Genomic DNA, 115,343 nt, shown 5'->3' with positions numbered 1-115,343 from the left:
GGCTCCCGCCTCCAATTCGGACCTGCATGCCAACTTCCGGCAGGCCGTGGAGTTTGACGACAATGGCGACAACAACATCTTCCTGGAGCGGGCCAATGGCGCGTGGGTGAGGCCCTACTTCGAGGAACCGGGCGTTCCCAGGGAGCTTGTCTGGCCGAAAATCTGGGCGCACAACCGCACGGGGGTCGCCCTGCCTGTCGGGACGCCTTGGTCCTATGAGAGCTTTCTGACGGCCCTGCGCAACCGCTGGGTATTCCGGACGTCCCACCCGCGCAGCTCGGGCTTCTTCCTGGGTGGGGGGCTCCCCATGGGCACCGAGATGGAGTTGCAGTCCACGTCTTCCATTCCATTCACCGTCTGGGCCACCACCCTGGACAGCCAGCCCGGGGATGAAACGCAGTGGAAGCGACTGGAGGTGTGGTCCCCCCACAGCCCCGAGCAGCCGCTCTATGTCGAGGAGTTCAACGACCCGGCGCTCCTGGACCTGAAGCGGACCTTCTCCCTGATGCCTTACGAGTCCGTGTATGTCATCCGGTTGGAGCAGGTCATGGGCACGGACGTGGTGCTGGCTCCCGTGTGGATCACCAATCCGCTCCCGAAGCCGACCATCGCCTTCGACAATGGAGGCTCCCAGGTCCAGCGGGGACTTCGGATCCCCATCGTGGGCATCAACGGGGTCTCTGGCTCCTACTTCGTCCAGCGAGCCAACCGTCCGGACGGCCCGCAGGACTGGCGGACGGTGAAGACGACGACCCAGCCGTTCCACCCCTTCGACACCACGCACCTCCCCAAATACTCCTGGTGGCGGGTGACGGACACCGTCCAACCTTACGCCGCCACCAACACCGTGATGCTGACGGTCACCGACGCGCTCGACGTGACGCTCCCGCTTCCAACGGTTCCTCCCACCGAGGTCGGAACCGTCACGCTCCGCTGGAGACACGACGTCCCCATCCGTGCCGCCTATTACGTCTCCAGGGACAACGGCTGGAACTGGACGAAGATGGGAGAGGAGCCCGTGGCACTGACAACCAACGCCTGGCGTTTCAAGGCGTGGCAATGGGGCGACGACAACGTCATGCTCAAGGTCGTGAACGCGGCGAACCCGAGCCTCTTCGGAGCCACGACGCCGTTCCCGGCGACCACCGAAGCGCCCGCATGGTTCCCCGCGCATGTCGCGAGCATGGTCTTGTAGCAGCGCGGCTGACGCGGTGAGACATCCCGACCTGTGACGGCGGGTATGCGCAGGCATTGGCTTCGTGTCGGGGGCCTGGGCCAAGATGCGCGCCATGACTTCACCCACCGTTCATCCCGCGCAGCGCATCGTCGACCTGGGCTTTGGCTTCATCCTCTCTGGCGCGCTGTCCTCGGTGGCGGAGCTGGGCGTGGCGGACAAGCTGGTCCAGGGGCCCAAGAGCGCCGCCTCGCTCGCGGAGGAGCTGGGCGTGCATGCCCAGTCCCTGTACCGGGTCCTCCGCCTGCTCGCGAGCGTGGAGGTGTTCTCCGAGGATGAGGCGGGACTCTTCTCGCTGACGCCCGCCGCCGAGTACCTGCGCTCGGATGCGCCCGGCTCCTTGCTCAGCGCCGTGCGGATGCTCACGCAGCGCATCTTCTGGGCACCCACCGGCGAGTTGGTCGACACGGTGCGCACCGGCCAGACGCCCTTCGACCGCATCTTCGGCAAGCCCTTCTTCGACTACCTCAACCACGACGCCGTGCAGGGCGCCGTCTTCCACCAGGGCATGTCCAGCCTCTCCGACATGGAGAACGGCTCCATCGCCGGCAGCTACGACTTCACGGGGCTGGGCAGCGTGGTGGACGTAGGCGGCGGACACGGGGGCTTCCTCATCGGGGTGCTCAAGCTGGCGCCCCAGGTGCGCGGCGTCCTCTTCGACCATGCCCAGGTGCTCGTCGGCTCGCGCATCGCCCAGGCGGGTTTCGCGGAGCGGTGCGCGCTGGTGGAGGGCGACTTCTTCCAGTCCGTGCCCAAGGGCGCGGATGCCTATGTCCTCAAGCGCATCCTCCATGACTGGAGCGACGAGACGTGCGTCGGCATCCTCCGCCACTGCCGCGAGGCCATGGCCGAAGGCGGGCGTGTCCTCGTCATCGACACCGTGATTCCTCCCGGCAACGCGCCGCACGGAGGCAAGGTGCTGGACGTGATGATGATGGCCTCGCTGCCAGGTCGCGAGCGCACGGAGGAGGACTTCCGCAAGCTCTTCGCGCAGGCGGGCTTGAAGCTCTCGCGCATCGTCACCACGCCGGCGGCGCTCAGCATCACCGAGGCCATGGCCGCGTAGTCCCATCGTTTCCGAAGAGAAATCACCCGTGGGGGAGCTGAACATGAAGAAGACCGTGCTGACATTGTGTCTTGCTGGAAGTGTCCTGGGCTGTGGCGCGCCGGAGGGAGGGCTCGACGAAGGCATCGCGCCGGAGGGCACCCAATCCCAGGCCATCCTCGGCACTGTCGTGAGCTTCAATGGCGGCGCGGACTCCGATTTGCTGTGGAGGAACCAGGGCACAGGCAACATGCTCACCTGGGTCATGGCCGGCCCCTCACTGGCCACCACGGCGGTGATGCCCGCCGTGTCGCCGTCGCTCGTCGTTCAGGCCGCCTCCAATTTCGGCGGACCGACGTCGGACCCGGACCTCGTCTTCCACACGTTCGGGTCGACGGGCGAGGGCATCCGCTTCCTCAGCAGCACCTTCAGCGTGCTCGGCATGGCGCCCATCTCAGGCGTCCTCCCTTCGCCGGACTGGTACGTCGCCGCATCCGGCGACTTCAACCTGGACGGGCAGACGGACCTGGTGATGCACAACCGCGTCTCGGGGCAGTTCTTCTACCAATACATGTCCGGAGCCACGCCCATCGGCTTCTCCACGCCGCTTCCTCGCTCGCTGCCCTGGTACATCGTGGGCGCGGCGGACTTCGATGGAGATGGGAGGACGGACCTGCTCTGGCGCAACCGCACCTCGGGACAGAACGACATCTGGCGCATGAACAACACCGCCATCATCGGCGCCTTCTCCCTGCCTGGAATGTCCCTGGCCTTCTATGTGGGCGCCACCGCGGACTACACGCGCGATGGCAACCCGGACATCGTCTGGCACAACCCGGGCTCGGGACAGGTCATCATCTGGAGGATGGCGGGGATGAGCCTGGGTACGTCCATGACCGTGGGCAGCATGGGCTCGGGCTGCCCGGCGTGGTTCTCGCAGGTCATCCCGCCTCCCGCGTTGGGAGCCTGCATGTACCTCGTGGGCCCGCGCTAGCCCGCGCGGTCGACGTCGGCGTGAGCCTCTTCGTGGAGGCTCACGCGCCGGCCCCCTACACTCCAGCGGCGGGAGTGGCCTGCGGCTCGCGGGGCATGACGACCTGGAGCGCCAGGCTGAGCGCGACGACGAGCGCGCAGCCGATGACGTTGAACCAGAGGTAGCCGATGTCGCTGAGCATGAAGAGCCCAATCACCGTGACCTGGGAGATGACGGCGGCGGTGAAGACGGCGTGTCCCCGCACATGCTTGAGGAAGAAGGCGACCAGGAAGATGCCCAGCACCGTGCCGTAGAAGATGGAGCCCAGGATGTTCACCGCCTGGATGAGGTTGTCGAGCAGCGACGCGAAGCTCGCGAAGCCCACGGCCACCAGGCCCCAGAACACGGTGAACAGCTTGGAGGCGATGAGGACGTGCCGGTCCGACGCCTCCGGACGGAACACGCGCCGGTAGAAGTCCACCGTGGTGGTGGCGCCCAGCGCGTTCAGCTCGCTGGCGATGGAGCTCATGGCCGCCGACAGGATGACGGCGATGAGCAGCCCGAAGAGCCCGCTGGGCAGCCAGCGCTTCACGAAGCTGATGAAGATGTAGTCGGAGTCCTTGGTCTCCGCGCCGGGCAGCGCGCGTGACACCAGGGCCTTGGCCTCCTTGCGGACCGCGCTGGCCTCGCCCGAGGAGGCGCGCAGGGTCTCCCGGACTCCCGCCTGCGTGGCGGCGTCACCCGCGTCACCCGCCGCCAGATAGCGCTCCACCTCCGCGCGCTTGCTGGACTGCACCTGCTCCCACTTCGCCTCCAGCGCCGCGTACTCGCCCGCCTGCGTCGACGCGCGCATGCGCTCACCCAGCGTGTCATTGAAGAGCAGGGGCGGCGTGCTGAACTGGTAGAAGACGAAGACGAGGATGCCGACGAAGAGGATGAGGAACTGCATCGGCAGCTTGAGGACGCCGTTGAACAGCAGTCCCAGCCGGCTCTCGGTGATGGAGCGCCCCGTCAGGTAGCGGCCCACCTGCGACTGGTCCGTGCCGAAGTAGGACAGCGCCAGGAAGAAGCCGCCGGTGATGCCGGACCAGAAGTTGTAACGGTCCTGCACGTTGAAGTCGAAGCTCACCACGTTCATCCGGCCGAACGCGCCCGCGACGTCCACGGCGTCGCCGAACGACACGTGCTTGGGCAGGCGCCAGAGGATGACCAGCGCGGCCACCACCATGCCGCCCATCATCACCACCATCTGCTGCTTCTGCGTCTGGCTGACGGCGCTGGAGCCGCCCGTCACCGTGTAGATGATGACCAGGGCACCCATGGCGACGACGGTGGGCTCCAGCGGCCAGCCGAGGATGGTGGAGAGGATGATGGCCGGGGCGTAGATGGTGATGCCCGCCGCCAGGCCCCGCTGCACCAGGAACAGGAAGGCGCCCAACAGGCGCGTCTTCAAGTCGAAGCGGGACTCCAGGTACTGGTACGCGGTGATGACGTTCAGCCGGTAGTAGATGGGGACGAAGACCGCGCTGATGAGAATCATCGCGAACGGCAGTCCGAAGTAGAACTGCACGAAGCGCATGCCGTCTTCGTACGCCTGCCCGGGAACGGAGAGGAAGGTGATGGCGCTGGCCTGCGTGGCCATCACCGCCAGGCCAATGGTGGGCCACTTCAGCTCGCGCGCACCGCGCAGGTAGTCCTCGGTGTTCTTCGCGCCTCGGGACTTCCACATGCCCCAGATGACGATGAACGCAATCGTTCCGACGAGCACCACCCAGTCGAGCAAGGTCACGAGTACACCCAGGTGAGCAGCGACGACAGCGCGAGGAACAGGACGAAGGCTCCGAACACCAACAGGTAGACGTTGCGCCACGAGCCCAGGAGCGGCGGCGCGTCATCCAGCTCGGGCCGCTTCTCGGGCGACGTCTGGGAGGGAGACGGATTCACGGGAGGACTCATTGCGCGAGGACGTTCGCCAGGAGGCGGTAGGCGCCGGGGACTCCGGCGGGGAGCTGACGGAAGAAGGCCAGGCCCGTGTAGACAAACACGCCCTTGCCGTGACGGGTGACGAGCAGCGAGCCGCGCAGGGGCGCCTCACCCGCGTCGTTCAGCTCGAACACCGGGCGGTAGTGGTCATCCCACTTCGATGCGAAGTAGAGGCCGCGCTCCTGGACCCAGCCGTCGAAGTCCGCGGCCGTGAGCCGGTTGGGCGTGCGCAACAGCGGCTCATCTTTGGACACGGGCGTCATCACCGCCGTCTCGTCCGTCACGCGCTCGCGGCCAATCTCCAGCGGGTACGGCCCGACGAAGGCGGCCAGCGGGCCCACGCGGCTGTTGGTGTTGTACTGCACCACCAGGCGCCCTCCCTGCTTCACGTAGTCGAGCAGCCGCTCGCGGTGCACAGCGAGGCGGGGGTTCGCGTTGAAGGCGCGCACGCCGACGAGGATGGCGTCGAAGCGCTCCAGCTTCTCGGAGGCCAGCCGCTCCTCGGGGAGCACCGTCACCTCGTAGCCCACCGCCGCCAGGCTCTCCGCCACGCGGTCTCCGGGGCCCGGGATGTAGCCCAGGCGCTTCACCTTCGTCGCGAGCGCGAAGGGAATCAGCGTCGCCTCGGAGGGCTGGCGCACCGCGAGGGGCGGCAGGTGCTCGTGGGCGACAGCGCGCACGCGCCACGACTCCGAGCGGCCTCCGCTGTCCACGACGACACGCAGGCGGCCCTTCTCCGTGGCGCCCTTGGGCGGCGTCACCCGGAACTGGACGGTGCGCTCATCACCGCGCGCGGCGAGCTGGAAGGCGTGCTCCGTCGGCTCCGAGCGCCAGCCCTGCGGCAGCTCCAGTCGCACCTTGCCCGTGGCCTCCGCGCGTCCGGCGCCCAGCACCACGGAGAGGGCCTGCGGCGCCCCGTTGGGGAACATCACCCGGTCGCGCTCCAGCGTCGCGGTGACGGCGGGCACCACCTCGAACGCGCGGTACAGCTCTCCGCGCACCGGGTCCGTCCACACATGCACCACCGGCCGCGCCACGCTGATGCGCCGGCCGCCCACCTCGTAGACGAAGGTCACCGACAGCGCGGGGCCTCCCTCGGGCAACCCCGTCAGCGCGCGGTCCGAGTCCTCCAACGCGAAGAGTCCGCCAGCGAAGGGCTTGCGCAGCCAGTACGGCGTGGTGATGACCGCGTCCTCCGGCAGCGTCACCTTCTTCTCCAGCTTGAAGGGCGTGTGCTCGGCGAGCGCCGCGTTCACCGGCACGCTCTCTCCACCCGGGAGCGTCACGCTCACCAGCCGAAGCGCCGCGGGCGAGCGGTTCAGCGCGGACAGACTCAGCGCCACCGGAGCGCCGGGCACACCCGTGGCCTCCGGAGCTCTCGCCTCCAGGAACAACCCCGCGCACGCGGCGATGAGCGACTCCGTCTCGCGCAGCTTGAGCGCCTTCCACGGGTGGTCCGCGGGCAGCGCGGACAGCGCCTCATGGACGCGCAGGAGCGCGGGCACGGTGCGGAACGGCGCGCGCGCATCGAAGCCCTTCACCGCGTCGTCCACCGCGCGGGCCACGGCCTCCGTGCCCTTCCAGCGGCGCCAGGACAAATCCAGGCCCTCGAACACGTCCGCCTTCGGAGCCGTGCCGTCGAGCGGCGTGAAGTACTCCAGCAGCGGACCGCGCTCGGCCGGGACACCGAAGCCCTGGCTCTTGTGCTGGCTGCGGCTCTCCGCGGAGATTTCTCCCCAGGAGCGGCCGAGCAGCGCGTCGTATCCGCCGACATCCACCTTGAGATAGCCCGACATGTCCGCGTCGGGCTTGAGGCTCCACGTCGAGACGTTGTTCAGCAGCCGGTCCGCCTTCCACGGCTTCACCAGGTCCAACTGCTCGGGGAAGCGCTTGGGGTCCGCGGCGGCGGTGAAGGCCTCGGCGGCGAGCAGCGCGGACGCGGTGTGGTGTCCGTGGTTGGGCGGCTTCGTATTGAAGCGCGTGACGATGAGGTCCGGCTGGAAGCGACGGATGGCGAGCACCACGTCGGCCAGCACCGCGTCGTGTCCCCAGATGCGCAGCGCCTCGTCGGCGGACTTCGTGTAGCCGAAGTCGCGTGCGCGGGTGAAGTACTGCTCGGCGCCGTCCACGCGGCGCGCGGCCAGCAGCTCATAGGTGCGGATGAGCCCCAGCAGCTCGTCCTGCTCGGTGCCGATGAGGTTCTGTCCGCCGTCACCGCGCGTGAGCGACAGGTAGCCGGCGCGCAGGCCGCGTTCACCGACCAGCCAGGCGAGAAAGCGCGTGTTCTCGTCGTCCGGATGGGCCGCGACGTAGAGCACGCTGCCCGTCACGCCGAGCCGTCGGAGTCCGGCCGCGATTTCCCCCGCGTGGGGTTGCCGAGGTGCCTGGGCGAAAGCCGAAGTCCCAAATCCAAGACTCATGGCCAGCGTCATGCCAAAGGTGAGCAGGGTTCGCATCCGCAGCGGACCCTACAACAAGGTCTCCACCCACGCGCGCCTGGCTTTCATCCCATGACGCGTCCAGCCACGGCCTCACGTTGCGTGACAGTCACCGTCCTTCTCCGTGCCGACAAGAAGATGACCTGTTATCACCGCGCCCCGTGACGCCTTCCTTTCCCACCGCGTGGCTCAAGGGAGACCCACGCGCGCTCGCCTTCCTGCCCGACCGCTTCCGTCACCGCGCCGCTCGCGCGGAGGCCGCGGCCGCCGCCGCCTCACGCCCCATGTCGTCGGCCCTGCTCGACGTCGTGTCGGCCCAGAACGCACGCCTCGCGCCGAGCCCCGCGCGCGAGCGTCATCTGAAGGAGCTTGCCCGCCCTGGCACCATCGCCGTGGTGACGGGCCAGCAGATGGGGTTGTTCCTCGGGCCGCTCTTCACGCTCTACAAGGCCGCCGCCGCCATCAGCGCCGCGCGCGCGCTTCGGGAAGAAACCGGGCGGCCCTGTGTTCCCGTCTTCTGGCTTCAAACCGAGGACCACGACCTGCCGGAGGTGGACCATTGCTTCGTCGCGAGCCCGCGAGGCTCCGCGAAGCGCGTGGCGTTGGACGTTCCGGAGGCCGCTGCCTCGCGTGCGCCCGTCGCCCACCGCAAGCTGGGGGCGGGAGTCACCCAGGCCCTGGAGGCCCTGCGCGGTGAGCTGGGCGGAGAGCCCCAGGCCTCCGAACATCTGGAGCTGCTCGCGCGCGCCTACCAGCCCGACGCGACGCTCGCGGAGGCGTTCACCCAGGTGCTCGCCACCCTCTTCGCCGATGAGGGCCTGGTCTTCATCGACCCGAGGGACGCGCGCCTCGCGCCCTTCGCCGCGCCCATCCACCGGCTCGCGATTCAGGACGCCTCCGCCATCTCCACGGCGCTCTCGCGTCGCGTGGAGGCGCTGACGCAGGCGGGCTTCTCCGAGCAGGTCCACATCCGTCCCGGCTCGCCGCTCGGCTTCTTCTCTCCCGACGGCATCGAGGGCGCGCGCTACCGGATGGACCCCGCGGGCCCCGACACGTGGACCCTGGTGGGCCACCCGCGCGGCGCCACGGTGACGACGAAGGAGCTCTTGGACTGGCTTGAGCGCGAGCCGCTGCGCTTCACCACCTCCGCGCTCTTGCGTCCGCTCCTCCAGGACACGTGGTTGCCGACGGCGGCCTATGTCGGCGGCCCGGGCGAGGTCTCCTACTTCGCGCAGCTGTCTCCCCTCTATGAGCACGCGGGCCTGCCCATGCCGCTGGTGGTGCCGCGCGCCCGCTTCCGCGTGCTGGATGACCGTGCCCGCAGACTTCTCCACAAGTTGGGCCTCACGCCGGACGAGGTGGGCGAGCCCCGCGACGCGCTGCTGACGAGGCTCTCCACACGCGACGCGGCGGAGCCCTACGAGCCCGCGGGCACGCTGGAGGCGCGGCTCTTCGGCGCCTTCGCCTCGGAGCTGGACCGCATGGGCGAGGCGATGCTCAAGCTCGACCCGCAGCTGCTCGACGCGCTCAAGCGCACCCGGGGCACCGTGCGCGCCGCGGTGGCGCGACTGTCGGCCCGCTATGGCCGCGCGCTCGCGCTGCGCGACGAAGTCACGACCGAGCGCGTGGACCGGCTGCGCGCCATGCTCGTCCCGGACGGGGCTCCGCAGGAGCGCATCCACGGCATGGCCTACTACGCGTGCCGCTTCGGCTCCCGGGCCTTCACGCGCCAGGTGCTCGACGCGTGTGTCCCCTTCTCCGGCGACCTCCGGGATTTGACGCCATGAGCACGGGCGGCGCGACGTACGGGCTGGAGGCCCTCGCCTTCGGCCCGCATCCGGACGACGTGGAGCTGTTCTGCGGCGGGCTCATGGCGAAGCTCTCGGGCCTGGGCCACCGCACCGGCATCATCGACCTGTCGCGCGGCGAGAAGAGCTCGCGAGGGACTCCGGAGACACGCGCGGCGGAGACGGAGGCCGCCTCGCGCGTGCTGGGCCTGTCCGTGAGGGAGAACCTGGGCCTGCCCGACGGCTGGCTCAACCCGTGGGCCGGCTTCGAGGCCAGCGAGCCCGAGCGCATCCGCGAGTCCGCGGTGGCCCGCATCGTCGAGGTGCTGCGCCGCCTGCGGCCGGAGCTGGTCATCGTCCCGTGGGAGGAGGAGCGCCACCCGGACCACGAGGCCGCCAGCGCGCTGGTGACTCGCGCGCTGTTCTTCGCCGGGGTGCGCAAGTTCGAGACCGAGCCGCCCGGCGCCCCGTTCACCCCTCGGCAGGTGCTCTACTACCCCTTGCGCCACCTGGCCGAGCCGAGCTTCGTCGTGGACGTGTCGGCCGTGTACGCGAGCAAGTCAGCGGCCGTGCGCTGCTACGCGAGTCAGGTCGAACCCCGACCGGACGCACCCGCCACGCTGGTGGGCTCGCCGCTGTCGCTCTCCTCGCTGGAGGCGCGGGACAGGTTCTATGGCGCCCAGGTGGGCGTCGCCCACGGCGAGCCGTATGTCGTCCGGGAGACGTTGGGCCTCTTCGACCCGGTGGAGCACTTCCGCCGGAATAGCTTCGAGAAGCCCTTGTTCTTTCCTCACCGCCGATGAGCCCGCCCCTCTCCATCGCCATCACCTGCTTTTCGACCTTCGGGGGCAGCGGCATGGTCGCCACCGGCATCGGCCTGGGAATGGCCGAGCGAGGTCACCGCGTCCACTTCATCGCCCGAGAGCCGCCCGCGCGGTTGGAAAGCCTGCCCCGGGGCGTGACGTTCCACGAGGTGACGGAGAGCGACTACCCCGCGCTCCAGCGCTCCGGCACGTACCCCATCGCCCTGGCCTCCAAGATGATTGAGGTGGCCAACAGCGAGCGGCTGGACGTGCTGCACGTGCACTACGCGGTGCCGCACGCCACGGCGGCGTGGATGGCGCGCGAGGTGCTGGGTGAGCATGGGCCGCGCATCGTCACCACGCTGCACGGCACCGACACCACGCTGGTGGGCGTGCACCCCAGCTACCTGCCGATGACGCGCTACTCCATCCTGCGCAGCGACGCGGTGACGACGCCGTCCTCGTTCCTCCGCGACGCGACGTGGAGCGGCTTCAGCCTGCCGCAGAGCTTCCCCATCGAGGTCATCGCCAACTTCGTGGACACGGAGCGCTACGCCCCCGCGAGGGAGCGCGCGCACCTGCGCGCCCTCTTCCCGGACCTGGGCGAGCACGAGCCCGTCCTCATCCACGTCTCCAACTTCCGCCCCGTCAAGCGCATCACCGACGTGGTGGGCGTCTTCGCGGAGGTCCACCGACAGCTTCCCTGTCGGCTGGTGATGGTGGGAGACGGCCCCGAGCGCGCCCCAGCGGAGCGGATGCTGCGCGAGCTGGGCCTCTCGCACCGCGTGGCCTTTCCCGGCAAGCAGGAGCGCTTCATGGAGGTGCTCGCCGCGTCCGACGTGTTCCTGCTCCCCAGCGAGCAGGAGAGCTTCGGCCTCGCGGCGCTGGAGGCGCTCAGCTGCGGCGTCCCCGTGGTCGCGAGCGACGTCGGAGGCATTCCGGAGGTCGTTCGCCACGGCGACACGGGCCTCTTGGCCCCGCTGGGCGACGTGCGCGCCATGGCGGGCCACGTGCTCGGCCTGCTGCGTGACGCGACTCGTTGGAAGAACTTCTCCGTCCGAGCGCGGGCCGACGTCGTCGAGCGCTTCAGGATGGAGCCGGCCCTGGACCGGTATGAGGCGCTCTACCGCCGGCTCGTGAGCGGAGCCCCCCGGCGCTGAAGGGGCCCCACTCGCGCCGGGACGACTACTTGTTCTTCCAGTCCGCGAGGGCCTTGGAGACCTGGTTCTTGTAGAAGAAGTTCGGGTCCTTCTCGCCCAGGTCCCACGCAATCTGGGCGGCCTTGCGGGCCTCGGCGAACTTGCCGTCACGCGCGAGGATGTCCGCGCGAATCCACTGGTTGTACCAGTTGGAGTTGATGGCGACGGACGCGTCCGCGAGCTTCAGCGCCGCGACGTAGTCCTTGGTGGAGTCCGCCACATAGCGGGCTGCCTGGGCGTGCTCGCTGGCGCTCTGCTGCGCCGTCTTCTCGATGTTGGCCTTGGCGAACGTCGCCGTGTCCGTCTTGATGGGGACGGAGACGCGCAGCTTCTCCCACTCGAGGTCCAGCGAGGTGCTGTCGTCGGTGGTGTTGCTGAAGACGTACGTCAGCCGCTCACGGCTGGGGATGGCGGCCGTCGTCGCGGCGACAGTGGCCACGTCGTTGGCGGCCGAGTACTGCGCCGGCGTGGAGAACAGCCCCAGCTCCTTGTTCAGCATCACCTTCCAGCCCTTCTGCGAGGGCAGGGTGACGATGGAGTAGGTGCCGGCGGGGACGGCCTTGCCGCCGAAGGTGACGTCGTGGCTGAAGGTAATCTTCGTGGCCGCGTTCGCACCCGTGCGCCAGGGCTTGTCCCAGGGGACGAGGTCACCCCAGACCTTGCGGCCCTTCACACCCGGGCTGGAATAGTCGATGGAAATCGAGGTGACACCCACGTCCTGCGCCACCTTGGCGGAGGGGCTGGGGCTGGGCAGCGCGAGCTGGGCGGACGCGGGCGCGGCCACCAGGACCACGAGCGCGGAGAGCAGACATCCGAGGGCAACGTTCTTCATCGGCCTCACATCATCCTTTCGGAACAGAAGCATGGGGGGGTGCGAAGGCGGGCGGAGTGTATAGACGAGACTCCCGCGCACCAAACGATTCGGGCGAGCCACCAGACACTCCAGTGACCGAGGTATTCCCGCCGTACCCCGGGAAGACGAAGCTGCCGGGCGAGGATTCCGAATGAAGCTGACCCGGCTCACCGTCCACCACTTCCGGAGCGTCGCTCCCGGCACCGAGCTGACTCCCGGGCCGTCACTCAACCTGGTGCTCGGAGAGAACGGCACCGGGCGGACGACGCTGCTGGAGCTCATCTCCATCGTCCTGGCCTCGGACTTCGCCAGCCTCATCCACGAGCGCTTCGCGTTGGAATATGAGCTGGCTTTTCCCGGCATGAAGCTGCACGTGTACGCGCGCAACGACACGCGCGTGCCCGAGCGCACGGAGCCGACCGCGAGGCAGGGCGCGGGATTGTTGCCACTGCGCACGCCCACGCTCGACACAGGACTCCAGCCACTCATCGAGGTGGAGCTGCTCCTGTCCTCGCCCTCGGCGCGGCTCGTCATGCGCGCGGACGCGGAGGGCATCGACTGCAAGGTGGACGGCGCACCCGCGTGGACGCGCACCATGCACTGGTCGCTCCTGGACCGCTCGGTGTGGACGCTGCTGTTCATGACGGCGCAGTACATCGACGCGGGCATGAAGGAGCGACTCAAGGAGCTCTTGAGGCGGACGTTCCTCCTGGCGCCGCAGCGCTTCGATGAAGCGCTCGGGATGTTCGAGCGCCTGGGCACCATCCGCTACGCCATGGAGGTGCGCGACGGAGAGGTGTTCCCGCTGGGGTTGATGGCCCTGCCCGGCTGGATGCCCGGATGGCTGAGGGAGCGCGTGGAGCAGGAGCCCCTCGTCGACGCGCTGGAGCTGCGCCACGACGCGCTGGCGCGCTCATTCCTCTCGCGCTTCGTGAGCCTGGCGGGGATGGAGTCGGGGAAGCTGCGCGTGGAGGTGCTGGAGAAGCGCTCGTTCGACAACGGCGGGCGCGTGGGGTTTGGCGGTTTCTCCTTCCACTTCGTCCGCCGCGACGGCCGCGAGCTGACGCAGGCGGAGCTGGGCTTCGGGCAGAAGCGACTGCTGTCGCTCTTGTACTACCTGGACGTCAACGAGGACTTCGCCATCCTGGACGAGCCCGCGAACGGCCTGCACCCGCGCTGGGTGGAGGCGAGCCTGCGCGAGCTGGCCGGGCGGCAGGTGTTCCTCGCCACGCAGAACCCGCTGCCCCTGGAGCATCCCGTGTTCGCCTCCGAGGAGGAGCTGCGCTCGGCGCTCATCCGCTGCGCACCGGTGATGCATGAGGGACACGAGCGCATGGGCTGGGCCCACCCGACGCGGCAGCTCGCCGCGCGGCTCTTCGACTCGCACCGCAGCGGCGCCCGGCCGCTGGGGGCCCTGCTGCGAGAACACGACGTGTGGTGAACGGAGGGGTGCGGCGAATTGTCGCGGACCACCCTCCGGGTTCCAGATGATTGTCGGACGGAGGTGATGGACCTGCCCCGCCGTGCTGCGGCAAATGGCCGCATCGGTGCGCTTGACGCGGTCTGCTACGCCGAGGTGCTGGCGCAGTCATTCCCTCCTGGAGGCCCCGCTTGAAGCCCACTCTCAAGACGTTGCTCGCATTCTCGAGCCTGCTGGTCGGCACCGCCGCCCACGCCCATATCGCCGTCTCCGGCCAGGGCCCCGCCATCGCCGGCACGTCCTACGAGGCGCAGTTCACCGTGGGCCACGGGTGCAGCGGCGCGGACACCTACCGCATCAAGATTGCGATTCCCGCGGGCGTCACCTCCGTGCGGCCCCTGGACTCCACCTTCGGCAAGGCCGTGGTGGAGAAGGACGCGAACAACAACGTGACGTCCGTCACGTGGACGCGGAGCAGCGCCGCCGAGGTGCTCCCCGCCGACACACATGCGCACCGATTGGTGCTGCGCGCCCGCATGCCGGATGCGGCCTTCACCACGGTGTACTTCCCCACCACGCAGACGTGCCGGAATGCCGAGGGCGCCGAGACGACGGTGGAGTGGGTGGGCACATCGGGTGGACATGACCACGGTGGAACGGACGCGGGCACCCCGCCTCAGGCAGAGCCCGCGCCCTCGCTCTTCGTCTATCCCAAGCGCACGCCGGGCTGGAACAAGTACACCGTGGAGGAGCACGTGCACGACTTCGCCGTGTTCAGCGACGCTCAGATTGTCTGGGCCGGCAACCGCGCGTTCAGCCCCAACCCGGTGACGAAGGACCTCATCGAGTCCGACAAGGACACGGACGTGCTGACGGAGATTCATCCGGGCACCGAAATCTGGGTCAAATACTGAGGCGGGAGGGACCACCATGACTCGCCACTTGATTGCATTGGCCGCCGCGTGCGCGCTCTGCGCGTGCTCGGACAGCGGCTCGAAGACGCCCTCGGCCGTGTCGGGCCCCCTGCCCTCCCAGGGACTGACCCAGCCCGCGGGCCTGGAGCGGCCTCCCACCCCGGGCGGCGGACTGCCCGCGGACCTCAAGCCCCCAGGCCGCTGAGCACGCAATACCCTCGCCGGGCTCGTGAAGTGACTCCGAGCCCGGCGAGTTGACGTCTCTCCCCGCTCAGCGGGTCTCCCTCAATCCGCCGCGTGCACCAGCGCCCCCAGGTCGCGCTGAAGCGACTCCAGTCCGTCGGAGTCATCCAGCACGCGGTAGTACCCGCGAATGCGCCCGTCCGCGTCCACGAGGACGAAGTGCTCGCCGTGGAAGATGCTGAGGAAGTCGTCGTCTCCCGCGTCCGCGTCCCGCCCCATCATCACGCGGAAGCCCTCCAGCACCGTGGCCTCCACGTCCTCCAACTCCCCCGTCAGCAGGGACCAGTTGCTCGTGTCCAGATTCCGTGTGTTCGCGTACGCGGCGAGCCGCTCCGGTGTGTCGTAGCGCGGGTCCACGCTGAACGAGACGAAGCGCACCGAAGACAGTCCCGCCTCGCGAGCCTGTCGCTGGAGGCGGGCCATCTTCGCCGTGAGCAGCGGACACACGGTGGGGCACCGCGTGAAGATGAAGTCCGCGACGACGACGGCGCCTCGCAGGTCCGCCTCGGAGAACGGGCGTCCCGTCTGGTCCGTCAGGCGAAAGGTCGGCAGGGCACCGAACTCAGGCAGCCCCCGCGCCCGCAGTCGAGCGCGCGACTCGCGCAGCAACGGGAATGCGAGCGCGGCGACGAGCGCCAGGACTCCCACGATGAGCAATCCCGTCCAGCGACGACTCCGGGGGTGTTCCACGACAGGGGAAGCCATGTCAGTACCTCCCCCGCTCGCCCGCGCAGCCCACGCCGAGCACATGAGGATGGTCCATGGGCAGCCCCGCGAGGGCGGGCACCGGGCCGCTCTCGGAGACTTGTCGCGCGTCCGCCACCAGCGCCTCCACGGCACGTGGGGATTCGCTCAGGTCGTAGACACCTCGAAGCCCGCCTGCCTGGTCCACAGCAACGTGGACCGCCGCTCCGACGAGTCGCCCTCCACGAGCCCGCCCGCTCTGAGCATCGACAGCACCTCCGCCTCCCAGGAAGTGTCCGCCGCCAGCACGTGCCACGACGCCCGGCCGCGCCCGCCCGCTTCGCCTTCGACGCGCGTCAGTCCTTCGTCCCGAGTGAATGGAGGGTGTGCCACCACGACGAACCGGAAGGGAATGCGCTCGGCCACAAGTCCGCGCTCCACCGAGGACAGCCGCGTCACGAGGTGCTGGTTGCCGGATGGACCTTCGTCCGGAAGGAATTGGAGGACATACGCCCGTCCCCGGAGCTGGCGTGTTCCAACCAACGCCCCGTCCACGTCCCGGAGCTCGAACCGGGGAAGCTGTCCGTGGAGGGGCAAGGGATTGGGAACCCACACGGTGTCAGGAGGGAGCCAGGACACCTCCGACAGCAGCAACCTCGCCACCGACAACATGGCGACACAGAGCGCGAGCACCACGGCGAGACTCGAGACGCCCAGGCACCACCAGGCCCAGGAGCGCAGCCGGGTGACACCTCGCGACGGACGCGAAGAGGAAGAACTCATGTCCACACCCTCGCGCAAATGGACCGCGAGCACGCTGTGGCAACTTGCCGCGCGCCACGGCGAGTCGCACGTCGCTACAAGCTCCCGCGCATCAGGTCCGCCCTGGAGGATGAATGAAGAGCGCGATGTTGCTGTGCCTGCTGTGGAGCGCCGCACCGACTCCGAAGTCGACGGCCCCAGCCACGGAGAAGGCCGCCACCCTTGTGACACCCGTGACGTCCGTGACGAGCACCTCGGGGCGCCTGCGAATCGAAGTGCTCGCCGACGCGGTCCCCTTGCGCCGAGGCCCTCAACGCCTGCGCATCCGGGTCACCGACGTGGCCACGGGCAAGCCCATCCCGAGCCTGGCGCTGGCCCTCCAGCCGTGGATGCCCACCATGGGACACGGGCTCGACAGCCCCGCGCGCATCACGCTTCAGGGCACGAGTGACTTCGAGGTATCGGAGCTGGACCTCTTCATGCCGGGCGCCTGGGAGCTGCGCCTCACCCTGTCGGGCTCCGTCGAGGACAAGGCCGTGGTCAGCCTCAAGCTCGCGCGCTGAAGCCCACGGCGAGGACGCCTTCGGGCTCAGGGATGCGGCGCACCCGCCATCCGCTGAATCACCTCGAAGTGTTCGAGCGTGTGAGCGAGCGCGTGCTCCGACACGAAGTCGAGCCCCTCCATCGCGCCCGCCGCCGCCTCCGCGGCCCGCACGAACATGCGCGCTTCATACGCCGCCACCGCGCGACTCCAGTCGGAGTCCTCGGCGAGCCCCAGCGCCAGCTCCGCCGCGTCCAGCATGGCCATGTTCACGCCCTCGCCAGAGAACGGCGGCATGACATGCGCCGCGTCCCCCAGCAGCGTCACGCCCGGCCGGTGCGTCCACCGATGCCCCACCGGCAACGCGAGGATGGGACGCGGGACGATGGTGTCGTTGCTCACGTCGATGAACCGGAGCAGCGAAGGCGCCCACCCGGCGAACCGCGCCTTGAGCGCCGCGCGAGCGCGCTCGGGAGAGGACAGGTCCACCTCGCCCTGTCGGTGCCAGTCCTCGGCCACGCGGAACATGAGGTAGACGCGGACATGCGCGTTGCTGCTGCGCTGCGCGATGAGGCTCAGGCAGTCACCCACCACGGAGACCTTGCCGCGCGGGATGAGCGCCGCGACGTCGGGATGCCGCGCGTCCACGTCGTCGATGCTCAGCTCGACGAACATCACCCCCGTGTAGCGAGGCTCCTCACTCGACACGAGCGGGCGCACCTTGGACCACGCACCATCCGCGCCCACCACGAGGTCGAACTCTCCGAGCGAGCCGCGCTCATTCGCGACGCGATAGCGCCCATCCGACAGGGGCTCCACCGCGCGCACCTTGCTCCCCCACTGAATCGTCCCGGGCGGAAGGCTGTCGAGCAGGAGCGTGCGCAGTTGCTCGCGGTCAATCTCGGGCCGCCCGCCGCTCGGGTCTCCCCCCAGCTCGAAGCGCAGCGTCCCCTGGTGGTCATAGAGCGCGTCGCCCTGGTCGTCGTAGCGCGCGAGCGCCTTGAACCCCGCTTCGAGCCCGGCATGTCGCAGCGCGAGCAGGCCCGAGCCCTCGTGCAGGTCCAGCGAGCCACCCTGCGGACGTGACTGCCGGTGCTCGTCCAGCTCGAACACGGTGGAGCCGATGCCCTGCGTCGAGAGGATTCGCGCGAGCGTCAGCCCGCCCGGCCCTCCGCCCACGATTCCAATTCGCTTTCCAGTTTGCATAGGCCCCTAACTAATATTACAAAGGGCCCTATGCAACATGAACGCAAGGCACGTCCCTGGAACCCCGAGTCCACGTCGGCGTATTGGATCAACCGGGCGTCACGGCTGCTCATGCGGCTGCATGAGGCACGGCTGCGTCCGCTGGGCTTCGGCATGAGCCAGCTCCCCGTGTTGATTGCGCTGGAGGATGGGGGAACGTTGCCGCAGAAGACGCTCGCGGAGCTGGCGCGCGTGGAGCAGCCGACGATGGCAGAGATGCTCGCGCGCATGGAGCGCGACGGCGTCATCCGGCGGGAGCCCAACCCGGAGGACAAGCGAGGGAGCCTCACGTCGCTCACCTCCCAGTCCCGCGCCCGGCTTCCCGAGGCGAAAGCGGCGTTGATGCTCGGGGAGGACGAGGCGACCGCGGGCTTCACGCAGAAGGAGAAGGCGCTCCTTCGGGAGCTCTTGCAGCGCGTCGTCCAGAACCTTGAAACAGAGGGTTAGCGCCGCCCCGACTGGGAACTCCACCGGGGCAGGGCCGTGCCCCGGCGTGGCGCCGACCTTCTTTCCGCCGTCAGGAACTAGAAGTTGCCGGCGCGGGCCTCGTCGAAGGGCACGCGGTGCTTCATGTACATCGTGTCCAGCATGTGGTTGCCGATGAGGTTCAGGTTGCCGTCGGTGAAGCGGTGCACGACGGCGCCCTTGCCGGCGTCCTTGGCGAAGGCGACGGGGTCGAAGCTGCCGCCCAGGCCGGTGAGCGTGGGCACCGCGTCCGCGTTGTTGATGTAGTGCACGTACTTCGGGCCGTCCGGGTACTTGGTGGACGCGGCGCCGAAGGTCTCCACGCTCAGCTTGCTCATCGCCTTCTCGACCTGCGCGGGGGACAGGCCGTCCTCGATGCGCAGCCGGCGCTCGACGTCGAACAGCGCGCGCGCGGTGATGAGGCCGCCCTGGCTGTAGCCCATCAGGTGGACCTCGCGGCCCGCCTTCAGCTCGCCGTAGACGGTGTCCGCCAGCGTGTCCACGGCGGGGTTGGTGCCCTTGTCCAGCTTGTCGCCCACGCACTGGGCCAGGTCCGCCACGATTCCCTGCGTCGCGTTGTGGATGCCGATGACGCGCGCATCCGCCTTCTCGGCGATGGACTTCATCTCGCTGAGCTGGTTGGCCGCCGGCGTCATGATGCCGTTGACGTAGAGGATGGTCTTCGACGGGTTCGGATTGTTCTGCGGCGTGACGCCGGGGATGTCCTTGAGCGGCGTGCCCGGCGCGAAGGTCTGCCCCTTGGCGCCCATCAGCTTGCCGTCCTGCGTCCGGTCCGGCTTCGAGTCCCCGCCGAACAGCTTCTTGATTTCGCTCAGGTGCGTGGACTCGAAGACGTCCTTGCCCTGCTCCAGGAAGCGAGGGACTTCCTTCAGGCCGTTCTTCGCGGCCTCCACCAGTCCGCCCAGCGGGTTCTTCAGGGCCGTGCGCGAGGTCTGCGTCGAGGCGAGCGGCGTGGAAGCGGGACGGTTGCGGTCGATGGGGCTCATGAAGGGCTCCCGCCCATGGGGGTGCTGGGCGTTTCAGTCATTTTCTCACAGAGGCCCGTGGAAGTTGCGTCACGGGCGGGAACCCGGCCGGTTTCGGGAATGTCTGGGGCGCCAGCGCGACGCCTTCCCTGGAGAGACCATGGCGATGAGACCCGTCCTTGGAGTCCTGCTCCTGCTCTGGGGCTGTGCTTCCAGCAGCCCTTCGACGCAGCGCGGCATAACAAAAGGAGGACCCGTATTCATCGAGAATGATTGGGAAAGGGCGCTCCTGGAGGCGCGGGAGACACAGCGGCCCGTGTTCGTGGAGGCGTGGGCGCCCTGGTGCCAGTCGTGTCGTTCGATGCGGTCGACGGTGCTGACTTCGCCCGCGTTGGGGGAGCAGGCGGGCCGCTTCGTCTGGCTCGCCGTCGACACGGATGCCTTGGAGAACGTGGCTTTTCTTCAGAGATATCCGGTGGACACGTGGCCCACGGTGCTCGTCCTGGAGCCGGCGCAGGGGACGGTCCTGGTGCGCTCGCTGGGCGCGGTGTCCGTGCCCCAGGTGCTGGGGTTGCTCGACCAGGGTGAGCGGGCCTTCCGGCGGGGGCTCACAGGCGGTGAGGAGCTGGCACGGGCGGATGCGCTCGTGCTCGCGGGCAACCCCGCGGAGGCCGCGGGGGCGTATCAGCGGGCCGTGGAGCATTGGACGCCGGAGGACCCGCGTCGGGCCGGGGTCGTCGTGTCCTGGCTCAAGTCGCTCGCCGCGCTGGGGGATGCGGTCGGCTGCATGCGAGCGGCGACCCAGGAACTGCCGCGCCTGGCGCGCGTGGATGACCGCACGCGGGTGCTGTACGTGGGCATGGGCTGCGCGCTGGATGCGGACACGGAGGAGGCGCGCACGCTGAGGGCCCGGCTCGCGCGGGAGGCGGCACGAGCGCGGGAGGAGCCCGATGACACGCTCACGCCAGCACAGCGCTCGTCGCTGTACGAGGTGGAGTGCGAGGCCCACGAAGTCACTGGGGATGAAGCACGCATGCGCGAGCTGGCGGAGGCGTGGTGGCGCTTCCTGGAGCAGCAGGCCGCGAGCGCGGGCAGTGCAGAGGAACGGGCCGCGCTCGACTCGCATCGGGTGATGGCGGTGGCGTTGCTGAACCGACCGGATGCCGCCATCTCGCAATTGGAGCGCAGTGAGCGGGAGCTGCCGGAGGACTACAACCCACCCGCGCGGCTGGCCACGCTTCATCTGATGGCGGGGCGGAAGGACCAGGCACTGGCGGCCAGTGAGCGCGCGCTGGCGCTCGCGAAGGACGCTTCGCGAGGCATGGTCCTCGCGGGACATGCGCGCATCCTCAGTGCACGAGGTGAACGTGAGCGGGCGATACGCGTGCTGACGGAGGCCCTGGGTGAGATGGAGCGGGCGTCCATTCCCGAGAAACACCTCCAGCGACAGGTGCTCGAGAGGGTCCTCAAGCAGCTTCGCGCCGCGTCACCGTGAGCGATGGCGCGGTGCGAGACAGGAGAAGCCACGCCACACCGCGCTCGGTGACGCTCAGCAACGGGACGGAGCTCCGAGGCATGTCGGCGTGATGCCGCGAAACTCCACCGCGCAGTCGGTTCCCCTCTGCCTTGTCAGCCAGGAATGCCAGCATTCAGTCTGCTCGCCTTCCTTGGTGCGAGGCATGGGGATGAAGAATGCGTGCTGGCCTCTGGATGCTGTGCGCCGCTCTCTTCGTCACGGGATGCGCTGGAGTTGAACCCTCGACGCGGAGGGGCACGCTCCAGCAGCGTTCCGGGCTCCTCGGGGAGAGGGCTCCGGAGGGTCGGCATCCCCGAGGACAGCGGAGTGATGCGTTCGATGAGTTGCTTCGCGGCGCGGGGTTGGAGGACCGCGACTCGCGCCCCGTCGCAGGTGACTCTCTTACGGCGACGCAGGCGGCACGGCTGCTGGAGGTGTTGCTCGGCAAGGACGTGACGCTGGGGCAGTTCCCGGCCCGTGTCGCCGTGGGCTTCATGTTGCGCGAGGTGCTGGACGCGGGCGAGGTGTCGCGTGCCGAGCTGGTGCGACGGGTGGGGCGATTCACGCAACTGGCGGTCCTCCGTCCTGATGGATGCCTCGCGTGGGTGCGCAGCGGACAGACACAGCAGCGCGTGGGCGCCGTGGAGTGGAAGGAGGGAGCCTTTCGGGCCGGCCAGTTCGAGCTGGGCGTCTTCTACTCGGGCAAGGGCGGTGTCTTCCAGCAGTTGAACGCACGATTGGAGGAGACGGGAGGAGGCGCTTTCGCGGACGTCCACGACGATGCGGACTACCTGAGCCGCACACTGGACGGAGCCGAGGAGGCTTTTGTCGGACTGGCGATGGCGGTGGGGCAGTTCTTCTCGACCTCGCCCGCTGACAACCTCGCGGCACTCCGACAGATGCCCGCCGCAGTGGCGGCGCTGCTGGCCTCCTCGCCCCAGTATCTGGAGCACTTCCAGTACATGACACGGGGCGAGCAGGTGCAGGCCGTCTCCAAGCTGGTGACGAACCTCATCGCCACCTGGGGCACGGCGTCGGCGGCCACTCGCACGCTGCAAGGTGCGACGCTCGCCACCGCGGAGGTACCGGTGCTGTCTCTGTCCGCCCAGGGCGCGCTCGTCATGAGACGAATCGCGGTGCCAGCAGGCCGCGCGGCGGCGGTGCTGAGCGGAGGTCCCGGCGCGGGCATCATCCTCCAACGAGCAAGCATGGCCACGAAGCAAGGGGGGCCACCCAAGGGGCCCGGGAGGTGGCGGCCCGCCAATGAGCACATGGAGGAGCCCGCACGAAGATATCAGGCCCAGATTGCCTCTGCGCCCGAGGGACAGGTCTACGACATCGACGATGTGAAGTTCGATGGGTTCAATGGTGTCTCGTTGCTAGAGGCCAAAGGTCCAGGCTATGAGAAATTTCTTGGACAGGCCGTGGAGCAAGGAGCGTGGTTTGAGGGGTTCATGGGCATGATCAAGCAGGCCAGGAGTCAACAGCGTGTCTCCCGTGGATTCCCCATTGAGTGGCACTTCGCGGAGAGCAAGGTCGCGGACTACGTGCGAGTTCTCTTCAAGCGAAATGGCTTGGGGAGAATCTCAGTCATCCACACACCGCCGAACTGAGGGCCCCACTGGATGACCGAAACCTATTATTCAGGCGTGTATTGGCCTGGGCGACCCGAGCCGCTAGAAGTGTACTCTCGGAGGGCAGCGCTTCTATTTCAGAGCCTGTCCTCTGTGGACCCAATCCTTTCAAGATGGTTTGAACAGGCTGCATCGCGGGACGTCGCCCTCAAAGGCGAGTTCGTGCCGCGCGCTGAAACCCTTCTCGGCTTGTTTGCAAAGAAGAAGTATCAGTTGGCGGATGGTGAGATCTTCTTCGCTGCGTGGAATGGGGAGTCGAACGCGAGCAGTGTGGTCAATTTCTCTTGTGGCTCTCCATCGCCTGAGACAGTGGACCTCTGTGTCTGGACCCCTCCGGCCAAAGGGGATGTCGCGGGGCGAGTCCTTTCGGCATCTGTGCTCACTCAAGTGATGAGCGCGATGGTGCGGGCATGGGCCCCTGAATGGGGGGTCTTCACGTCCGACAACCATCGGGACGCCGTATCGGAATGCGCGGATCCCGGCACGTTCGTGGGATGGGGGACATACCTTTCACGGAATCGGGGCACGTTGCCACCACTCCCCGCCCCCGTGCGCATCGAGCCCGTGGCGGACAAGGGAACCCTCATCATCCTTACGCCCGAGCGATTCACCGCCAGCAACTCGGAGCATCTCGCGCTGGCCGAGACGGTGCGCGAACAACTGGACCGGGCAGGGCTGTTGAAGCCGCTCCAAGCGCAGCGGTAGGAGCAAGCGGAGCCGAGTCCACCTCGCTGCCTCAGCGAGCGCGCCGCGCAACCCCCAGCAGACACAGCGTCAGCAACGTCCCAAGGCCGATGAGCAGCCCCACGCGAAGCCCTGGCGTCCGGTAGAGCATCTCCACCCGGTGTTGACCCGCTGGCACCGCCACCGCGCGGACCGCGACATTCGCGGCAAGGATGGGCACCTCGCTGCCGTCGACCGTCGCCGTCCATCCCGGCTGAAACGCGTCATTCACGACGAGCACCGCCGCCTCGGACGCCTCCACGTCCACGACGAGCCGCTCGGGTGAGGGCCGCTCCACCTTCACCGTGCCCGTCAGGGCTTCCGACGCCTCGGGCAGCGCCACCGTGCACTCCACGACGGCGGTGTCACGAGGAGGAAGCGAGGGCGTCAGCAAGAGCTTCAGCGCCTCTTCCATCCCCTCCACGCAGCGAGGCCGCGCCAGCAACACCCGAGGCACCGCCTCCGGATGCACCACCAGCTTCGTGCCGAACAACGGGTCCTCCGCCACCACCTGCGACGACGGAGGCAACACCTGCCCGCCTCCGGCCTGAACGCTGTGCACGGAGAACGGCGTGGCGAGTCGGGGCGCGACCTGGCCGAACCAGTGCGCCAGGTCCTCGCGCAGTCGCCGCACCCGCACGCTCTCCCCTGGCATGTAGCCGTTCGCGCTCTCGATGCCCCACAGCGTCGTCGTGTCCGGAAGCAGCCCCGTCAGGAACGCGAGCCCCATCCTCCCGTGATAGTCGAGCCCCGGCACGCTCCGCTCATGGTTGACGCTGCGCACCGCTGTGACCACGCGCACCGGCTCCCCCGGCGGCACCGACCGCAGCACCGCCTCCGCGAAAGGCGGTGGCGTGTCGAGCAGCTCCGCGGGCGCGAGCACGTACAGCGGCTCGTGCGCCCACAGCAACGCGCCGAACTCGAGCGCCACCAACAGCCCTCCACTCAGCCTCCGCATCCCCTGGAAATGGACCAGCGCCACGCACGCCAGCGCGAGCACCGCCGTCATCGCCCCCGTCCACACGACATTGCCAGACAGGCCCCCCACCACCGGAGAAGGCACCTCGGGCCAACGGGGCAACAACCAGCTCTTCGTCCACCACCCCGACGCCGCCTCCCCCAGCGCCACCCCTCCCCCGAGGAGCGCCACGAAGACACCCGCGCCAATCACGGCCCGGCGGTTGCCACCTTCTCCCAGACACCGCTTCCACCCCAGCCCCGCCGCCACCGCCAACCCCAGCGTCACGAGCGGCACCAGCTTCTCCGGGTAGCGAAACGGCCGCCACGGCGGGAACACCTGATACACCCATCCATAGACAGGCAGCGCATCCCCCAGGCTCAGCGCGAGCAACAACAACCACGCCCCCGCCAATACCCACGCACGAGGACGCCGCGCGGAGGCGATGAGCCCTCCCAATGCCAGCACACAGGCCGGGGTCCCGACATAGATGGAGTCCACCCAGACGCGACCAAACCCTCCCGACGGAACCAGGTGGCGCACGACCAACTCCGGGATTCCGCGCAGCCCCTCCTTGTCCGCCAGGTACGGCCCCGCCAGGAGTTCCCACAGGCGCAACGGATGGAGCGAGAACCGCTGCGCCTCCACCGCCGAGCGAGCCCCGGGCTCACCCGAGAGCACCAGCCCCACCGCCGGAGACAACTGCGGCGCGGCCAGAAGCCCCCCCGTCACCACCAACACCGCGCAGCCCCCCAGCCGCCGTCGCCACGCGCCCACCTCCGGGTCCACGGCGGCCACGAGCACGACGAGCGCGTTCGCCATCGCGAAACCCTGCGCATCCCCCGCGAAGGCCACCAGCGCCAGCAGCCCCGCGCCCACCCCCAGTCGCCCCACCGAGGGAGCTCGCAGGAAGCGGACCGCCCCCCAGAGCGCGGCGGGCACCACGCTCGCCGCGAGCAGGTAGGTCGGATTGTTGGTGATGCAGACCAGGTAGCCGCTGAACGTGAAGCAGAGGGCCGCGAAGAAGGCCCCGGCGCGAGGCACGTCGTACTGTCGCAGCAGCGCCCAGGTCCCGAGCAACGCCACGGGGTAGCAGGAGAGGATGGTGGCCTTCACCGCCACGCCGAGCGGCAGCACCAGGTGCAGCAGCGTCGTGGGGTGGAACGCGCCCGAGATGAAGATTCCCAGGAAGGACTGTCCGAAGCCGTCGAAGGCGAACCACTCCGGCCCATCGAACACGGCCACCCGCGCGGCCCAGAAGGCCCTCATCGGATAGAAGGCGCGCAGCGTGTCGCCGGCGATGAAGACGTCGCTCCAGAAGACCGCCCGGAAGAAGAACCCCACCGGCGGCAGCACCATCAGCGCGAGCAGCCCCCAGGCGCGTCGCGTCCTCGGGCCGTCCACCACCTGCTTCGATTCGTCCGCCATCGCTTCCCTTCGGAGGGAGGCGTTCTTCGCATGCCGAGCAGGGGGACGGGTAGCCCGGTCCGGGCACGCCCCACGAAATCAGTGCGGCGCCGGCGGCGCGGAGTCCTCGTCAGCGGCGGAGACCTGCTGCTCCACCTGCTTCCTCACCAGCCGCTTCGTCGCGATCTCCTCCTCCTCCGTCCGCTGCCGTCGCTTCACCAGGCCCTGGCTCTCATCCACGAACCAGAAGATGACCCGATAGAAGGCGGCGATGACGGTGATGAGCAGCGAGGACAACACCCAGCTCAGCACCCACCCCGGCCAGCCGCCCACCACCACGTCGATGGCGTACGTCCCCGTGAGCGGCACCAGCACGAAGGCCACGTAGTGCGACAGGCAGTAGGGGCACGACACCAGGTAGCCCCACCACGTGTCCTTCCCACCCAGCCGCGCGCGCAGCGACGCGAAGATGCGCTCGCGGGCGATGGTCTGCGACACCCCCATCACCACCGCCGACACCGCGAAGAGCTGGAACAGGTTCTCCATCCCCCCAAGGTGGCGACGACGCGGCCGGCCGCAGACACGCGTCGCACAACCGCCGCCTTGCTCGCCCGCATGCCTCCAGGTGCCCCACCCTCTCCCACCGTTGGCCGGAAAACAGTCGGAAGAGTCTTCGGATCAGCCCCCTGTAAAAACGAAAGGGCACCGCCCTTAAGCACCCTGACCCGGTGATGCAAACCCTCGCATTCACTGGGAAACGGTCCGCAAGTGCCGTGGCACATGCATTGCGAAGGACCCGTCCCGTGCCGCCGATGCGCGGCTCCCACCGGCCCCCTTCCCCGAGAGACGCCATGCAGGAAACCTCCAACTTCGCCTCCCCGGACTCCCTCTCCACGTACCTCTCGGAGATCAACAAGTACCCCCTGCTCACCCAGCCTCAGGAGCAGGAGCTGTCGCGCCGCTTCCGCAAGGGAGACCTGATGGCGGGCCACCAGCTCGTCACGGCCAACCTGCGCTTCGTGGTGAAGGTGTCCTACGAGTACCGCTCGTACGGCCTGAAGATGTCGGACCTCATCCAGGAGGCGAACATCGGCCTGATGAAGGCCGTGCAGAAGTTCGACCCGGACAAGGGCATCCGCCTCATCTCCTACGCGGTGTGGTGGATTCGCGCGTACATCCAGAACTGCATCCTGCGCAACTGGAGCCTGGTGAAGCTGGGCACGACGCAGGCGCAGCGCCGGCTGTTCTTCAGCCTGGCGCGCACCCGCCGCGAGCTGGAGCGCATGGGCGCCGGTGACGCGAGCATCGTCAACGCGGAGGAGATTGCCCGCAAGCTGAACGTGAAGGCCTCCGAGGTGCGCGAGATGGAGCAGCGCATGGGCGGCCGGGACTTGTCGCTCGACGCGCCCGTCGGCGAGGACGGCGACGCCACCCACCTGGACTTCGTGGAGTCCTCCGCCGCGTCCCACGAGGACGAGGTGGCCGACCGCCAGCAGGCGGGCCTCACCCGGGACCTCGTGCAGCGCGCCCTGCGCCGCCTGGACCCGCGCGAGCGCTTCATCATCGAGAACCGGGTGATGGGCGACTCCGAGATGACGCTCAGCGAGTTGGGCGAGCACTTCGGCTTCTCCCGCGAGCGCGCCCGTCAGCTCGAGATTCGCGCCAAGGACAAGCTCAAGGCGGAGCTGGCCCTGCTGATGGCCGACGCGGGCCTGGACGCCGCCGCGCTCTCCTGAGCGCCCCACCCACCGACTCCCTCACCGGGAGTCGCTGACCCACACCGAGTCCGCCTTTCGAAAGAAGGGCGGACTCATTCGTTTCCAGGTCCTACGTCCCCGGCCGGCTCCCCCCGGGTCCACCCGACCTCCCCGAGCGAAATCGCGCCCGAGGCCGAAAATCCGGCCCGCGCGGCGTCGCGGCGGTTCCTCCCGTCGACTCAGGGCCTCACCACCCCAGGCCCGCTGTCCGGGACGTCCCCCACCGCGAACCCTCCAGGTGAGCCGCGCGACTCTCGCGTCCACGCACCCGGTCTCCTCGGGGGGCAGGACGTCCGACGTGCGAAAACCCGCCGCAGGACTCACCGCCTGAATCCACCCTCCCGGGGGCCGGCAAATACAGACGCGCGAGGTTTCAACAGACATCCTCCCCGCCAAGTCAGACAGACCCACCCCCATTGACACACTTGTTTTCCCTGTTACTGTCTGGCCATCCCACGAATCAACATTTCGTGTGAATCATTGAGCGGCTGTGGCGAACGGTGGGCGTCTCCATCTTCGCTCGCGAAAAACCCCGGCGGCCCTCCGGGTCTCACCATCCACATCAATCACAGACACGCCCGGCGGGCGTGCTCGGCGGAGGCCTGTCTTGGGCAAGCTGGGAGGCACATTGGAGCTGATCCGCAGGCGTCTGGATGAGTTCATCCGGAACGCGGAGGCGGCGCCCCGGCAGGAGCCCTGGGTGGTGCTCTCCAACCTGACGGACAACCAGGGCAACCCCGCGGCCCCCGCGCGCGACGCGGTGGTGATGTTCCTGGCGAACATCCGGCACGAGACCATCGTCAGCACGTACAACCGCAGCGTGCCCGTGTCCGCGGACACATACGGCATCGTCGCGCCGCCGCTCTACATCGACCTCTTCGTCCTGCTGTACGCCAACTTCGAGGACCAGGCGTACCCCGTGGGGCTGGAGGCCATCTCCCACGTCATCAGCTTCTTCCAGCAGACACCGTGGTTCACCCAGCAGAGCCTGCCCGGGTTGGACCCGGACATCGACAAGCTCACGTTCGAGTTCGTCGACCTGGACCTGCTGGGCCTCAACCACCTGATGGGGCTCGCGGGTGTGAAGTACCTGCCGTCCGTCTTCTACAAGGTCCGGATGATTCCCTACCGGGGCGAGGCCCAGCAGGCCCAGGTGCCCGCGGCCAAGGGCGTCGAGGCGCCCGGCCAGCCCGAGGCGCTCCCATGAACCGCTTCCGACGCGCCAACGAGCGGGCCCTGCGCGGGCCCCTGCGGCCCGGGTACGGCGCGCGGACTCATGAACCCAAGGGCCTGGCCACGCCGGAGCCGCTCGAGGACGTCACGCTGCCGCGTCGCTACACCTTCGAGCGGCTGTTGAGCGTGGACCTGCGGCACACCTACTTCAATCGCTCCGAGGGCCGCTGCCCGGCCCTGGTCTGCCGACCCACGGCGGCCACGGCGGCGATGCTCCGGGACCTGGGCCTCATCTTCCGCGACGAGGGGACGTCCTTCACCGTCCTCTACGACTACAACCGCCGCGCGCAGCTGCTCAAGGCGATGGAGCGCCGGGAGAAGGTGGGCCAGTGGACGTGGCTGTCCTTCGTGCTCGTCCCGGACACGCCCTACTTCGTCAACTTCACGGACCTGCCCAGCGACTTCCAGCCCACGGAGGTCAACCTCTACTTCAACAACCTCCAGGCCCACTTCGCCGGCGAGCCGCCCTCCCCCGCGGACCAGGAGCTCCACTGCGCGGGCACCGCGACTGCGCCCGTCCTGCTCAACCCGGGAGAGCAAGTCACCGAGGCCAGCCGGCAGCGCGTGGTGCAGGTGCAGGTGCAGGTGCCGCTCGTGCCAGGGGCGGACGAGGTCGTCCTGCTGGACCTCTCCGGCGCGGAGGTCCTCTGCAGGCCCTGCAGCATCCCGGTGGTCCTGCTCCAGAAGCAGTCCCCCTCGCGCATCACCTGCGAGGAGGTGCGCGCGACGCGCGGACTCCTGGGCCGCGAAGAGCACGTGGGCGCCTTCCTCTACCTGGACCTCTCCGAGCTGCCCGAGGGCCTCTACACCATCCGTCAACTCGACGCCGCCGGAGCGACGCTCGTCGAGAGCACGGTCCTCTACACCCAGGCGTACCCGACGCCGCTCGGCTTCCTCGACCTGGTGTTGGCCAAACCCAGCGCCGACGACACGGGCCTGTATCCCTTGTGTGACTTGCACCTGGGCGCGGAGCAGACGCGCATCGTCCCACTGCGGGCGGAGCTGCGCTTCGAGCGACGGAGCACCCGCTGGTGCTACTACGTCGTGCCGCCCCGAGGCGTCCGCTACGACGTGCTGCGGCTGCTCGACGTGGGCTCGCCCCAGCCCGTCACCTTCTCCGGTCCGGTGCCCGTCACCGTCGCCGGAGCGGGTGACGCCTATCTCTTCGTCGCGGACCGGGAGCTGCCGCTCCAGGAGGTCCCCGACCAGCTCTTCGAGCTCACGGGGAGCCGGGTCCAGGGCGGCTTCGAGAGCACGCTGATGTCCAACGTGCCGGTGGCCTCGCCCGCGATGGTGCTGCCCCGCGTGGGCCCCATCCCCGGTGTCCTCCGAGGCACCCGCCCCTCAGGCATCCCCCGAGCGCCCCTGCCCTCCCCGCTCGAGCAGCGGGACTACTCGGACCTCTACCTGAACCTCTGAACCCCGAAGCCCACCCACGCAGCGAAGAGAGGACCCGATGTCCATCAGGCAAACCCGTAAAACTCCCGGCGTCTACGTCACCGAGCTGGACGCCTTCCCGCCTTCCGTCGTCGGCATCCAGACGGCGGTGCCCGCCTTCATCGGCTACACCCAGACGGCGACGCTCAGCGGCAAGCCCATCCCCAACAAGCCCGTCCGCATCAACTCGCTGGCCGACTATCAGCAGATTTTCGGCGGGGCGCCGGACCCGACGTTCGACCTCACCGAGGTCACCGACACCGCGAAGCAGAAGTCGGGCGACTACGACTTCCGGGTGTATGACGGCACCGCCGCCACGCCGGGCTGGAAGTACTACGACCTGGTCCCCGCGGTGAGCACCAAGTACGTCCTCTTCAACAGCCTGCGCCTGTTCTACGCCAACGGCGGCGGCAGCGCGTACATCGTCTCCGTCGGTGACTACAAGAGCGCGCTGGACAAGGCGACGCTCATCAACGGGCTGGCGGTCATCGCCGAGCAGGTGGGCCCCACCATGCTCGTGGTGCCCGACGCGGTGAACCTGGCCACGTTGGCGGACTACGGGGATGTCGCCACCGCCATGCTCTCCCAATGCGGCACGCTGCAGGACCGCGTCGCCGTCCTGGATGTGTATGGCTCCGCCACCGTCACCCAGGCCACCCTGTCCACCGTCATCTCCGACTACCGGGGCGTGCTGGGCAGCAAGTACCTCAACTACGGCATGACGTACTTCCCCTTCCTGCACACCACGGTGCAGGAGGTGAGCGACTTCGACTACACCAACATCCAGACGGACACGACACTCAAGGCCATCCTCACGCTGGAGAACGCCAATCTCTACGCCAACTCGCCCTCGCGCAAGGCGGCGGTGGAGCTGGACATCGGCAAGATTGGCACGCTCACCGACGCCGCGGATATCCAGGCGCTGAACCAGAACCTCACCGCCGCGCTGCCGCTCCTGACGGACATGCTGCGCATCATCACCCGCAAGGACGACGTGCTGCCGTCCAGCGGCGCCATGGCGGGCATCTACACCTGGAACGACGCCAACCGGGGCGTGTGGAACGCGCCGGCCAACGTCAGCCTCACCGGCGTCACCAGCACGACGTTCAAGCTCAACAACGACCAGCAGGCGGACCTCAACGTCCCGGTGGACGGCAAGGCCGTCAACGCCGTGCGCGAGTTCGTGGGCCGGGGCACCGTCGTCTGGGGCGCGCGCACGCTGGACGGCAACAGCAATGACTGGCGCTACATCCAGGTGCGCCGCACCCTCACCTACGCGGAGCAGTCCATCAAGGCCTCGTTGGACCGCTTCGTCTTCGCCGCCAACGACGGCAACACCTGGGCCTCCGTCACCTCCATGGTGTCCAGCTTCCTCCAGGGCCTGTGGTCCCAGGGCGGCCTGCTGGGCGCCACCGCGTCGGATGCGTTCAGCGTGGAGTGCGGGCTGGGCAGCACCATGACGGCGCAGGACGTTCTGGAGGGCTACATGGTCGTCCAGGTCACCCTGCAGATGATCCGCCCGGCGGAGTTCATCGAGCTGACCTTCAAGCAGAAGATGGAAGGCGCCAGCGCGTAGCGCCCGCCCGAACTTCGACGACTGATTCCACCCTTCACGAGTTCAACGAGGAGCCGCCATGGCAGGAGAAGTCCAAAACGATATCTGGCCGTTGCCGAAATTCTATTTCTCCGTCCAGCTGGGGGACGACACGTCCGTCAGCTTTCAGGAAGTGGATGGCCTGGAGACGGAGACTCAAGTCATCGAGTACCGGCACGGCAACAACCCCAGCTTCTTTCCCATCAAGATGCCGGGCCTGGGCAAGGTCGGCAACGTGAAGCTGCGCAAGGGCATCTTCATCAACGATGCTCGCTTCTGGGATTGGTACAACGAAATCAAGATGAACACGATTGCCCGGCGGACGGTCATCATCGCCCTGCTGGATGAGAAGGGCGCGCCGAAGATGACGTGGACCCTGAACAACGCGTGGCCCACGAAGCTCTCCGGCACGGACCTCAAGTCGGAAGGCAACGAGGTCGCCGTGGAGTCGCTCGAGGTCGCCTTCGAGACGCTCGTCGTCGCCGCCCCGTAATCCCAGTCATCGCCATGTCCGAACCCTACTATCCGCCCGGCGCGTTCTACTTCAGCGTCTCCGTCCTCGGCTCCGCGACCCTGCTCGCGGCGGCGAGCGATTTGGACGCCTCGTTCCAGGAGATCTCCGGCATCGAGGCCCACTGGGAGACGGAGGACGTCACGGAAGGGGGCGAGAACCGCTTCACGCACAAGCTGCCCAAGGCCGCCAAGTACGCAAACCTGGTGCTCAAGCGGGGCGTGGTGACGCGGGACTCGTTCCTGGCGGAGTGGTTCGGACAGAGCGTGGGCTCGGGGCTGTCATTGCCACTCCTGCCGCAGAACATCCTCGTGCTGCTGCTCAACGAGGATGGGCTGCCGCTGGTGGCGTGGGGCTTCATCAACGCCTGGCCATTGCGCTGGGAGGTGTCTTCGATGAGCTCCACGGAGAACCGCATCCTCACGGAGTCGCTGGAGCTGTCCTACAACTACTTCGAGCGTGTGAACCTGGGCAGCCCGGCCTCCGTCGCCGTCAAGCTGGCCCAGCTCACGTCCCGGCTGATGTGAGGCGCGCGCCATGCCCCTGGAAGTCAACGAGGTCGGCATCCAGATGAGCGTGCGGGGCGGCTCCGGCGAGGCGATTCCGGAGACGCCCAGCACGCCCGTGGGCGACTGCGGCTGCGACGACGAGAAGCAGGCGCACCAGAAGCTCGTGGACGACTGCGTGCGCCGCGTCCTCCAAATCTTGAAGACGCGACAGGAGCGGTAGCGATGGGGTTCTCCGGCAGCCTCGAGAAGATGAACGTCATCGCCTACCAGAAGTCCGACTTCACGTCGGAGGTCGGCCGCTACACCGTGTACATCAACCCGGCGTCGTACTCACAGACGTACTGCGTCAAGTACAACGACAATCAGACACAGGGCAGCCCCGGTGGCTCGCCGGACTTCAACCGGATTCCCGCGGACACGGTGGAGCTGGAGCTGGTGTTCGACGGCACCGGCGTGGTGCCCAGTCCGCTGCCGGGGCTGATGCCCTTCACCGACGACGGCATCGCCGAGCAGGTGTCCAAGTTCAAGAACCTGGTCTTCACCTACAACGGGAACATCCACAGCCCCAACTACCTGAAGCTGTCGTGGGGCACCTTCCTCTTCAAGTGCCGGCTGTCCAAGCTGAGCATGACGTACACGCTGTTCAAGCCGGACGGCACACCGCTGCGCGCGAGGGCCAAGGGAACGTTCCTTGGCTACAACGACGAGGTGGAGCTGGCGCTCAAGGCGAGGATGAGCTCGCCGGACCTGACGCACGTGCGCACGGTGCAGGCGGGAGACACGCTGCCGCTGATGTGCTTCCGCATCTACGGCACCAGCACGCTGTATCTCGAGGTGGCGCGGGTCAACGGGCTGTCTGACTTCCGGCGGCTCACCGTGGGCTCGAAGCTGCTGTTTCCTCCGCTGAAGGAGTCCCTGGCATGACCACGCCCTTTCCGGAGAAGAACGAAGGGGCGCTGGCGACGTTCGCGATTGAATCGAACGGCACCGTCATCCCCAAGACCTATCAAGTCATCAGCGTGGACACGTGGCTGGGCGTCAACAAGCTGCCGCGCGCGAAGCTGGTGCTGTTCGACGGCAGCGCGTCCACGGGCCTGTTCCCCATCAGCAGCCAGGACACCTTCCTCCCCGGGGCCAAGGTGGTCATCTCCGCCGGCTACGACGGGGACAACACGCGCATCTTCCAGGGAGTCGTCTGCCGGCAGGGGCTGGAAATCGACCAGTCCTCCGGCTCCAAGCTGGTGGTGGAGCTGACCGACGCGGCGATGAAGATGACGCTGGAGCGCAAGAGCGGCTTCTTCGAGAAGGTGAAGGACAGCGCGCTCATCAAGACGCTGCTGACGCGCAACGGGCTGTCCGGCGACGTCACCGCCACGACGGGCGTGCACGACGAAATCGTCCAGTACTACGCCACCGACTGGGACTTGATGGTGACGCGGGCGCAGCTCAACGGCCTGGTCGTCATGGCGGACGGCGGCGAGGTGACGGTGGCGGAGCCCAAGACTTCGCAGACGCCCGTCTTGAACCTCACCTTTGGCCGCTCCATCCTGGACCTCCAGGTGGAGATGGATGCCACCACCCAGTTGGACGCGTCCGCCATCAAGGGCTACACCTGGGACGCGGGCGCGCAGAAGCTCATCGAGTCCGGCCCGCGCAGCGTCTCCGTGAAGGAGCAGGGCAACGTCACCTCCGCCCAGCTGGCGCAGGTGTTCGGCGCGAAGAAGTTCGCGCTCCAGACGGGCGCGGAGTTGCAGCCCGCGGACCTCCAGGACTGGGCCTCCGCGGAGCTGCTCCTGTCGAAGCTGGCGAAGATTCGCGGCTCGGTGCGCTTCCACGGCAGCGCGCTGGCGCAGGTGGGGAAGATGCTGGAGTTGGGGGGCGTGGGGCCGCGCTTCAACGGCGCCGCCTTCATCAGCGCCGTGCACCACCACATCGAGGACGGGCGCTGGATGACGACGGCGGACTTCGGCCTGTCGCCGCGCTGGTTCACCGCGGAGAACCCGGACATCGCGGCGCCGGACGCGGCCGGACAGCTTCCGCCGATAAAGGGGCTGCAGACGGGCGTGGTGAAGCAGGTGGCCAAGGACCCCGGCGGCGAATTGCGCGTGCTGGTGGGGCTGCCGCTGCTCCAGGACCCGAGCAAGGGCGTGTGGGCGCGGCTGGGGACGTTCTACGCGTCCAGCGGCGTGGGCGCGCTGTTCTACCCGGAGGTCGGCGACGAGGTGGTGGTGGGCTTCATGAACGAGGACCCGCGCCACGCGGTCATCCTCGGCTCCGTGTACAGCAAGCAGCGCGCGCCGGCGTATCCCCCCGACGAGAAGAACACGCGCAAGGCCGTCGTCACCCGTTCCAAGCTGGAGCTGTCGTTTGATGACGAGAAGAAGGTCATCGTCATCAAGACGCCCGGCAATCACATCGTGAAGCTGGACGACTCGTCCGGCGCCATCTCCATTCAAGACAGCAACGGCAACACCGTGTCGCTGTCCAAGGGCGGCATCGCCCTGGACAGTGCCAAGGACGTGAAAATCACCGCCAAGGGAAACGTGGCGGTGACGGCCGGCGCCAACCTGACGCTGGAAGCCACGGGCAATGTCTCCGTGAGCGGCAAGCAGGTGGCGAACAAGGCGTCCGTGAGCTTCTCCGCCAGCGGCAATACCCAGACCGAGGTGAAGTCCGGTGGAATCCTCACCGTCCGCGGCTCGCTGGTGAAAATCAATTGAGCGCTGTCCCCGAAAGGTGCGCCCCATGCCTCCCGCCGCCCGCGTCACGGACTTCCATCAGTGCCCGATGACAACCCCCGTCGGCCCCGTGCAGGTGCCTCACGTCGGAGGCCCCATCGCCGGCCCCGGCGCTCCCACGGTGCTCATTGGCGGGCTGCCCGCCGCGAAGGTGGGTGATGTGGCCATCTGCGTGGGGCCACCGGACGCCGTGATGAAGGGCTCCACGACGGTGAAGGTGATGGGACTTCCCGCAGCGCGGCTCGGGGACAAGACGGCCCACGGCGGCACCATCCTCGTGGGGTTTCCCACGGTGATGATTGGAGGGTGAGCCACCATGGAGAAACAGCCCTCCTCCTTCCTCGGTACCGGGTGGAGCTTTCCACCCACCTTCTCCCGGTGCACCGGCGGCGTGCTCATGGTCAGCAATGACCAGGACATCCGCGAGAGCCTCTGGGTGCTCTTGTCCACCTCGCTGGGGGAGCGGGTGATGCTTCCCAGCTACGGCTGCGAGCTGCGGCAGATGGTCTTCCGCAGCATCAACACCACGCTGACGCGGCAGATCCAGGACTACGTCCAGCAGGCCATCCTCTACTGGGAGCCGCGCATCGCCGTGGACGCGGTGACGGTGCAGCGGGATGCGTCGGTGGACGGGATGCTGTCCATCACCGTCTCGTACATCGTCACGCAGACGAACACGCGCAGCAACCTCGTCTACCCCTTCTATCTCCAGGAGGGCAGCATCCCGGTGCAGGGGCCCTAGCCCATGGCCCCGCGCGAGACGAAGGTCGCCATCAACGACGCGCCCAGCCAGTTGGGACGCTGGCTGCGCGCCCTGGAAGCGGGCCATGCGCCGGTGGACGGGCGCACGCGCTCGGAGCTGCTCGACTTCGCGCCCCGCTTCGGCGCGCTCATCTACTTCTACGACTTGAAGAACACGCCGGATGGAGACTGGGCGGAGTTCTTCCTCGCGGACCCGGTGATGGTGCTCGCCTCCATCGACGCGCTGGACGCGAGCGCGGTGGAGGACCGCTTCCTCGTCACCGTGCGCGAGGTGGACGCGGCCCGCACCTTCGAGCGCTCCTACGCCACGTTGTCGGACGCCTTCCAGCTCGTCCTCGGCCTGGCCCGTCGCTTCGACCTCTGGTTGAGGGGCGCGGGCCTGGGCGCGCAGGGCGAGCTGTCCCGGTTGCTCGGCCAGGGCCTGGTCAGCGCCGTGGAGGGGCCGCTGTCCGGGGCGCTGCGCGCGCTGGTGAGCGCGGCGAAGGGCGCGGGGCTGCCCCAGGCGCTCGGGCGCGCGGTGCGGCTGGACACGGAAGGCATGCTGCCCCTCTGGGGGCTGGAGGACCTGCCCGCGGACGGCGCCAGCTACAAGGGCGCCTCCAAGGAAGCGCGGGCGCGCGCGGCGGCGGCGAAGCTGGAGCCACTGCTCGACCCGTTCCTCGATGCGCTGTCCCGACTCCAGGGCCTCACGGCGACGCTGCTGCCCACGGCGCTGGCGACAGGAAACCATCCGCCGCACCTGGCGCTCTACCAGTCCTTCGTGCAGCTCTTCCGCACCGCGCAGGACACCGTCAACACGGTGTCGGGCCGGTACGCCGGCTTCTATCACCGCGACGTGCTGCGCCTGCACCCCCGCGCCGCGCTCCCCGACAGCACGTACCTCACCTTCACCCTCGCCGAGGACGAGGAGGTGCGCGAGGCGACCGTCCCCCAGGCCACCCTGTTCCCCGCAGGCAAGCGGCCGGATGGGCAGGACATCCTCTTCGCCTCGGACACCTCGGTGGGCGTCACGCCGGCCACGGTGGCCCGGCGTCTGGCGCTGCGCGTGCTGCGCGGCCCCCTGCTGCCGCTGGCCTCGCCGCTCGCGGACGAGGAGGCCACGCTCACCGTCGTCCAGCAGGTGCTCTCCTCGGAGATGCCGCTGGAGCCGGAGCAGACCGACGCGGAGTCGTCCTCCGACGAGCGGCTTCCCGGCTGGGCGACGTTCGGCGCGGTGCGAGAGGGTGTGACGCCCACCACCGTCACGGTGCCAGCGACGCTCGGCTTCGCGCTCGCGTCCCGCTACCTGCTGCTGACGGGGGGCACTCGCGTGGTGACGCTGGACGTTCCGCTCGTTCCCGCCTCCGCGAAGCGGCTGAACACCCTGTTGACGGCGCTCGCCTCGGCGACGGGGTTGGATGCGCGGAGCGTGCTTCGCCAGGTGCTGCACGAGTCCTTCACGCTCCAGGTCTCCACCGCCGAGGGCTGGCTGACGGTGGAGCACTACGAGCCCCTCCTCTCGCCTCCGCCCCAGGCGGAAATCGTCGAGCCGGGGCTGCGGGGCTTCGGCCTCTGGTTCGAGCTGACGCCCTCCGCGCCCGCCGTGGTGCCCAATGGCACCGGCCCCACGCCGGACCTGCCCATGCTCCGGGCCTTCCTGAAGCCCGAGCCCGTCACGCTGCAGGGCGGCGTCGAGGTGCACCCCGTGTCGCTGCTGGACGCGGTGGACTTCTCCACGCTGGAGCTGCACGTGCGGGTGTCCGACCTGACGGGCGTGAGCGTGGAGAACACGCAGGGGGAAGTGGACCCGAGCGTCCCCTGGGCCCTGTTCGGCTCGGAGCCCGTCGTCGGCTCCTACGTGCGAATCCGCCACACGGAGCTGTTCGTCAAGCGGCCCGACACCCTGCGCCTCTCGCTGGACTGGTTCAACCTGCCCTCCAACAAGGACGGGTTTCACGGTTACTACCGTGACTATGTGGTGGGACCGGACGGCAAGCCCATGGCCGACCTCTTCGACAACCAGAGCTTCCTGGCGGACCTGCGCGTGCTCCAGCCGGGCTCCTGGATGTTGCAGCCGCTCATGTCACCGCTCTCCCCGGTGACGTCGCTGGAGGACGCGGAGGACTGGGACACCGTGCGCGGCTACCTCTTCCGCACGAAGGACGACTGCGCCAATCCCACGCCCTCCGTGAGGGGCGAGCTATGCAAGGACACGGTGTTGGAGCAGTTCGACATCAGCCCCAGCACGCCCCCCAACTACTACGACCCCGCCACCAGCGCGCTGGAGCTGCGGCTGGCCGCGCCGTCGTATGCCTTCGGGGATTCGCTCTACACCCTCAACGTCCTGAACGCGGTGCTGGCCGAGCTGCCGGACCCGCTCGACCAGAGTCCGCTGAGCCCGCTGGAGCCCAAGGACCTGAAGTATCCCAATCCTCCATGGCTGCCCCAGCTCCAGAAGCTGGGCATCCACTACTCGGCGCACTGCACGCTGGAGGACGCCCGCTTCTTCCACCTGCTGCCCTTCGAGGGCTTCAAGCAGGTGACGCCCGAGGCGCGGCGCCCCTTGTCGCTGCTGCCGCGATTCAAGGCGCCGGCCAACCTGTATCTCGCCTTCACGGGGCTGGACACGGCGCAGACGCTCACGCTGCTGTTCCAGTTGAGCGGCACCTTCATGGGCGAGGGGGCGCCGCCCGTCGTGAGATGGGATTTGCTCACGGCGGCGGGGTGGAGCGCGCTCGCGCCATCGCAGGTCCTCTTCGATTCGACGGGAGGCTTCCAGGGCACGGGCATCCTCGCGCTGAGCCTTCCGGCCTTCAGCTCCGAAGAGAGCACGCTGATGCCCTCCGGCGGCGAGGAGTCGGAGTTCCAGTGGGTGCGCGCCTCGGTGTCGGACGACGCGGAGGCGTTTCCCCGGACGCTCGACATCATCCCGCACGCGTTGCTGGCCACGCGGCAGGAGCCCGGCGTGGACGTGGAGACGCCGGTGCCGGCCGGGAGCATCACCCTGTCCGTGCAGGAGCTGCCCGACATCGGCGGAATCTCCCAGCCGATGCCGTCGTTCGGCGGACGTCCGCCGGAGACACCTCGCACCTTCGAGGCCCGCGCCTCTGAGCGGCTGCGTCACAAGGAGCGCGCCGTGCTCGCGTGGGACTACGAGCGCCTGGTGCTGGAGCGCTTCCCGTCCATCTGGAAGGTGAAGGCCCTGCCGGGCCACGCGCCACTCCAGTCCGGCGTGCCTGGCGCGGTGCTCGTCGTCGTCGTACCCGGAAGGGATGGGACGACGTCGGCGGACTCCACGGTGCCGCAAGTCACGTCGGACACGCTGGAGCGCATCCAGGGCTATCTCCAGGAGCGCGCCAGTCCCTTCGCCCGGATACGCGTCGTCAATCCCATCTACGTGCGTGTCACGGTGAAGGCCCTGGTGGACTTCCGCGTGGGTGAGGATGTCGGCGCGAGCATCGACCGGCTGGACCGCGAGCTCGTGGAGCACCTGTCGCCCTGGTACCAAGACGCCTCGCGCGCCACGCGGCAGGGACAGTACGCGTCCGAGGCCGACATCTCCGACTTCATCCAGACGCGGCCCTATGTCCAGGCGCTGCTGTCGCTGGAGCTGGGGCACACGCCTCCGCCCGAGGCGCTGGAGTCCGACTGGTACTTCCTCACCTCCGCCACGCGGCATGAGCTGCAAGCCGCCGGTGCGCCAGCCGCCGAGCCGCTGGCGGATGGCTACTGAGCCCCTTCGTCTTCGTGGAGCCCTCCATGGCAGAGCCCGTCACCGTCACCGCCGAGCCGCCCGAGAACTTGGGCCTGAACTACGTGGCCCTCAAGGAGGAAGGCACCGCGCTCATCCAGCAGCTCGCAGGCGACATCTGGACGGACTACAACGAGACCGACCCGGGCGTCACCACGCTGGAGCAGCTCTGCTACGCGCTCACGGAGCTGTCCTACCGGGCCTCGTTTCCGCTCGCGGACCTGCTGTTGGATCCGGTGACGGGCCTCATCGACCCGGCACGACAGGGCCTCTTCCCCGCGCGCGACATCCTCCCGTGCAACCCGGTGACGGAGCGCGACTATCGCAAGCTCCTCATCGACCGGGTGCCCACCGTCGGAAACGTCTGGCTCACGCCCGTCACGTCCGGCGAGGTGCAGGGGCTCTATGACCTGGGCATCTACGCCCCGGGCGGGCACGACTGCGCCACCGACGAGCGCGCCCCCGACGCCATCATCGATGCCGTCCGCCGCGTCTATCACCGGCACCGCGGGCTGTGTGAGGACCTGCGGGACATCACCGTGTTGGAGAACGTGGAGGCCGTCGTCTCCGCCGACGCGAGCATCGACGAGAGCCGCACGCCCGAGCTCATCCTCGCCGGGCTGTTCTTCGACATCGGGAACTTCCTCGCGCCGGAGCCTCGCCGCGAGTCGCTGAAGTCCCTGCTCGATGCGGGCCGCACGACGGACGAAATCTTCGAGGGGCCGCTGATGAACAACGGCTTCATCGCCGACGCGGAGCTTCAGCCCAAGGCGACCTCCATCGCCCTCCAGGACCTCACGCGGGTGATGGTCCAGACGCCGGGCGTCACCAGCGTCCGCAACGTGAGCCTGCGCGCGGACGGTGCGGTGGCGGTGGGACCGGACGGCGCGCTCCCCGTCGCGTTGAATCAGGTGCTCGTCCTGGACACGGCGACGGACTCGAAGCGGGGCGGGTTCTCCATCCGCCTGTTTCGCAATGGCGTCGAGGTGAAGCCCCAGCCCGCGCGCGTGCGACGGGAGCTGGAGCGCCTGTGGGCCGAGCAGCGCCGCACCTATCCCCTGGCGTCGCAGTACGAGGAGTACCTCGCCATGCCCCAAGGGCAGCGCCAGGACTTCCGAAGCTACACCTCCATCCAGACGCAGTATCCGATGGTCTACGGCATCGGCTCTGCGGGGCTGCCCGAAGGAGCGACCCTCGCGCGACAGGGACAGGCGCGGCAGCTCAAGGGCTACCTGCTCGTCTTCGAGCAGCTCCTCGCGGACTTCTTCGCGCAGCTCTCGCACGTCCGGGACTTGTTCTCCGGCGATTCGGAGCTGCGTCAGACGTACTTCTCGCAGTCGCTCGCCGACTCCGTCCCCGACGTGGAGGCGCTGCTCAAGCGGGAGGCTCCTGGTGAGGACTCGTCGGGCTATGCGCGCGGCTTGAAGGAGCTGGTCGCGAGCCAGGACCCCGTCACCGAGCGCCGCAACCGGTTCCTCGATGTCCTGCTCGCGCTCTGCGCGGAGGGGCTCGAGGATGACGCGGTGGTGGACGTCGCCTGGGAGGGAAGCCCGAAGGCGGTGCAGTCCGAGCGGTTGATGGAGGCGAAGCTCGCGCTGCTCCATCACCTGGTCAAGAGCACGCATGGACGCGGGCGCGGCATCGACTACCTGGAGCGACCGGGCCCCGGGAATGTCGCGGGCATGGCCATCAAGAGCCGCATCCAGCTCGGGATGCACGAGGCGGATGCGCGGCCGCTCATCGACACGCTGGATGAGCACGGACTCGACCTCTCGGACTCGGGTGAGCCCGCGCCGGAGGGACGCGCGCTGGCTCGGCATGTGGACACCATCGAGGAGCGCTTCTCGAGTGTCGGTTCCCTGCCTGCTCCGGAGAGCCCGTCCTCCGCGCCGTTGAGAGCACAGGCGGTGAGCGGTGCCTTCCTGGGGGCCGCGGGCTCGCTGGAGAACTTCCGCGTGGGGACCTTGCCGGGCGATTCCTCCGTGGCGCTGGTGTGCAAGGCGCCCTCCGAGAAGGGGTGGCATCTGGCGGGGAAGTTCCCGGACACCGGCAGCGCCGTGGCCCGCGCGCATGCGCTGGTCGACCAGGTGGGCACGCTCAACCGGCAGCGCTCGCAGCTCTACATCGTGGAGCACGTGCTGCTGCGGTCCGCGCGTCGCGACGGCGAGGACGCGTTCCCCTACAGCTTCACGGTGACGGCCGTCATCTCCACCGCGACGCGGCAGTGGAGTGACTCGGAGTTCCAGACCTTCGCTCGCGAGGTCATCCGGAGCAACGCGCCCGCGCTCGTGGTGGCGGACTGCTTGTTCCTCGGCCCTTCGCGCATGGCCCGCTTCGAGCGGCTCTACTGGGCGTGGAGGAACGCGCTCCGCGAGGAGGACTCGTCGGGACTGGCCACGGCCTCGGCTCGACTGCGGGACTTCCTGGAGGTGGCGACGCGCGAGGCCGAGGTGGCTCCCGCATGACGGGCTCGCGGCACCACATCCGGAAGCAGACGCTCCACGTGGAGTTGGAGTCGGAGGCCCAGGCGATGGAGCTTCAACCTCGGCTGAGCGACTTCAACCGGCGACGACTGCTGGCCATCATCGAGCAGGTGTTCGACGCGGTGGATGTGCCGGGCCTGCACCTGCGCATCGACCGGTTGGATGTGGACCTGGGGACGGTGCCGCTCGACAACTTCGAGCAGGTAGTGGAGGAGCGGCTCACCGCCCGGCTGCGCGAGGTCGTGGAGCAGGCGGTGCTGGCCCGGCGTATGGCGCCGCCTTCGGGAGAGCAGCCCCGGACCGAGGCGGAGGTGCGGCTGGAGCTGTTCGAGCACTACCTGTTGCACGGCACGCTGCCGTACTGGGCCCCCGGTGGCGCGGGGTTCTCGTTCGGAGCCCTCTTCGCACAGGTGGCGATGAGCGACCCCCAGGCCCTGGTTCGACTGGTGGGCAGGCATGCCTCGATGGGAGACGTGCTGGACCGGCTGGTGCTCCAGTTGGACCAGCGCTCCTTGGAGCGGCTCATCACGCTGCTGGAGCCGAAGCACGCGGCGCTCCTCATCGACTACATCGTCAGCCTCCAGGCGCTCCATCGGGTCAAGCCCGTCGTGCCACTGAGCGACCGCGGCCTGTCGCGCCTGCTCTGGTCGCTGACGCTGACCTATCTGGTGAAGGAGGCGGGTTCACAGTTCAACCGCAAGAGCGCGCTGAAGCAGCTCCTGGAAGGCGTCGCCGAGAGTCAGGGCCTGGAGTACCCGGAGCTGCTCACCACGCTGGGCATCGGCTTGGAGCAGGTGCGCAAACGACACCCGGTGCTGGCCTCGCTGTCCTTCGTCATCGGGGAGCTGGTGCGGGAGCTTCCTCCGCCTGTTCCGGAAGCCGTGGAAGTGGAGGAGTACGACGCGGAGGAGCTGACGGTGCCGGAGACGGCGTCGGCTCGGTATGAGCTGACGGAGGCGCTTCGCTACTACCTTCAGCACGGGGTGTTGCCGTGGGGCACGCTCGTGCGCATGCCGGAGCTGACGGCGGAGCGCCTGGTGGCGACGTTGCCGGAGCTGCCCCGCTCGCTTCAGCGACGGGCGCTTGCGTGGGAACAGCCGGGAGGGTCACTGACTCGACTGGTGCGCGCGGTGCGGAGGATTCCGGAGGAGACGCTGGCGAAGCTGCTCGTGCGGCTGATGCCTCCTTCTGGCGATGAAGGGAGTCCGCTGCGCTCGGCGCTGCCGGTGTTCGTGGCTCGGGCGGAGGACAAGCCGCAGTTCTTCGCTCGGTTGATTTCGGCGCTCCTGGATGGGAGGCCGGTGGACCTGGAGGAGCTGGCGGCGCCTCGTGCGGGGGCGTTCGCGGAGGCTCGGAGTACGCCTGAAGCGGAGCTGTCCCGGTGGGAGGCCCATGCGCTCAAGTCGGCGCTGGTGAGTCGGCTCCGATTCGGAGGGCAGACGGGGCCCACCGTGGCGGAGTTGCTGGCTGCGCTGCTGGTTTCATTTCCGGAGGACACTCGACACTTCCTGCTCGCGCTGCGCGACGTCGAGGTGCTGAGGACCGCGCTGGTCGAACAGAGCGAGCCGGAGCTGATTGAGCGAGCGATGGACCTGCTGCGCCCCCGTGAATCGGGCACGCTGAATGCGCTGCTGGGGGCGCTGAATACGTTGCCGGAGCGAGTCCTTCCACGCGGCAGGGAGGGGGCTCGACAGGAGGTGTTTCACGAGCTGTTGCTGCTGGGGGAGACGGCTCCGCTGGCGCAGAGCGCGTTCAGCCGGTTGTTGAAGCGACTGTTCGGCTCGGTGATTCCGGGAGAGGTCCGTGAGTTCCTCCTTCGGACCGTCATGGCTTGGGAGGCGGCGGGGCAGTTGCCGGCGAAACAGGTTCAGGCGTTCCGTGGTGCACTGGCAGATGCAGGCCCTGCCCATCCTTCAACCGTGGTCCATCGGGCGCAGTGGGGGAATGAAGGAGCAGAGGTGTTCGCGCCCTCGGCCGCCTCCGTGGATGCGGCCCTGACTGAGGCGGCATCCGTCGGACTCCGGTCACCAGCGACACACGAGCAGGAGCACATCCGTTCTCGGCACGTGGACGCGGTGGACCCGCGGACCGCCGCGCTCCGCCAGATGCAACACGCGCACGAGATTGAGGGGGAGCAATTGCCTGCTCGGAGCGTGGACATGAAGGTCCCGCAATCGCTCGCGAGCCTCCAGACCTCTCGGACCCACGAAATGGAGGCGGAACAGCCAGCTCCTCGGTTCGTGGACACGATGGACTCGCCATCCAACGGGAGCATCCAGACTTCGCTCACGCACGAAGTCGATGCGGAACTCGTGGAGGCGAAGCTGGACCCTGCACGCTCGAGGGAAGAGGAGACGGAGCGCGTGCATCCTCGGCAAGTGGGTACCGAGGCCGACTCACCGTCCGAGAGTCTTGGGCCTCCGAGCATTCACGCAGCGGATGGGGTGCAAGTTCCTGCACGACAGGTTGTGCCCTCAATCGAGGACCTCACGCCGTCACTTGTGCACGACGCAACGACTTCGTCGGCGACGCCGTCAGGAGGGCCTGTCGATTCATCTCCTGCGATTCGCGAGCCTGCTCGCGCGCACGAGGAAAGAGAGGGAGTCGCTCCGCCGGAGTGGACGAATACAGCGCTTGTTGAGCCGATACAGGAACGTTCCAGACAAGAGCGTGCTCCTGAAACAGACTCGGCACTGGTTTCCCAGGCGACGGAGGCGGCGAATCGAAACGAGTTCCCTCCCACAAGCCTCGGACTCTTCCCTGCGTCCGGCGCGGATGCGGAACCCACCTCTCTGGCGGAGCACGCATCTCCTACCGATTCACTCACCGAGAGCCTCGGACGTCCACGTTCGCCAGCGGTGGACGGAGGTTCCAGTCATCCGAAGCAGTCCGGCTCAGACCGGGTCGACAAGCCACTCTCAACGAACCTCGGGAGTTCACGTTCGCCGGAAGTGAATGCCTCTTCTGTTCATCTGGAGGGGCAAGACACTGCTCCGGCCGAACAGTTGCCCTCTACGAACCTCGGGCGTTCACGTTCGCTGGAGGGGGATGCTTCTTCCCCTCATCGGGAATGGCCCGACGCTGCTCCAGTTCAGTCGCCATCTACGGATCTCGGGAGTTCACGTTCGCTGGAGTTGAATGCATCTTCCGCTCAGCCTGAGCAGCCCGACGCTACCCTTACCAAGCAGCCATCCACTGCGGGCCTGGAGCGTTCACAACAACCCGAGGTGGACGAAGTCGCTCATCCGAGAAATGCCGACGTTGTCCTGGGCGAGCAGTCTCCCTCCGCGAATCTTGAACGTTCGCGTTCGTCAGAAGTGGCCGAAGCGTCCGCTCATCCGATTCAGCCTGACGCTACTCAGGCCGAGCAGTCGCCTTCCAAAATCCGCGGGCGTTCACGTTCGCCAGACGTGGCAACAGCGTCCGCTCATCCGATTCAGCCTGACACCACCCCGGTCGACCAGTCGTCAGCGATCCTCGGGCATCCACGTTCGCCCGACGTGGCCGAAGCATCCGTGCATCCGCTTCAGTCTGACGCTGCCCAGCCCGACCAGTCTCCCTCCGCAAGCCTCGGGCGTTCACGTTCGCTAGAAGCGTCCGCTCATCCGGCACACCCTGACGCTGCCCAGGTCGCGCAGTCGCCCTCTGCGAGCCTCGTGCATTCACGTTCGCCGGAAGTGGCCGAAGCCTCCGTTCCTCAGGAGCAGTCCAACACTGTTCCTGCCGAACAGTCGCCATCCACGAATCGCGAGCATTCGCGCGGCGCCACCTCGCACGCGGCAAACACTTCGACGGAAGCAGCGCGTCCAGAACTCCAAGGCGACAGGCCCACGCGCATCTCCTCCCGCGAGGACTCACGCCTTCAGCCACCGCAGACTGCCTCCGCGCCACACCATCCAGGCTCTGGCTCCACTGCGGAGGCCACGCGTCCTCCAATTGCCTCGCACGAACACAGCGGCCCCACGGCATTCACGCGCGAGCCGCCTCCAACAACCACCGCGCCTGTCCACGCCACCCCATTTCCTCGCGACACCTCAACGACCCAACCAGGCAACAGTCCATCGCCAGAGCCAAGCTCCGACGAAGCGCCCGACTCCGCCGCCCAGTCCACGAATCTCCAGGGACATGAAGCCCGCGAAGCCCTCTTCTCGTTCCTGCTCGCGGAGAGCGCGGACCGCTACGCCGGCCTGTCGGACGACGCACTGCTGCGCCTGCTCCAGTCCCTCCTGGATGAGTCACCAGAAGTACTCCGCGGCTTCGTCCGTCGACATGCCCACCGCAAGCGGCTCCAGGAACACTGGGCCCGAAGCCTTCCGGACTCCGTGCTCGCGCGCTTCAGCGCCGTGCTCGCTCCCCACGTCCACGCCGCGCTCCTCTCCGCCACCGAAGTGCTCGCCGCCGCGTGGCAGGAGGTCGCCCCTCCCGGTACACCCGCGCTGACGGAGCGGTCCGCCTTCTGGCGCTTCATCCTGGAGCTTCTCGGCGAGCGTCCTGGTGGAAGCCTCACGATGGAACAGCTCGTGTCCGCCTTCTTCGAGCACTTCTCCGCGCGCCTCCACACCGCCCAGCCCAGCCATCGGGACTCGCGCAGCACCGCCGAGCGCCTCCTTGAGCGCGCCATCGAGCTCGCCCGACACGAAGCCGTCCCGCGCCTCGGCGCCCTGCTCCATCAACGACGAGCCGCCCTCGTCACCGCGTGGACCACCACCACCCGCCCCGACTCGCGACGCTCCAGCACCTCGCGCTCCCGTCCCTCGAAGGACTCGCGTCGGACCGCCTTCAAGCTCGGAGAGGAGAAGCACGGCGGCACGCCCATCTACGTCGACAACGCGGGCCTCATCCTCGTCAGTCCCTTCCTCCCTCACCTCTTCCGGGAGCTCGGCCTGTCACGCGTCGACGACACGGGAAAAACCCACCTGGACCCCGAGCCCGCCACGCGCGCGGTACACCTGCTCCAGTACCTCGTCGACGGCCGCACCTCCGCGCCCGAGCCGCTGCTCGTCCTCAACAAAATCCTCTGCGGCCTCTCCGTTCCCACTCCCGTCCCCAGCGGCATCGACCTGACCGAGCGCGAGCAGTCCCTCTGCGACCGGCTCCTCAAGGCCCTCATCGCCAACTGGACCATCATCGCCAACACCTCCGTCGCCGGCCTGCGAGAGACCTTCCTCCAACGCGAAGGCCGGCTGGAGCATCTCGACGACCGCTGGAAGCTCCAGGTGCAGCGCAAGACGCTCGACGTGCTCGTCGACCAGGTCCCCTGGAGCATCTCCATCCTCACCCATCCGTGGATGCCTCAGCCCCTCTATGTCTCCTGGTAGCGCCATGGCCCCCGCCTCCACTCCCGCCTCGAATGCCAGGTTCATCCGCGCCGAGGTCGCCTGGTTCAGCCAGTTCCTGGACCTCCGCCTCAAGCAGCACGCCGGAGAGCCGCCCCACGACGACCTCCTGGAAGCACTCCCTCCTCCCCGCCTCCCCAAGAAGGCCACGCCCTACTCCGACGTCCTCCGCGAGCTGAAGCTCCAGCCTCCCGAGCGACTGCTGCTCGTCCTCGCGTACCTGCCCCATGTCCAGCCCGCGGCCCTGGACCCGCTCTTCATCCGCAACCAGGCCCTGGACCGCCGCTTCACCGAGTTCGGCGGACTCGCGGGCAGCTCCCACGGCGGCTTCCTCCCCACCGGCGAGACGGCGCTGTTCCTCCTCGCCGGAGAGGACCTCTCCAAGCGGCTGTCCCATCACCGCCTCTTCCATCCCGAGCACCCGCTGCTCGCGCGCCGCGTGCTGCGCCTGGAGCGCCGTCACCCGGACGAGCCACCCCTGTCCGCCGCCCTCCAGCTCACGCCGGAGTACCTGGAGCGCCTCACCACCGGAGGCACCTACCAGCCTCCCTTCGGCCCGGAGTTCCCCGCCCAGCGCATCACCACGCTCCAGGACTGGGACGACCTGGTGCTCGACGGCCCGCTGCGCGAAGACTTGGAGGACATCATCACCTGGGCACGCCACCAGGAGACGCTGATGGACACGTGGGGCCTGCGCAAGCAGCTCAAGCCCGGCTACCGCAGCCTCTTCCACGGCCCTCCCGGCACCGGCAAGACGCTCACCGCGTCGCTCCTGGGCAAGGCCACCGGCATGCCCGTCTTCCGCGTGGACCTCTCCAAGGTGGTGTCCAAGTACATCGGCGAGACGGAGAAGAACCTCGCCAGCCTCTTCGACCACGCGCAGCTCCAGCGCTGGATTCTCTTCTTCGACGAGGCCGACTCCCTCTTCGGCAAGCGCACCGAGTCGCGCAACGCCAATGACCACGCCGCCAACCAGCAGATCTCCTACCTGCTCCAGCGCATCGAGGACTTCCCGGGCATCGCCCTGCTCGCCAGCAACCAGCGCACCCACTTCGATGAGGCCTTCGCGCGCCGCTTCCAGTCGATGATCCACTTCCCCATGCCCGGCCCCGCGCAGCGCCTGCGCCTCTGGGAGGCGTGCTTCCGCGACAAGCCCTTCACCCTCGCGTCCGATGTGAACCTGCCCCGCCTGGCCCGCGAGCACGAGCTGTCCGGCGGCGCCATCATCAACGTCCTCCGCCACGCGTGCCTCAGGGCCATCGTCCGCGAGCCCCAGGAGATTCGCGCCCAGGACCTCCTCCACGGCATCAGCCGCGAGCTCCACAAGGAAGGCCGCTACTCCCTCCCCGGGCGTTGAACCCTGTTTAACAGGTCCTCCCAGACAACATTGATTGACGAATCAATCCATCGGTACGGTGGGCGCCCCCTCTACCCAGCAGTCCCGAGGTGCTCCATGGCGCAGCGTCTTGCCCCCCGGTTGCTCCGACTGCCGTCCCTCCTCCTGGCGTTGTTGCTTCCCTTCGCCGGAGCCGCCGCCGCTCCACATCCCACCCCTGTCGTGCGCGCCGTGCTCGCGGCGGTGCCGACCACCGCGTTCCAGTTCGTCGACATCCCCGTCGGCGACGGCGTGGTGCTGAAGGCCAACTTCATCGCGCCGACGACGCCCGGCCCCCACCCCGCCGTCGTCTTCATCGCGAGCTGGGGACTCAATGACTTGGAGTACCTGGCCCAGGCCAAGGCGCTGGCGCAGAAGGGCTATGTGGCCCTGTCGTACACGCCGCGCGGCTTCTGGGCCTCGGGTGGCGGCATCGACACGGGCGGGCCCGCGGACATCGCCGACACCTCGCGCGTGCTCGACTGGCTGGTGGCGAACACGCCGACGAACAGCGCGCGCATCGGCCTGGCGGGCGTGTCGTACGGCGCCGGCATCTCCCTCATCGCCTCCGGGTTCGACTCTCGCGTGAAGGCCGTGGCCGCGCTCTCCGGCTGGACGGACCTGGTGGCGTCGCTGTACGGCGGTGACACGCGCAGGCCGCAGGCGGTGGCCCTGCTGGACCTCGCCTCGCGCCTGCTGGGCCGGCCCAGTCCCGAGCTGCGCACCAGCATCGACAACTACTTCGCCAACCGCGAAATCGAGGCCATCAAGAGCTGGGGCCGCATCCGCTCGGCCTCCACCTATGTGGGCCGCATCAACGCGAACGCGCCCGCCATCCTCATCGCGAATGCGTTTGGCGACAGCCTGTTCCCCCCCAACCAGCTCGCCGGGTTCTTCGGCCAGCTCACCGGCCCCAAGCGCCTGGAGCTCGCGCCCGGAGACCACGCCGTCGTCGAGGCCACCGGCCTGGCCGGCCTGGACAACCATGTGTGGACGAGCGTGCACCGCTGGATGGACCAGTACGTGGCCGGCATCGACACGGGCATCGGCAACGAGGCCCCCGTCGTGCTGCGCACCTATGACGGCGACGTGGAGGGCTATGCGAACTGGGCCGCCGTGTCCTCGGGCATGCAGCGCCACGCGCTGGGCGCCATCCGCCTGCTCGACGGCACCGGGACGCTGGGAGGCTCCTCCTCCACGTCCTCGCGCACCCTCTTCAGCGGCTTCGACACCACCGCCGACGCGGGCGTCGCGCTGCTCACCAACGGGCTCCAGGCGCTCACCGGCATTCCCCCCATCGTCTGGATGCCGAGCGTCAACCGCCTGAACGCGGGCGTGTGGACCTCCTCCCTCTCCACGCGCGCCCTCTCCATCCGCGGCGTGGCCACGCTGCGGCTGCGCATCACCCCGACGACGGCGTCGGGCACCGTCGTCGCCTACCTGTATGACCTGGCCGGCGACTTCGGCGGCCTCATCACCCACGTGCCCCTGAGCTGGCAGGGCGCCACGCCCGGCGCACCGCTGGACCTGGACCTGGTGTTCCCCGCCACCGCGTACGACGTCCCGGCCTGGCACCAGCTCGCGCTCGTCGTCGACACCGAAGATCCGCTCTACTTCGACGCCAACACCACCGGCGCGCCGCTCGCGCTCGGCGGCCCGTCCTGGCTCGACCTGCCGCTGCGCTGACCCTGCGCTCCTCCCTCCCGAGCTCCACGCAGGCTCGGGAGGGTCTGTCTTCACCCGCCCCTGACCTGACACGTCAACGGCACGCGCGCTCGCGTCCGGACGTGCCCTGACACGTCAGGGAGGCCGCTCCACGCCTGCCCGACTCCTCACGACGCCCTGGCCCGGGGCGTGCACATGTGCGCTCGCACACATTTGGTGGCTGAAGGCCGCGCGCGCTCCTGATGAGCCGCGCGGATGTGGAGGAACCCTTGAATCCTAGAAGTCGTCATCCCCTGCTCGGAGGACTCGCCGTTCTCTGCGCGCTTTCGACCCAGGCGCAGGCCCAGCGAATCCCGAGCATCGAGCTGGAGAGGCTGCAGCTCAACCCAGGCGCGAAGGACAGCCTCGTGCTGTCCACCGGCGACCTGCTGCCGGACGGAACGTTCCGCCTCGGCCTCACGGCGCACTACGAGCACCAGCCCCTGGTGCTGCTGCGCAACGACGAGGTGCAGGGCACCGTCATCTCCAACCGCGTGTCGGTGCACTTCAGCGGCGCCTACGCGGTGACGGACTGGCTGGAAGTGGGCGCGCAGGTGCCCGTCGTCACGCAGTGGGGCCCGGAGACGCGCGCGCTCGGCTACGACAAGCCGGGCACCCTGGCGCTGGGCACCCCCTGGCTGCAGGCCCGCGCGGGCCTGTTGTCGGAGTCGCGCGGCGGGCCGCTGGACGTGGGCCTGCACCTGGGCGCGGCGCTGCCCTTTGGCAGCGAGGAGGTGCTCACGAAGGATGATGGCTTCGTCTTCACCCCGCGCGTGGGACTCGGCAAGAAGCTGGGCGACACCTGGCGCGTGGGCGCCGACGTGGGCGCGCTGGTGCGGACCAAGACGTACGCCCTCACCCCCGGCGCGGATCCGCTGCGCGACGAGATGGGCGTGGAGATGAACGGCGGTGTGAACCTCACCGCGAGCCTTTTCGGCCTGCGCGAGGAGCTCGTCGTGCGCGGCACGCTGCCCTTCGCTGACGCGCCCAAGTCGCTCGAGGTGCTGCTCGGCCTGCGCACGCAGCCGAAGAGCGGCGCCGAGCTCTACATCATGGGCGGCCCGGGCTTCGGCGAGACGCCGGGCACCCCGCAGTTCCGCGTGCTGGGCGGCGTCAACTTCGGCCCTGACACCACGAAGGTGGCGTCATGTGTCGCGGGCAAACCCCACGACGCGGACCGCTGTCCGGACCTGGACGCGGATGGCGACGGCGTGAAGAACGTGGCGGACCGCTGCCCGACGGCGCCGGGCCTCGCCGAGCTCAACGGCTGCGCGGACACGGACGACGACCAGGACGGCCTGATGAACCTGGCGGACCGCTGCCCCGCCAACGCGGAGAACCTCAACGGCTTCGAGGACGCCGACGGCTGCCCGGATGACCCGGACACGGACGGCGACGGCCTGGCCGACTCCAAGGACACCTGCCCGCGCGAGCCGGAGGACCTGGACGGCTTCGAGGACGCCAACGGCTGCCCGGACCCGGACAACGACAAGGACGGCGTGGCCGACGCGCGCGACGCCTGCATGAACGAGGCGGGCCCGAAGGAGAACCGCGGCTGCCCGGACAAGGACCGCGACGGCGACGGCCTCGTGGACCGGCTGGACAACTGCCCCGACGAGCCGGGCACGGAGAAGAACCACGGCTGCAAGCAGAAGCAGCTGGCGAACATCGGAGAGGGCCAGATTCGCATCCTCGAGTCCGTCTTCTTCGAGAACAACCAGGACGTCATCAGCGCCCGCAGCCACAAGCTGCTCGACAGCGTGGCGTCCATCCTCGCGTCGCACCCTGAAATCGAGAAGCTGCGCGTGGAGGGCCACACCGACAACACGGGCAAGGCCGACTACAACCTGGACCTGTCGCAGCGCCGCGCCGAGGCGGTGGTGAAGTACCTGGTGGGCAAGGGCCTCAGCCGCGAGCGGCTGGAGTCGCAGGGCTTCGGCCCCGCGAAGCCCATCGCCGAGAACACCACCAAGCCCGGCCGCGCCAAGAACCGCCGCGTGGAGTTCCGCATCGTCGGTGACGCCGAGGGCGTCGAGACGAAGCAGGGCGCTCCCACCGACACCATCGAGAAGTGAGGCAGACACTCATGAACCCACGAATCCCTGAACCTCTCTGTCCGGAGCCCGCCAGGTCCTGGCGCCCGGGCCTGTCCACCGCGCTCGCGCTCGCGCTCTTCACCGTCCTCACCGGCTGCGAGCAGAACACCCCGACTCCTTCTCCCGTCGAGGAGGCCGTGCTGACGTCGCGGCTGGCCCCCCCCGTCGTCGGCGATGGCCGCATCCAGCCCGGCGAGCAGTGTGACGACGGCAACACGGTGAACGGTGACGGCTGTTCCGCCACCGGCGCCATCGAGGCCGGCTACATCTGTCACGTCCCCGGACGGGCGTGCTCGCTGGCCTCGCTGTGTGGCAACAACGTCGTCAACCCGGGCGAGGCCTGTGACGACGGCGACACCGCCGCCGGCGTCAACGGCTGCACCGCCACGTGCGACTTGTCGCTGTGCGGCAACGGCGCGTTCAACAACCGCCAGTGGCCGAACTTCGACCAGGAGATCTGCGACGACGGCAACCGCACCGAGGGCGACGGCTGCAGCCGCATGTGCGAAGTGGAGCCCGGCTTCGCCTGCGCGGGAACGCCCAGCCGCTGCGTGAGGGCGGGCCTCGCGTTCTTCAACACGGGCGTGGACCAGAACAACCGCCGCCTGGAGTCCGGCGCGGACCCGCACTGGTTCTACACGGGTGGCACGACGGGCGCCGCCACGGGCGTGCGCAACGCCAATGACTGGCCGCAGGAAATCACCACGGCCCGCTTCATGGCGGCCCCGCTGGGCGCGCCTGTGTGCGTCTACCAGGACTTCATCATCCCCTCGACGACGAACGTCGCCCAGTTCCGCATGCGGCTGGCGACGTTCAACGACAACGAGTTCGACAGCGCGTCCGTCAACGGCGTGCCCTTCACGCCCGTCACCGTGAGCGAGCCCGCGGGCAACTCCTGGCAGAAGAACATCATCCGGGAGTTCGGCACGACGGCGGCCTGGCGCACGGGCCTCAACCGCATCGAGCTGTGCAACGAGAACGCGGAATCGACGCCCAATGCGTTCCGCTACCTCTTCGTGGACGCCTACGACGACCGCTGCGGCGACGGCGCGGTGTCCCTGCGTGAGGAGTGCGACGACGGCAACACCGCCAACAACGACGGCTGCAGCTCCAGCTGCGGCATCGAGCCCGGCTATGGCTGCGCGGGTACGCCCAGCTCCTGCGCGGCGACGTGCGGCAACGGCCTGCTCAACTCGGGCGAACAGTGCGACGACGGAAACCTCACCGCGGGCGACGGCTGCAACGCGTCCTGCCGCGTCGAAGCCGGACACTCCTGCCCCACCCCGGGCCAGGCGTGCGTCACCACCTGCGGCAACGGCGCGGTCGACCCGGGCGAGCTGTGCGATGACGGCAACGGCCTGTCCGGCGACGGCTGCTCCAACTCCTGCCGCATCGAGAGCGGCTACGAGTGCGTGGGCCAGCCGTCCAACTGCGCTCCGCTGTGCGGCAACTCCCGGCTGGACTCAGGCGAGCTGTGCGACGACGGCAACACGAACCTGGGTGACGGCTGCTCCAACGCCTGCACCCTGGAGCTGGGCTACTCCTGCCCCACCGTGGGCCAGCCCTGCGCGAAGACGTGCGGCGACGGCACGGTGAACCCGGGTGAGCAGTGCGACGACGGCAACCTGAACTCGGGCGATGGCTGCGCCACCGAGTGCCGCACGGAGCCGGGCTACTCCTGCAGCAGGCCCTCCAACGGGCCCTCCGTCTGCTCGCAGACCTGCGGCAACGGAACGCTGGAGGCCAATGAGACGTGCGACGACGGCAACACCACCAACAGCGACGGCTGCTCGCAGGGCTGCGGCGTGGAGACGGGCTACTCCTGCTCCGGCGCGCCCTCCACCTGCACCACGCTCTGCGGCGACGGCATCACCGCCGGCGCCGAGGCGTGTGACGACGGCAACGCGGCGGGCGGCGACGGCTGCACCGCGTGCGCCGTGGACCCCGGCTACAGCTGCCCGCCTCCTGGCAACGTCTGCTTCAACACCTGCGGCAACGGCGTCATCAACGCGGGTGAGACGTGCGACGACGGCAACACGACGAACGGTGACGGCTGCTCCGGCATCTGTGGCCGGGAGCCGGGCTACAACTGCTCCGGCGTGCCCTCCACCTGCGCCACCACCTGCGGCGACGGCGTCGTGGCCGGCTCCGAGGTGTGTGACGACGGCAACCTGAACAGCGGCGACGCCTGCTCGCCTCGCTGCCTCTGGGCGAACGGCCAGCCCTGCAGCGCCTCCGGCGTCTGCGAGAGCGGCACCTGCAACCCGAACACGGACGTCTGCGTCACCGCCAACGTGTGCGGCAACGCGATGCTGGACAACGGGGAGCTGTGCGACGACGGCAACACCGCCAACAACGACGGCTGCTCGGCCACCTGCGCGATTGAAGCGGGCCATGGCTGCACCGGCAACCCGTCCGTCTGCGCCGTGACGTGCGGCGACGGCATCAAGGCTTCCTCGGAGGCCTGTGACGACGGCAACACGGCGGCCAACGACGGCTGCTCGGCCACCTGCACGATTGAGGCGGGCCATGGCTGCCAGAACACCAACGTGCGCGCGTTCTTCACGCGTCAGGGCAGCAGCCAGTGCACCCAGGTGTCCAGCATCTCCGCGCCGGAGCTGCCCGCGGGCGCCGTGCAGGCGTCGCTGACGGTGCCGGGGCGCTACCGCATCGGCTACGTCTCTGGAGCGGTGAGCTACTCCGGTGGCACCAACTGGTACCCGGGCATCTTCGGCTTCAACCACGCCACGGGCGCGGGCGCTCAGCGCTTCGCGTTGGGCGAAGTCCCGGCGGGGGGCTCCGCGTCCACCACGCGTGACGCCGCCATGGAGCTGGGCTTCCCGCTGCGCCGCGACTTCGACGCGACGTCGGGCGACGTGCGCCTGGCGCTCATCGACACCGACTGCGCGCTGAACAACAACTCGGAGACCGCGGTGGCCTACCGCGTGGACTCGCTGTCCATCTGCCAGCTCATCCCCGTGCTGACGGACCCGACTCCGGGCGGCGTGTCCAACCCCGTCATCGGTGGCACCGGCTCGCCGGGCTCCACCATCGACGTCTACGTGGATGGCAGCCCCACCCCCGCGTGCACCGCCGTCGTCGACACCAACGGCAACTGGGTGTGCGATTTGGGCAACATCCCCGAGGGGCCGCACTCGGTGGTCCTCACCTCCACCGAGGTGGGCGCCACGGAGACGGCTCCGCCGGTGGACATCATCATCGACAACGGGCCGCCCGCCGCGCCCGTCATCACCGGCCCCGCCAACGGCTCCACCACGTCCGACTCGACGCCGCCCCTGAGCGGTACGTCCGAGCCGGGCGCCACGGTGGTGGTGAGCGAGGGTGGCACGGTGCTGTGCACCGCCACCGCCGACGCCACGGGCGCCTGGAGCTGCACGCCCGCCACGCCGATGACGGACGGGCCTCACACCATCACCGCCGTCGCCACCGATGGCGCGGGCAACACCAGCACGCCTTCGGCTCCGGTGACCTTCACCGTGGCCGGGACGCCGCCGGCCGCGCCCGTCATCACCGGCCCCGCGAACGGCTCGCTGCTGAACACGTCCACCCCGGCCATCTCCGGCACCTCCGCGCCGGGCACCACGGTGACGGTGCGCGAGGGTGACACCGTGCTGTGCACCGCCACCGCCGACCTCACGGGCGCGTGGAGCTGCACGCCCGCCACGCCGCTGGCGGACGGGACGCACTCGGTGGTCGCCAACGCCACGGACCCGGTGACGGGCCTCACCAGCGCGCCCTCCAACGTCGACACGTTCCGCATCGACACCCAGGCGCCCGACACGTCCTTCAATCGCAATCCGCCGACGCGCACCGGCGACCCGGAGGCCCCCTTCGGTTACGCCTCCAACGAGGACGGCGTGAGCTACCAGTGCAGCCTGGACGGCGGGCCCTTCGTCGCCTGCCGGGACACCTACGACGTCTCCGACGGTGACCACACCCTGCGGGTGCGCGCCACCGACGGCGCGGGCAACGTGGACGCCACTCCCGCCGAGTACCGGTGGACGGTGCTGAACACGCGCGCCTTCGCGGGCGGAGGCTGCAGCGCGGCCCCCGCGACGTCCTGGCTGCCCCTGTTGGCCCTGCTGGGACTGCGCCTGCGCCGCAAGCAGCGCCGGTAACGAAGCTTTCCGCTGGGAGGTCCACGTCCCTCCCCCCAGTCCCCGGGCCTCCCGGGGACTCGTGGGCCTCCCGGCGGGTCTCCCCGCATGGCCGCGCAACCCCGTATGCTGGGGGCCGTGGACATCGCGGGGAAGAAGCAGGAGACGTATGAGGAGGAGCTGCTCCTCGCGCTGGACGAAGGGCTCGTCTCCACCGAGGAGGCGGCCGCCCTGCGCGAGGAGGCGCTCAACCTGGGGCGCAGTCCCCTGGAGCTCTTGCGTGAGCAGGGGCGCCTGGGTGAGCACACGCTGAGCGAGCTGCGCGAAGAGGTCTCCCGGGAGCTGGGAGGCACCCGTGGCCAGGGCCCGCTGGAGGCCGCCACGCTGGACCCGGACACCCCCGTGGTGGCCCCACCGTCCACCTCCGCCATTTCGGAGGACCCGGGCGTGGACCCGTCCTTCCCCGTGCCGGACTGGGACCGCTACCAGCCCGTGCGCTTCCTGGGCCAGGGCGGCATGGGCCAGGTGTTCCTGGCGTATGACCCGCTGTTGCGCCGCAACGTCGCGCTCAAGTTCGTGAAGGGCGGAGACCCGGAGCTGGCGCGGCGCTTCCTCTCCGAGGCCCGCGCCCAGGCGCGCGTGCGCCACGAGCGGGTGTGCGAGGTGTACGAGGTCGGCGAGGTGCAGGGGCGCGGCTACATCGCCATGCGCTACGTGGCCGGCCAGTCGCTGGGCCAGCTGGCGCCGTCACTGACGCCGGAGCAGAAGGTGCTCGTGCTGCGCCAGGCCGCCGAGGGCGTGCACGCCGCGCACCGCGCGGGCCTGGTCCACCGAGACATCAAGCCCGGCAACATCCTGGTGGAGCGCACGGAGGACGGCGACTTCGCGCCCTTCGTCATGGACTTCGGTCTGGCCAGGGACTGGCGCGAGGAGGGCGGCCTCCACGGCGTGGTGATGGGCACGCCCCAGTACATGGCCCCGGAGCAGGCGAAGGGCGACACGGCGCGGTTGGACCGGCGCGTGGACGTCTACGGCCTGGGCGCCACGCTGTACCTGCTGCTCACCGGACAGACGCCGTTCCACGGCACCAACGAGCACGACATCATCACCCGACTCCAGACGGAGGAGCCCCTTCCGCCGCGCGCGGTGGACCGGGACATCCCCCAGGACCTGGAGGCCGTCGTCCTCAAGTGCCTGGAGAAGGAGCGCTCGGCGCGCTACGACTCGGCGCGGGCGCTGGCCGATGATTTGGAGCGCTTCCTCGGCGGAGAGCCGGTGCAGGCGCGGCGGGGCCTGGGGTACCGGCTGCGCAAGAAGGCGCGCAAGCACCGCGTGGCGCTGGGCGCGGGCCTGCTGGCGCTGACCGTGGTGGCGCTGGCGCTGGGGCAGGCGGTGCTGGCGCGCAGCGAGGTGGCCGAGCGCGAGCGGCTCACGCGCAGCTTCACCGAGCGGGTGGAGCGCATCGAAGCCGCCGCGCGCTACTCGTTCCTCTCCCGCCTGCACGACACGCGCGAGGACCGCGCCGCCCTGCGCGCCAGCATGGATGCGCTGGAGGCGGAGGTGAAGGAGGCGGGCGAGCACGCGGTGGGCCCCGGCCACTACGCCCTGGGCCGCGCGCTGCTGGCGCTGGGGGACGTGGAGGGCGCGCGCCGCAAGCTCGAGTCCGCGTGGGAGCACGGCTACCGCGAGCCCCGCGCGGCCTGGGCGCTGGCGCTGGTGCTGGGTGACCAGTACCGCGAGAAGCTGCTGCTGGACTTCGAGCGCCGCAGTCCCGAGCAGCGAGAGCTGCGCCGCCGCGAGCTGGAGCAGCGCTATCGAGACCCCGCGCTGGCGTACCTGCGTCAGGCCGAGGGGCCGGACGTCCCCGCGCCGCCGCTGTACGTGAAGGCCCTGTTCGCCTTCCACGAGGGGCGCCACGAGGAGGCGCTGGCGCACCTGGAGGCGATGAGCAACACCCAGCCCTGGTTCTACGAGGCGCCGCTGCTGCGCGGCGACGTGTACATGGCGCGCGCCATGGGACGCTGGCACCAGGGGGACGGCGTCGGCGCGCAGGCGGACCTGGAGGCCGGCAGGCGCGCGTACGCGGCGACCATCGCCACCGCGGAGAGCCAGCCCGACGGACACTACGCCCTGGGGCGCCTGGAATTGGCCGCGCTCGTGATGGAGCTGTACGGCGCGGGCAACGTGCTGCCGCCCTACCAGCGGGGCCTGGAGGCGCTGGACTACGCGCTCAAGGCCGCGCCGGACCACCACCGCTCGCTCATCGTCCGCTCCCGGCTGTACCGCCGCCTGGGTGAGCAGCACGCCAACCAGAACACCGACGACGTGGAGACGCTGTTCGGCCAGGCCATCGACTCGGCCCAGGCCGCGCTGAAGCTGGCGCCTCCGAGCGACCGCGTCACGCTGGAGCTGGCCATCATCCACCGGCTGTGGGCCCGCCACCGTCAGCGCTTGTCGCAGGACCCGCGCGAGCAGCTCGGCCTCTCCATCGAGGCCCTGGAGCGCCTGGGCCCCGAGGAGCGCGACTACGCCTTCCACGCGAACCTGGGCCTGACGCACCAGGTGTGGGCCGACTACGAGAGCGAGCACGGACAGGACTCGCTCGACCACCAGGGCAAGGCCATTGACGCGTACCTCGCCGCCATCCGCGTGAGGGAGAACCAGGCGGACGCCTGGATAAATCTCGGCAACTCCTACCGCGCGCGGGCGGCCATCCTCAGCGCCCCGGACGCCTCGGGCGACTTGACGCGGGCGATTGAGGCCATCGAGCGCGCGCTCACCCTCAACCCCCGCAACGTCATCGCCTGCTACCAGGGCGCTGACGTCTCCGAGCAGCTCGCGCGCTGGCGACAGGAGCACGGCCAGGACCCGGAGCCGGACCTGGAGCGGGCGCTGGCGCTCTACCGGCGGGGCCGGGACATCAACCCCAAGCTGCCACAGCTCCACAACGGCCTGGGCGCAGCCCTCCTGTGGCAGGCCGAGCAGCGCTGGGAGGATGGCAAGGACGTGGCGGCGCTCCTGACGGAGGCGCGCAAGGCCTTCGAGCAGGCACGCGCCGTGGCCCCGCAGCAGGCCTTCGCCTACAACAACCTGGGCGAGGTGGAGGCGGTGCGCGCGGGCTTCCTCGTCGCGCGAGGGGAAGACCCCGGCCCGAGCCTCAAGGTGGCGAAGGAGGACTACCGCCGCGCGCTGGAGCTGCTCCCGGGCGACGCGGACCTGTGGACCAACCTGGCGCGGGTGCACGTGCTGTGGGCCACCCACGCGCTGGCGCGCGGGCGCGACGTGGGCAAGGACCTGACCCAGGCGGAGGAGGCGCTCACCCGCGCGCGCGAGCTCAACCCGAAGCTGGCCTACGCGTGGCGCTACCAGGGCGGCGTGCTGGACGTGCGCGCTCGCGACAAGGCCCGCCGAGGCACCGCGAAGGACGAGGACTTCCAGCAGGCCGCGGAGGCGCTCGCGCACGCGGTGGAGCTGGCGCCCCGGCGGCACGAGTACGTGCTGGCGGCCGGAGAGCTGCAACTCGCCTGGGGGCGCTGGAAGCAGGCGCAGGGAGAGGACGCGACGCCCATGCTGACGCGAGGGCTGGAGCACGTCGCGCGAATCGTGGCGGCGCGGCCGGCGTGGGCGCGGGCCCTGCTGCTCCGCGCGGGACTGCGGCTCGCGCTGGCCGACAACGCGCCCACCGAGCAGCAGCAGGCGTGGCGCGTCCAGGCCCGCGAGGACGCGGAGGCCGCGCTCTCGCGCAACCCCCACCTCGCGCCGGGCTGGAAGGGCAGGCCCACCTCCGACTCGGAGCTGTCGGCCCGCCCTCCCCCGCCGTGAGGCGCGGCGACTACTTCTTCTTGGTGTCTTCCGGCGGGTCGGTCGTCACGTCCAGACCGCCCTTCTTCGTCTCGTACTGGTTGCCCGGGCCGCGCTTCGTATCGGGCAGAATCACCTCGAACGGGTAGTTGCCCACGGAGCACGTCAGCGTGACGCTGTTCTCGCAATTGGAAGCGGCCAGGGAGCCGTTGTTCAGGAAGAACGGGCCGGGATTCGAGAGGCAGGTCGCACCGGGGAACTTCACCTCAGCGGACACGACTCCATCCAGGGTGAACGTCACCTCGTCGCCGTGACGGACGCGGGCCTCTGCCGGGGTGGGTCCTGTGGACTGAATCCTGATGACGATATTGGCCATGGGCCGTGGCTCCTTCTGGGGGTTGGACTGACTGTCTGTGGCAACAGACTGCAGGCACCGTACCAGCGCGCGCCGACGTGTGGCTCCCTCGGAAGCACCCTCCGGCCACGCACCGCCGGGGGGAATGGACGCGTCAACGACGTGTCACGCCCGGAGGCTGACGCGTCCACTCAGGCGTCAGACAGGCCCAGCTCGCGCACGCGACGCTGCAGGGCGCGGCGGGAGACCTCCAGCCGCTGCACCATCTTGTCCAAATCCCCCTCGCACTCCTGGAAGCAGCGGGTGATTTCCTCCGGGCTCAAGTCCCGGGCGGTGCGGATGAGCGAGCTCTTGTCGATGAGGACGTAGACGGAGGGGCGCGGAATGCCCAGGTAGTCCGCGGTGGCCTTCAAGTCCCACGAGCAGGCGCGCAGCGCCTCCAGCAGCTCGTTCTCCCCCACCTCGGACGGCTTGCGCCGGGACGACTTCGCTTCGGCGGCGTCGGGCACGCCCGGAGCGGGCACGGCCAGCACCTTGCCCGGCACGGGCAGCGACTCCGCGTCCAGCGTCTGCTCCAGCCGCGAGTCGATGCGCAGGCCCGGCAGGCCCCGGCTGCCGATGACGAGCTGCCGGGTGACGTTGCGAAGCTGCCGGACGTTGCCCGGCCAGGCGTAGCGCACCAGCCGGACGGCGACGGCCGCCGGAAGCCAGGGCTGCGCGCGCGGATCCGTGGAGGCCAGCCGCCACGTCTCGCCCGTCGTCTCCAGCTCCTGACGCGCGAAGTGGAGGAACAGCAGGCCAATGTCCTCGCGCCGCTCGCGCAACGCGGGCACCCGCAGCTCGAAGCCCGCCAGCCGGTGCAGCAGCGGCGCCTTGAACAGGCGCTCCTCGATTCGCGCCTCCAGATTCGAGTCCGTGGCGGCGACCATCCGCACGTCCACGGGCACCGGCGTGTGGCCGCCCACCGGGTACACCTCGCCCGTCTCCAGCACGCGCAGCAGCGCCGCCTGCACCTCGGGGGGCGCCTCGCCCACCTCGTCCAGGAACAGGGTGCCGCCGTGCGCCGCGCGGAAGAAGCCCTCGCGGTCTCGACTGGCGCCCGTGTACGCGCCCCGCTGCGCGCCGAACAGCTCCGCGGCCACCAGCTCCTTGGAGAGCGCGCCCAGGTTGACGCTGACGAAGGGCCCCGCGCGGCGCGGGCCGTTGTCGTGGATGGCGCGCGCCACCAGCTCCTTGCCCGTGCCCGTCTCGCCCCGGATGAGCACCGGCACCTGGAGGTCCGCCACCCGGAGGATGTCCTCGCGAAGCTGCCGGATGCCCTCGCCCTGTCCCACGAGCCCCAAGTCGTTGGTGAGCACGTCCCCGCCCGAGGAGGCCAGGTGCAGCAGCAGCACCACGCGCTCGGCCAGCACCAGGGGCACGCCCGCGACGAGCTCCTCCTGGGTGAACTCCCGGCCCCCGGCCACGGACTCCCCGGCCACGCAGACCTGGGTGCCGTCCTCCGGCACCAGCAGGCGCAGGCCGCCGTTGGAGCCCGGCTCGAAGAGCACCGGCGTCCGGCTGAGGAAGGGGTCTCCCAGGGGCAGCGCCAGGAGCCCTCCCGGACGGGAGAAGTCCGGCGCGTTGCGCGACAGGGCCGCCGTGCGGCCCACGCTCGCGAGCACCTCCAACAACAGCCGCTCACCGATGCGCTGGGGATGCGGATGCGACACGACCGTCAAGGCCGGCACGCTCCGCGGGGCCTGCGCGGACTTGCCCTTCGTATGGACGGCGGTCGTCGACATGTCGGCGGCAAGCTTCTGCTGCATGGGCTGGTTCGATTTCCAGGTCTTCCAGTCTATCAGCCTACACCGGCCTGGGACGGGGAGATCAGCCGAGGCGCCTCAACCGTCCGCGAACCCACGCTCACGGAGGCAAGCCCTCGGAGGCTCGCCAGCCAGCGGCTCTACGCACCCCGTTCCAGGGAAGCGGAAAGGGGTGAGGCTCCGAGAGGCCCCCCACGCGGTGGAGGCGGTCCACCGCGTGCGGGGGGTGTGGGTCTCAGGGCGTCGGGCCCGTCGGGTCCGCGGGCGGAGGCGCGGCGGGGCTCGCGCCCTCTTCCGTGGCGCTGCCCGTGGCGGGCGCGGCGGCCTTCTCCGGAGACGACGGGGTCGTCGACGGCCGCTTGGGGCCGGCCGCGGCGCGGGCCTGCTCGCGGGCACGCTGGGCGATCTTCGGCGTGGGCGCGAGAATCATGAACATCAAGCGCCCTTCCATGCGCGGGGCCTGCTCCACCACCGCGACTTCCTTCAGGTCCTTCGCCACGTCGTCGAGGATGGCGGTGCCCTGCTCCTTGTGCGTGATTTCACGCCCGCGGAACTGGATGACCACCTTCGCCTTGTTGCCCTCTTCGATGAAGCGGCGGGTGTTGCGGACCTTGAACTCGTAGTCGTGTTCCTCCGTCTTCGGACGGAGCTTCACTTCCTTGAGGTGGACGATGAGCTGGGCGCGCTTGGCTTCCGCGGCCTTCTTCTTCTCCTCGTACTTGAACTTGCCGTAGTCCATGATCTTGCAGACTGGCGGCTGGGCCATCGGGCTGACCTCGACGAGGTCGAGACCTTCCGAGCGGGCCTTGTCGAGCGCGGCCTCGAGCGGCATGACTCCGAGCTGTGAGCCATCGGAGCCGACCACCCGGACTTCACGGGCGCGGATGCGGCGATTGGTTCTCTGGTCGCGGCTCCCGCCGCGGTTGCCTCTTTGATCCCTAAGAATGTGACGCTCCTGCGAAAGGGTGGAAGGACCTGCTGTCCCAAGGGTGGGCAGGTCACTGAGTTACGGCATGGGGTGGGTCGATGCGTACGGCGGGCGGCCCGCCCCTCTGACACTCGCGCACGGTGCGTGCCTCTCCGTGCGACACTTCGAATCTAATCGCCCCCCTGCCCCCTGAGAAAGGGAGCAAGCGGGAAGACACGTCCCAAGGGCGAGGACTAGCCCACCGGCGGACATAACACCAGGGCCCCTTCCTTGCCCCGGAATCCCACCCTGGGTCAGCCATTGGACGAAGCGCGGCGGCGGGCCCGCCACGCGTCCCGGTCCTGCCCCCACAGCTCCACGGAGGTGCTCTCGAAGGGGGCGGGGAGCTTGCCGAGGCCGCGCAGGGTGGAGCCCAGGCGGCGGGCCACCTCCTGGGAGGCCGCGTTGTCCGGGGCGATGGAGTGGATGATGTCCGTCCACCCCAGGTGGTCGAAGGCCCAGTCCATGGTGGCCGTGGCGGCCTCGGTGGCGTAGCCCTTGCCCCAGGCCTCCCGCAACAGGGCCCAGCCGACCTCCGTGCCTGGCCACCCCTCGGGCTGCCAGGGTCCCACCCGGCCCACCCACCTGCCCGTGGAGCGCTCCAGCACGGAGAACATGCCGAACCCCTGGAGCACCCAGCTCCCCGCCATGGAGCACATGGCCCGCCAGACGACGGAGCGGGGCTGGAGGCCGCCGATGTGGCGCGAGGACTCGGGGTCGGCCATCAGGGCGACGAAGCCCTCGAAGTCCTCCCGAGCCGTGGGGCGCAAGATGAGGCGCGCGGTTTCGAGCGTCGGTCCCGGTGCATTCATGGTCGGTTCCCCGAGAGGTCTGGAGCGGCGCGGCACGCTGGCACCCACCCCTGTCCGGGGCAAGCGCCGCGTGCCGGGTGACGAGGGGGCGGCCACAAGCGCGGCTTCTCCCCGCGTTCATCCAGGGACCCGGCCCGCCCGGACATCGGGTCGCGAGGCAGGCCGCTCGCCGCTAGGACAGGCGCGGCACGACGACACGAGGGCCTTCCCATGTGGACTGAGACGCGTGTGGCACGGATGCTTGGAACCCGGCTTCCCCTGGTGCAGGGGCCGTTCGGCGGAGGGATGTCGACGACGCGACTGGCGGCGGCGGTGTCGGAGGCGGGCGGGCTCGGCTCGTTCGGCGCGCACCACCAGAGCGCGGCGCAGCTGGAGGCCACCGTCCGGGAGCTCAGAGGGCTCACCTCGCGCCCGTTCGCCATCAACCTGTGGGTGCCGCTGGAGGGGGAGCGGGAGCTGCGCCCCACGCCGGAGGAGTTCGAGGCGGGCGTCGCCCGGCTCAAGCCCTGGTACGACGAGCTGGGGCTGCCCCTGCCCACGTATCCCAGCGCCTTCTCCCAGGACTACGACGCACAGGTGGAGGCGGTGCTGGCGCTGAAGCCGCCGGTGTTCAGCTTCATCTTCGGCATCCCCTCGGCGCGAATCCTGGAGGCGTGCCGGACCGCGGGCATCGTCACCGCGGGGACGGCGACGAACGTGGACGAGGGGCTCGCGCTGGAGCGGGCGGGCGTGGACCTCATCGTCGCCTCCGGCAGCGAGGCGGGAGGACACCGGGCTTCGTTCCTGCGGCCCGCGGAGGAGTCCCCCGCGACGACGGCGCTGGTGCCGCAGCTGGTGGACCGGGTGCGCACGCCCGTCATCGCCTCCGGGGGAATCGCTGACGGCAGGTCGGTGGCCACGGCCCTGGCGCTGGGCGCGGAGGGAGTCCAGGTGGGCACGGCCTTCCTCGCGTGCGAGGAGTCCAACGCCAGTGAGGCCTACCGCCAGGCGCTGCGCCAGGAGTCCGCGCGCGCCACGGTGCTGACACGCGTCTTCTCCGGCCGCTACGCGCGCGGCATCAAGAACCGCTTCCTGCGCGAGCTGACGCCGCACGAGCGGGACATTCCGCCCTACCCCGTGCAGAACTGGCTCACCCAGCCACTGCGACAGGCGGCGGCCCGGCAGGGGCGCGAGGACATCCTGTCGCTGTGGGCGGGACAGAACGCGCCGCTCATCCGGCACTCGCGCGCGCCGGAGCTGGTGGACTTCCTGGAGAAGGACACCGCGCGCGTCCTGGCGCGGCTCGCGGGACTCTGAGCCAGGCGTCGGCGCGGGCGAGCCCCTGGGCCTCACGCGCCACCGCCTTGACGGGGCGGGAAGTCCCGTGCTCAAGCACTCGACGAATGTCGGACCCGAGCGCCTCCCTCCCCGTCCCCACCGAGACACCGTCGGCGCCGCGCACCGCGAGAGAGCGCCTGCGTCGCGGCCGGGAGTCGCTCGTGCGGTGGGGCGCGGCCCAGGCGGGCCCGCTGGGTGCGGCGCTCGTCGGCCTGCTCACATTCCTGGCGACCTTCGGGCCGAACGCGTTGGACCCCCGGCGCATCGGCTGGCTCATCCGAGACGACTTCAGCCAGCACCTGTTGGGGTGGCTCTTCTTCCGCGAGACGCCGCTCGGCCTGCCGCTGGGGGCGACGCCCAACTACCTCCATCCGCTGGGGACGTCGCTCGGGTACACGGACTCGATTCCGTGGGTGGGCCTGCTGCTGCGGCCCTTCTCCTTCATGCTGCCCACGGACTTCCAGTACATCGGCCCGTGGATGTGCCTGTGCCTCATGCTGCAGGGCGCGTCCGCGGCGTGGGTGGCGCGGCGCCTGGGGGCCTCGACTCAGCATCAGTGGTGCGTGGGCGGGCTGCTGGTGCTGTCGCCCGTGCTGCTGTCGCGGATGACCTTCGCGCACGAGGCCCTGTGCGCGCACTGGCTGCTGGTGCTGCTGGTGGGCCTGCACCTGGTGCCCCAGCGCGACGCGCGCGACGCGAAGCAGGCGCTGGGCGTGAGCCTGGGGCTCTGCGTCTTCGCCGCGGGCGTCCACCCCGTCATCGCCACCATGACGTTGCCGCTGGCGCTGGCCCTGTGCGCGCGGACGGCGCTGGAGCGCAAGCTCCCCTTCGCGTGGCCCGCGCTCGCGGCGGTGGCCTGCTTCGCGTCCGTGCTGGGGCTCTTCTTCGCCTTCGGCTACCTGGGCACCGGCATCCCCGTGGGGGCCACCGACTTCGGCGACTACTCCTCGGACCTGACCACGCTGTTCAACAGCATCGGCCACGGCGAGATTCACTGGTCCCGCTTCATCCCTCCGCTGCCCAGGCACGGCAGCCAGAACGAGGGCTTCGGCTACCTGGGCGCCGGAGGCCTCGTCGCGCTCGCCCTGGTGCTCGGGCTCATGGCCCGCGAGCCCCGGCGCATCCTCGCGCTGTGGCGCAGATGGGTGCCCGTCACCCTCGTCGCGCTGGCCCTGGCCTTCTTCGCCCTCTCGTGGCGCATCAAGTTCCAGGGACAACAGGTCGCCGACCTGTCAGCGCTCTACCGCCCGGTGCTCAAGTGGGCGGAGGCGTTCCGCTCCTCGGGCCGCTTCATCTGGCCCCTGCACTACCTGCTGCTCGTGGGGGCCGCGCTCGCGCTGCCTCGGCTGGTGCGCCCGTCGCTCGCGCCCACGCTGGCGGGGCTGCTGCTGCTCATCCAGGGACTGGACCTCAACCTCGGTGAAGGGAGGAGGGCCCAGGTGAGTGGCGGCACCTGGAACACGCGTCCGTCGCCCGCGCTCACGGAGGCGGCGAAGGGCCGCAAGCACCTGGCGCTCTACCCGCCGCAGATGCATGACGGCTCCGGACGGGGCTGCCGCGCGGGCCCCATGGACTTCCACCGCTGGGCCTACCGCGCGTACCGGCTGGGCCTCACCTTCAACAGCGGCTACGTCGCGCGCATCGACGATGCCAAGGCGCAGGCCTACTGCCTGGGCATGGATGCCGAAATCGCCGCGGGCAGGCTGGATCCCCAGACTGTCTATCTGGTCATCCCCTCGCGGGTGGCCTGGCTCCAGAAGATTCGCGGCGCGCACTGCCAGCCGGAGGACGGGCTGTGGCTGTGCACCTACGACGCGCCACCCCAGTCCCCCGTGTCCGGCCGCTGAAAGGCCGGCTCAGGCAGCGGGGGGCGCCTGGCGCGACTGCGGCTCCGCTGGCAGCAGCGCGTTCAGGTTGGCGTGGATGGTGTTGCAGATGGCGTCCAGCGGCAGGTCGTTGTCGTCGTGGCCGAAGGGGTCTTCGATTTCGACGCCAATCTCCTCGATGCCGAAGAAGATGTACGCGACGATGAACGTGGCGAGCACCGTCAGCCCTCCGAAGGACTCCACCAGCGCGAAGGGCAGCGTGTAGCAGAAGACGAGCAGCGCCCGGCGCAGGTGCATCACATACGCGAAGGGGATGGGCGTCTTGCGGATGCGCTCACAGCCGCCGATGTAGTCGACGAGTAGGTGGACATCCTGGTCCAGCTGCATCTGCACGTATTCGGAGTACAGGCCCTGGCGCCTACCAGTGTCGAGCAGCGCGCTCATCTTCCGAGCCACGGCGAACGGCACGTGCTGGGCACGCATCACCTCCGCCACCTCGTCCGGCGGCAGCTCCTGGGCCAGGGGCCCCAGCTCCGCCTTGGTGCGCAGGAACGACGCGGACGCGTAGGGGAAGGCGGCCGTCCACCGCAGCAGCGCGGCGTAGAGGGCGGGCTCGGAGCGGAGGAAGACGCCCGCGGCGCGCGCCAGGTTGCGCGTCTCGTTGACGATGCCGCCCCACAGCTTCCGTCCCTCCCAGAACCGGTCATAGGAGGAGTTGGTGCGGAAGACGAGCAGGAGGCTCAGGGAGATTCCGGCCAGCGTGTGCACCGTGGGGGGAATCGCCACCGAGCGGACATGGGAATGGAAGAGGGTGACGCCCAGTGCCCACAGGACGCAGACCATGACTCGGGCCACGATTTCGCGGACCATCGAGCCCTTGAGGTAGTGGAAGTAGCTCCACCAGCGATGCGGATCGTACTCAACCATGGGATTCGGGGGCCGTAGGCTGCCACGGCGCTTGAAACAGTGCCGCAACCTTTTCGTGCAGGGGCCAGGGGTGTGTCCAGCCCCTGTTCGATAACCCCCTGCCTGCCCGACGCGAGCGCCTTCGTGCGGTCCTGAGCAGGAGCCTGCCCCTCCAGGCTCCTGGCGTGGATTCCCCTCATCCCTAAATCCACTCCCTCCGGAACGAGCCAGGTGCCTTCCGGTGGGCGGTTTCAGGATGAAAGGGAGTCCGCATGCGTCAGGGTGGTTTCGGGAAATGGTGTGGAGCCGTCGCGGTGGGATTGCTCCTCGCTGGCGGATGCGGTGCACCTCCCGAGGACGACACCTCGCCTGACACCGACACCCACCAGCGCTCCTCGCCGGGCAGTGTGTCGGCGGTCCTGGTGGTGAACCGGACCACGTTCGTCGCGAGCGAGGACGTGACGGTCTCCGTCACCCTCATCAACACGTCCACCCGGCCGGTGCGCCTGCTCCAGTGGAAGACGCCTGGCACGGGCCACAAGGAAGACCGCCTCCAGGTGACTCGCGACGGCCAGCCCGCCGAGTACATCGGCGCGCACTACAAGCGGCCCGCGCCGACGGCGGAAGACTTCGTGACACTCGCCCCGGGAGAGCGGCTGACGGGGGACGTCGTCGTCTCCGAGGACTACGACCTCACCACCACGGGCACCTACACCTTCCGCTACCTGCTGGACCCCCAGCGGGATGGCGAGCTGGCGGGCTTCGCGTCCAACGCCGTGAGCCTGTTCATCGAAGGGCGCAAGAGCCGCCGCGAGGAAGAGGCAACGCGGCGCGAACCCTTCGCGAGCGCACTCACCTACGAGGGGTGCTCCCAGGAGCAGCAGCACGCGGTCTCCGACGCCGTGAGGAATGGCCAGGACTATGCGAGCGCCGCCTATTCCTACCTGGGCACGCACAAGACGCCCGCGCTCTCCACGCGCTACCTGACGCTCTTCGGCCTCTACTCTCCGGGGAACTGGACCCGGGCGACGAACCACTTCCTCAAAATCAGGGATGCATTCCAGACGCAGGCCATCTCAGTGAACTGCGCCTGTGACAACTCCGCGTATGCCTACGTGTACAAGAATCAGCCGTACACGATTCATGTCTGCAAGGCGTTCTGGCCGGCGCCCGCGACGGGGCAGGACTCCAAGGCCGGCACCCTGCTCCACGAGATGAGCCACTTCACCGTCGTCGCGGACACGCATGACCACGCCTACGGGCGAGTCCGGGTGCTGGCCATGGCGCTCACCAACCCCCTGCTCGCGCTCACCAACGCGGACACGCTCGAGTACTTCGCGGAGAACCAGCCCTTCCTCCCGTGAGCAGGGCTGGCCTCCGCCACGGCCCCTAGGGCTGGAGCACGCGGTTGCCGCCGAGCGCGTCAATCACGACGATGACGTCGTTGAGGGCGCGCTCGTAGAGGCCCGGTGTGTAGTTGCGGGATGTCGCGGTCCACACGGGGCTCGGGGCCGACCACGACTCGAAGTTGACCGTCGTGCTGACGTAGCCGACGTGGCAGTTGCGCTGGTCCACCGGGGCGCTCGACAAATCGGGCGGCCCTGCCTTGTCCTCGTCGGTGCAGAACGCGACGCCGACGGGCCCGTTGCCCACCCGGATGGCATACGGGACATAGGCGTTGTAGCGACGCCCGGAGCCTGGGTCGATGCGGGACTGATAGACGGTGCGCCGCAAGGACTCGTCCCACGTCCTGCCGCCGTCCCACGATTGCACGGCGTTGATGACATTGGCGCGCGCGCCGCCGGTGGCGAATGCCTCCACGCCCTCCACGACGACCATCAGCCTGTCTCCTCCGAGCTGCACGACGGTGGGCATGCCCTCGCGGTTCAGCGCGCCAGGGCGCTTGTCCCAGGCCACGGCGACGACGCCATACGCCGTCCAGGACCCTGAGATTCCCGCGCGTCCCTGCATGGCAATCCATTGGTGGCCCGGATAGCCGCGCTGCGCGGCGAGCGGCTCGGAGTCGTAATAGACCTGCAGGTCTCCATTCGCGCGCTGGAAGAGGAAGGGCGCTCCGACGAAGCGCGAGACGGGGCCGATGACGGTGCTGTCGTAGACCCAGTTGTCTCCGTCGTTGTCGCTCCGGGTGATGGTGATGCGGTACTGGCCCCCGGCGTACTCGCGGAACGCGCAGAAGATGATGCGTGTCCCTGGAATGGCTCGCATCGTCACGTCGCCGAACTGCACCGCGGGGTTGTTCGCGACGGAGCCATGGGGCGACCAGCTCGCGCCGCCATTGGTGCTCGTCCAGACGTCGATGCGCGTCCCCGCGCTCGCGCCGCCAATCAAGACTCCATCCGAGCGACGGGTGATGCTTCGGATGGGCGCGCCACCACTCGCCATCAGCGTCCGCCAACCCCCCGCTGGCAGCGAGTCCTCGCCTCGAGCCAGTGACTCGGATTCATCGCGAGGAGCCTCGGGTCCACACGCGGCGAGCGCCGCCACCAGGAGGAACACTGGCAGCGGGAGTGAGGCAGAACGGCGGCCAGTCCGGAGCACGGGAGCAGGGGTCATGCACACCAGATTGCCCGCTCGTGCTCTCCAGGCCCAAGCCGATAAATCAGCTTTTCAAGAAATGCTAAATTGTCGTCTCCGTGAGCAGTCGGGAGAGGAGCGCGAAGCCCGGGGCCTCCAGGGGCACACGTCCTCGGAGCGCGGCGAGCAGGGACCAGCCGTGGTTCGAGAGCAGGACGACGCCCGCGTCCACGGAGGGAGCGAGGCCGAGGAAGCCGACGTAACCGCCCATCATCGACGAGCACCACGCCACGGTGTGTCCACGAAGCTGGGAGATGGACCAGCCGAGCCCCATGCGCACGGGGCCGCCCTCGGTGCGAGGACTCCACGTCGACTTCAAGGGGCGTGAGAGGGATTGCTCGGCGCGGCCGAGGCTCGCGTCGAGGAAGCGCAGCAGGTCTGGCGCCGTGGAGTGGAGGGCACCCGCTCCAGGAAGCGCGGGGAAGGTCCAGGCGGGCACGGGCCGACCGCGCGCGGTGTGTCCGGCGAGGAGGCGCGGCGCCAGCTCGTCCGTCACGCGCGCCGAGGTGTCGCTGAGCTTCAGGGGCGTGAAGAGACCATCGCGGAGCGCGTGTCCGTAGTTGAGCCCGGCGCGACGGGAGAGCGCATGGCCCAGGACGCCCATGCCGAGCAGGGACTCGGAGACGGGACGCGGTGGTGGGAGTTGGGGGTGGTAGGTGCGGAGGAAGTCACCGAAGAGGTGGGCGGAATAGTGGCCGAACGGGTCTTCGGGATTGCGAGGGGCCGCGTCCAGATTGGGCGGCAGGTGGGGCATGCCGGAGGTGTGCGTGGCGAGCTGCTCCAGGGTGATTCGGCCCGCCTCGGCATCAGGGAGGAGCGAGCGGGGAATCACCTCGGAGAGCGGCATGTCGAGCCGGGCCTTGCCTTGCTCCACCAGCAGGCCGAGCAAGGCGCCGGTGAAGACGTGGGTGAGTCCGCCCAGGGAGAACAAGGCATTGTCGGGAGGAGGTGCGCCCTTCCCCCTGAAGGCCTGGACGTGATGCTCGCCGCGCGAAGTCAGTCCCGCGCAGAGCGAAGCCGAGCGATAGCTGCGCACATAGCGGCGGGTCTCTTCCTGGAGCAGCGTGGCGAGGGACGGAGTGGAGCTCACGGCGTACCCTCTACACCATGGTGGACACGGGCCGCGCGAGGGTTGTCACTTCCTGGTTGCCTGGACGCTGCTGCGTCTTCATCGTCCGCGTCGGAGGAAGCACATGCCGACCGGACTTGCAGCGGATGGGACGTATGCGGCGGGAGCTCGCCACACCTTCGACATGACGGCCGAGGAGGCGTGGCGCAACTGGGCGGACGCGAAGGGCCTGGGGCGATGGCTCGCGCCGGCGCGGGCGTCGTTCAAGGAGGGAGACCTGACCACGCTCAAAGACGACACGGACGTCGTCGTGATTCGCGCAAGGCCTCCGACGCTGCTTCGCATCCGACTGAATCGCCTCGAGTGGACACGCCCGAGGACCGCGCAGCTTCGCGTCCTCCCGGCGGCGCGAGGAGTCACTGTCGCCCTTCACGCGGAAGGACTCCCCGACGCGGCGACTCGCGCGGACTACATCCAGCGCTGGACGAAGGCGCTGACCGGCGGAGCCACGGCTCCCGCCAAGAAGGCCATCTCCGCGAAGGTGAAGAAGACGTCCACGCGGAAGACGGTGGCGAAGAAGGCCACGACCGCGAAGAAGACCTCCACCCGGAAGGCCGCGGCAAAGAAGGCCACGGCGAAGAAGCCCTCCGCCCGGAAGCCAGCGGTGAAGAGGCCCTTCACCCGGCAGAGGTCCGCCACGCGATAGCGTCGGACCCCGGTCCGGAAACCAGCGAGGAAGCGCGAGTCGAACTCGCGGTCATACGCCTTGCCCGCCGCCTCCGCGTCTCGTCCGACGAGCCGCAAATTCCACTGCTCCGGGTCCTTCTCGCGCGGCGACGTGGGCGCCTCATCGTGACGCCAGCACCGCCCCAGCCCGGGGTGGACGATGACAAGGATGCCTTCAGGAAGGTCGACTTCTCCCAGCTCGACAGCAGAGGACGCGGAGAGGGTGGGGGCCATGGGCAACTCCTACCGGATTCGCGCTCACCGCCGGGCCGCCAGCTCCGCGACTTCACGCTTGGGTCGGAACGGCGCGAACAGCTCCACCGTCCAGTCCACGAACGCGCGGAGCTTCACGCTCATGTGCCGGTTCTGCGGGTAGACGATGAAGAGGGGAAACGGCGCCCCCTGCCACGCGTCCAGGACTTGAACCAGCGCCCCGCTGTCGAGGTGCGGCCGGGCCACGAAGGCGGGGAGCTGCGACACACCCAGCCCCGCCAGCACCGCCGACAAGTGCGCGGTGCTCTCGTTGACGGCCACGCTGGAGCGCCCCATCACATCAATCCGCTCTCCCTCCCGAGGGATGAAAGACAACGGAATGAGCCGCCCCGTCCTCGTGGAGAAATAGCTCACGATGTCGTGGCCCTCCTGGAGGTCCGTGGGGTGCGCGGGCGTGCCCTTGCGCTTCAGGTACGCGGGCGTGGCGCAGGCCAGGAACTCCAGCTCGCCGATGCGCCGCGCCACCAATGACTGGTCCGGCAGCACACCCCCGCGAATCGAACAGTCCACACCGTCGCCCACCAGGTCCACCGAGCGGTCACTCACGCCCAGCTCCAACTGGATGTCCGGATACTTCGCGCGGAACGCCGGCAGCGCGGGGATGAGCAGGAAGTTGGACACCGAGGACCCCGCGTCCACCCGCAGCCGCCCTCTGGGACGCGTCTGCGCCTTCGACACATCCGCTTCGATATCCTCCAGGTCCGCCAAGAGCCGCGCCGTGCGCTCGTAGTACGCCGCGCCCTCGGGCGTCACCGTCACCCGCCGGGTGGTGCGCTGGAGCAGCTTCACTTGAAGGTGCTCCTCCAGCCCCTGCACCAGCTTCGTCACCGACGGCTTGGGCATCTTCAGCGTGTCGGCGGCCCGGGTGAAGGTGCCCGCTTCGACCACGCGGGCGAACACCCGCATCGCGGTGAGCTGATCCATGGAGTCGTCCTCGAGCGGGCCCGAAGGGAGAGTCCCGGGCTCCCGGCGATTATTACCCGATTGGAAACAGTCCTGTCCCGAGCACGGCGTTTCTCCCCGGAGGCGAGGTCCCTACTCTTTCCTCATCGCAACCGCACACCGGAGGCACGTCATGACGTACTCAAGGAAGAACCTCGAAGGCAGGGTGGCGCTCATCACCGGCGGCTCACGCGGCCTGGGCGCGGCCATTGCCCGGGCCCTGGCGGATGAAGGCGCGGCCATCGCCATCAGCTACGGCTCCTCCGAAGCGAAGGCCCTGGCCCTCGTCGAGGAGCTGAAGGCGCGCGGCGTCCGCGCCGAGGCACTCAAGGCCGACCAGGCCAACCCCCAACAGGTGGAGGCCCTGGTGAACGAGGTCGCCCGGCGCTTCGGCCGCCTGGACGTGCTCGTCAACAACGCGGGCATCTTCCACACCGGCGTCGTCGGAGACCCGTCCTCGGATATCGAGGCGCTCGACCACCAGTTCTCCGTCAACGTCCACGGAGTCGTCGCCGCCGTCCGCTCCGCCGTGCCACTCCTGCGGGAAGGCGGACGCATCATCTCCATCGGCTCCGGCGTCGCCAGCCACGCGCCCTTCGCGGGACTGGGTGACTACGCCGCCACCAAGGCCGCCATCGCCGCGTACACCCGGGGCTGGGCTCGCGACCTGGGCCCGCGTGGCATCACCGTCAACCTCATCCAGCCAGGCCCCATCGACACCGACATGAACCCGGCCACGGGCGCCAGCGCCCCGGCGCAGATGGCGGGCACCGCGCTCGGCCGCTACGGCCAGCCCGAGGAGATTGCCGCCGCCGTCGCCTTCCTCGCCAGCCCCGGCGCCTCCTTCGTCACCGGCGCCACCCTGGATGTGGACGGCGGCTTCAACGCCTGAGCCCCAAGGGGCTTATGCTCCGTGAGTACATTTGCAACAAAGTGGCACGCCAATCCCTTGCAAAAACAAGGCATTGAAGATTTCCCTTAACACCCTGATTAACCCATCCAATCCTGGGAGCCCCTCCACGAAAGGACTCCCATGCATTGGAACTCCCGCCCCCTCCTCGCCGCGGTCCTGTCCCTGCTGGCCCTGCCTGCCTGGGCGCAGGTGACGAACGTCGCGCTCGGAAAGCCCTCCTCGGCGTCTTCTGTGCACGCCAACGGCTATCCCACGCAGTACGGACACGCGAAGGCGTTCAACGGCCTCCTCACCACCGAGGACCGGTGGGCCTCCGCCGCGGCGCCCGGGGCGACGACTCCCGAGTGGCTGGAGGTGGACCTGCAGGAAGTGCATCGCGTCGACAGCCTCACGCTGCACTCCGGTCGCGACACCGCCGTGGGACAGCAGATGCTCGACTTCGACATCCAGCACCGGCTCACCGCCACGGACAGCTTCCAGACCTTCACCGGTGCCTCCATCACCAGCAACACCCTTCCCACCTGGACGCTGACGCTCGCCCAGCCCGTGCAGACGCGCTACGTGCGCCTGCAGTGCAAGCGCGCGTCGGCTGACGGCCTGTGCCGGGTGCGGGAGCTGGAGGTGCGAGGTGTCAGCCTCGCCAACCAGCCGCCCACCGCGTTCGCGGGCCATGACAATGCCGTCGTCCTGCCTACCAATTCCATCCAGCTCACGGGAACGGCGAGTGACCCGGACGGCACCGTCACCAGCATCCTCTGGCAGCAGGCCTTCGGCCCCACGCCGGCCACGCTGACGGGAGTGACGACGCGGACCTTGAGCGTCAGCGGCCTGACGGCGGGCACGTACATCTTCCGCATCACCGTCACTGACAACAACGGCGCCACCGCGTCCGACACCGCGAGCATCACCGTGCATCCGAGCACCGCGCCGGTGGACCCGCGCGCGGGGAAGATTCACGTCTGGCCTCGCGGCGGCCGCTATGACACCGCCGTCTTCCTCCCGATTGAGTACGGCGCGATTCCGGGGAAGAAGTATCCCCTGGTCGTCTCGCTGCACGGCCGGGGCGGCAGCACGCTCAGCGCGGACCACACCCAGGTGCTCGGCAACCCGGAGGGCTTCATCCGCCAGCTCATCCCCGGCAAGCCCCTGGTCAACACCTACCCCGCCGTCGTCATCGCGCCCCACGCTCCCAACATCGGCGCGCCGTATGACAGCTACTGGCACGTGGACCTCACCCACACGCTGGTGCAGCAGGCCATCAGCCTCTACAACATCGACCCGGACCGCGTGACGATGACGGGCCTGTCCTGGGGCGGCGCGGCGGTGAACGACCAGTTCGTGAAGTACCGGAGCACCTACGCGGGCGGCATGCCGCTGGCCTACACCACACCCAGCCCCAACCCCATCTGCCTCCTGGAGGACTTCCCCCTCTGGGCCGCGGGCAACTCGGGCGACGGGGTGTTCAACGCCTGGCGGTGGACCAACCCCACCAACGGCCTGGTGATGCAGGTCCAGGCGTGCCCTGGCTACACCGGCGAGCTCCAGGTCACGGTGATGCCTGGGAGCGCGCACAGCGGCTGGGATGAGTTCTGGAGCCGGCCCGACGCCCAGACCTGGCTCGTGAGCCAGGTGCGCCAGACGCCCTGATGTCGTCTGGATTCGCTGCGACGGCGCCGGCCAGGGCCGTGGCGGCATCGACTGGTAGCAGGTGACACGCGGGTGTCCCCGGACGAAGCCAGCTCCGGGGACACCTGGCTTCAACACCTACTGGCGCAGGACGCGCTTGAGCCTGAAGGGCGAGGGGCTCTCGCTCATCGTGTAATAGCTCGCGCCGCTCGGGTCGTACTCAATCGCCTCGCCCTGTCCTTCCACGGTGTCCGTCAGCGTGACGGGCGCCGCGGCGAAGGCCGTCTCGAAGGCCGCTCCCGGCGCCGCGCGGAACTCATAGACCGTCTTGTACGTGCGCAGGATGAAGCGGTTGGAGCACGGGTGGATGCTCGCGGACGTGGTGTAGGACCAGTTCGGCTGGTCCGGAACCACGGGCAGCTGGAGGTTGGACACGAAGATGAGCGTGGACTGGACGCCCGGCGCCGGCAGCGGATTGGGCATCTTGTACACCTTGCTCAAGCCCGAGCCGGACTTGGTGATGATGTAGATGTCGGCGGTGGCCGGGTGCACCATGATGGCCTCGGCGTCCTTGCCGCCATCCGGGTACACGAAGGGGAAGCGCTCCGACGTCAAATCCCCGCTCGTCTGGCCCGCGCCGATGTTCGGCTCGGGGATGCGGTAGACGTAGAACGTATTCGGAGGGATGGGCAGGCTCGCGCTCGAGCGGCCAATGTCACCCATGTAGATGCAGGAGCCGGTGGGGCACGGCCCGGTGGCCACGTCCTCCCAGTCCTGCGGCGTCACGCCCGCCACCTTGAAGGAGCCCAGCGTCGCCGCGTTGGCGGTGCTGATGGCGACGATGTCGTTGACGTCCTCGTTGTGGACGTAGATGGCGCCCGGGGTGACGCGGCTGGCGGCCAGGCCCGAGGGCTCGACGATGAACGGCGCCGACACGGTGCCCATCAGCGTCCACGTCGAGGCGAAGGTGTCACCCACGGTGCACGTGGGCGCGTCCGCGGCCCGGAGCGCCACCGCCTGCGCGGTGTTGGTGTTGGGCAGCGTCGACAGGCCGTTGAACGCGGGCTGCGCGCCCGCCGCCCCCAGCTCCTTCCACGCCATGTCGAAGAGGATGCCCCGGTCCGACGACTGGAGGCAGGCCTCGAAGGCCTCGGTGAACCCCGTGGGAGGCGTCAGCGGATTGGTGGGGCACGTGGCGCCCGCCCACAGCTGCGTGCCGAACCACACCGCCAACCCGTTGGCCGAGGTCGTGGTGATGGCCGGGCTGTCCATGGTCGCCAGGTTGCCGTTCTTCTGGCCGCTGTGCGCGTCGATGGGGTTGGTGGGGTTCGCGCCGGAGAACGCGGAGATGCTGCCGGCGAGGTAGTACGAAGCGTCGAAGGTGAACGCGTAGCTCGCCGGCTCCGAGGCCCCGGCGACCTTGTAGAAGACCCACGCCTTGATTTGGGACGCGCTCTGGTCCGAGCGCAGGAACGTCCAGCCCGCCGGAGGCGTCGCCACCGCCGCCACGTTGTTGCGGTTGCTGAGGCGCGCCAGCAGCACGTCACCGGCGACGGTGCCGGCCGGCTTGTTGAGGGTCAGCGATGTGGCGCCCTTCACCCACGCCGTCGTGCTCGCCCGGTGGCTCACCGTGGACACCGACTGCCGGGCCTCGCCCACCACCGCGGGCGCCGCCTCCGAGCCGCTCGCCGGGGACTCGGACTCCAGCGGACCGCAGCCCCCCAGCGCCAGCAATGAGACGGATACAATCCAACGTGAAACACCCTGATTGAAGACCTTCAATGTCATTCCAATCTCCCGATGAGCTGCTCGGCGAGACCTCTCGCCCTTGAGCGCTGCTATCTCAGGAAATGGGAAAAGAAGGGAGAGACAGGTTGAGAAAACAGACGGCTCAACACCACATGTCAGCCATTGCTGAAAACTTCCATGACAACCACCCGAGCGGAGGTGCGTGATTCCGCCCGGGTGGTTCAAGGCACGCTACGGCGCGACGTCGAGGAGGCCCACGCCGCGCTGGGACCACTCGGTGCCGGGCGCGGTGCGCAGGTCATCCACGGGCAGGGGCAGGCGCTCCCACTGCGCGGTGTTGTCCGGCGGAGGCTTGTTGGTGTTCTGGGCCTTCGCCCGGTAGAGCTGCCCGTCGTGCATCACCAGGGCGCCCGCCGCGTATGTCATCTCCGGTGAGTTGGGGGCCAGGGTGGCCCTGGCCGTCCACCGCTCCAGCTGGCGCGTCGGGGTGCCGGCGGGCAGGCCCGTGTTGACGAACGTGAGCGCGGTGACGGCGCCATTCACGTTGCCGGTGGCAATCACCGAGCCCACCGTGCCGCTGCCACCCGTCAGGCCGGAGATGAGCCTGCGGCTGCCCTCCCATCGGTTCTCCTTGAGGGTGATGGGCGCGGTAATCGTCCCCGCCTTGCTGAGCACGACGCCCGGGTCCGTGGCCGTCGGGTAGACGCTCTGGTAGCCGAAGTCGAGTCCCCGGAAGGCGTTGCGCTCCCAGTTGAACTTCGCGCCCGCGCCCGACGTGCCGCCGAACCAGATGCCCAGCGACAGCGTGTCGGCGAAGTAGTTGTCGGTGAACTCCACGTTGAGCGGAAGGTCCCCGGTCTCCGCCCGCGCGAAGAAGTTCAGCAGCGCGCCCGCGCCGCCGAGGAAGACGTTGTGGTGGAAGCGGATGGTGCCGCCGCGCACCTGCGCCTGGGAGTTGTTGTCCTGGTACATGGAGAAGGCCGCGCGCCAGTCGATGGCGCCGTAGGCGAAGACGTTGTGGTGGACCTCCGTGCCGTCGCCCAGGTTCTGAACCTGGAGGGACTCCGTGCCCGTGCGCACCAGCCGGTTGTTGTAGACCTTCAGGTTGGAGCCCAGCGGCGTGGGCGCGCCCTGCGTGGAGCCGAAGTAGATGGCCTCGCTGGCGGTGTCGTGGATGTAGAGGTCGTGCAGCTTGATGTCGTTGATGGGTGACACCGTGCCGTCGCCGTTGGGGGAGCGGGTGATGCGCAGGCCCGCGAAGCCCGCGCGGGTGATTTCCAGGTACTCCACTTCGAAGCTGTGCGCGCCGCCGATGCCCAGCCCCATGTGGCCTCCGTTCAGGAAGATGTCGTCACTGAGGATGCCGTAGCGCTCTCGCGACGTCGCATACGCGCCGCAGCGGTGGCCCGGGAAGTCCGCGTGGCCGGTGCCGGAGTCCGCGTCATACCGGCCGGTGAGCACCCAGTTGGAGCCCCCGCCCATGGACCAGATGTAGCCCTGGGTGCTGCCCGGGTTGGGGCGGATGACCACCTGGCCGCCCGTGTTGGTGATGACCAGCGGGCGGCTCGCCGGGCGGTTGGGCAGGTTGCCCAGGTTGATGAGCGTGTATCTCCCCGCGGGGATGTAGAGCCGGTCCAACGTGCTCCAGTTGGTGGACGGGTAGCGCGCCTGCACATCCGGGATGTACATCTCCCCGTTCGCGCTGGGCCCGGGCAGCGTGAGCGTGTTGCCGGGCGCGCCGAAGCGGCCGAAGGGCTCGCACGCGGCCAGGGCGCCACCGTCCGTGGGCCCCGTCCCGCCGTCCGGCCCCTGCGTCGCGCCGCCGTCGCCGCCCGCGTCCGACGGCGATTGCGTGCCACCATCTCCCGAGCCCGCGTCCGTCTGGCTTTCGTCAGGCCCATCGTCCTCGGGTGAGTCACCCGAGCACGCCGAGGCGAAACAAGCGATGAGGCACAGGACGGAGAGGCTCCGAATCATGGTGCGGCTCCTGAGGGGAAGGAGCCCTGAAGCCTAGCGCGATTTCCGCGAGCGCTCCGCGCGTCTCGCGCGCGGCGCCCCGGGTCGCCTCTTGTCACACAGTAACATCTTCAACGAAATAGCGGGCTTGGCCTCAGGCCACCTTGCCCACGATGATGGAGTACGGGCTGTGGGTGGGGATGATGCGGTCCAGCTTGAAGCCGCCCTCGGCGAACAGGGCGTCGTACTGGACCTGCGTGCGCTCGCGTCCACCCGCCAGGGACAGCATGACCAGGTCCATCACCAGGGCGGGGTGGAGCTCGGGGCCCTCGGGCAGCATCATCTCCAGCACCAGCAGCTCCGCGTGGGCCGGGGCCACCTGGCGAATCTGGCGGAGGATGGAGATGGCCTGCGGGTCCGCCCAGTCATGGAGGATGTTGCTGACGATGTACGCGTCGGCGCGCGGCAGCGGCCCCACGAAGAAGTCCCCCGCCTGCTTCTTCATGCGCGGATGCGGAAGGGAGTTCTCCACGACATGCGGCTGGTCGAACAGCGTGCCCTGGGAGCGAGGCGTGGCGTCGAGCACCGCCGACAGGATGTGGCCCCGACCTCCGGCGATGTCGGCGATGTGCTCGTAGCGGTGGAACTCCATCGCCTGGAGCACCGCGGCGATGGCCATGTGCGACTTGCCTGTCATCGCCGCATCGAAGACGCGCGCATCCTCCGGATGGGCCTGGAGGTATGGCCAGAGTCCCCCCGGTGTCACGGAGTCACAAGCCGTCTGGCCCGTCCGCGCGGACACGCCCAGCGCCCCGGCCGAGCGCCAGTTGATGTCGTCCCCGAACATCATCACCAGCGACCTCAGCGATTGCGGGTGATTGCTCTTCAGATGCTCGGAGTAGTCGTTGTGGGCCCAGCCGCCCCCCCGCCGCTCGAACACGCCATGCGCCGACAAGAGCCGCAGCATCCGGTGGAGCGAGTCGGCGTGCGCCCCCGTGGCCCGCGCCAGCTCCTCGCTGCTCATGGGTGTATTGCCCAGGACATCCGCCACCCCCAACTGAGCGACGAGGTGCAGACAGCGGGGGGCGAAGTATCCGGTGCTGAGATTGAAGATGAACGCCGGGGCTGGAAGCTGTTGCATGCGCGCTCCTGGTCAGCAGGGCTTGAATTGCCTGCAAAGTGAAATTCTACCTGCACCCGGGAACGAACCAACCAGACCCCGCATACCGCCTTGATTCCAAATGAACACAAATGCTGTACCCGCACGGCGCAAATCCTGACGCGGTCTGCCATGGCCTGACGGCTGGGGTTGGGGACCTCGCCCTGGAGGGCATGACCCGGGAGGGCTGGGTGGCGGAGGACGACACCCCCTGCCCTGACGGCTGTGCAGCGACAGGACTGGCGACCCGGACGGTAGGGATTGGAGCGCGCGGTCCGGGCTCAGGCGGGAAAGAGCAGGCGCGAGGACTGCTTCACCCACGCGCGTCGCGTCTCCAGCGACCTGAAGTCCAGGAGGATGAGCTGGTCGAACACGCGCGGCATCATCGACAGCAGGGACACGGAGGACCAGATTTGCGCGAGGGCCAGCCGGCGCCGCTCCTCCGTCAGGTGCGTGGTGTCCGGGGCGAGCTTGCCCGACAGCGTCGCCAGGAACGCGTTGAGCTCCCGGATGGCCGCGCCGTCGTAGCGCTGATGCACGAGCGCGTCGTGCAGGTGCGCATGCGCGATGCGCGGGTAGCGCCCCACGTTGCCGATGACGTCCTCCAGCAGCGTCTCGAACGCCTCGCGGATGCCCAGGCCTTCGGCGCGCAGGCGGTCGAAGTCCACCAGCACGTGCCCGAAGGCCTGCTCCAGCGTCGCCTCGAGCGCCTGGGCAATCAGCTTCTCCTTGCTGCGGAAGTAGTAGCTGATGGCCGCGCTGTTCACCTGCGCCTCGCGCGCAATCTCCCGGATGCCCGTGGCGTCCAGGCCATCCCGTTCCAGGCAGATGATGGTCGCTCGGAGGATGCGCTCCCGGGCGTCCTGCTCCTTGGTTCCCATTTCCGCCCGACCCTTGAAACAGCGGGACTCCGGGCTCCGGACCTGACGCCGGAGCTTGAGTCCATGACCGACCGACCCTGGCCGCGACAGTAGCGCACGCGGCCTCGACGGCGCTCGCGGAAGCGCGGCGGTTCGATGGGCTCGACGAGGACCTGTGAGCCGCGCTGTCCGCCGCTTGCGCGAAGGCGCGCCGGAACCTATGAGTGCGGCCTCATGCAGGTCCACGACGCCGTCCTCCCATGACTCTGAGCGAAACGCAGCAGCACATCTGCCATCGAGCAGGGGCCGAGTTCTCGCCCATCCCCGCCGGCACCCGAGTGGCCGTCGCACGCGACCTGCGCTCCGGAGCCATGCCGATACACGGCATGAGGTACAGAACCAAACCGGGAGGCGTGGGCTGGTTCTTCTGGGCCGGACAGGGGGAGCTGAGCACCGATGCGGACTACTTCCTGGCGCTGCACGTCGAGCACCTGGAGGAGTGGTGTCCTCTCGTGCTGCCCTACCTTGCCCTTCCGCCAGGCTGGCGCTTTCTGACGGATGGCCAGGTGGATGACGTGTGGTTTGATCAATCCATCCTGGACAAACCTATCATCTGACTACGCCGGAAGCGCCGCCGGGTGCCGCGCCTCGTGGCGACGCGTGGAGGCCCAGCTCGACAGGCCGACCTCTTCACGGATTTCCCGGCACGCGTCGACGACATGGTCCAGGTCGTCCCGCGACAGCTCGCTGTGGACGGAGAGGCGCACGAGCGAGTGCTTCACCGGCGTCGCGGGGTCGCAGAACACCGAGCCGAAGATGCCCCGCGCCTCCAACGCGTCCTTGAGGCGCAGTGTCTGGACCTCCAGACCGGATTGCAGAGCGAGAATCTGTGCCGCGCCGCCGTCCAGGTCGTAGCCCAGTGCTTCGAGGTGTCCGCGCAGGTACGCGGCATTCGCGTGCAGTCTCTGACGGCGTGCCCCCGCGCTCCGAATTCCCCTCCAGAGAGACATGTGCGCCATCCGGTCGATGTACACAGGCACCTGCTCGTCCGCCAGACACTCCGGCAGGCCCACGTTCGCGCAGTAACCGGACTGACACAGGACGCCTGACTCCGCGCGAAGCAGCGCCGCGAGCCCCCGCTCCAACGTGTGTCGAGGGTGCGCGCCCCGCTGGAACAGGCTCGACATCATCGCCCCCAACCCTTCCTGCTCGACGGCGTCCGCGGCGGCCTGGACAAGGCGGGGGTGCCTTGCCAGGCAGAGATAGTCATTGCCGTTGAGCAGGATGTCCCCTGGCTCCGGAAGTGAGGCCGTCGAGGATGTGTCGCGGAGACTCCCAGCGCTGCATCCGCTTCTCGAAGTCCTGGAGCTTGCGGCGCAGGAAGTCAGGAACTGGAGCGCTGACCTCCTCCGTCACGCGCTGCGCTGGTGCATGGTCTGTCATGGCACCAGGAGGGAGTGCCCACCCCCACGATGTGACCCCGGGAGAGCCCGGCGCATTCAAGAGCATCGAAGCGAGGCCCTGCTCACCGGACCGAGGGTTCGAGACCTGGCCTTGACGTATATATGCACCGATGTGTATATGCACGAACATGCAGACCGATGTCTTCCAGGTGCTCGCCGACCCGACGCGCCGGCTCATCATCCAGACCCTTCGCGAGGGCGAGCAGCAGGTCAGTGATGTCGTCGAGAAGGCCGGCATCCACCAGTCCGGCGTCTCGCGGCATCTGCGCATCCTCTCCGAGTCGGGCTTCGTCTCGATGAGACCGGACGGGCAACGCCGCCTCTACGCCTTGAGGCCGGAGCCCTTCCAGGAGCTCGACGGGTGGCTGACCCAGTACCGGCAGCTGTGGGAGGCGCGACTCGAACGCTTCGAAGCCGCGCTGGAGAAGAAGAAGCAACAACAGACTCGTCGAGTCAAAGACAGGGGTACGCGGGAATGAGCCACGAGAACACGTCACGCGGTAGCGCGAAGGTCGTCATCGAGCGCACGTACCGGGCGAGCATCCAGGATATCTGGGAGCTGTGGACCACGAAGGAGGGCTTTGAGTCGTGGTGGGGGCCGCAGGGCTTTCGCGCCGAGGTTCAAGAGCTCGACGCTCGCGCTGGAGGGGCGCTGCGGTACGAGATGATCGCCGACTCACCGGAGATGATTGCTGCGATGAAGGCGGCGGGTCAGCCGATTTCGCATGCCACCCGCTCCAGCTTCACCGAGGTGGTGCCCCACTCGCGGCTCGTCCTCACGAACGTCATCGACTTCATTCCGGGAGTCGCGACCTATGAGAGCAGGATTGCCGTGGGCTTCTTTCCGAATGGCGACCGCGTTCGGATGGTGGTCACGACGGACGCGATGCACAGCGATGAGTTCACGAAGATGCAGAAGGAAGGCTTCGAGAGCCAGCTCACGAAGCTTGACCAGCGCTTCGGCTGAAGCGCCCGGCTCCCGGCTCGGATGATGGAGCTGAGAGCAGCAGCGCCGCGCAGATGGCGCCGAGCACCAGTTCGGCGACCATCGCAGCGACCAGCTCGGGCGCGGGCGCTCCGTCCAGGGCCAGGCTCAGGATGCGCGACACGCCATAGGACAAGTAGAGCGTCGTCGACACCACCAGCGAGGTGAAGGTCATTCGAGCCCACACCGCGCCGGCCAGAATCAACAGTCCGCAGGCCAGCAACGCCCCGCCCGGAGCGCGCACCTCGCTCAACAGGCTGACCTGGCCGCCCAGGTCGATGCCACTCCACCCATGGAAGACCTTGGGGATGAACAGCAGGGGCGCGCCAATCAGGCTCCCACTGGCGCCCGCCACCACGAGTACCGCCTTCGTCCATTTGCTCCGCATCGCCGCCCTCGCTTGACACCGTGTCAATTGACTCGGCATTGATTATCCGCGACTTTACATCATGTCAAGTGAAGCGCCCGAGACGCGAACCCGCATCCTCAAGGCCGCCCTGCACCTCTTGGAGACCAGCCGGGGTCAGTCGGTGCGGATGAGCGACATCGCGCGGAAGGCCGGGCTCAGCCGGCAGGCCGTCTATCTGCATTTCGGCACGCGAGCGGCCCTGTTGATTGCCACCACGCTCTACCTGGACGAGCTGAAGGACGTGCGAGCGCGCCTTGTCCCCAGTCGCACGGCCCGGAGCGGTGTCGAGCGCCTGGACGCCTATGTCGGAGCGTGGGCGGACTACATCCCGGAGATACGTGGCGTGGCCAAGGCGCTGATGGCCATGAGCGACACCGACGAAGAGGCCGCCGAAGCCTGGCGCAAGCGAATGGAGGACATGCGCGAGGGCTGCGCCGCCGCCATCGAGGCGCTCCGGGCGGATGGCACCCTCTCCCCCGACTACACACCGGGCGAGGCCACTGACCTGCTCTGGACGCTGCTGTCGGTGCGCAACTGGGAGCACCTGACCCTGGAGCGAGGCTATGCGCAGCCGCGCTACAAGGACCTGCTGCTGCGCACCGCGCGGCGACTCTTCGTCCGCGCTCCGCGCTGAGGCCGGGGAGACGAGCACCTTCCCACCACCGGACCGCACGGCGCACCCGGCCTGGCCGTGAGGTGGGACTCGTCCTGACAGCCAGGCACCCCGCCCAGGGAACCTCGAAGGGCGCCCTGGAGCCCTGCTCCACCTGGGACTGAGCACCCACCCCCTCGGGGCTCTTCCCTCCCAGGCTCGCGGTGCTATCAAGCACCGCACCATGCCTGAGTCAGCGCCCGCCCCCCTGTTCGACACCGTGCCCGCGGAGATGGACTTCCCGGCCGAGGAGCGCCGCATCCTCGCCTTCTGGAAGGACCGCCGCATCTTCGAGCGCTCGCTCCAGGCACGCGAAGGCGCCAAGAGCTTCGTCTTCTACGAGGGCCCGCCCACCGCCAACGGCCTGCCCCACAACGGACACGTCCTCACCCGCGTCATCAAGGACCTGTTCCCCCGCTACCAGACGATGCGCGGCCACTACGTCCCCCGCAAGGCCGGCTGGGACACCCACGGCCTGCCCGTGGAAGTCGAAGTGGAGAAGGAGCTGCGCATCCACGGCAAGGCGGAAATCGAACGCTACGGCGTCGAGCCCTTCACCGAGCGCTGCATCGAGTCCGTCTTTCGCTACACCGGCGAGTGGGAGCGCCTCACCGAGCGCATCGGCTTCTGGGTGGACCTCAACGAGGCCTATGTCACCTACCACCGCGGCTTCGTGGAGAGCGTGTGGTGGGCGCTCGCCGAACTGCACAAGAAGGGCCTGCTCTACCAGGGCCATAAAGTCGTGTGGTGGTGGCCCCAGGGCGGCACCGCGCTCAGCTCCGCCGAAGTGGGCCTGGGCTACAAGACGGTGGACGACCCGAGCGTCTACGTCACCTTCCCCCTGCGCGACGCCCCCGACACCTCGCTGCTCGTGTGGACGACCACCCCGTGGACGCTGCCGTCCAACATGTACGCGGCCGTCAACCCCGGCGTGGACTACGTCACCGTGGACGCCGGTGACCGCAAGCTCATCATCGCCGCCGCGCTGCGCGAGGAGCTGGCCAAGAAGCTCAAGAAGGACCTGCCCGTCCTCTCCACCCAGAAGGGCCAGGCCCTGGTGGGCCAGCGCTACCTGCCGCCCTTCGACACGTACTTCGCGCGCGAAGGCGACACGCGGCTGAAGCTGCGCGACGGCGGCGACGACACCCGCGCCTGGCGCGTGCTGGGCGCCGACTTCGTCACGCTCAACACGGGCACCGGCATCGTCCACATCGCCCCCGCCTTCGGCGAGGACGACTACGACGCCTACCGCAAGGACCGCGCGCGCTTCACCCAGCCGGAGGCGATGGAGCTGTTCTGCGCCGTCAAGCCGGACGGCACCTTCTCCGAGGAGTTCCCCCTCGTCGCCGGGCGCTTCGTGAAGGACGCGGACAAGGACATCCAGCGCAACCTCAAGGAGCGCGGACTCCTGCTCGTCACCGAGCAGTACAAGCACGAGTACCCCTTCTGCTGGCGCGCGGATGACGACCCGCTCATCCAGTACGCCCGCCCCGCCTGGTACATCCGCACCACCGCGGTGAAGGACCGCGCCATCGAGAACAACCGCGCCGTCAACTGGGTGCCCGAGCACATCAAGGAAGGCCGCTTCGGCGACTTCCTGGCCAACAACGTGGACTGGGCCCTGTCGCGCGAGCGCTACTGGGGTACCGCGCTGCCGCTCTGGATTCACTCGGAGACGGGCGAAGTCGAGGCCGTGCCTTCACTCCAGGCGCTGCGCGAGAAGCCCGGCAGCAACCTGGCGGCCGTGGAGGCGGAGCTCGCCGCGTTCCTCAAGGGCAAGCCCCACGAGTCCAACGCGAAGCACCTCATCGTCCACAAGCCGTGGATTGACAAGGTGACGTACGAGAAGCCGGGCTCCCCGGGCCGCTTCAACCGCGTGCCCGAAGTCGTGGACGTGTGGTTCGACTCCGGCTGCATGCCCTTCGCGCAGTGGGGCTTCCCGCACGCGCCCGGCTCGCATGAGCTGTTCAACCGCGCCTTCCCCGCCGACTTCATCTCGGAGGCCATCGACCAGACGCGAGGCTGGTTCTACTCGCTGCTCATGGTGAGCACGCTCGTCTTCGACGAGGAGACTCAAGGCCGGCTGGGATTGACGCCCCAGCGCGAGTGGCCGCACCCCTACAAGAGCTGCATCGTGCTGGGCCACGTCTCCGACAAGGAGGGCCGCAAGGAGTCCAAGTCCAAGGGCAACTACACGCCGCCCGAAATCATCCTCGACGAAGTGCGCATGGACTTCGCGGTGCTGTCCGCCACGGAGGCAGGCGCGCCGGCCGAAGCGGGCGTGGCGCTCATCGCGCGTGAGGACCTGGAGGGCCTGGACCTGCAGGAAGGCACCAAGGTGCAGTTGTTCCGTCCGGACCGGCCGGAGGTCTCCGTCACCGCGACGGTGAAGGCGCACAAGAAGCTCAAGCGCCGCGTGGTGCTGCTGGCGCCCGCGGAGCTCCAGGCGCTCGGCGTGGCGCCGTCCGCGAAGGGCGCGGGCGTCATGCCGGTGGAGGTGCCTCGCCTGGCCCCGTCCGAGCGCGTGACGGTGAAGGACCCCGCCGCCAAGGCCCCCGGCGCGGACGCGTTCCGCTGGTTCTTCTACGCGGCGAGCCCCACCTGGTCCAACACGCGCCACTCGCTGGCGAACGTGCGGCTGTCGCAGAAGGACTTCCAGGTCAAGCTGCGCAACGTCTACTCGTTCTTCACCATCTACGCGAACATCGACGGCTTCAATCCCGCGCAGGGCAACCCCGACGCGAGCGAGGCCCCCTGGGAGGCCGTGCGCAAGAGCCAGGGCTGGCGCGAGGTGAAGGCCCGGCCGATGCTGGACCGCTGGATTCTGTCCGAGGTGCAGCTGGCGCTGCGCCACGTGGAGAAGGCGCTGGACACCTATCAGGTGTACGACGCGGCCCAGCGCATGGTGGCCCTGGTGGACGCGCTGTCCAACTGGTACCTGCGCCGCAGCCGTGAGCGCTTCTGGAAGCCCGGCTTCGAGCAGGACAAGCGCGACGCGTACTTCACCCTCTACGAGGCGCTCACCACCATCACCGCCCTGTCCGCGCCCTTCGTCCCGTTCTTCGCCGACGAGATGTGGGGCAACCTGGTGCGCAAGGCCTGGCCCCAGACGCAGCCGGAGAGCGTGCACCTGGCCTCCTTCCCCTGCGTAGATGCCAGCCTCATCGACGAGGAGCTGGCGGTGGACATGGCCGCCCTGCGCGAGCTGGTGTCCCCCGGGCTCAAGGTGCGCACGGACAACAAGCTCAAGGTGCGTCAGCCCCTGGCCCGCGCGGACATCATCCTCGCGCGCAAGGAGATGACGGACCGGCTGGCCGTGTACAAGGATTTGCTCGCCGAGGAGCTGAACGTGCACGAGGTGCGCTTCGTGGAGCCGGGCAGCCCGGACGCGGACGTGGTGCGCTTCCGCGTGCGCCCCAACCTGCGCGCGGTGGGCGGCCGGCTCGGCCCCAAGCTGGCGCCGGTGCGCAAGGCGTTCGACACAGGTGACGGCCGCGCGCTGCACCGGGAGCTGCTCCAGACGGGCCAGGTGGCAATCCAGCTTGGGGGCGAGACGCTGGTGTTCTCCGGTGATGACCTGGAGACGCTGGTGGAGGCCAACCCTGGCTTCGCGGCGGCGGGCACGGGCGCAGGGGTGGTGGTGCTCCACACCGAGCTGACGGAGGCGCTCGTCGACGAGGGCCTCGTGCGCGAGCTGCTGGCGCGGGTGCAGGGCGCTCGCAAGGACCTGGAGCTGGGCTACACGGACCGCATCCGCCTCTGGGTGGACGGTGACGCGCGGGTGAAGCGCGTCACGGAAGAGGGCCGGGAGCTGATTGCCCGGGAGACGCTGGCCACCTCCATCCACGTGGGTCCGGAGGGCCTCACGGGGCAGGAGGAGGAAGTCCAGCTCAATGGCTTGCCCGCGCGCCTGAGGGTGGAGCGAGCCTGAGGTCCCCAACTCCTGCTCATCCGTCCACCGGGTGAGCAGGCATTCCTTTCGAAACCTCGCGCGGCCCCTGTAGTGTGGACGTCTGGATTCAGCGCGAGGTTGAATGGATACCGCCCAGCAGCTCTTGCCTTGCGTGCCGGCCCTGCTGGCACGTCGCGGAGCGCGCCCTGTCGTGGCCCCCGAGTCGGAGTGCTTCGCCTCGGTGGTGCTGCTCGCGGATGTGTCTGGCTTTACCCCCCTGACGGAGCGACTGGCCCAGCAGGGCTCCGCGGGCGCGGAGGAGCTGTCGCGGCTCTTGGAGCGGCTCTTCACGCCCCTGGTGGAGGTCGTCACCGCGCATGGTGGGGACATCCTCCACTTCCCGGGGGACGCGCTGCTCGCGCTGTGGCCGCTGAGGGAAGCGGAGACTTCACTCACCCAGGCGGCGCGTCGCGCGGTGGCGTGTGGCCTGGCGCTGCAGCAGGCCATGCGCATGCCCTTCTTCCGGGAGCACGCGCTGGCCCTCCGGGTGGCGCTGGGCGCTGGCGAGGTGCAGGCCGTCATGGCCGGAGGCGTCCAGGGGCGGTGGCAGGCCCTGGTGCGCGGAGCGCCCTTCACGCAGCTCCGGGAGATGGAACACGCCACCCTTCCCGGAGAGGTGCGTGTCTCTCCTCCGCTCTGGCAGCTGCTGGGCGGAGAGGTGCAGGGGGACGTCGCGCCCTCGGGCCTCGCCCGCATCCTGTCGCTGCGAGCCCCCGAACCCTGGCCCCTGCCCCCGGCCGCGCTCGGCGAGGACGCGGTGGCGGCGCTGCGCCCTTTCGTGTCGCGCGTGCTGCTGGCGGCGCTGGAGGTCCATGACCGGAAGTGGCTCGCCGAGCTGCGCCGGGTGACGGTCCTCTTCCTCCGCCTGGATGGGCTTCCGGAGGGGGCCTCGGAGGCGCTGCTGCCCCGACTGTCGGACGCGGTACGCGCGCTCCAGGAGGCCGTCTACGCGCAGGGAGGCAGCGTCAACCAGCTGCTGGTGGACGACAAGGGCCTCGTCCTCGTCGCGGGCTTCGGCCTGCCCACGTGCGCGCACGAGGACGACGCGACGCGCGCGGTGAAGGCGGCCATCCAGGCGCGGGCCCTGCTCCAGGCGCAGGGACTGAAGGCGTCCGTCGGCATCGCGACGGGGCGGGTGTGCTGTGGCCCGCGGGGCGGCGCGGTCCGCTACGAATACGCGCTGATGGGCAGGACGGTGAACCTGGCCGCGCGGCTGATGCAGGAGGCGCGCGACGACATCCTCCTCGACGAGCCCACCGCCCAGGCCGTGGGCGAGCGGCTGTGGACCGAGCGGCTGCCTCCCGTGAAGGTGAAAGGCGTCGCGGAGCCCGTGCGCCGGTACCGGCCGGGGAGCCTGGACATGGTGCGCGGCCACCGCGGGGTCCATCCCCTGGTGGGACGACCGCGGGAGCGCGCCACCCTCGACTCCTTCCTGGAGCGCCCTACGCGGGGCCTGGGTGGAGTCCTCCTCCTCGAAGGCGAGGCGGGTCTGGGCAAGTCGCGCCTGCTCGCCTACGCAGCGGAGGGGGCGAAGGCGCGGGGGATGCGCGTGCTGTCGGGGAGCGCGGACGCGGCGGAGCACCACACGGTCTACTTCGCCTGGCGCACCCTCTTCACCGCGCTGCTCGGGCTGCCCGAGGGCGCCTCACTCGAAGCCCGTCGCACGGCGGTGAAGGCCCGCCTGCCCGGCAACGCCGCCCTCGCGCCGCTCCTCAACCCTGTCCTCCTGCTGGAGTTGCCGGAGACAGACCGCACGACGCAGCTTCACGACGAGGCGCGCGCGGACACCACGCAGGCGCTCATGATGATGCTGCTCGGGGAGGCGGGCCCCTCGGTGCTGCTGCTGGAGGATGGCCACTGGCTGGACTCCGCGTCATGGGAGCTCCTGCGGCGCCTCTCGCGAGACCTCCCGGACTGGCTGCTCGTGGTGAGCCTGCGCCCGCTGCCGGTGGAGCCGCCCGCGCTGGAGGCGCTGCGCCGGCAGGCGACGACCGAGGGCCTTCGCCTGGGCCCCATGTCGGGGGAGGAGGTCGACGCCCTCGTCTGCGCTCGGCTCGGGGTGACCCGCCTTCAGCCGGAGGTGTCTGCCTTCATCCAGCGCAAGGCGGAGGGGCACCCGTTCTACAGCGAGGAGCTGGCCCACACCTTGAGAGACCACGGCCTGCTCTTCGTCGAGCGAGGCGAGTGCCGCCTCACCCCGGAGGCGGGAGACCTGGAGTCCATGGGATTGCCTTCCACGCTGGAAGGACTCATCACCACCCGCATCGACCGGCTGACACCCGTGCAGCAGCTCACGCTGAAAGCCGCGAGCGTCATCGGTCGCGCCTTCACCAGCGCGCTCCTGCGAGACGTGCACCCCCTGCCGGATGAGCGCATCCAGCTGGGCTCGCACCTGCTCAGCCTTCAGGAGAAGGACCTGGCGCTGCCCCTGGAGAATGCCCCGGAGCGGAGCTACCTCTTCAAGCACGTCATCACCCAGGAGGTGGCCTACAACCTGCTCCTGTTCTCCCAGCGGCGACAGCTCCATGAGGCCGTCGCCCGCTGGTACGAGCAACGTCATGCGACGGAGCTGACGCCCCACCACCCGCGACTGGCGTACCACTGGCTGCGCGCGGGCGTGCACGCCAAGGCCCTGGATGCGCTGGAGCGGTCCGGAGAGCAGGCCATGACGACGCATGCGCCCAGCGAGGCGGTGGCCTTCTTCACGAGGGCGCTGGAGCTGGCCGAGACGAGTCCCGAGCTCGTGCCCTCCTCGCGGCGCGCGCGCTGGGAGCGAAAGCTGGGACGGGCCTTGCGGTGGCTGGGCCGACAGGAGGAAGCCCGGCGACACCTCCTTGAGGCCATGACGCTGATGGGCCACCCGGTGCCCACACGGCCCGCCGTGCGCGCCCTGGAAACGGCGATGGCGGCCCTGCGGCAACTGCTGGGCTGGGTGCCGGGCCTGCGTCGGGTGATGCGCATCGGGACGCGCTTCGAGGAGATGGTGGACCTGACGGAGACGTGCGCGGACCTCTCGCTGCTCGCCGTCCATGCCGCGGATTGGCGCGGCGTCGGCTACTACTCCTTCCAGATGGCCCGCTTCGCGGACAAGTCCGGCTCGGCCAGCCTGCGTGCACGCGCCTACGCCTCGCTGACGGTGGTGCTGGGCGCGATTCCGCTCCACCGGGCGGCCACCGCCTACGGACAGGCGAGCCTGAGGCTCTCGCATCAGGCGAACAACCGACAGGCCGTCGCCCTCTCGCGGCTGTCGCTGTCCATGTACCTGCTGAACGCGGCGCGCTTCCGCGAGTGCGAGGAGTCGCTCACGGAGAGCATCGCGGGCTTCACGCGGCTGGGGAATCAACGACTGGCGGACGAGGCCACCCTCCTGCTGTTTCACGTGTACCTGCTCCAGGGACGACCCGGCGAGGCCATGGAGCACTCCCTGGAGCTGGAGGCGTCGGGCCGCAGGCGGGAGGACCCTCAGACGCTCAAATGGGTCCGAGAGGACAGGGCCATCCTCCTGATGCTCGCGGGGTACCACGAGGCGGCACTGGAGGGACTCCAGGCGAAGTCCCTGAACCCGGAGACGTACCACGACCCCTCCAGCACCGGCCTCATCGCCCTGGCCTTGCTGCGCGCGGGAGATGCCACGAGCGCGCGGGTGCTGGCGGAGCAGCAGACGTCCGCCGTCCTGAACAGCGCGCTGGGCATCACGACGCTGTATTCCTACACCGGACTGGCGGAGACCTTCCTGGAGCTCTGGCGCGAGGCGCGGGCTCGCGGCGACAAGGACGCGGAGCACTTGAGGCAGCACGCCCATCGACTCCGCCGCGCGCTGGAGAAAGGTGCCCGGAGCTGCGCGCTCGGTCTGCCAGCCGCACACCTCTTCCGAGGCAGACTGGCCCTGGCCGAGGGAAGGCCCGGGTCCGCGCGGCGCGGCTTCGAGGCCGCCCTGCGCACCGCGAAGCTGCAGGGCATGCCGTGGGAGGCCTCGGACGCGCACACCCAGCTCGCGAGCCTGGACGCGCCCCGCCGCGACTGGCACCTCGCCGAGGCCGCCCGGCTGCGCCCCGTCCTGTCCATCGCCGAGCCGCGCAGGGAGCGCAGGAGCGCGTGACGTTTCCCCTACCGGACCAACAGCAGGATGAAGACCCCCAGGAACAACAGCAGCGCGAGGCCCACGTGGCTCAGCCGGCTCAGCCTCTCCTCGGCGTTCTCGACCTCGTCGAGTGAGGCTCGCCGGAGCCGCGCGAACCCTTCCTGAATCCGCGCGGCCGTCTTCGCCTTCTCCTCCTCTTCGCGGTCCGCCCCCGTCGTCAGCAGGCGCCAGCCCGGCCACAGCACCTTCATCAGCAGCCAGAGTACGTCCCCCGCCGGAAGCACCGGCACGCGCCACGTGCGCCATCGCCGCGAGCGCCACACGACGGCCGCCACCACTCCACCGACGAGCACGGGCCACGCCGCCGAGAACAGATACTTCGGCTCGAGCAGGTGCGGCAGCTCGTCGCGTCCCACCGGTGGCCAGAAGAGCAGCACCGTGTCCACGGCGAGCAGCAGCCCCCACGAAAGCAGCATCCCTCCCGCGCCGGCCTTCCCCTCCTCCGGAGCCTTGGGCACGGTGCATTCCAGGAAGCGCGCCATGATGAGCGTGCTTCCCACGGCGGCCAGGGACAGCAGCGTCGGCAGGGCCTCCGAGGCGTGCGCGGCGGCCTCCGCGGACTTCAACGAGAGCTTCGCCAGCGCCCCGCTCGTCAGCGGCGCCCCCGCGATTTCCAGCGCGCACCACGTCAACCCCACCAGCACCAGCACGCCCCGCCAGCCCCGTCGCCCCGTGGCGGGCAGGAGGCCCGTGCCCAGGAACAACAACCCCTTCGCCAGCGAGTGGTGCACCGAATAGACGAGCACCGCGCCGATGAGCACCGGAGCCGCCTCCGGCGCGCCCAGGGCCAGCCCCACCGCCAGCGTGAGGAAGCCCATCTGGCTGATGCTGGAGTAGGCCAGCACCGTCTTCGCCTCCCGCTGCGTGAGCCCCACCGCGACGCCATAGAAGGCAGCAGTGAGCCCCGCCGCCACGCACACGGTGCCCAGCGTGGGCAGGCTCGCGTGTCCCAGCGGCAGGAAGCGCAGCCAGCCCAGCACACCCACCTTGATGATGGTCCCGCTGAGCACGGCGCTGCCCGGCGCGGGCGCGACTGGGTGCGCCAGCGGCAGCCACATGTGCAGGAGGAGGGCGCCCACCTTGACGCCGAAGCCGACGAGTATCAGCACGCAGATGACATCGCGGTGGGACGACTCCGCCACCACGCGCGGCACCTCGTCGAAGGACAGGTTGACGCGCGTTCCCACCAGGAGGAAGAACGCCGCCAGGAGCAGCACCTCTCCCACCAGGGCCATGCTGATGTAGACGCGGCCCGCCCGCGCCGCCGCCTCGGTGCGCTCATGGACGACGAGCCCGTACGCGCAGAACGTCATCATCGCGAAGAACAGATAGAAGCTCGACACGTCCCACGCGAGCACCGCGCCCACGTTCCCCGTCAGCGTCGCCAGGTAGAAGCCCCAGAACGAGGCGCGGCGCGTGTCCTTGCGCAGATACCCGCGCGCGAACAGGCCGGAGAAGAGCCACAGAATCCCGGTGAAGAGCAGGTACGTCCGCGTCACCTGGTCCGGCGAATACAGCCGCATCCCCAGGAGCATCCACTTCCAGTGGACGCTCACCCCCGTGCCCAACCCCAGCCCCAGCGCCGGAAGCGCGGCCCACGGCGCCAGCGCCAGGCCCAGGCGACGGGTGAGCGGAAGCATCACCGCCCCCGTCAGGACCAGCGGCACGAGCAGGGCCGCGACGACCGCGAGCGAGGCGAGCTCATCCCCTCTCATGGACGGAACTCCCGCTCGGTGAGCAGCCGCGTCCAGCCCAGCGGGCTCAGCTCCGCCCCGGCGAAGAGGCCAGCGGCGAGCGACAGCACGGCCGTGGCCACCGTGGGCAGGAGCAACAACAAGCCAATCTCCCACCGCCGGGGGCTCGGCTTCCATTCCTCGCGCGGGGCCTGGAACCACGCGGAGTAGACGATGGGCAGGAAGTAGCCCGCGTTGAGCAGGCTGCTCGTCAACAGCACCACCACCAGCCAGGGCTGATGCGCCTCCAGCGCGCCGATACCCAGGTACCACTTGGTGATGAACCCGGCGACGGGCGGAATGCCAATCATCCCCAGGGCGCCCACGGTGAAGGCCGCCGTCGTCAGGGGCATCCGACGTCCGACCCCGCGCAGCTCGCTCACGCGGTGCACGTGCAGCTCCTCCGCGTAGTTCCCCGCGCAGAAGAACAGGGTGATTTTCATCACGCCCTGATGCACCAGGTGCACCAACCCGCCAATGGTGGACGCCGTCCCGAAGATGGAGACGCCCAGCACGATGTACGCGACCTGGCTCACCGTGGAGTAGGCCAGCCGCTTCTTCAAGTCGCCCTGCTGGAGCGCGCGCACCGAGCCGTAGAGGATGGTGACGGCGGCGACCATGGCCAGGGGCTGCATCACCCCCAGGTCATGCACCAGGTAGACGCCATACACGTCGTAGATGATGCGGGTGATGCCGAAGGCGCCCGCCTTCACCACCGCGACGGCATGCAAGAGCGCGCTGACGGGAGCGGGCGCCACCATCGCCACCGGCAGCCAGCCATGCAGCGGCACCAGCGCCGTCTTCACCCCGAGCCCCCCTATCAACAGCACGAAGGCGACAATCAGCTCGGTGCGGTGCGCCGCCACGGCGCTCAGCGCGCCTCGCTCGGTGAACTCCACCGCGCCCGCCAGCGAGTAGAGCAGCGCCACCCCCGCCAGCAGCAGCGTGGCACCGGTCAGCGTGTAGCGCAGGTAGACGTTGCCCGCGCGCAGCGCCTCCGGCGTCCCCCGGTGGATGACCAGCGGGTACGTGGACAGCGTGAGCATCTCGTAGAACAGGAAGAAGGTGAGCAGGTTGCCGGCGAGGGCGATGCCCATCGTCGACGCGACACACAGCGAGAAGAAGCCGAAGAAGCGGCTGCGGTGGTCCGTGCCCTCCAGGTAGCCCACCGCGTAGATGGTCGTCACGAACCACAGCACGGCGGACAGGGTGATGAAGAGCAGGCTGAAGGAGTCCGCCCTCAGCACCAGGTCCGCCTTGGGGAAGAAGGTCAGCCGCGTCTCGTACTGGCGCCCCTGGTACACCCCCCACGCCATGACGCCCGTGAGCACCAGCTTGGTGACGGCCGCGAGCAGGTTGAGCAACGTGCGCGTGCGCCGCTGCTCCTCGGCGAGCAGGAAGATGATGAGCCCGGGCAACAGCGAGCTGAGCAGCACGGACAGCGGCAGCCAGGTGTTCGTCATCGCGACGCCCCGATGGCCAGCAAGTCCAACGGGAACCAGGGCACCAACCCCAGGACCAGGGCGATGAGCGCCAGCGCCAGCGGCGCCAGCTCGTTGCCCAGGGGGATGGAGCGCACCGTCACCCCGGGCGGCAGCGGCAGGAACGAGCCGCGGAGGATGCGGAAGACATACGCCGCCGCCATCAGGCTGCCCACCAGCAGCACCAGCCCCCACCACCACTGCCGCGTGCCGATGGCCTCATTCAACAGGAGCCACTTCGCGATGAACCCTCCGCTGGGTGGAATGCCAATCAGGCTGATGCCTCCCAGCGCCATGGCGAGGAACGTGAAGGGCATCCGGTGGGCCAGCCCCTGCACGCCGCCCAGCGCGGTGATGCCCACCGCCTGGTGGATGTTCCCCACCGCCACGAACATGGAGGCCTTCGCTGCGGCGTGGGAGACGACCAGGTAGATGGCGCCCGCGCGGGCCCCGCTCGTCGCCATGGGGAAGACGAGGAACATGTAGCCAATCTGCGCGACGCTCGAATAGGCGACGACGCGCTTGAGCTGCGTCTGGTTCAGCGCCAGGGCCGAGCCCCACAGCACCGCCGCCGCACCGAGCACGCCCAACAGCTGCCCCACCTGCGCGTCCATGACGGGCGCGAAGACCTCCAGCCACAGCCGCAACAGCACGTAGAAGGAGCCCTTCGAGATGAGCGCCGACAGGAGCGCCGTGACGGGCGTGGGCGCGCCCGTGTACGTCGGCGGCAGCCAGACATGGAGCGGGAACAGCGGCGTCTTGAGGCACAAGCCCACCGTCACCAGGCCCGCCGCCACCCACGTCACCGGCCCCGGTTGCACGCGCTGGGCGAGCGTCCCCACATCCAGCGTGGCATGGGCGCCGTACAGCAGCGCGATGCCCAGCAGGTAGCAGAGCGAGCCCGGCAGCGCGAAGAGCAGGTAGCGCAGGCCCGCGTCGAGCCCCGGCAAATCCCTGCGCACCGCGATGAGCGCGACGGCCGCCAGCGTCGTCAGCTCCAGCGTGACGTAGAGGTTGAAGGCATCCGCCGACAGCACCAGCGCGTTGAGCGCGCACCAGACGAACAGCCACAGCGGGAGGAACTCCCGGTCCTCGCGGTCTCCGAAGTGGTCCAGCGCGTGGACGCTGATGAGCGGCCCCACCAGCGCGATGGTGAGCAGCATCAGCGCGGCGAGGCCATCCGCGCGCCACTCGATGCCCAGGGGGGCACCCCACCCGCCAATGGACTGATGCAGCACGCCCTGATGGGCCACCTCCCACGCGAGCATCGAGGAGGCCATGAGCGTGGCCACCGACGCCACGCCCGCGACCAGGCGCACGCCCGGGCGCCCCACCAACAGCGCCAGCACCGCCCCCAGCAGCGGGAGGATGACCGGCCACACCATCAAGGCCGCCACGCTCGTCATGGACCTTCCCCGTCGGAGCGGGGCTCGTGCTCGGGGAGGTGGGTCGCCTCGGCCTGGAGCCGGGCCATGCGGCGCGCCAGGGCCACGCCCAGCGCCGTGGAGCTCACCGACACGACGATGCCCGTGAGCACCAGCGCGTGGGGCACGGGGTCCGGCGGGCCCGAGGACATGCGCCGCGCCAGGGCGACCAGGACGAGCAGCACTCCGGAGCCGGTGATGTTCGAGGCGAGGATGCGCTTCACCACGTGCTGATGCGAGAAGAGGCCCACCAGCCCCACGCTGAACAGCGCCACTCCCGACAGGGCGTAGAGGGCCCACGGATTCATCGCTCGCCCCCTCGCCCCGCCCTCGAGGGACGCGTCCCCGGGAAGAACATCAGCAGCACCATGGCGATGGTGACCGTCAGGGCCATCTCCACGATGAAGATGAGCGTGCCGGCAAGCTTCTCCGGCAGCTCCAGGAGGCGCCGTCCGGAGAGCAGCGGCGCCACCCCCACGCCGATGAACAGCAGCGGGCCGGTGAGCAGCGCCCAGCGCACCCGGAGCGAGGACATGCGCGGCGTTCCCATCCGGCTCGTGAGAATCGCCACCACCCCACCTCCCGCCAGGATGGCGCCCGCCTGGAAGGCCCCGCCCGGCCCGTGGTCACCCACCCACACCAAGTAACCCGCCACCAGCAGCAGCGCGGGCGTCATCATCCGGAACAGCTCGCCCGTCAGGGGGTCCTTCGCCGCATCGGACGAGGCCCGCTCGCTGCGCGGATTCACCGCCCGGGCCCCCAGCGCGGCCACCAGCAAGACGGCGATCTCCAGCAGCGTGTCGTAGCCCCGGAAGTTCAGCAGCACCGCCGTGACGGGGTGCTTCACCCCGCTGTCCTCCCGCCGGGCCTCCACCTCCGGGCCCAGGCCCGGGCTGTCGGCCGGCAGCGCGAGCACGGCCCAGCCGAGCAGGAGCGTCAGCGCGGCCGTGGCCAGCAGCGCCCAGGGCCTGCGCCGGGCTCGCGCGCGGACATCCGGCGGCGTCTCCTCCGTCCAGCTCAGCGTGTGCATCAGCAGCGCGCCGGTGAGGCCCGTGCCCACCGCGGCCTCCACCAGCGCGATGTCCGGCGCATCCAGCCGCGCCCAGCCCAGCGCGGACAGCAGGCCGAAGGCGACGAAGAGCACCACCGCCTGGGACAGCGACTCGGTCCTCAGCACCAGCCAGGCCAGCAAGGGCAGACACAGCGCGAGGCATCCATCCAGCAGCACGTCCGTCATGGCTCCCGCCGCCCTCCGGAGGGCACGGCGCCCCTGCGGAGCGCCGCGCGCGCGATGAGCTGACAGGTGAAGGCGCTGGAGATGAGGACGAAGAGCCAGACGAGGAACAGCTTGAGCGCCGTGGCCCACGAGGCGGACTGGAGCGCCAGCCCCGCCACCACCAGCCCCAGGCCCAGGTTGTCGACCTTGGTGAGCGCATGCAGCCGGCAATACACGTCCGGGAAGCGCAGCACGCCCACCGTCCCCGCCAGACAGAAGGCGGCGCCCGCCAGGAGGAACGCGGCGGAGAGCAGCTCCAAGGGACTCACGGGCGCGGCTCCTCGTCAGAGGCCGCGCTGGCGCCGTTCGCTTCATTCCCCACCGCGAAGCGCACGAAGGCCACCACCGTGACGGGCGCCAGCAACGCGAACACGAGCGCCACGTCCCGCAGCGCGTCCCTGCCCGCGTCCGCCGCGAGCAGCACGAGGACGCCCACGCCCGTCGTCCCGAAGAGCTGCGCCACGATGAAGCGGTCCGTGAGCGTGGGTCCGCGGATGACTCGCACCATGCCGGCGAGGATGTTCAAGAGCAGGAAGCAGGCCAGGCCCGTGCGCAGCTCATGCATGGGCGGGCTCCGGGGGAGGAATCCCCAAGCCGAAGAGTCGCGACACGCGCCACTCCAGGTTCTCGAGCTCGTGGTGGATGCCCTCGCCCCGGTCCACGAGCGAATGCACCACCAGCTCGTCCCCGAGCACATCCGCGTTCAGCGTGCCCGGCATCAAGCTGAGGGTGATTCGGAACACCGTCTGGGGGGCGCCCTGAGGCAGGCGCATCCGATAGCGGACGAACACCGGGGAGATGGGCAGGCTCGGCGCCAGCGCGCGGCGCGCCACGTCGAAGCCTCCGTGGACGGAGCCCGCGAGGAAGAAGCCGGCGAACCGCAAGACTTCCGTGAGCCGCCACCCGTAGCCTCGGGGCGGACTCAAGAGGAAGCTCACCACCGACACCGTCAGGACGACGGGCAGGCCGAAGGTGAAGCTCTTCGGGTCCCCGTCACACAGGGCCCACCACGCCACGCTCACGAAGACGACGCGCGCCACCGCGCTCTTCCATGCGCCCGCACGGAACCAGGACCCCACCTTGCGGAGCCCTCCCGTGTGTCCCTGTTCTTGACCCGAATCCCCTGTCTCCACGGCCGAGGACCCTAGTGCCAGGTCCACGGTCGCGTCGGGCCGAGTCGGCCCGCACGCCTCGCTCGACGCATATCGGACACAGCGCCACCAGCACGATTGTCGACAGGTCGACGCCCGAGCCCGGGGGAATCCCTCTCAAACACAGACATCCACGAGCCCACCCTCCCCCGTCTGGGGGGCTCCAGCCCCACTCCCCAGGGCGTGGAGGCGCACGATGGCGGCGGCTAGATTGCCACCACCGCCGTCATCCCCTGGGAGCCACGATGAGCATCATCACGACGAAGGACGGAGCACGCATCTATTACAAGGACTGGGGCCAGGGTCGGCCCGTCGTCTTCAGCCACGGCTGGCCGCTCAGCTCCGACAGCTGGGACGAGCAGCTCTTCTTCCTCGCCTCCAACGGCTTGCGCTGCATCGCGCATGACCGCCGGGGCCATGGCCGCTCCACCCAGACGTGGGGCGGAAACGACATGGACACCTATGCCGACGACCTCGCGGCGCTGCTGGACACCCTGGACGTGAAGAACGCCATCCTCGTCGGCTTCTCCACCGGCGGCGGCGAGGTGGCCCGCTACATCGGCCGCCATGGCACGAAGCGCGTGGCCAAGGCGGTGCTCGTGGGCGCGGTGCCGCCGCTCATGGTGAAGACGGCCGCCAACCCGGGCGGACTACCGCTGGAGTCCTTCGACGGCATCCGCGCGGGCGTGCTCGCCGACCGCTCCCAGTTCTTCAAGGACCTCACGACGCCCTTCTACGGCGCCAACCGGCCGGGCTCGAAGGTCTCCCAGGGCGTGCGCGACGCGTTCTGGCTCGCGGGCATGCAGTGCGGCCTCAAGCCGGCCTACGACTGCATCAAAGCGTTCTCCGAGACGGACCTCACGGAGGACCTCAAGAAGTTCGACGTGCCCACGCTCATCATCCACGGCGACGACGACCAGATTGTCCCCATCGGCGCGTCGGCGCACCTGTCGTCCAAGCTCGTCAAGGACTCCACGCTGAAGGTCTACGCCGGTGCACCGCACGGCCTCTGCGTGACGCACCGGGAGCAGTTCCACTCGGACCTGCTCGCCTTCGTGAAGGCCTGACGGCTCCACGCTGTCTCAGGGCACGCCCACGCGGATGACCTGGGTGGTGGAGGCGCTCACGCCCTTGGCATCCGTGGCGGTGAGGGTGACGGTGTAGCGGCCCACGCCCGCATAGCGGTGCTCCAGGTACGCCGCGTCGGACGTGGTGCCGTCGCCAAACTCCCACCGGAAGCGCTGAATCCAGCTCCCCGGCTCCGTCGTCGTGCTGGTGGTCGCATCGAGGAACACGTCCAGCGGCGCGGTGGCTCCGGAGAAGGGACCGCCGGTGATGCGCGGCACGGGGCGCGGTCCTCCACTGCTCGAAGGCGCGCGCAGCCTGCGCACCGTCGACGCCCCCTGGTCCACGACGAGCACGTCTCCCCCCGACAGCGCGGCGATTCCCGTGGGCAGGCTGAACGTCGCCTGCTCCGCCGCGCCGTCGCGCGCCCCATGCGCCCCCGTCCCCGCGTAGGTGCGCGCCTGTCCGCCGACGAGCGCGCGGATGCGCTCGTTGCCCGTGTCCGTCAGCAGCAGCCTCCCCTCCACATACGCCGCGCCCAGCATGGGCAGGAACAGCGCCGCGCCGCCCGCGCCGTCCGCGAAGCCGCCCGTGACGGCGCCGGCCACGGTGGACGTGGTGAAGCTGGCATCCATCGCCACCCGGCGGATGAGCCGGTTGCCCGTGTCCACCACCCACAGCGCGCCCCCACCGAAGGCCACCGCCGTTGGCCGGTGGAAGCGGGCCTGACTGGCGGGGCCGTTGGTGCTGCCGGAGCCCCGGGCGCCAATCACCGTGCTCACCCTCCCTTCCGGAGAGATGCGCGCGAGCCGGTGGTTGAAGGTGTCCGTCACGTACAGGTCCGCGCCAGCGAACGTCACACTGCCAGGCGTCTGGAAGCGCGCGGCGGTGCCCACGCCGTCGGCCTTGCCCTGTCGGCCATCCTTCGCTCCGGCGAAGGTGCTCACCGTCCAGCTTCCTCCCCGGGAGATGCGGACGATGCGGTGGTTGCCCGTGTCCGCCACGTAGAGCGTGCCGTCCGGGGCGATGGCGATGGACTGCGGCGAGCGGAGCGCCGTCGTCGCGCCCGGCCCCTCCCCCACGCCCGGCAATCCCGTGCCGGCGATGGTGGTGACGGTGCGCGCCTCGTCGTTGGCGATGCGCCTCACCACGTGGTTGCCCGTGTCCGCGATGAACACCGTCCCCGTCCCGTCCACCGCCACGCCCACGGGCCTGCGGAAGCGCGCCTGCGTCGCGGGGCCATTCACCAGGCCCTCCTGGAACGCGCGCCCGGCGAACGTGGAGACGCCCGCGGACTGGCCCGTGCGGTCCACCGGCCGGGGGCTCTCCGCGCCGAACGTATCCCCGTCGAGCGTGGGCAGCAGCCCCGCCTTGCGCATGACGTTGTCGGTGATGCGCTGCACGCGCAGGTCCGCGAAGTGGGGATGGGACAGCCCTTGGGACCAGGAGATGCCACCACTGGAGAAGACGAACGCGCCGGAGGGCGCGGCGTACAGGCCGGAGGTGTGCCAGTTGGGCTCGCCCTTGTTGCTGATGGCCGGCGACTGCGCCAGCGGGATGAAGCCGGGCGGCCCCGCGCCGTTCGTCCACGCGCGGTCGATTTCATAGCCGACGACGGAGGGGATGGAGTCGCCCTGCGCGAGCCCCGTACCGGCGAAGGGCCACGCGCCCGGCGTCTGCACGACGTACGGCTGGGGAATGATTCCCCACGCGTCGGACATCACCCCCACCAGTCCGTTCTCCGGCTCACCGAGCAGCGCGTTGCGCCAGCGCACGGTGACGAGCGGTGTGCCGGCCAGCGGGTCCTCCGCGCGGGCCTCGTCCTTGTAACAGACCTGCTTGCGCCGCGACGCGCCCGCGCTCGACGACTCCAGGCGGATGAGCCAGCAGCTCGTGTCACTGCCGAGGAACGCCAGACTCACCCCCGACGCCAGCGCCGCGTCCACCGCCGTCCGGGCCGGTCGGGACCAGTACTCGTCATGCCCCGCGGAGATGAACAGCCGCTGTCCCAGCAGCAGCGAAGGGTCCCTGTCCACGTCGACGTTGGTGACGTAGGACAGCTCGTAGCCCTTCGACTCCGCCCACATCACGAAGTAGTGCGTGGCGTAGAAGTACTCGCCCGCGCCATTGCCATCCACATAGGGCCGGTCAAACGAGACGACCTTGGCGTGGCCTCCGGACAACCCCAGGGAGGTGGAGTAGAGGCTCTCTCCGCCCCACGCGTTGTAGGCCTGGAAGGTGGTGAACGGAATCTGGAGGACGCCCGTGTTCTTCCGCTCGTCCGCGCGCACGACGAAGATGACGTAGGACTGGGGCCCGTCGTCGCGCCGCAGCTTGAGCAGATAGACGCCGCTGGGCCAGCTCGCCTGCGTGGGGACGGTGAAGCTGGTGGGCCAGCGGCACTCGACCAGACCCGTCGTCCGGTCCGCCACGGGCGTGGGCTGGGGGCCGATGGTGACGGGGCCTCCGGATGCCAGCTTCCGGGAGCCCGTGCCCCCGTAGTAGCCCATGCGGTACAGCTCCCAGCGCACCGGGCGCGCGCCGTCCGTCCGGACATGGATGTCGATGGACTCTCCGCGCTGCACGCTGGTCGCACCGGCGTACCCCTCTAGCTGGGCCCCCGTGGCGGGCTGACTCAGCATCCACTCCGTGGTGCCAGCTCGACGTGCCTCTTCTTCCGCCGGTGTGACGGACATCACTCCCACCATCGTCAGGACGATTGCCAACCCCATGAGCGCGTTCCTCCCACGCCGGTTGTCATCGCCCGCCGAATCCCTCTCAACCTGACCGCGTGCCCAGTGGGCGCCCGAGAACAATGGCGCTCGCGTCTGTGCCAGGGCCGACGCGGCGAATGTCTGACATGGCCCGTCCGCGCGAGTCCTCACTCGCGGCCAGGTGGCGGCACCCCACGTTTCCTGACCTGGAGCCACTCAGGGTTTTCCACGACGCGGGGTGGGTCCACGAGGCGCTTTCGTTGAGTGGCTGACCGGAGGGCAGGCGGGCCCGGTCCTCGCGCGTGGGGCGCCTGGCCTACAATCCGCTGACCATGTCCAAGACGGTCCTCACTCGAAACAATGTGCAGGTCGTCGGTCGGGGCGACGACGTGCTCGTGCTCGCCCACGGCTTCGGCACCAACCAGACCGCCTGGCGCAACCAGGTGCGTGCCTTCGAGGACACGCACCGCATCGTCCTGTTCGACCATGTGGGCGCCCAGGGCTCGGACCTGGAGGCCTACAGTCCGCACCGCTACGCTGGCCTGGAGAGCTACGCGCTGGACCTGATTGAAGTGCTGGAGGCCGTCCAGGCGCGCGACGTGTTCTACGTGGGCCACTCCATGAGCGGGATGATTGGCCTGCTCGCGGGACTGGTCCGTCCGGAGCTCTTCCGCGGCATGGTCTTCATCAGCGCGTCCCCGCGCTACATCAATGCCCCCGACTACCGGGGCGGCTTCGAGCGGCCGGACATCGATGCGCTCTACGAGACCATCGAGAAGCACTTCGACGCGTGGGCCAGCGGCTTCGCGCAGGCCGCGGTGGGGCCCTCCGCCACGCCCGAGGTGGTCAAGGCCTTCTCCGAGTCCCTCATCGCCCTGCGGCCCGACATCGCCATCGGCGTGATTCGCATCATCTTCGAGTCCGACTTCCGCGAGCAGGTCACCCGACTGAACGTCCCCTCCTGGGTCGTCCAGCCGCTCCACGACTTCGCCGTCCCCAACCACGTGGGCGAGTACCTGGCGAAGAGCCTGCCCAAGGGACAGCTTCACTACGTCCCCAACCAGGGCCACCTGCCGCACATGACGGCGCCCAACGAGGTCAACGCGCTCATCGCCCAGGCACTCGCCGCCGCTTCGTGAGCCTGCTGGAGGAGGATGCGTCCACTCCCGGGGGGACTTCCGTACCGTCCCCCGTGGATTCTTCGGTGACGGAGCTGATGGTGGCCTCGGTGCAGGCCCTGTCGGTTCGAGATGGTGGACAGCTCGCGCGGGTGCTGGAGGTGGTGCGTCAGGCGTGTCACGCGGACGTGGCCGTCAGCCTGCGCAGCATCGACGCCGTCACCGTGTTCGAGCTGGCGGGCACTCCCGCCGCGCGCCCCCGGCTGGCCCACCTGGGAGAGGCCCTCTTCAGGGGCGTGCTGGGAGAGACGCAGTGGTGCTTCTTCCACCCGAGTCCCCAGGACCTCGGCCTCCCGGAGCCGCTGCGCGGGGCGATGGCCGTGCTGCCGTGGCAGTCCGTCGATGACCGCAAGGGCGCCCTGCTCCTCTTGCGCCATGGCACCACTCCCTTCACACCCGCCGAGCACGCCGCGCTGCGAGCGCTGTCCGGCCTGCTGCTCACCGCCGCGCGCGAGTGCGATTTGGAAGGCGCGACGGAGACGCTGCGCGCGCGCGTGGACGCCATCACCGACGCGGTGCCCTGCGGGCTCGTCTTCCTGGAGCAGAACCGCGTGGAGACCTGGGTGAACAAGCCGGGCGCCCTCCTCTTGGGGCTGCCGGAAGGCCAGGTGCCCGCCCACCTCATGTCCCGCGCCATGGCCGCCCTGCGCGAGCGCGCGACGAACCGCGCTCAAATCGATGAGCGGATGGCGCGCATGTTCGACGGCAGCCAGCCCGAGCTGCGCAACATGCGCTGGCGCTTCGAGTCCCCGCACCAGACGCTGTCCGTCTCCTGCGTGCCCGCGCGCCGGGGCTCCGCGCGCGGCCGGCTGTGGGCCTTCCTGGACGTCACCGAGGCGCAGGACGCGCTGTCCGCCATGGGCGAGAAGAACGTGGCCCTGGACGCCGCGCGCGCGGAGGCCGACGCCGCCAACGCCGCCAAGTCCAGCTTCCTGGCCAACATGAGCCACGAGATTCGCACGCCCATGAATGGCGTGCTCGGCATGGCGCAGCTCCTGCGCGAGACGTCGCTCACCGAGGAGCAGCAGGAGTGCGTGGACGTCATCCACACCAGCGGCGACTCGCTCCTGCGCCTCATCAATGACCTGCTCGACTTCTCCAAGATTGAAGCCGGCGCCTTCGAGCTGGACAGCCAGTCCTTCTCGCTGCGCCAGAGCCTCAAGGAGTGCCTGGGACTGCTGAGCCCGCAGGCCGCGAAGCGGGGACTCACGCTGCGCCACTCGGTGGACGAGGACGTACACGACGCGCTGCTCGGCGACAAGTCGCGGCTGCGGCAGGTGCTCGTCAACCTGGTGGGCAACGCGCTCAATTTCACCCACGAGGGCGGTGTCACCGTCCACGTCTCACGCGGCGACACGGGCCCGGACGCCGAGGCGAAGCGCCGGCCCTTGCGCTTCACCATCCAGGACACCGGCATCGGCATCCCCGCCGAGCGGATGGACCGCCTCTTCCGCTCCTTCAGCCAGGTGGACGCGTCAACGAGCCGGCACTACGGCGGCACGGGCCTGGGGCTCGCCATCAGCCTGCGGCTGGCGGAGATGATGGGCGGCACCATCCGCGTCCAGAGCACCGTGGGGGTCGGCTCCACCTTCACGCTCGAAGTCGTGCTCCGGGAAGGCCAGGTGGTGCCCCTCCGGCCCGCGGCCGAGCTGGACGTCACCCTGGGCCAGCGCCTGCCGCTGCGAATCCTCCTGGTGGAGGACAACCCCGTCAACCAGAAGGTCGGCCTGCGCCTGTTCAAGAAGCTGGGCTACGACGCCGACATCGCGGGCAACGGCGAGGAGTCCCTGAGCGCGCTGGAGCGCGAGTCCTATGACGTCGTCTTCATGGACGTCCACATGCCCCAGATGGATGGCCTGGAGGCCACGCGGCGCATCCGCGCCGATGCGCGGCGCTATGGAAGTCCTCGCATCATCGCGATGACGGCCAGTGTCATCCAGGGAGACCAGGAGCTGTGCCTCCAGGCGGGCATGAACGACTTCGTGACCAAGCCCGTGGAGGTGGGGCTGCTCGTGGCCGCGCTGGAGAACGCGGCGGAGGCGCCGCGCTTCGAGCCGCCTCCCGCGCCCCCGGCCGTCTCCTTCGACACGACGGCCTTCCAGCGGCTGGAGCTGCTCACCGGCTCGGACCGGGGCGAGCTGACCACCCTGGTGCGCGACTTCCTGCGCAACGCCGACAAGCACCTGGCCTCGTTCCGCGGGGCCCTGGAGGAGCGGGACGCGGAGGCGCTGACGCGACACGCGCACAGCCTGCGCTCCAGCGCGGCCCTGTTCGGCGCGGCCCGCCTCTCCCGCACCTGTGAGGAGCTGGAGGCGCGCTCGCAGCGGGAGCCTCCTGAGCGACTGGGCGCGCTCGTGGACTCGGCCCTCCGGGACTTCGACGAGGCAAGGCTTGCCCTGGAAGAGGCGGTGCCCGAGGTCCACTCCGCGGGGGCTCCCCCCTCGGACACCAGCGCCTGAGTCACCCCGTCATCGCGGCGAAGTCCCCAGCCGTCAGCGCATCCAGCCTCGCATCGGGCATCTCCACCACGCGCCCCAGCAGCCGCCGGAAGTCCTCCGAGAGCCGCTCGACCTCGGCGGGCTGGAACACGTCGGAGGCGTACTCGAAGGCGCCTCGCAGGCGCCCCTGGTCCTCGCGCATGAGCAGCGTCAGCTCATGGCGCGCCGTGCCCGGCACCGACGCATCCGGCGTGTCCGACAGCAGCGTGCAGCACAGGCCAGGGATGGCCACCTCGAAGGCGGCCGCGTTCTCGAACACGCAGGCGACCTGCACCGCCGGAGACTCGCCCCGCGCGTCGCGGACCTGTCGCACCACCTCGTCGAACGGCAGCTCCTGATGACTCAGGTCCTCCGTGGTGTGCGAGTGGTGCCTGGCGAGCAGCTCCCGGAACGTGGGGGTGCCCGTCAAGTCACACCGGAGCGCCACGGTGTTGGCCAGACAGCCCACCACGTCGCGCAGCTCGCGCCGCCCCCGGTTGGCCACCACGGTGCCCAGCAGCAGGTCCTCCTGGCCCGCATGACGGCGCAGCAGCACGGCGAAGGCGGCCGAGAGCGCGGTGAACAGCGTGGTGCCCTCCCCCCTCGCCAGCGCCTTCCAGGCCGCCGTCAGGGCCACGGGCACGTCGAAGCAGACCAGCCCGCCCTGTCGCGGCTCCTCGGCCCTGGGCCTTCGCGACGTCAGCGTCAGGGCCGGCACCCCCTCCAGCCGCGCGCGCCAGTACTCGCGCTGCCGCGCCGCCGCCTCGCTGTCCAGCCAGTCCCGCTGCCACCTCGCCACGTCCACCCACTGACGCGAGGGTGACGCCAACGGCGACGGCACCCCCGCATGGAAGACGCGATACAGCGACGCCAGCTCCCGATTGAACACTCCGAGCGACGGCCCATCCGTGATGAGCCGATGCTGCGTCACCAGCAGGACATGCGCCTGGTCCGCCAGCACGACCAGCGTCGTGCGAATCAGCGGGCCTGACTCGAGGTCGAACGGCGCGCGGCCCCGCGCAGCGAAGAGTGTCCGGAAGGACGCGGAGCGCAGCGCCTGCTCCGCGCCGCCGTCCTCTTCCGCGCGCAGGTCCACCACGGGCAACTCCACCCGGAGCGACGACGCCACCTCCTGCGTCAGCCGCCCGTCCTGCTCGCGGAACGTCGTCCGGAACGACTCGTGGCGTCGCACGATTTCTTGGAGGCTGAGTCTCAGCGCTTCGACGTCCAGGGGACCGTCGAATCGCAGACCGAAATGGACGTGGAAGCGCGCACTGCCCCGCTGGAGGGTGTCGAGGCGCCAGACACGCTGCTGCCCCGGGGACACAGGCGGCGTCTCATTGGAGGACACCCGCGCCGCTCCGGACTCGCTCGGAGCCGACAGGGCGAACAGCGCGTCGGGGGAGGCCAGCGCGCGCGCCAGGGCCTCGATGGTGCGCTGCTGCCAGAGGAAGGACAGGGTGAGCGGCAAACCCAACCATTGTTCCAAATCATGCGCCAGGCAGATGGCCCCCAGGGAGTCCAGCCCCTGCTCGACGAGGGGGCGCCGGGTGTCGATGGACGCCGCGGGCATCTGCCAGTGCAGCGCGAGCCACTCCACCACCCAGCCCTCGATGGTCACATTGTGAGCAGGCAGCCGGGATTCGAATTTCACGCAAGCACTTCCACTCCATTGGAGGTGCGTGCGTGGAGTGACAACGTCAAGGAGCGCTTCCAGGAGGCTGCCCTTCAGGCGTGCACGAGCAGACGAGCGCGCCCTGCCGGGCGTCACCTGCCAATCCTTTGGCCCCGCGCGCCCACAGCGACTTGCCGCATGGGCCTGGGCGGCCGGGCCGTGAAGTCGTTGTGGGGTGTTTCACTTTTACAACGGACGACACGGATACCGAGACGCGTCATCCCACTCTGCTAGGCTCGCGCGCCTTCAGAGGTTTCCCCTGCGCACACGCATCACGACAGGCGCCTTCCGGGCACTGGGTACGGCCGCCCTGCTCTTCCTGCTGCCATGGGTCGTCTATGGCAGCGCCATCTCGCTGCCCTACGGCCTGCGAGACGACTACGCGATTCAGCGCGAGGCCCGCGAGGAGCCCGGGAAGATCCTGCGGGTGTGCGGCGCCATGGGCCGTCCGCTGTATGGCTGGCTCCTGGAGCGCTCCACGCGGGAGACGGACGGCGTGGAGGGCCTGAGCGGCCTCAGGGCCCTGGGCGTGCTGGGGCTGGCCCTGCTGTCGCTCACGCTCCATCTGCTGTTCCGGGCCGAGGGGTGGCGACGGGCTCACGCCGCGCTGCTCGCCGCGTTCCTCACGGTGATTCCCTCCGCGCAGGTGCTGGCGAGCTGGAGCATCTGCTGGCCCCAGGCGGTGGCGCTGCTCGCGAGCGCCCTGGCCTTCGCCCTGGCCCGACGGGGACTGGGGCCTTCCGCGAGCGGGACGCGGCGCTGGCCCTGGTGCGTGGGCGCGGTGGTGGCCCTGGCCGCGTCGACGCTCATCTATCAAGCGAGTGGTCCGTTCTACGCGGTGCTGCTCGCGGCGGCGCTGGTGACGCGGCGGTTCGACGACGTCCGGACGCCGGCGCGCTGGCTCGCCAGCCACCTGTTCGTCGTGGGCGGGGGCCTGGGGCTCGCCTATGTCATCACCCGGCTGACCTTCTGGCTGGGGCTCTTCACGCCGTCGCCGCGCATGGTGCTGGAGCGGCACTTCGTGGACAAGGCGGTCTGGTTCGTCACCCAGGTGCTGCCCAACGCGCTGGCGCTCAACGCGCTCAACGACACGGACGCCGCGCCCTCCGGTGGCTACTGGCCCATGGTGGGCGTGACGCTGGCGGTGCTCACGCTGGGGCTCGTCGTCGAGGGACGGCGCGCGGGACGCGTGGGCGTGGGGACGTGGGTGATGGCGCTGGTGGGCCTGTCGGGCGTCGCGTACTGCGCCAGCCTGCTCGCCAGCGAGCGGTGGCCCACGTACCGGACCCTCTATGCCCTCACCGGCGTGTGGAGCGTGTTCTTCTTCGCCGCCGTGGTGAAGCTGGGAGAGCGGTGGCCCACGCGGGGGCCTCGCGTGGCGGTGGCGGTGCTGGGCGGCTTCGTCGCGGTGAGCGCCCTGCTCGCGCACCTGCAGTCCGTGGAGCTGTTCGCGCGGCCCCAGGGCCGGGAGCTGGAGCTGATGCGGCAGGGAGCCGCCGCCATCATCCCCGAGCGCAAGCCGCGCGTCTTCGTCCTCACCGCGCGGCAGGGGGACTCGTCGGCATCCCAGCGCTACCTGGACGAGTTCGGCTCCGTGTCGGTCGACACCGAGTGGGTGGCCAAGGAGCTGCTCGCCACCGTCGTCCGGGAGCGCTTCCCCCTGGAGCGAGACCCCCAGTCGCTCTACCGCTTCGCCGCGGGTGCGGTCCTTCCGGAGGCGCGCGCCTACGACATCCTCGTCGACATGCGCCAGGCGCGGCGGGTGCCCCTCCAGCTCGCCCGTTGAGCAGCGGCCACCGCGCACCTGAACCGAAATTCCCCCGTTGACGCCGGGGCACCGGGCCGGGCATGCCACCGGTCCGTGCCCTCCTACGAACAGATTTTCGAGAACAACCGTCGCTGGTCCGCAGACAAGACGAAGGACGACCCTCGGTACTTCGAGCGGCTGTCCTCGGAGCACAACCCCGAGTACCTCTACATCGGCTGCTCCGACAGCCGGGTGCCCGCCAACGAAATCATGGGCGTGGAGCCCGGGGATGTCTTCGTCCACCGCAACGTCGCGAACCTGGTCAACAACGTCGACCTGAACGTGATGTCGGTCATCAACTACGCGGTGCGCCACCTGTCGGTGAAGCGCATCGTCGTCTGCGGCCACTACGGCTGTCAGGGCGTGAAGGCCGCCATGCAGCCCCGGGATTTGGGCATCCTCAACCCGTGGCTGCGCAACGTGCGGGACGTCTACCGGCTCCACAAGGCGGAGCTGGACGCGCTCACGGACCCGGAGGCCCGCTACGCCCGGCTGGTGGAGCTCAACGTCACCGAGCAGTGCTTCAGCATCGTCAAGACGGCCGCCGTGCAGCGCACCTATCTGGAGAAGGGCTTCCCCACCGTGCACGGCTGGGTGTTCGACATGCGCACCGGCCTGCTGAGGGACTTGGAGCTGGACTTCCCCAAGCTGCTGCGCGACGTGCAGGAGGTCTACAACCTCATGGACAAGGACCCGACTTCCTAGCGGGCGGCCTCCGTCGTGTCGCAGCGCGATGAGGGGTCCACGCGGGGGGAGCCACTGCCCGGAAGTGGGATTGCCAGGGCTCGGGACATTCTTGGGACAGGGCAGCGAGTCACTTGTTATCAGTGACTTGGAAGTCTTCCGGTTTTTACACACCCCCTGGAAGACAACACCAACATGCTCTCCTCCCCCTCTCGTCGAGCAGTCTGGCTTGCCGTGTTCCTCCCGCTGCTTGGAGCCTGCGGTCCCACCTCCCTGCCCGAGGAAACCCCGCCTCCTCCCATGACAGCGGAGGAACACCTCCAACTGAGCACGCTCGTCGCACCAGGAAGTGTGTGGCGCTACCGCGATACGGGCGTGGACCCGGGCGCGGGCTGGACGGCCGCGGGCTACGCGGACACGGCGTGGAAGCAGGGCCCCGCGCAGCTCGGCTACGGTGACGGCGACGAGGCCACGGTGGTCTCCTACGGCCCCAGCACGTCGTCGCGCTACGTGACGACGTGGCTGCGCAAGACGTTCACCGTCGCGGACCCGACGCGGGTGAGCAACGTGGTGCTGCGGCTGCTGCGCGATGACGGCGCCATCGTCTACCTGAACGGTCAGGAGGTCCTTCGCAGCAACCTGCCCGCCGGAGCGGTGACGGCGTCGACGCTGGCGAGCACCGTCATCGCCGACAGCGCCGAGCTGACATGGCACAGCGTCTCCGTCCCCGCCACGGCGCTCACCTCGGGCACCAACGTGCTCGCGGTGGAGGTGCACCAGTCCACGCTCAACTCGTCGGACCTGAGCTTCGATTTGGAGCTGACGGCGGACCTCGCCGCCGCGCCCGCCACGCCGTGCTGGCCGCTGGACTTGCCGGCCCTGAGCACGCTGCGCGCGTCGCCGAAGAAGGTCTTCGCGCACTACTTCTCGCCCTACCCGCTCTCCCTCGACAACCGGGAGCCGTCGGTCGACTACTACGCGCGGCACTACCTGGTGCCCACCGGGGAGAACTCCAAGTTCGCGTACTGCGGCGGCCTCCTCAAGCAGCGGCCCCTGCCCCAGGCGCCCCGAGCGTCCGGCGTGGACTACGAGCTGGCGAACTTCGAGCTGGAGGTGCGCCGCGCCTCGGCGCTGGGCCTGGACGGCTTCACCTACGACATCCTCAACCACACCGGCACGCACTGGAACCGCCTGCTGAAGCTGTTGCAAGCCGCGAGCAACGTCGACAGCGGGTTCCGCATCGTCCTCATGCCGGACATGACCTCCACGTACTCGGGCACCGACGCGGAGGCGCTGACGGCGTTCGTGAACTCCATCGCCTCGGTGGCCTCGCACCCGGCGGTGTACCACCTGGAGGACGGGCGGCTGCTGCTTTCGCCGTACTACGCGGACAAGCGCACGCCGCAGTGGTGGGCCTCCGCCATTCAGGCCCTCCAGACGCGCGGAATCCCCTCGGCGCTGTGGCCCGTGTATGTCAATCCGTGGGTGGCGCAGACGAACGCGCTCAAGGCGGTGGTGCCGCTGCATGGCACGTCCACCTGGGGCAGTCGGACGCTCTCCGGGGCCTCGGGACAGTTGGCCCACCCCGGCACGGCGCACGGCATGGGGCTCCAGTGGATGGCGCCGGTGGCGCTGCAGGACTCGCGGCCCAAGGACCTCGTCTACACAGAGGCGAACAACTCGCAGGCGCTCCGGGCCCTGTGGGGCGCGGCCATCCAGGGCGGCGCGGACTGGGTGCAGCTCATCACCTGGAATGACTATTCGGAGGCGACGGAGTTCTCCCCGTCCTCCGGTACGCAGTGGGCGGCCTTCGACCTGACTGCGTATTACACCGCCTGGTTCAAGACAGGCGTGCAGCCGCCCATCGTCCGGGATGCGCTGTATTACTTCCACCGGCGGCACTCGACGAGCGCGGCGCCGGACCTGACGAAGCAGAGCGCCGTCTACCGGCTGGTGAATGGCGCGGCCGCGGCGAACGAAATCGAGCTGCTCGCGTTCCTGACGGCGCCCGCGACGCTGGAAATCGAGCTGGCGGGCGGCGTGCAGCGAACGAATGTGGCGGCGGGAATCCAGTCGTTCCGCGTCCCGCTCCAGCAGGGCACGCCGAGCTTCCGGCTGGTGCGCGGCGGCGCCACGGTGGCGTCCGTGACGAGCGCCTTCCCCATCAACAACACCATCGTCTACCAGGACATGCTGTACCGCGCGGGTGGAAGCCTCTCGTGT

The 115,343-nt window shown here is 69.3% G+C and carries 85 protein-coding genes (2 of these 85 cut by a window edge); 50 read left to right on the top strand and 35 right to left on the bottom strand.

From position 1 onward, the window contains the following. The 3 genes from LZ199_RS28285 to LZ199_RS28275 form a co-directional block, all read left to right on the top strand. A protein-coding gene (locus LZ199_RS28285; protein WP_253996884.1) for a hypothetical protein crosses the window boundary here: on the top strand, positions 1 to 1,195 show its 3' portion. The gene continues 728 nt to the left of window position 1, outside the view; 1,195 of the gene's 1,923 nt are visible here — the last part of the coding sequence; its start codon lies off the left edge, out of view; its stop codon occupies positions 1,193 to 1,195. Between the two features lie 94 nt (positions 1,196 to 1,289). Next, positions 1,290 to 2,300: an acetylserotonin O-methyltransferase gene (locus LZ199_RS28280; protein ID WP_253996883.1), complete on the top strand. Its 1,011-nt coding sequence runs from the start codon at positions 1,290 to 1,292 to the stop codon at positions 2,298 to 2,300. A 43-nt stretch (positions 2,301 to 2,343) separates the two neighbouring features. Continuing rightward, entirely contained in the window at positions 2,344 to 3,273 is a 930-nt protein-coding gene (locus LZ199_RS28275) for an FG-GAP repeat domain-containing protein (protein ID WP_253996882.1), read from the top strand. Positions 3,274 to 3,328: 55 nt separating this feature from the next. Here the strand turns inward: LZ199_RS28275 and LZ199_RS28270 are convergent, their stop codons facing one another. The 3 genes from LZ199_RS28270 to LZ199_RS28260 are packed head-to-tail and all read right to left on the bottom strand — an operon-like array spanning position 3,329 to position 7,691. After that, positions 3,329 to 5,041 carry a sodium:solute symporter gene (locus LZ199_RS28270; RefSeq protein ID WP_253996881.1) on the bottom strand — a complete coding sequence of 571 codons (1,713 nt, stop codon included), beginning with the start codon at positions 5,039 to 5,041 and terminating at the stop codon, positions 3,329 to 3,331. Next, on the bottom strand, positions 5,038 to 5,196 hold the full coding sequence (locus LZ199_RS28265) for a hypothetical protein (RefSeq protein ID WP_253996918.1): 159 nt from the start codon (positions 5,194 to 5,196) through the stop codon (positions 5,038 to 5,040). Before LZ199_RS28265 ends, LZ199_RS28270 begins: the two co-directional genes overlap by 4 nt. 8 nt (positions 5,197 to 5,204) lie before the next feature. Continuing rightward, positions 5,205 to 7,691 (bottom strand): PIG-L family deacetylase, encoded by a 2,487-nt coding sequence (locus tag LZ199_RS28260; RefSeq protein WP_253996880.1) that lies wholly within the window; start codon positions 7,689 to 7,691, stop codon positions 5,205 to 5,207. Positions 7,692 to 7,834: 143 nt separating this feature from the next. On the opposite strand from LZ199_RS28260, the gene bshC reads away from it, so the two are divergent. From bshC to bshA, 3 genes are read left to right on the top strand one after another with little or no spacing between them, the layout of a single operon-like run. After that, on the top strand, positions 7,835 to 9,460 hold the full coding sequence (gene bshC / locus LZ199_RS28255; RefSeq protein ID WP_253996879.1) for a bacillithiol biosynthesis cysteine-adding enzyme BshC: 1,626 nt from the start codon (positions 7,835 to 7,837) through the stop codon (positions 9,458 to 9,460). After that, complete coding sequence (gene bshB1, locus LZ199_RS28250) at positions 9,457 to 10,263, top strand: bacillithiol biosynthesis deacetylase BshB1 (RefSeq protein WP_253996878.1); 807 nt, start codon at positions 9,457 to 9,459, stop codon at positions 10,261 to 10,263. The genes bshC and bshB1 overlap by 4 nt, the downstream gene beginning before the upstream one ends. Continuing rightward, positions 10,260 to 11,423: an N-acetyl-alpha-D-glucosaminyl L-malate synthase BshA gene (gene bshA, locus LZ199_RS28245; protein WP_253996877.1), complete on the top strand. Its 1,164-nt coding sequence runs from the start codon at positions 10,260 to 10,262 to the stop codon at positions 11,421 to 11,423. Before bshB1 ends, bshA begins: the two co-directional genes overlap by 4 nt. A gap of 25 nt (positions 11,424 to 11,448) precedes the next feature. Here bshA and LZ199_RS28240 read toward each other — a convergent pair whose 3' ends face one another. Further along, complete coding sequence (locus LZ199_RS28240) at positions 11,449 to 12,294, bottom strand: DUF2911 domain-containing protein (protein ID WP_253996876.1); 846 nt, start codon at positions 12,292 to 12,294, stop codon at positions 11,449 to 11,451. Between the two features lie 172 nt (positions 12,295 to 12,466). Between LZ199_RS28240 and LZ199_RS28235 the strand changes: the two genes are divergently transcribed. The 3 genes from LZ199_RS28235 to LZ199_RS28225 all read left to right on the top strand — a co-directional run bounded on the left by LZ199_RS28235 (position 12,467) and on the right by LZ199_RS28225 (position 14,854). Next, entirely contained in the window at positions 12,467 to 13,756 is a 1,290-nt protein-coding gene (locus tag LZ199_RS28235) for an AAA family ATPase (protein ID WP_253996875.1), read from the top strand. A 170-nt stretch (positions 13,757 to 13,926) separates the two neighbouring features. Then, a complete protein-coding gene (locus tag LZ199_RS28230) occupies positions 13,927 to 14,649 on the top strand; it encodes a DUF1775 domain-containing protein (RefSeq protein WP_253996874.1) in 723 nt (240 codons plus the stop codon). 16 nt (positions 14,650 to 14,665) lie between these two features. Continuing rightward, positions 14,666 to 14,854, top strand: a complete 189-nt coding sequence (locus tag LZ199_RS28225; RefSeq protein WP_253996873.1) for a hypothetical protein — start codon at positions 14,666 to 14,668, stop codon at positions 14,852 to 14,854. Positions 14,855 to 14,934: 80 nt separating this feature from the next. Here the strand turns inward: LZ199_RS28225 and LZ199_RS28220 are convergent, their stop codons facing one another. Continuing rightward, entirely contained in the window at positions 14,935 to 15,597 is a 663-nt protein-coding gene (locus tag LZ199_RS28220; protein WP_253996872.1) for an SCO family protein, read from the bottom strand. 147 nt (positions 15,598 to 15,744) lie between these two features. After that, the gene (locus LZ199_RS28215) at positions 15,745 to 16,359 is read right to left on the bottom strand and encodes a hypothetical protein (protein WP_253996871.1); all 615 of its coding nucleotides are present in this window, start codon (positions 16,357 to 16,359) and stop codon (positions 15,745 to 15,747) included. A gap of 113 nt (positions 16,360 to 16,472) precedes the next feature. Between LZ199_RS28215 and LZ199_RS28210 the strand changes: the two genes are divergently transcribed. After that, positions 16,473 to 16,901, top strand: a complete 429-nt coding sequence (locus LZ199_RS28210; protein WP_253996870.1) for a FixH family protein — start codon at positions 16,473 to 16,475, stop codon at positions 16,899 to 16,901. Positions 16,902 to 16,927: 26 nt separating this feature from the next. Here the strand turns inward: LZ199_RS28210 and LZ199_RS28205 are convergent, their stop codons facing one another. Further along, entirely contained in the window at positions 16,928 to 18,085 is a 1,158-nt protein-coding gene (locus LZ199_RS28205) for an FAD-dependent oxidoreductase (RefSeq protein WP_253996869.1), read from the bottom strand. Between the two features lie 30 nt (positions 18,086 to 18,115). Between LZ199_RS28205 and LZ199_RS28200 the strand changes: the two genes are divergently transcribed. Further along, positions 18,116 to 18,571, top strand: a complete 456-nt coding sequence (locus LZ199_RS28200) for a MarR family winged helix-turn-helix transcriptional regulator (protein ID WP_253996868.1) — start codon at positions 18,116 to 18,118, stop codon at positions 18,569 to 18,571. 77 nt (positions 18,572 to 18,648) lie between these two features. Here LZ199_RS28200 and LZ199_RS28195 read toward each other — a convergent pair whose 3' ends face one another. Then, positions 18,649 to 19,596, bottom strand: a complete 948-nt coding sequence (locus tag LZ199_RS28195; protein WP_253996867.1) for an alpha/beta fold hydrolase — start codon at positions 19,594 to 19,596, stop codon at positions 18,649 to 18,651. Between the two features lie 139 nt (positions 19,597 to 19,735). On the opposite strand from LZ199_RS28195, the gene LZ199_RS28190 reads away from it, so the two are divergent. The 3 genes from LZ199_RS28190 (at position 19,736) to LZ199_RS46775 (ending at position 23,430) form a co-directional block, all read left to right on the top strand. Beyond that, positions 19,736 to 21,070: a thioredoxin family protein gene (locus tag LZ199_RS28190; protein ID WP_253996866.1), complete on the top strand. Its 1,335-nt coding sequence runs from the start codon at positions 19,736 to 19,738 to the stop codon at positions 21,068 to 21,070. Between the two features lie 365 nt (positions 21,071 to 21,435). Further along, on the top strand, positions 21,436 to 22,704 hold the full coding sequence (locus LZ199_RS28185) for a Tox-REase-5 domain-containing protein (protein WP_253996865.1): 1,269 nt from the start codon (positions 21,436 to 21,438) through the stop codon (positions 22,702 to 22,704). 12 nt (positions 22,705 to 22,716) lie between these two features. After that, the gene (locus LZ199_RS46775) at positions 22,717 to 23,430 is read left to right on the top strand and encodes an immunity 52 family protein (RefSeq protein WP_323389894.1); all 714 of its coding nucleotides are present in this window, start codon (positions 22,717 to 22,719) and stop codon (positions 23,428 to 23,430) included. Positions 23,431 to 23,461: 31 nt separating this feature from the next. On the opposite strand, the gene LZ199_RS28175 is transcribed toward LZ199_RS46775, so the two are convergent. Together LZ199_RS28175 and LZ199_RS28170 are read right to left on the bottom strand one after the other, a co-directional pair. Continuing rightward, positions 23,462 to 25,834, bottom strand: coding sequence for a YfhO family protein (locus LZ199_RS28175; protein ID WP_253996864.1), 2,373 nt, complete (start codon positions 25,832 to 25,834; stop codon positions 23,462 to 23,464). A 78-nt stretch (positions 25,835 to 25,912) separates the two neighbouring features. Beyond that, a complete protein-coding gene (locus tag LZ199_RS28170; protein ID WP_253996863.1) occupies positions 25,913 to 26,359 on the bottom strand; it encodes a hypothetical protein in 447 nt (148 codons plus the stop codon). Between the two features lie 305 nt (positions 26,360 to 26,664). Here LZ199_RS28170 and LZ199_RS28165 point away from each other — a divergent pair, with 305 nt between their 5' ends. The 19 genes from LZ199_RS28165 (at position 26,665) to LZ199_RS28075 (ending at position 61,018) form a co-directional block, all read left to right on the top strand. Then, positions 26,665 to 27,549: an RNA polymerase factor sigma-32 gene (locus LZ199_RS28165; RefSeq protein WP_253996862.1), complete on the top strand. Its 885-nt coding sequence runs from the start codon at positions 26,665 to 26,667 to the stop codon at positions 27,547 to 27,549. A gap of 628 nt (positions 27,550 to 28,177) precedes the next feature. Then, entirely contained in the window at positions 28,178 to 28,777 is a 600-nt protein-coding gene (locus LZ199_RS28160) for a DUF4255 domain-containing protein (protein ID WP_253996861.1), read from the top strand. Then, on the top strand, positions 28,774 to 30,222 hold the full coding sequence (locus LZ199_RS28155; protein ID WP_253996860.1) for a hypothetical protein: 1,449 nt from the start codon (positions 28,774 to 28,776) through the stop codon (positions 30,220 to 30,222). The genes LZ199_RS28160 and LZ199_RS28155 overlap by 4 nt, the downstream gene beginning before the upstream one ends. A 37-nt stretch (positions 30,223 to 30,259) precedes the next feature. After that, positions 30,260 to 31,816, top strand: a complete 1,557-nt coding sequence (locus tag LZ199_RS28150; protein WP_253996859.1) for a phage tail sheath family protein — start codon at positions 30,260 to 30,262, stop codon at positions 31,814 to 31,816. A 58-nt stretch (positions 31,817 to 31,874) separates the two neighbouring features. Then, entirely contained in the window at positions 31,875 to 32,327 is a 453-nt protein-coding gene (locus LZ199_RS28145; protein ID WP_253996858.1) for a phage tail protein, read from the top strand. A 14-nt stretch (positions 32,328 to 32,341) separates the two neighbouring features. Then, a complete protein-coding gene (locus LZ199_RS28140; protein ID WP_253996857.1) occupies positions 32,342 to 32,872 on the top strand; it encodes a phage tail protein in 531 nt (176 codons plus the stop codon). A gap of 10 nt (positions 32,873 to 32,882) precedes the next feature. Further along, the gene (locus LZ199_RS28135) at positions 32,883 to 33,074 is read left to right on the top strand and encodes a DUF5908 family protein (RefSeq protein ID WP_253996856.1); all 192 of its coding nucleotides are present in this window, start codon (positions 32,883 to 32,885) and stop codon (positions 33,072 to 33,074) included. Between the two features lie 2 nt (positions 33,075 to 33,076). Further along, positions 33,077 to 33,778, top strand: a complete 702-nt coding sequence (locus tag LZ199_RS28130) for a CIS tube protein (RefSeq protein ID WP_253996855.1) — start codon at positions 33,077 to 33,079, stop codon at positions 33,776 to 33,778. Next, positions 33,775 to 35,574: a type VI secretion system tip protein VgrG gene (vgrG, locus tag LZ199_RS28125; RefSeq protein WP_253996854.1), complete on the top strand. Its 1,800-nt coding sequence runs from the start codon at positions 33,775 to 33,777 to the stop codon at positions 35,572 to 35,574. The genes LZ199_RS28130 and vgrG overlap by 4 nt, the downstream gene beginning before the upstream one ends. A 25-nt stretch (positions 35,575 to 35,599) precedes the next feature. Further along, positions 35,600 to 35,902: a PAAR domain-containing protein gene (locus tag LZ199_RS28120; protein WP_163869101.1), complete on the top strand. Its 303-nt coding sequence runs from the start codon at positions 35,600 to 35,602 to the stop codon at positions 35,900 to 35,902. A gap of 6 nt (positions 35,903 to 35,908) precedes the next feature. Beyond that, the gene (locus LZ199_RS28115; RefSeq protein WP_253996853.1) at positions 35,909 to 36,334 is read left to right on the top strand and encodes a GPW/gp25 family protein; all 426 of its coding nucleotides are present in this window, start codon (positions 35,909 to 35,911) and stop codon (positions 36,332 to 36,334) included. Positions 36,335 to 36,337: 3 nt separating this feature from the next. After that, positions 36,338 to 40,066: a baseplate J/gp47 family protein gene (locus LZ199_RS28110; protein WP_253996852.1), complete on the top strand. Its 3,729-nt coding sequence runs from the start codon at positions 36,338 to 36,340 to the stop codon at positions 40,064 to 40,066. A 26-nt stretch (positions 40,067 to 40,092) separates the two neighbouring features. Further along, a complete protein-coding gene (locus tag LZ199_RS28105) occupies positions 40,093 to 42,549 on the top strand; it encodes a hypothetical protein (RefSeq protein WP_253996851.1) in 2,457 nt (818 codons plus the stop codon). Continuing rightward, a complete protein-coding gene (locus tag LZ199_RS28100) occupies positions 42,546 to 47,885 on the top strand; it encodes a contractile injection system tape measure protein (RefSeq protein ID WP_253996850.1) in 5,340 nt (1,779 codons plus the stop codon). The genes LZ199_RS28105 and LZ199_RS28100 overlap by 4 nt, the downstream gene beginning before the upstream one ends. A 4-nt stretch (positions 47,886 to 47,889) precedes the next feature. Next, complete coding sequence (locus LZ199_RS28095; RefSeq protein ID WP_253996849.1) at positions 47,890 to 49,260, top strand: ATP-binding protein; 1,371 nt, start codon at positions 47,890 to 47,892, stop codon at positions 49,258 to 49,260. Between the two features lie 96 nt (positions 49,261 to 49,356). After that, positions 49,357 to 50,964, top strand: coding sequence for a CocE/NonD family hydrolase (locus tag LZ199_RS28090; protein ID WP_253996848.1), 1,608 nt, complete (start codon positions 49,357 to 49,359; stop codon positions 50,962 to 50,964). Between the two features lie 221 nt (positions 50,965 to 51,185). Further along, a complete protein-coding gene (locus LZ199_RS28085; RefSeq protein ID WP_253996847.1) occupies positions 51,186 to 53,057 on the top strand; it encodes an OmpA family protein in 1,872 nt (623 codons plus the stop codon). A gap of 11 nt (positions 53,058 to 53,068) precedes the next feature. Further along, complete coding sequence (locus tag LZ199_RS28080; protein WP_253996846.1) at positions 53,069 to 57,217, top strand: DUF4215 domain-containing protein; 4,149 nt, start codon at positions 53,069 to 53,071, stop codon at positions 57,215 to 57,217. Positions 57,218 to 57,304: 87 nt separating this feature from the next. After that, complete coding sequence (locus LZ199_RS28075; protein ID WP_253996845.1) at positions 57,305 to 61,018, top strand: serine/threonine-protein kinase; 3,714 nt, start codon at positions 57,305 to 57,307, stop codon at positions 61,016 to 61,018. A 10-nt stretch (positions 61,019 to 61,028) separates the two neighbouring features. On the opposite strand, the gene LZ199_RS28070 is transcribed toward LZ199_RS28075, so the two are convergent. From LZ199_RS28070 to LZ199_RS28055, 4 genes are all read right to left on the bottom strand, one after another. After that, on the bottom strand, positions 61,029 to 61,373 hold the full coding sequence (locus LZ199_RS28070) for a hypothetical protein (protein WP_253996844.1): 345 nt from the start codon (positions 61,371 to 61,373) through the stop codon (positions 61,029 to 61,031). A 170-nt stretch (positions 61,374 to 61,543) separates the two neighbouring features. After that, the gene (locus tag LZ199_RS28065) at positions 61,544 to 63,160 is read right to left on the bottom strand and encodes a sigma 54-interacting transcriptional regulator (protein ID WP_253996843.1); all 1,617 of its coding nucleotides are present in this window, start codon (positions 63,158 to 63,160) and stop codon (positions 61,544 to 61,546) included. A 232-nt stretch (positions 63,161 to 63,392) separates the two neighbouring features. Continuing rightward, a complete protein-coding gene (gene infC, locus LZ199_RS28060) occupies positions 63,393 to 64,103 on the bottom strand; it encodes a translation initiation factor IF-3 (protein WP_253996915.1) in 711 nt (236 codons plus the stop codon). Between the two features lie 275 nt (positions 64,104 to 64,378). Further along, on the bottom strand, positions 64,379 to 64,936 hold the full coding sequence (locus tag LZ199_RS28055; RefSeq protein WP_253996842.1) for a GNAT family N-acetyltransferase: 558 nt from the start codon (positions 64,934 to 64,936) through the stop codon (positions 64,379 to 64,381). Positions 64,937 to 65,146: 210 nt separating this feature from the next. Here LZ199_RS28055 and LZ199_RS28050 point away from each other — a divergent pair, with 210 nt between their 5' ends. Both LZ199_RS28050 and LZ199_RS28045 read left to right on the top strand, forming a co-directional pair. After that, a complete protein-coding gene (locus LZ199_RS28050; RefSeq protein WP_253996841.1) occupies positions 65,147 to 66,232 on the top strand; it encodes an NAD(P)H-dependent flavin oxidoreductase in 1,086 nt (361 codons plus the stop codon). An 86-nt stretch (positions 66,233 to 66,318) separates the two neighbouring features. Continuing rightward, the gene (locus tag LZ199_RS28045) at positions 66,319 to 68,100 is read left to right on the top strand and encodes a DUF6311 domain-containing protein (protein WP_253996840.1); all 1,782 of its coding nucleotides are present in this window, start codon (positions 66,319 to 66,321) and stop codon (positions 68,098 to 68,100) included. 9 nt (positions 68,101 to 68,109) lie between these two features. Here LZ199_RS28045 and LZ199_RS28040 read toward each other — a convergent pair whose 3' ends face one another. Continuing rightward, positions 68,110 to 69,006, bottom strand: a complete 897-nt coding sequence (locus LZ199_RS28040) for a bestrophin family protein (protein WP_253996839.1) — start codon at positions 69,004 to 69,006, stop codon at positions 68,110 to 68,112. A 251-nt stretch (positions 69,007 to 69,257) separates the two neighbouring features. Here LZ199_RS28040 and LZ199_RS28035 point away from each other — a divergent pair, with 251 nt between their 5' ends. Then, a complete protein-coding gene (locus tag LZ199_RS28035; protein ID WP_253996838.1) occupies positions 69,258 to 70,349 on the top strand; it encodes a M35 family metallo-endopeptidase in 1,092 nt (363 codons plus the stop codon). Between the two features lie 25 nt (positions 70,350 to 70,374). Here the strand turns inward: LZ199_RS28035 and LZ199_RS28030 are convergent, their stop codons facing one another. From LZ199_RS28030 to LZ199_RS28015, 4 genes are all read right to left on the bottom strand, one after another. Continuing rightward, entirely contained in the window at positions 70,375 to 71,388 is a 1,014-nt protein-coding gene (locus LZ199_RS28030; RefSeq protein WP_253996837.1) for a sialidase family protein, read from the bottom strand. Between the two features lie 235 nt (positions 71,389 to 71,623). Beyond that, on the bottom strand, positions 71,624 to 72,670 hold the full coding sequence (locus LZ199_RS28025; RefSeq protein WP_253996836.1) for a serine hydrolase domain-containing protein: 1,047 nt from the start codon (positions 72,668 to 72,670) through the stop codon (positions 71,624 to 71,626). Between the two features lie 447 nt (positions 72,671 to 73,117). After that, positions 73,118 to 73,609: a hypothetical protein gene (locus LZ199_RS28020; protein ID WP_253996835.1), complete on the bottom strand. Its 492-nt coding sequence runs from the start codon at positions 73,607 to 73,609 to the stop codon at positions 73,118 to 73,120. A 24-nt stretch (positions 73,610 to 73,633) separates the two neighbouring features. Beyond that, the gene (locus LZ199_RS28015) at positions 73,634 to 74,572 is read right to left on the bottom strand and encodes a LysR family transcriptional regulator (protein WP_253996834.1); all 939 of its coding nucleotides are present in this window, start codon (positions 74,570 to 74,572) and stop codon (positions 73,634 to 73,636) included. A 151-nt stretch (positions 74,573 to 74,723) separates the two neighbouring features. Here LZ199_RS28015 and LZ199_RS28010 point away from each other — a divergent pair, with 151 nt between their 5' ends. Together LZ199_RS28010 and LZ199_RS28005 are read left to right on the top strand one after the other, a co-directional pair. Beyond that, the gene (locus tag LZ199_RS28010; protein WP_253996833.1) at positions 74,724 to 75,482 is read left to right on the top strand and encodes an SDR family NAD(P)-dependent oxidoreductase; all 759 of its coding nucleotides are present in this window, start codon (positions 74,724 to 74,726) and stop codon (positions 75,480 to 75,482) included. A 141-nt stretch (positions 75,483 to 75,623) separates the two neighbouring features. Then, positions 75,624 to 77,150, top strand: a complete 1,527-nt coding sequence (locus LZ199_RS28005) for a PKD domain-containing protein (RefSeq protein ID WP_253996832.1) — start codon at positions 75,624 to 75,626, stop codon at positions 77,148 to 77,150. Positions 77,151 to 77,267: 117 nt separating this feature from the next. On the opposite strand, the gene LZ199_RS28000 is transcribed toward LZ199_RS28005, so the two are convergent. From LZ199_RS28000 to LZ199_RS27985, 4 genes are all read right to left on the bottom strand, one after another. After that, positions 77,268 to 78,917: a cell wall anchor protein gene (locus LZ199_RS28000; RefSeq protein WP_253996831.1), complete on the bottom strand. Its 1,650-nt coding sequence runs from the start codon at positions 78,915 to 78,917 to the stop codon at positions 77,268 to 77,270. Positions 78,918 to 79,109: 192 nt separating this feature from the next. Next, the gene (locus tag LZ199_RS27995; RefSeq protein ID WP_253996830.1) at positions 79,110 to 80,855 is read right to left on the bottom strand and encodes a carbohydrate-binding protein; all 1,746 of its coding nucleotides are present in this window, start codon (positions 80,853 to 80,855) and stop codon (positions 79,110 to 79,112) included. Between the two features lie 133 nt (positions 80,856 to 80,988). After that, a complete protein-coding gene (locus LZ199_RS27990; RefSeq protein ID WP_253996829.1) occupies positions 80,989 to 81,975 on the bottom strand; it encodes an acetylserotonin O-methyltransferase in 987 nt (328 codons plus the stop codon). Between the two features lie 299 nt (positions 81,976 to 82,274). Further along, a complete protein-coding gene (locus tag LZ199_RS27985; RefSeq protein WP_253996828.1) occupies positions 82,275 to 82,874 on the bottom strand; it encodes a TetR/AcrR family transcriptional regulator in 600 nt (199 codons plus the stop codon). Positions 82,875 to 83,113: 239 nt separating this feature from the next. On the opposite strand from LZ199_RS27985, the gene LZ199_RS47135 reads away from it, so the two are divergent. Beyond that, complete coding sequence (locus tag LZ199_RS47135) at positions 83,114 to 83,470, top strand: immunity protein Imm33 domain-containing protein (RefSeq protein ID WP_456094065.1); 357 nt, start codon at positions 83,114 to 83,116, stop codon at positions 83,468 to 83,470. Here the strand turns inward: LZ199_RS47135 and LZ199_RS27975 are convergent, their stop codons facing one another. After that, on the bottom strand, positions 83,471 to 84,136 hold the full coding sequence (locus LZ199_RS27975) for a PLP-dependent aminotransferase family protein (RefSeq protein WP_256569497.1): 666 nt from the start codon (positions 84,134 to 84,136) through the stop codon (positions 83,471 to 83,473). It abuts the gene before it with no gap. Between the two features lie 290 nt (positions 84,137 to 84,426). On the opposite strand from LZ199_RS27975, the gene LZ199_RS27970 reads away from it, so the two are divergent. Then, the gene (locus tag LZ199_RS27970) at positions 84,427 to 84,795 is read left to right on the top strand and encodes an ArsR/SmtB family transcription factor (RefSeq protein WP_253996826.1); all 369 of its coding nucleotides are present in this window, start codon (positions 84,427 to 84,429) and stop codon (positions 84,793 to 84,795) included. Continuing rightward, positions 84,792 to 85,283, top strand: a complete 492-nt coding sequence (locus LZ199_RS27965; RefSeq protein ID WP_253996825.1) for an SRPBCC family protein — start codon at positions 84,792 to 84,794, stop codon at positions 85,281 to 85,283. Before LZ199_RS27970 ends, LZ199_RS27965 begins: the two co-directional genes overlap by 4 nt. Here the strand turns inward: LZ199_RS27965 and LZ199_RS27960 are convergent. Continuing rightward, entirely contained in the window at positions 85,255 to 85,689 is a 435-nt protein-coding gene (locus LZ199_RS27960) for a DUF4345 domain-containing protein (protein WP_253996824.1), read from the bottom strand. The genes LZ199_RS27965 and LZ199_RS27960 overlap by 29 nt on opposite strands. A gap of 61 nt (positions 85,690 to 85,750) precedes the next feature. Here LZ199_RS27960 and LZ199_RS27955 point away from each other — a divergent pair, with 61 nt between their 5' ends. The 3 genes from LZ199_RS27955 (at position 85,751) to LZ199_RS27945 (ending at position 94,413) form a co-directional block, all read left to right on the top strand. After that, on the top strand, positions 85,751 to 86,344 hold the full coding sequence (locus tag LZ199_RS27955) for a TetR/AcrR family transcriptional regulator (RefSeq protein ID WP_253996823.1): 594 nt from the start codon (positions 85,751 to 85,753) through the stop codon (positions 86,342 to 86,344). 202 nt (positions 86,345 to 86,546) lie between these two features. Next, positions 86,547 to 90,293, top strand: a complete 3,747-nt coding sequence (ileS, locus tag LZ199_RS27950; RefSeq protein WP_253996822.1) for an isoleucine--tRNA ligase — start codon at positions 86,547 to 86,549, stop codon at positions 90,291 to 90,293. 103 nt (positions 90,294 to 90,396) lie between these two features. Continuing rightward, positions 90,397 to 94,413 (top strand): AAA family ATPase, encoded by a 4,017-nt coding sequence (locus LZ199_RS27945; protein ID WP_253996821.1) that lies wholly within the window; start codon positions 90,397 to 90,399, stop codon positions 94,411 to 94,413. Between the two features lie 8 nt (positions 94,414 to 94,421). Here the strand turns inward: LZ199_RS27945 and LZ199_RS27940 are convergent, their stop codons facing one another. The 8 genes from LZ199_RS27940 to LZ199_RS27905 are packed head-to-tail and all read right to left on the bottom strand — an operon-like array spanning position 94,422 to position 101,448. Continuing rightward, positions 94,422 to 96,170 (bottom strand): complex I subunit 5 family protein, encoded by a 1,749-nt coding sequence (locus LZ199_RS27940; protein WP_253996820.1) that lies wholly within the window; start codon positions 96,168 to 96,170, stop codon positions 94,422 to 94,424. After that, entirely contained in the window at positions 96,167 to 97,651 is a 1,485-nt protein-coding gene (locus tag LZ199_RS27935; RefSeq protein ID WP_253996819.1) for a monovalent cation/H+ antiporter subunit D family protein, read from the bottom strand. Before LZ199_RS27935 ends, LZ199_RS27940 begins: the two co-directional genes overlap by 4 nt. Beyond that, positions 97,648 to 99,075 carry a complex I subunit 5 family protein gene (locus tag LZ199_RS27930; RefSeq protein WP_253996818.1) on the bottom strand — a complete coding sequence of 476 codons (1,428 nt, stop codon included), beginning with the start codon at positions 99,073 to 99,075 and terminating at the stop codon, positions 97,648 to 97,650. The genes LZ199_RS27935 and LZ199_RS27930 overlap by 4 nt, the downstream gene beginning before the upstream one ends. Continuing rightward, positions 99,072 to 99,401 (bottom strand): cation:proton antiporter subunit C, encoded by a 330-nt coding sequence (locus LZ199_RS27925; RefSeq protein WP_253996817.1) that lies wholly within the window; start codon positions 99,399 to 99,401, stop codon positions 99,072 to 99,074. The genes LZ199_RS27930 and LZ199_RS27925 overlap by 4 nt, the downstream gene beginning before the upstream one ends. Then, positions 99,398 to 100,330: a hydrogenase subunit MbhD domain-containing protein gene (locus LZ199_RS27920; RefSeq protein WP_253996816.1), complete on the bottom strand. Its 933-nt coding sequence runs from the start codon at positions 100,328 to 100,330 to the stop codon at positions 99,398 to 99,400. The genes LZ199_RS27925 and LZ199_RS27920 overlap by 4 nt, the downstream gene beginning before the upstream one ends. Further along, complete coding sequence (gene mnhG / locus LZ199_RS27915) at positions 100,327 to 100,638, bottom strand: monovalent cation/H(+) antiporter subunit G (RefSeq protein WP_253996815.1); 312 nt, start codon at positions 100,636 to 100,638, stop codon at positions 100,327 to 100,329. Before mnhG ends, LZ199_RS27920 begins: the two co-directional genes overlap by 4 nt. Further along, complete coding sequence (locus LZ199_RS27910; protein WP_253996814.1) at positions 100,635 to 100,934, bottom strand: monovalent cation/H+ antiporter complex subunit F; 300 nt, start codon at positions 100,932 to 100,934, stop codon at positions 100,635 to 100,637. The genes mnhG and LZ199_RS27910 overlap by 4 nt, the downstream gene beginning before the upstream one ends. Then, on the bottom strand, positions 100,927 to 101,448 hold the full coding sequence (locus LZ199_RS27905; protein ID WP_253996813.1) for a Na+/H+ antiporter subunit E: 522 nt from the start codon (positions 101,446 to 101,448) through the stop codon (positions 100,927 to 100,929). Before LZ199_RS27905 ends, LZ199_RS27910 begins: the two co-directional genes overlap by 8 nt. 317 nt (positions 101,449 to 101,765) lie before the next feature. On the opposite strand from LZ199_RS27905, the gene LZ199_RS27900 reads away from it, so the two are divergent. Next, the gene (locus tag LZ199_RS27900) at positions 101,766 to 102,587 is read left to right on the top strand and encodes an alpha/beta fold hydrolase (RefSeq protein ID WP_253996812.1); all 822 of its coding nucleotides are present in this window, start codon (positions 101,766 to 101,768) and stop codon (positions 102,585 to 102,587) included. A 15-nt stretch (positions 102,588 to 102,602) separates the two neighbouring features. Here LZ199_RS27900 and LZ199_RS27895 read toward each other — a convergent pair whose 3' ends face one another. Continuing rightward, positions 102,603 to 105,317: a N,N-dimethylformamidase beta subunit family domain-containing protein gene (locus tag LZ199_RS27895; RefSeq protein WP_253996811.1), complete on the bottom strand. Its 2,715-nt coding sequence runs from the start codon at positions 105,315 to 105,317 to the stop codon at positions 102,603 to 102,605. A gap of 314 nt (positions 105,318 to 105,631) precedes the next feature. Here LZ199_RS27895 and LZ199_RS27890 point away from each other — a divergent pair, with 314 nt between their 5' ends. Then, positions 105,632 to 106,438: an alpha/beta fold hydrolase gene (locus LZ199_RS27890; RefSeq protein WP_253996810.1), complete on the top strand. Its 807-nt coding sequence runs from the start codon at positions 105,632 to 105,634 to the stop codon at positions 106,436 to 106,438. Positions 106,439 to 106,503: 65 nt separating this feature from the next. After that, the gene (locus LZ199_RS27885; RefSeq protein ID WP_253996809.1) at positions 106,504 to 108,936 is read left to right on the top strand and encodes an ATP-binding protein; all 2,433 of its coding nucleotides are present in this window, start codon (positions 106,504 to 106,506) and stop codon (positions 108,934 to 108,936) included. Between the two features lies 1 nt (position 108,937). Here LZ199_RS27885 and LZ199_RS27880 read toward each other — a convergent pair whose 3' ends face one another. Next, positions 108,938 to 110,608, bottom strand: a complete 1,671-nt coding sequence (locus tag LZ199_RS27880) for a condensation domain-containing protein (protein ID WP_253996808.1) — start codon at positions 110,606 to 110,608, stop codon at positions 108,938 to 108,940. 196 nt (positions 110,609 to 110,804) lie between these two features. Here LZ199_RS27880 and LZ199_RS27875 point away from each other — a divergent pair, with 196 nt between their 5' ends. The 3 genes from LZ199_RS27875 to LZ199_RS27865 all read left to right on the top strand — a co-directional run. Continuing rightward, a complete protein-coding gene (locus LZ199_RS27875) occupies positions 110,805 to 112,415 on the top strand; it encodes a glucosyltransferase domain-containing protein (RefSeq protein WP_253996807.1) in 1,611 nt (536 codons plus the stop codon). A gap of 75 nt (positions 112,416 to 112,490) precedes the next feature. Further along, a complete protein-coding gene (locus LZ199_RS27870; protein ID WP_253996806.1) occupies positions 112,491 to 113,141 on the top strand; it encodes a carbonic anhydrase in 651 nt (216 codons plus the stop codon). Between the two features lie 279 nt (positions 113,142 to 113,420). Then, positions 113,421 to 115,343, top strand: the 5' portion of a protein-coding gene (locus LZ199_RS27865) for a glycoside hydrolase family 71 protein (protein WP_253996805.1). Its footprint extends 24 nt past the window's final position; 1,923 of the gene's 1,947 nt are visible here — the first part of the coding sequence; the start codon lies at positions 113,421 to 113,423; the stop codon falls past the right edge of the window.

Source organism: Myxococcus qinghaiensis, from assembly GCF_024198215.1.
GTDB classification, from domain to species: domain Bacteria; phylum Myxococcota; class Myxococcia; order Myxococcales; family Myxococcaceae; genus Myxococcus; species Myxococcus qinghaiensis.
Note: the sequence above shows the minus strand (reverse complement) of the source record. Positions and strands in the feature narration are given on the sequence as shown.

Bases quoted from the DNA above. Each gene is read 5' to 3' on its own strand.
- LZ199_RS28280 (WP_253996883.1), top strand. From the start codon at position 1,290: ATGACTTCACCCACCGTTCATCCCGCGCAGCGCATCGTCGACCTGGGC.
- LZ199_RS28275 (WP_253996882.1), top strand. From the start codon at position 2,344: ATGAAGAAGACCGTGCTGACATTGTGTCTTGCTGGAAGTGTCCTGGGC.
- LZ199_RS28260 (WP_253996880.1), bottom strand. From the start codon at position 7,691: ATGCGAACCCTGCTCACCTTTGGCATGACGCTGGCCATGAGTCTTGGA.
- bshB1 (WP_253996878.1), top strand. From the start codon at position 9,457: ATGAGCACGGGCGGCGCGACGTACGGGCTGGAGGCCCTCGCCTTCGGC.
- bshA (WP_253996877.1), top strand. From the start codon at position 10,260: ATGAGCCCGCCCCTCTCCATCGCCATCACCTGCTTTTCGACCTTCGGG.
- LZ199_RS28240 (WP_253996876.1), bottom strand. From the start codon at position 12,294: ATGAAGAACGTTGCCCTCGGATGTCTGCTCTCCGCGCTCGTGGTCCTG.
- LZ199_RS28235 (WP_253996875.1), top strand. From the start codon at position 12,467: ATGAAGCTGACCCGGCTCACCGTCCACCACTTCCGGAGCGTCGCTCCC.
- LZ199_RS28225 (WP_253996873.1), top strand. From the start codon at position 14,666: ATGACTCGCCACTTGATTGCATTGGCCGCCGCGTGCGCGCTCTGCGCG.
- LZ199_RS28220 (WP_253996872.1), bottom strand. From the start codon at position 15,597: ATGGCTTCCCCTGTCGTGGAACACCCCCGGAGTCGTCGCTGGACGGGA.
- LZ199_RS28215 (WP_253996871.1), bottom strand. From the start codon at position 16,359: ATGAGTTCTTCCTCTTCGCGTCCGTCGCGAGGTGTCACCCGGCTGCGC.
- LZ199_RS28210 (WP_253996870.1), top strand. From the start codon at position 16,473: ATGAAGAGCGCGATGTTGCTGTGCCTGCTGTGGAGCGCCGCACCGACT.
- LZ199_RS28205 (WP_253996869.1), bottom strand. From the start codon at position 18,085: ATGCAAACTGGAAAGCGAATTGGAATCGTGGGCGGAGGGCCGGGCGGG.
- LZ199_RS28200 (WP_253996868.1), top strand. From the start codon at position 18,116: ATGCAACATGAACGCAAGGCACGTCCCTGGAACCCCGAGTCCACGTCG.
- LZ199_RS28195 (WP_253996867.1), bottom strand. From the start codon at position 19,596: ATGAGCCCCATCGACCGCAACCGTCCCGCTTCCACGCCGCTCGCCTCG.
- LZ199_RS28190 (WP_253996866.1), top strand. From the start codon at position 19,736: ATGGCGATGAGACCCGTCCTTGGAGTCCTGCTCCTGCTCTGGGGCTGT.
- LZ199_RS46775 (WP_323389894.1), top strand. From the start codon at position 22,717: ATGACCGAAACCTATTATTCAGGCGTGTATTGGCCTGGGCGACCCGAG.
- LZ199_RS28175 (WP_253996864.1), bottom strand. From the start codon at position 25,834: ATGGCGGACGAATCGAAGCAGGTGGTGGACGGCCCGAGGACGCGACGC.
- LZ199_RS28170 (WP_253996863.1), bottom strand. From the start codon at position 26,359: ATGGAGAACCTGTTCCAGCTCTTCGCGGTGTCGGCGGTGGTGATGGGG.
- LZ199_RS28165 (WP_253996862.1), top strand. From the start codon at position 26,665: ATGCAGGAAACCTCCAACTTCGCCTCCCCGGACTCCCTCTCCACGTAC.
- LZ199_RS28155 (WP_253996860.1), top strand. From the start codon at position 28,774: ATGAACCGCTTCCGACGCGCCAACGAGCGGGCCCTGCGCGGGCCCCTG.
- LZ199_RS28150 (WP_253996859.1), top strand. From the start codon at position 30,260: ATGTCCATCAGGCAAACCCGTAAAACTCCCGGCGTCTACGTCACCGAG.
- LZ199_RS28145 (WP_253996858.1), top strand. From the start codon at position 31,875: ATGGCAGGAGAAGTCCAAAACGATATCTGGCCGTTGCCGAAATTCTAT.
- LZ199_RS28140 (WP_253996857.1), top strand. From the start codon at position 32,342: ATGTCCGAACCCTACTATCCGCCCGGCGCGTTCTACTTCAGCGTCTCC.
- LZ199_RS28135 (WP_253996856.1), top strand. From the start codon at position 32,883: ATGCCCCTGGAAGTCAACGAGGTCGGCATCCAGATGAGCGTGCGGGGC.
- LZ199_RS28130 (WP_253996855.1), top strand. From the start codon at position 33,077: ATGGGGTTCTCCGGCAGCCTCGAGAAGATGAACGTCATCGCCTACCAG.
- vgrG (WP_253996854.1), top strand. From the start codon at position 33,775: ATGACCACGCCCTTTCCGGAGAAGAACGAAGGGGCGCTGGCGACGTTC.
- LZ199_RS28120 (WP_163869101.1), top strand. From the start codon at position 35,600: ATGCCTCCCGCCGCCCGCGTCACGGACTTCCATCAGTGCCCGATGACA.
- LZ199_RS28115 (WP_253996853.1), top strand. From the start codon at position 35,909: ATGGAGAAACAGCCCTCCTCCTTCCTCGGTACCGGGTGGAGCTTTCCA.
- LZ199_RS28110 (WP_253996852.1), top strand. From the start codon at position 36,338: ATGGCCCCGCGCGAGACGAAGGTCGCCATCAACGACGCGCCCAGCCAG.
- LZ199_RS28105 (WP_253996851.1), top strand. From the start codon at position 40,093: ATGGCAGAGCCCGTCACCGTCACCGCCGAGCCGCCCGAGAACTTGGGC.
- LZ199_RS28100 (WP_253996850.1), top strand. From the start codon at position 42,546: ATGACGGGCTCGCGGCACCACATCCGGAAGCAGACGCTCCACGTGGAG.
- LZ199_RS28095 (WP_253996849.1), top strand. From the start codon at position 47,890: ATGGCCCCCGCCTCCACTCCCGCCTCGAATGCCAGGTTCATCCGCGCC.
- LZ199_RS28090 (WP_253996848.1), top strand. From the start codon at position 49,357: ATGGCGCAGCGTCTTGCCCCCCGGTTGCTCCGACTGCCGTCCCTCCTC.
- LZ199_RS28085 (WP_253996847.1), top strand. From the start codon at position 51,186: ATGAGCCGCGCGGATGTGGAGGAACCCTTGAATCCTAGAAGTCGTCAT.
- LZ199_RS28080 (WP_253996846.1), top strand. From the start codon at position 53,069: ATGAACCCACGAATCCCTGAACCTCTCTGTCCGGAGCCCGCCAGGTCC.
- LZ199_RS28075 (WP_253996845.1), top strand. From the start codon at position 57,305: ATGGCCGCGCAACCCCGTATGCTGGGGGCCGTGGACATCGCGGGGAAG.
- LZ199_RS28070 (WP_253996844.1), bottom strand. From the start codon at position 61,373: ATGGCCAATATCGTCATCAGGATTCAGTCCACAGGACCCACCCCGGCA.
- LZ199_RS28065 (WP_253996843.1), bottom strand. From the start codon at position 63,160: ATGCAGCAGAAGCTTGCCGCCGACATGTCGACGACCGCCGTCCATACG.
- LZ199_RS28055 (WP_253996842.1), bottom strand. From the start codon at position 64,936: ATGAATGCACCGGGACCGACGCTCGAAACCGCGCGCCTCATCTTGCGC.
- LZ199_RS28050 (WP_253996841.1), top strand. From the start codon at position 65,147: ATGTGGACTGAGACGCGTGTGGCACGGATGCTTGGAACCCGGCTTCCC.
- LZ199_RS28045 (WP_253996840.1), top strand. From the start codon at position 66,319: ATGTCGGACCCGAGCGCCTCCCTCCCCGTCCCCACCGAGACACCGTCG.
- LZ199_RS28040 (WP_253996839.1), bottom strand. From the start codon at position 69,006: ATGGTTGAGTACGATCCGCATCGCTGGTGGAGCTACTTCCACTACCTC.
- LZ199_RS28035 (WP_253996838.1), top strand. From the start codon at position 69,258: ATGCGTCAGGGTGGTTTCGGGAAATGGTGTGGAGCCGTCGCGGTGGGA.
- LZ199_RS28030 (WP_253996837.1), bottom strand. From the start codon at position 71,388: ATGGCGAGTGGTGGCGCGCCCATCCGAAGCATCACCCGTCGCTCGGAT.
- LZ199_RS28020 (WP_253996835.1), bottom strand. From the start codon at position 73,609: ATGGCCCCCACCCTCTCCGCGTCCTCTGCTGTCGAGCTGGGAGAAGTC.
- LZ199_RS28015 (WP_253996834.1), bottom strand. From the start codon at position 74,572: ATGGATCAGCTCACCGCGATGCGGGTGTTCGCCCGCGTGGTCGAAGCG.
- LZ199_RS28010 (WP_253996833.1), top strand. From the start codon at position 74,724: ATGACGTACTCAAGGAAGAACCTCGAAGGCAGGGTGGCGCTCATCACC.
- LZ199_RS28005 (WP_253996832.1), top strand. From the start codon at position 75,624: ATGCATTGGAACTCCCGCCCCCTCCTCGCCGCGGTCCTGTCCCTGCTG.
- LZ199_RS28000 (WP_253996831.1), bottom strand. From the start codon at position 78,917: ATGACATTGAAGGTCTTCAATCAGGGTGTTTCACGTTGGATTGTATCC.
- LZ199_RS27995 (WP_253996830.1), bottom strand. From the start codon at position 80,855: ATGATTCGGAGCCTCTCCGTCCTGTGCCTCATCGCTTGTTTCGCCTCG.
- LZ199_RS27990 (WP_253996829.1), bottom strand. From the start codon at position 81,975: ATGCAACAGCTTCCAGCCCCGGCGTTCATCTTCAATCTCAGCACCGGA.
- LZ199_RS27985 (WP_253996828.1), bottom strand. From the start codon at position 82,874: ATGGGAACCAAGGAGCAGGACGCCCGGGAGCGCATCCTCCGAGCGACC.
- LZ199_RS47135 (WP_456094065.1), top strand. From the start codon at position 83,114: ATGACTCTGAGCGAAACGCAGCAGCACATCTGCCATCGAGCAGGGGCC.
- LZ199_RS27970 (WP_253996826.1), top strand. From the start codon at position 84,427: ATGTGTATATGCACGAACATGCAGACCGATGTCTTCCAGGTGCTCGCC.
- LZ199_RS27965 (WP_253996825.1), top strand. From the start codon at position 84,792: ATGAGCCACGAGAACACGTCACGCGGTAGCGCGAAGGTCGTCATCGAG.
- LZ199_RS27960 (WP_253996824.1), bottom strand. From the start codon at position 85,689: ATGCGGAGCAAATGGACGAAGGCGGTACTCGTGGTGGCGGGCGCCAGT.
- LZ199_RS27955 (WP_253996823.1), top strand. From the start codon at position 85,751: ATGTCAAGTGAAGCGCCCGAGACGCGAACCCGCATCCTCAAGGCCGCC.
- ileS (WP_253996822.1), top strand. From the start codon at position 86,547: ATGCCTGAGTCAGCGCCCGCCCCCCTGTTCGACACCGTGCCCGCGGAG.
- LZ199_RS27945 (WP_253996821.1), top strand. From the start codon at position 90,397: ATGGATACCGCCCAGCAGCTCTTGCCTTGCGTGCCGGCCCTGCTGGCA.
- LZ199_RS27940 (WP_253996820.1), bottom strand. From the start codon at position 96,170: ATGAGAGGGGATGAGCTCGCCTCGCTCGCGGTCGTCGCGGCCCTGCTC.
- LZ199_RS27935 (WP_253996819.1), bottom strand. From the start codon at position 97,651: ATGACGAACACCTGGCTGCCGCTGTCCGTGCTGCTCAGCTCGCTGTTG.
- LZ199_RS27930 (WP_253996818.1), bottom strand. From the start codon at position 99,075: ATGACGAGCGTGGCGGCCTTGATGGTGTGGCCGGTCATCCTCCCGCTG.
- LZ199_RS27925 (WP_253996817.1), bottom strand. From the start codon at position 99,401: ATGAATCCGTGGGCCCTCTACGCCCTGTCGGGAGTGGCGCTGTTCAGC.
- LZ199_RS27920 (WP_253996816.1), bottom strand. From the start codon at position 100,330: ATGACGGACGTGCTGCTGGATGGATGCCTCGCGCTGTGTCTGCCCTTG.
- LZ199_RS27910 (WP_253996814.1), bottom strand. From the start codon at position 100,934: ATGCATGAGCTGCGCACGGGCCTGGCCTGCTTCCTGCTCTTGAACATC.
- LZ199_RS27900 (WP_253996812.1), top strand. From the start codon at position 101,766: ATGAGCATCATCACGACGAAGGACGGAGCACGCATCTATTACAAGGAC.
- LZ199_RS27895 (WP_253996811.1), bottom strand. From the start codon at position 105,317: ATGGGGTTGGCAATCGTCCTGACGATGGTGGGAGTGATGTCCGTCACA.
- LZ199_RS27890 (WP_253996810.1), top strand. From the start codon at position 105,632: ATGTCCAAGACGGTCCTCACTCGAAACAATGTGCAGGTCGTCGGTCGG.